The sequence below is a fragment of the Rhodococcus sp. MSC1_016 genome (assembly GCF_023667485.2).
Taxonomy (GTDB): domain Bacteria; phylum Actinomycetota; class Actinomycetes; order Mycobacteriales; family Mycobacteriaceae; genus Rhodococcus_F; species Rhodococcus_F oxybenzonivorans.
The window spans coordinates 115,344-230,686 of record NZ_JAMOZI020000002.1; the positions used below are offsets into that span (position 1 = coordinate 115,344).

General features: G+C 61.4%; 95 protein-coding genes and 6 pseudogenes (2 of these 101 cut by a window edge). 39 read left to right on the forward strand and 62 right to left on the reverse strand.

What is annotated here, in order from left to right:
- From L1080_RS32890 to L1080_RS32905, 4 genes are all read left to right on the forward strand, one after another.
- Window positions 1–490 carry the final stretch of an MFS transporter gene (locus L1080_RS32890; protein ID WP_250776514.1) on the forward strand. 854 nt of this gene lie to the left of the window's left edge, so 490 of the gene's 1,344 nt are visible here — the last part of the coding sequence; its start codon lies beyond the left edge, outside the window; the stop codon is at window positions 488–490.
- A 143-nt stretch (window positions 491–633) separates the two neighbouring features.
- Window positions 634–1,206 carry a TetR/AcrR family transcriptional regulator gene (locus tag L1080_RS32895; RefSeq protein WP_250776515.1) on the forward strand — a complete coding sequence of 191 codons (573 nt, stop codon included), beginning with the start codon at window positions 634–636 and terminating at the stop codon, window positions 1,204–1,206.
- 195 nt (window positions 1,207–1,401) lie between these two features.
- Window positions 1,402–2,028, forward strand: a complete 627-nt coding sequence (locus L1080_RS32900) for a malonic semialdehyde reductase (protein ID WP_250776516.1) — start codon at window positions 1,402–1,404, stop codon at window positions 2,026–2,028.
- Window positions 2,029–2,046: 18 nt separating this feature from the next.
- Complete coding sequence (locus L1080_RS32905; RefSeq protein ID WP_250776517.1) at window positions 2,047–2,994, forward strand: alpha/beta fold hydrolase; 948 nt, start codon at window positions 2,047–2,049, stop codon at window positions 2,992–2,994.
- 306 nt (window positions 2,995–3,300) lie between these two features.
- On the opposite strand, the gene L1080_RS32910 is transcribed toward L1080_RS32905, so the two are convergent.
- Window positions 3,301–4,578, reverse strand: a complete 1,278-nt coding sequence (locus L1080_RS32910; protein ID WP_250776518.1) for an MFS transporter — start codon at window positions 4,576–4,578, stop codon at window positions 3,301–3,303.
- 610 nt (window positions 4,579–5,188) lie between these two features.
- Here L1080_RS32910 and L1080_RS32915 point away from each other — a divergent pair.
- From L1080_RS32915 to L1080_RS32935, 5 genes are all read left to right on the forward strand, one after another.
- Window positions 5,189–5,806 carry a hypothetical protein gene (locus L1080_RS32915; protein ID WP_250776519.1) on the forward strand — a complete coding sequence of 206 codons (618 nt, stop codon included), beginning with the start codon at window positions 5,189–5,191 and terminating at the stop codon, window positions 5,804–5,806.
- Between the two features lie 190 nt (window positions 5,807–5,996).
- Window positions 5,997–6,593 carry a hypothetical protein gene (locus L1080_RS32920; protein WP_250776520.1) on the forward strand — a complete coding sequence of 199 codons (597 nt, stop codon included), beginning with the start codon at window positions 5,997–5,999 and terminating at the stop codon, window positions 6,591–6,593.
- 104 nt (window positions 6,594–6,697) lie between these two features.
- A complete protein-coding gene (locus L1080_RS32925) occupies window positions 6,698–7,531 on the forward strand; it encodes a mycofactocin-coupled SDR family oxidoreductase (RefSeq protein WP_250776521.1) in 834 nt (277 codons plus the stop codon).
- Window positions 7,532–9,323: 1,792 nt separating this feature from the next.
- The gene (locus L1080_RS32930; RefSeq protein WP_250776522.1) at window positions 9,324–9,818 is read left to right on the forward strand and encodes a RidA family protein; all 495 of its coding nucleotides are present in this window, start codon (window positions 9,324–9,326) and stop codon (window positions 9,816–9,818) included.
- A gap of 333 nt (window positions 9,819–10,151) precedes the next feature.
- Window positions 10,152–11,588, forward strand: coding sequence for an amino acid permease (locus tag L1080_RS32935; RefSeq protein ID WP_250776534.1), 1,437 nt, complete (start codon window positions 10,152–10,154; stop codon window positions 11,586–11,588).
- Window positions 11,589–11,684: 96 nt separating this feature from the next.
- Here L1080_RS32935 and L1080_RS32940 read toward each other — a convergent pair whose 3' ends face one another.
- Window positions 11,685–12,455, reverse strand: coding sequence for a helix-turn-helix transcriptional regulator (locus L1080_RS32940; protein WP_250776523.1), 771 nt, complete (start codon window positions 12,453–12,455; stop codon window positions 11,685–11,687).
- Window positions 12,456–12,906: 451 nt separating this feature from the next.
- Here L1080_RS32940 and L1080_RS32945 point away from each other — a divergent pair, with 451 nt between their 5' ends.
- Window positions 12,907–14,049 carry an aminotransferase class V-fold PLP-dependent enzyme gene (locus L1080_RS32945; protein WP_250776524.1) on the forward strand — a complete coding sequence of 381 codons (1,143 nt, stop codon included), beginning with the start codon at window positions 12,907–12,909 and terminating at the stop codon, window positions 14,047–14,049.
- A 556-nt stretch (window positions 14,050–14,605) separates the two neighbouring features.
- On the opposite strand, the gene L1080_RS32950 is transcribed toward L1080_RS32945, so the two are convergent.
- The 4 genes from L1080_RS32950 to L1080_RS32965 all read right to left on the reverse strand — a co-directional run bounded on the left by L1080_RS32950 (window position 14,606) and on the right by L1080_RS32965 (window position 18,772).
- Window positions 14,606–15,781, reverse strand: coding sequence for an MBL fold metallo-hydrolase (locus L1080_RS32950; RefSeq protein ID WP_250776525.1), 1,176 nt, complete (start codon window positions 15,779–15,781; stop codon window positions 14,606–14,608).
- Between the two features lie 460 nt (window positions 15,782–16,241).
- Complete coding sequence (locus L1080_RS32955; protein ID WP_250776526.1) at window positions 16,242–17,210, reverse strand: DMT family transporter; 969 nt, start codon at window positions 17,208–17,210, stop codon at window positions 16,242–16,244.
- A gap of 410 nt (window positions 17,211–17,620) precedes the next feature.
- The gene (locus tag L1080_RS32960; RefSeq protein ID WP_250776527.1) at window positions 17,621–18,073 is read right to left on the reverse strand and encodes a PaaI family thioesterase; all 453 of its coding nucleotides are present in this window, start codon (window positions 18,071–18,073) and stop codon (window positions 17,621–17,623) included.
- 480 nt (window positions 18,074–18,553) lie between these two features.
- Window positions 18,554–18,772: a hypothetical protein gene (locus L1080_RS32965; RefSeq protein WP_250776528.1), complete on the reverse strand. Its 219-nt coding sequence runs from the start codon at window positions 18,770–18,772 to the stop codon at window positions 18,554–18,556.
- Window positions 18,773–18,902: 130 nt separating this feature from the next.
- Here L1080_RS32965 and L1080_RS32970 point away from each other — a divergent pair, with 130 nt between their 5' ends.
- The 5 genes and pseudogenes from L1080_RS32970 to L1080_RS32990 all read left to right on the forward strand — a co-directional run bounded on the left by L1080_RS32970 (window position 18,903) and on the right by L1080_RS32990 (window position 23,916).
- The gene (locus tag L1080_RS32970; RefSeq protein WP_250776529.1) at window positions 18,903–19,352 is read left to right on the forward strand and encodes a helix-turn-helix domain-containing protein; all 450 of its coding nucleotides are present in this window, start codon (window positions 18,903–18,905) and stop codon (window positions 19,350–19,352) included.
- Window positions 19,353–19,630: 278 nt separating this feature from the next.
- Window positions 19,631–20,713 carry an IS110 family RNA-guided transposase gene (locus tag L1080_RS32975; protein ID WP_250776530.1) on the forward strand — a complete coding sequence of 361 codons (1,083 nt, stop codon included), beginning with the start codon at window positions 19,631–19,633 and terminating at the stop codon, window positions 20,711–20,713.
- Window positions 20,714–21,283: 570 nt separating this feature from the next.
- A pseudogene (locus L1080_RS32980) lies at window positions 21,284–22,698 on the forward strand (IS1380 family transposase).
- A gap of 436 nt (window positions 22,699–23,134) precedes the next feature.
- A complete protein-coding gene (locus L1080_RS32985; protein WP_250775726.1) occupies window positions 23,135–23,299 on the forward strand; it encodes a hypothetical protein in 165 nt (54 codons plus the stop codon).
- A gap of 59 nt (window positions 23,300–23,358) precedes the next feature.
- Entirely contained in the window at window positions 23,359–23,916 is a 558-nt protein-coding gene (locus L1080_RS32990) for a pentapeptide repeat-containing protein (protein WP_250775753.1), read from the forward strand.
- A gap of 648 nt (window positions 23,917–24,564) precedes the next feature.
- On the opposite strand, the gene L1080_RS32995 is transcribed toward L1080_RS32990, so the two are convergent.
- Together L1080_RS32995 and L1080_RS33000 are read right to left on the reverse strand one after the other, a co-directional pair.
- A complete protein-coding gene (locus L1080_RS32995) occupies window positions 24,565–25,902 on the reverse strand; it encodes an MFS transporter (protein WP_250775724.1) in 1,338 nt (445 codons plus the stop codon).
- 356 nt (window positions 25,903–26,258) lie between these two features.
- Entirely contained in the window at window positions 26,259–27,233 is a 975-nt protein-coding gene (locus tag L1080_RS33000) for an NAD(P)H-quinone oxidoreductase (RefSeq protein ID WP_250775722.1), read from the reverse strand.
- 149 nt (window positions 27,234–27,382) lie between these two features.
- Here L1080_RS33000 and L1080_RS33005 point away from each other — a divergent pair, with 149 nt between their 5' ends.
- The 3 genes from L1080_RS33005 to L1080_RS33015 all read left to right on the forward strand — a co-directional run bounded on the left by L1080_RS33005 (window position 27,383) and on the right by L1080_RS33015 (window position 31,383).
- Window positions 27,383–27,991 carry a TetR/AcrR family transcriptional regulator gene (locus L1080_RS33005; RefSeq protein WP_250775720.1) on the forward strand — a complete coding sequence of 203 codons (609 nt, stop codon included), beginning with the start codon at window positions 27,383–27,385 and terminating at the stop codon, window positions 27,989–27,991.
- A 157-nt stretch (window positions 27,992–28,148) separates the two neighbouring features.
- Window positions 28,149–29,795: an FAD-dependent monooxygenase gene (locus L1080_RS33010; RefSeq protein ID WP_250775717.1), complete on the forward strand. Its 1,647-nt coding sequence runs from the start codon at window positions 28,149–28,151 to the stop codon at window positions 29,793–29,795.
- Window positions 29,796–30,603: 808 nt separating this feature from the next.
- A complete protein-coding gene (locus L1080_RS33015) occupies window positions 30,604–31,383 on the forward strand; it encodes an aminoglycoside adenylyltransferase family protein (RefSeq protein WP_250775709.1) in 780 nt (259 codons plus the stop codon).
- A gap of 588 nt (window positions 31,384–31,971) precedes the next feature.
- Here L1080_RS33015 and L1080_RS33020 read toward each other — a convergent pair.
- Window positions 31,972–32,583, reverse strand: a complete 612-nt coding sequence (locus tag L1080_RS33020; protein ID WP_250775700.1) for a TetR/AcrR family transcriptional regulator — start codon at window positions 32,581–32,583, stop codon at window positions 31,972–31,974.
- Between the two features lie 354 nt (window positions 32,584–32,937).
- On the opposite strand from L1080_RS33020, the gene L1080_RS33025 reads away from it, so the two are divergent.
- Together L1080_RS33025 and L1080_RS33030 are read left to right on the forward strand one after the other, a co-directional pair.
- Window positions 32,938–33,807: a fumarylacetoacetate hydrolase family protein gene (locus L1080_RS33025; protein WP_250775696.1), complete on the forward strand. Its 870-nt coding sequence runs from the start codon at window positions 32,938–32,940 to the stop codon at window positions 33,805–33,807.
- 866 nt (window positions 33,808–34,673) lie between these two features.
- Window positions 34,674–35,477 (forward strand): APH(3') family aminoglycoside O-phosphotransferase, encoded by an 804-nt coding sequence (locus L1080_RS33030; RefSeq protein WP_374435216.1) that lies wholly within the window; start codon window positions 34,674–34,676, stop codon window positions 35,475–35,477.
- 33 nt (window positions 35,478–35,510) lie between these two features.
- On the opposite strand, the gene L1080_RS33035 is transcribed toward L1080_RS33030, so the two are convergent.
- The 4 genes from L1080_RS33035 to L1080_RS33050 all read right to left on the reverse strand — a co-directional run bounded on the left by L1080_RS33035 (window position 35,511) and on the right by L1080_RS33050 (window position 39,907).
- Window positions 35,511–36,371, reverse strand: coding sequence for an aminoglycoside 6-adenylyltransferase (locus L1080_RS33035; protein WP_250775692.1), 861 nt, complete (start codon window positions 36,369–36,371; stop codon window positions 35,511–35,513).
- Window positions 36,372–36,812: 441 nt separating this feature from the next.
- Entirely contained in the window at window positions 36,813–38,471 is a 1,659-nt protein-coding gene (locus L1080_RS33040) for an FAD-dependent monooxygenase (RefSeq protein WP_250775690.1), read from the reverse strand.
- A complete protein-coding gene (locus L1080_RS33045) occupies window positions 38,468–38,983 on the reverse strand; it encodes a VOC family protein (RefSeq protein WP_250775681.1) in 516 nt (171 codons plus the stop codon). Before L1080_RS33045 ends, L1080_RS33040 begins: the two co-directional genes overlap by 4 nt.
- 411 nt (window positions 38,984–39,394) lie before the next feature.
- Window positions 39,395–39,907: a TetR/AcrR family transcriptional regulator gene (locus L1080_RS33050; RefSeq protein WP_308202193.1), complete on the reverse strand. Its 513-nt coding sequence runs from the start codon at window positions 39,905–39,907 to the stop codon at window positions 39,395–39,397.
- Between the two features lie 170 nt (window positions 39,908–40,077).
- Here L1080_RS33050 and L1080_RS33055 point away from each other — a divergent pair, with 170 nt between their 5' ends.
- The gene (locus L1080_RS33055; protein WP_250775677.1) at window positions 40,078–40,944 is read left to right on the forward strand and encodes a fumarylacetoacetate hydrolase family protein; all 867 of its coding nucleotides are present in this window, start codon (window positions 40,078–40,080) and stop codon (window positions 40,942–40,944) included.
- Window positions 40,941–42,824, forward strand: coding sequence for an acyl-CoA synthetase (locus L1080_RS33060; RefSeq protein WP_250775675.1), 1,884 nt, complete (start codon window positions 40,941–40,943; stop codon window positions 42,822–42,824). Before L1080_RS33055 ends, L1080_RS33060 begins: the two co-directional genes overlap by 4 nt.
- A 121-nt stretch (window positions 42,825–42,945) precedes the next feature.
- Here the strand turns inward: L1080_RS33060 and L1080_RS33065 are convergent, their stop codons facing one another.
- Window positions 42,946–43,902 (reverse strand): proline dehydrogenase family protein, encoded by a 957-nt coding sequence (locus tag L1080_RS33065; protein ID WP_250775673.1) that lies wholly within the window; start codon window positions 43,900–43,902, stop codon window positions 42,946–42,948.
- A gap of 252 nt (window positions 43,903–44,154) precedes the next feature.
- Entirely contained in the window at window positions 44,155–44,739 is a 585-nt protein-coding gene (locus L1080_RS33070; protein ID WP_250775743.1) for an XRE family transcriptional regulator, read from the reverse strand.
- 153 nt (window positions 44,740–44,892) lie between these two features.
- Between L1080_RS33070 and L1080_RS33075 the strand changes: the two genes are divergently transcribed.
- Complete coding sequence (locus L1080_RS33075; RefSeq protein WP_250775670.1) at window positions 44,893–45,708, forward strand: IclR family transcriptional regulator; 816 nt, start codon at window positions 44,893–44,895, stop codon at window positions 45,706–45,708.
- A 13-nt stretch (window positions 45,709–45,721) separates the two neighbouring features.
- Here L1080_RS33075 and L1080_RS33080 read toward each other — a convergent pair whose 3' ends face one another.
- The 7 genes from L1080_RS33080 to L1080_RS33110 all read right to left on the reverse strand — a co-directional run bounded on the left by L1080_RS33080 (window position 45,722) and on the right by L1080_RS33110 (window position 51,582).
- The gene (locus L1080_RS33080; protein WP_250775668.1) at window positions 45,722–46,090 is read right to left on the reverse strand and encodes a hypothetical protein; all 369 of its coding nucleotides are present in this window, start codon (window positions 46,088–46,090) and stop codon (window positions 45,722–45,724) included.
- A gap of 401 nt (window positions 46,091–46,491) precedes the next feature.
- Entirely contained in the window at window positions 46,492–47,325 is an 834-nt protein-coding gene (locus L1080_RS33085) for an SDR family NAD(P)-dependent oxidoreductase (RefSeq protein ID WP_250775666.1), read from the reverse strand.
- Window positions 47,322–48,209, reverse strand: a complete 888-nt coding sequence (locus L1080_RS33090; RefSeq protein ID WP_250775663.1) for an alpha/beta fold hydrolase — start codon at window positions 48,207–48,209, stop codon at window positions 47,322–47,324. The genes L1080_RS33085 and L1080_RS33090 overlap by 4 nt, the downstream gene beginning before the upstream one ends.
- Before the next feature lie 13 nt (window positions 48,210–48,222).
- Window positions 48,223–48,804, reverse strand: a complete 582-nt coding sequence (locus tag L1080_RS33095; protein WP_250775661.1) for an aromatic-ring-hydroxylating dioxygenase subunit beta — start codon at window positions 48,802–48,804, stop codon at window positions 48,223–48,225.
- A 44-nt stretch (window positions 48,805–48,848) separates the two neighbouring features.
- Window positions 48,849–50,072 carry an NAD(P)/FAD-dependent oxidoreductase gene (locus L1080_RS33100; RefSeq protein WP_250775659.1) on the reverse strand — a complete coding sequence of 408 codons (1,224 nt, stop codon included), beginning with the start codon at window positions 50,070–50,072 and terminating at the stop codon, window positions 48,849–48,851.
- On the reverse strand, window positions 50,069–50,413 hold the full coding sequence (locus L1080_RS33105; RefSeq protein WP_250775657.1) for a non-heme iron oxygenase ferredoxin subunit: 345 nt from the start codon (window positions 50,411–50,413) through the stop codon (window positions 50,069–50,071). Before L1080_RS33105 ends, L1080_RS33100 begins: the two co-directional genes overlap by 4 nt.
- Window positions 50,410–51,582 carry an aromatic ring-hydroxylating dioxygenase subunit alpha gene (locus tag L1080_RS33110; RefSeq protein ID WP_308202192.1) on the reverse strand — a complete coding sequence of 391 codons (1,173 nt, stop codon included), beginning with the start codon at window positions 51,580–51,582 and terminating at the stop codon, window positions 50,410–50,412. The genes L1080_RS33105 and L1080_RS33110 overlap by 4 nt, the downstream gene beginning before the upstream one ends.
- Window positions 51,583–51,902: 320 nt before the next feature.
- Here L1080_RS33110 and L1080_RS33115 point away from each other — a divergent pair, with 320 nt between their 5' ends.
- Entirely contained in the window at window positions 51,903–52,886 is a 984-nt protein-coding gene (locus L1080_RS33115; RefSeq protein WP_250775655.1) for a zinc-binding dehydrogenase, read from the forward strand.
- 11 nt (window positions 52,887–52,897) lie between these two features.
- A complete protein-coding gene (locus L1080_RS33120; RefSeq protein ID WP_250775653.1) occupies window positions 52,898–53,845 on the forward strand; it encodes a 3-carboxyethylcatechol 2,3-dioxygenase in 948 nt (315 codons plus the stop codon).
- Between the two features lie 328 nt (window positions 53,846–54,173).
- Here the strand turns inward: L1080_RS33120 and L1080_RS33125 are convergent, their stop codons facing one another.
- Together L1080_RS33125 and L1080_RS33130 are read right to left on the reverse strand one after the other, a co-directional pair.
- A complete protein-coding gene (locus L1080_RS33125) occupies window positions 54,174–54,647 on the reverse strand; it encodes a nucleotide triphosphate diphosphatase NUDT15 (RefSeq protein ID WP_250775651.1) in 474 nt (157 codons plus the stop codon).
- 151 nt (window positions 54,648–54,798) lie between these two features.
- Window positions 54,799–56,013 (reverse strand): acetyl-CoA C-acetyltransferase, encoded by a 1,215-nt coding sequence (locus L1080_RS33130; RefSeq protein ID WP_250775649.1) that lies wholly within the window; start codon window positions 56,011–56,013, stop codon window positions 54,799–54,801.
- Window positions 56,014–56,287: 274 nt separating this feature from the next.
- Between L1080_RS33130 and L1080_RS33135 the strand changes: the two genes are divergently transcribed.
- Window positions 56,288–56,605: a hypothetical protein gene (locus tag L1080_RS33135; protein WP_250775648.1), complete on the forward strand. Its 318-nt coding sequence runs from the start codon at window positions 56,288–56,290 to the stop codon at window positions 56,603–56,605.
- A 2,150-nt stretch (window positions 56,606–58,755) separates the two neighbouring features.
- Here the strand turns inward: L1080_RS33135 and L1080_RS33140 are convergent.
- Window positions 58,756–59,250: a MarR family winged helix-turn-helix transcriptional regulator gene (locus tag L1080_RS33140; RefSeq protein WP_250775647.1), complete on the reverse strand. Its 495-nt coding sequence runs from the start codon at window positions 59,248–59,250 to the stop codon at window positions 58,756–58,758.
- Here L1080_RS33140 and L1080_RS33145 point away from each other — a divergent pair.
- A complete protein-coding gene (locus L1080_RS33145) occupies window positions 59,217–60,239 on the forward strand; it encodes an NAD(P)/FAD-dependent oxidoreductase (protein WP_284708669.1) in 1,023 nt (340 codons plus the stop codon). The two genes, L1080_RS33140 and L1080_RS33145, sit on opposite strands and share 34 nt — an antisense overlap.
- A 10-nt stretch (window positions 60,240–60,249) precedes the next feature.
- Here the strand turns inward: L1080_RS33145 and L1080_RS33150 are convergent.
- From L1080_RS33150 to L1080_RS33175, 6 genes and pseudogenes are all read right to left on the reverse strand, one after another.
- Window positions 60,250–60,446, reverse strand: a pseudogene (locus L1080_RS33150) (IS110 family transposase); the annotation flags it as partial.
- A gap of 39 nt (window positions 60,447–60,485) precedes the next feature.
- Window positions 60,486–60,617: pseudogene (locus L1080_RS33155) on the reverse strand (transposase); the annotation flags it as partial.
- Window positions 60,618–61,122: 505 nt separating this feature from the next.
- The gene (locus tag L1080_RS33160; protein WP_250775633.1) at window positions 61,123–62,637 is read right to left on the reverse strand and encodes an AMP-binding protein; all 1,515 of its coding nucleotides are present in this window, start codon (window positions 62,635–62,637) and stop codon (window positions 61,123–61,125) included.
- On the reverse strand, window positions 62,634–63,875 hold the full coding sequence (locus L1080_RS33165; protein WP_250775631.1) for a thiolase family protein: 1,242 nt from the start codon (window positions 63,873–63,875) through the stop codon (window positions 62,634–62,636). Before L1080_RS33165 ends, L1080_RS33160 begins: the two co-directional genes overlap by 4 nt.
- The gene (locus L1080_RS33170; protein ID WP_250775629.1) at window positions 63,872–64,804 is read right to left on the reverse strand and encodes a fumarylacetoacetate hydrolase family protein; all 933 of its coding nucleotides are present in this window, start codon (window positions 64,802–64,804) and stop codon (window positions 63,872–63,874) included. Before L1080_RS33170 ends, L1080_RS33165 begins: the two co-directional genes overlap by 4 nt.
- A 46-nt stretch (window positions 64,805–64,850) precedes the next feature.
- Entirely contained in the window at window positions 64,851–65,642 is a 792-nt protein-coding gene (locus L1080_RS33175; protein WP_250775627.1) for a cyclase family protein, read from the reverse strand.
- Between the two features lie 230 nt (window positions 65,643–65,872).
- Here L1080_RS33175 and L1080_RS33180 point away from each other — a divergent pair, with 230 nt between their 5' ends.
- Entirely contained in the window at window positions 65,873–66,475 is a 603-nt protein-coding gene (locus L1080_RS33180; protein WP_250775625.1) for a TetR/AcrR family transcriptional regulator, read from the forward strand.
- A gap of 570 nt (window positions 66,476–67,045) precedes the next feature.
- Here the strand turns inward: L1080_RS33180 and L1080_RS33185 are convergent.
- From L1080_RS33185 to L1080_RS33195, 3 genes are all read right to left on the reverse strand, one after another.
- Window positions 67,046–70,327 (reverse strand): NAD-glutamate dehydrogenase domain-containing protein, encoded by a 3,282-nt coding sequence (locus tag L1080_RS33185; protein ID WP_250775617.1) that lies wholly within the window; start codon window positions 70,325–70,327, stop codon window positions 67,046–67,048.
- 129 nt (window positions 70,328–70,456) lie between these two features.
- Window positions 70,457–71,848: an aspartate aminotransferase family protein gene (locus L1080_RS33190; RefSeq protein ID WP_250775615.1), complete on the reverse strand. Its 1,392-nt coding sequence runs from the start codon at window positions 71,846–71,848 to the stop codon at window positions 70,457–70,459.
- Between the two features lie 20 nt (window positions 71,849–71,868).
- Window positions 71,869–73,377: a CoA-acylating methylmalonate-semialdehyde dehydrogenase gene (locus L1080_RS33195; protein WP_250775613.1), complete on the reverse strand. Its 1,509-nt coding sequence runs from the start codon at window positions 73,375–73,377 to the stop codon at window positions 71,869–71,871.
- 137 nt (window positions 73,378–73,514) lie between these two features.
- On the opposite strand from L1080_RS33195, the gene L1080_RS33200 reads away from it, so the two are divergent.
- Window positions 73,515–75,155 (forward strand): PucR family transcriptional regulator, encoded by a 1,641-nt coding sequence (locus L1080_RS33200; RefSeq protein ID WP_250775611.1) that lies wholly within the window; start codon window positions 73,515–73,517, stop codon window positions 75,153–75,155.
- A 112-nt stretch (window positions 75,156–75,267) separates the two neighbouring features.
- Here L1080_RS33200 and L1080_RS33205 read toward each other — a convergent pair whose 3' ends face one another.
- Window positions 75,268–76,521 (reverse strand): CaiB/BaiF CoA transferase family protein, encoded by a 1,254-nt coding sequence (locus tag L1080_RS33205; protein WP_250775609.1) that lies wholly within the window; start codon window positions 76,519–76,521, stop codon window positions 75,268–75,270.
- 30 nt (window positions 76,522–76,551) lie between these two features.
- Here L1080_RS33205 and L1080_RS33210 point away from each other — a divergent pair, with 30 nt between their 5' ends.
- Window positions 76,552–77,520, forward strand: a complete 969-nt coding sequence (locus tag L1080_RS33210; RefSeq protein WP_250775606.1) for a LysR family transcriptional regulator — start codon at window positions 76,552–76,554, stop codon at window positions 77,518–77,520.
- Here the strand turns inward: L1080_RS33210 and L1080_RS33215 are convergent.
- Window positions 77,425–78,498, reverse strand: coding sequence for an alcohol dehydrogenase (locus L1080_RS33215; RefSeq protein WP_250775604.1), 1,074 nt, complete (start codon window positions 78,496–78,498; stop codon window positions 77,425–77,427). The genes L1080_RS33210 and L1080_RS33215 overlap by 96 nt on opposite strands.
- A 396-nt stretch (window positions 78,499–78,894) precedes the next feature.
- Between L1080_RS33215 and L1080_RS33220 the strand changes: the two are divergent.
- From L1080_RS33220 to L1080_RS33235, 4 genes and pseudogenes are all read left to right on the forward strand, one after another.
- Window positions 78,895–79,137, forward strand: a pseudogene (locus tag L1080_RS33220) (aldehyde dehydrogenase family protein); the annotation flags it as partial.
- Between the two features lie 88 nt (window positions 79,138–79,225).
- A complete protein-coding gene (locus L1080_RS33225) occupies window positions 79,226–79,345 on the forward strand; it encodes a helix-turn-helix domain-containing protein (protein ID WP_374435192.1) in 120 nt (39 codons plus the stop codon).
- A gap of 496 nt (window positions 79,346–79,841) precedes the next feature.
- Entirely contained in the window at window positions 79,842–80,243 is a 402-nt protein-coding gene (locus L1080_RS33230; protein ID WP_374435189.1) for a TetR family transcriptional regulator C-terminal domain-containing protein, read from the forward strand.
- 390 nt (window positions 80,244–80,633) lie between these two features.
- Window positions 80,634–81,212 carry a TetR/AcrR family transcriptional regulator gene (locus L1080_RS33235; protein ID WP_250775591.1) on the forward strand — a complete coding sequence of 193 codons (579 nt, stop codon included), beginning with the start codon at window positions 80,634–80,636 and terminating at the stop codon, window positions 81,210–81,212.
- A 66-nt stretch (window positions 81,213–81,278) separates the two neighbouring features.
- Here the strand turns inward: L1080_RS33235 and L1080_RS33240 are convergent, their stop codons facing one another.
- The 10 genes from L1080_RS33240 to L1080_RS33285 all read right to left on the reverse strand — a co-directional run bounded on the left by L1080_RS33240 (window position 81,279) and on the right by L1080_RS33285 (window position 94,137).
- On the reverse strand, window positions 81,279–82,937 hold the full coding sequence (locus L1080_RS33240; RefSeq protein WP_250775589.1) for a sigma-54-dependent Fis family transcriptional regulator: 1,659 nt from the start codon (window positions 82,935–82,937) through the stop codon (window positions 81,279–81,281).
- Between the two features lie 658 nt (window positions 82,938–83,595).
- Window positions 83,596–85,290, reverse strand: coding sequence for a class I adenylate-forming enzyme family protein (locus L1080_RS33245; RefSeq protein ID WP_250775588.1), 1,695 nt, complete (start codon window positions 85,288–85,290; stop codon window positions 83,596–83,598).
- Between the two features lie 138 nt (window positions 85,291–85,428).
- Window positions 85,429–85,857, reverse strand: coding sequence for a Zn-ribbon domain-containing OB-fold protein (locus tag L1080_RS33250; protein WP_250775586.1), 429 nt, complete (start codon window positions 85,855–85,857; stop codon window positions 85,429–85,431).
- A gap of 32 nt (window positions 85,858–85,889) precedes the next feature.
- Window positions 85,890–87,029 carry a thiolase C-terminal domain-containing protein gene (locus L1080_RS33255; protein ID WP_250775584.1) on the reverse strand — a complete coding sequence of 380 codons (1,140 nt, stop codon included), beginning with the start codon at window positions 87,027–87,029 and terminating at the stop codon, window positions 85,890–85,892.
- A gap of 171 nt (window positions 87,030–87,200) precedes the next feature.
- Window positions 87,201–87,698 (reverse strand): MaoC/PaaZ C-terminal domain-containing protein, encoded by a 498-nt coding sequence (locus tag L1080_RS33260; protein ID WP_250775582.1) that lies wholly within the window; start codon window positions 87,696–87,698, stop codon window positions 87,201–87,203.
- Between the two features lie 133 nt (window positions 87,699–87,831).
- Window positions 87,832–88,992: an acyl-CoA dehydrogenase family protein gene (locus L1080_RS33265; protein ID WP_250775580.1), complete on the reverse strand. Its 1,161-nt coding sequence runs from the start codon at window positions 88,990–88,992 to the stop codon at window positions 87,832–87,834.
- A 108-nt stretch (window positions 88,993–89,100) separates the two neighbouring features.
- Window positions 89,101–90,687: a solute symporter family protein gene (locus L1080_RS33270; RefSeq protein WP_250775578.1), complete on the reverse strand. Its 1,587-nt coding sequence runs from the start codon at window positions 90,685–90,687 to the stop codon at window positions 89,101–89,103.
- Window positions 90,680–91,027 carry a DUF485 domain-containing protein gene (locus tag L1080_RS33275; protein ID WP_250775576.1) on the reverse strand — a complete coding sequence of 116 codons (348 nt, stop codon included), beginning with the start codon at window positions 91,025–91,027 and terminating at the stop codon, window positions 90,680–90,682. The genes L1080_RS33270 and L1080_RS33275 overlap by 8 nt, the downstream gene beginning before the upstream one ends.
- A gap of 506 nt (window positions 91,028–91,533) precedes the next feature.
- Window positions 91,534–93,162 carry a flavin-containing monooxygenase gene (locus L1080_RS33280; RefSeq protein ID WP_250775575.1) on the reverse strand — a complete coding sequence of 543 codons (1,629 nt, stop codon included), beginning with the start codon at window positions 93,160–93,162 and terminating at the stop codon, window positions 91,534–91,536.
- 48 nt (window positions 93,163–93,210) lie between these two features.
- Window positions 93,211–94,137 carry an alpha/beta hydrolase gene (locus L1080_RS33285; protein ID WP_250775573.1) on the reverse strand — a complete coding sequence of 309 codons (927 nt, stop codon included), beginning with the start codon at window positions 94,135–94,137 and terminating at the stop codon, window positions 93,211–93,213.
- A gap of 587 nt (window positions 94,138–94,724) precedes the next feature.
- On the opposite strand from L1080_RS33285, the pseudogene L1080_RS33290 reads away from it, so the two are divergent.
- Window positions 94,725–95,230 (forward strand): annotated as a pseudogene (locus tag L1080_RS33290) (IS110 family transposase); the annotation flags it as partial.
- Between the two features lie 374 nt (window positions 95,231–95,604).
- On the opposite strand, the gene L1080_RS33295 reads toward L1080_RS33290, so the two are convergent.
- The 4 genes from L1080_RS33295 to L1080_RS33310 form a co-directional block, all read right to left on the reverse strand.
- Window positions 95,605–96,486, reverse strand: coding sequence for an SDR family oxidoreductase (locus tag L1080_RS33295; RefSeq protein ID WP_250775571.1), 882 nt, complete (start codon window positions 96,484–96,486; stop codon window positions 95,605–95,607).
- Window positions 96,487–96,513: 27 nt separating this feature from the next.
- Entirely contained in the window at window positions 96,514–97,317 is an 804-nt protein-coding gene (locus L1080_RS33300) for an enoyl-CoA hydratase/isomerase family protein (RefSeq protein ID WP_250775569.1), read from the reverse strand.
- A 218-nt stretch (window positions 97,318–97,535) separates the two neighbouring features.
- A complete protein-coding gene (locus tag L1080_RS33305) occupies window positions 97,536–97,829 on the reverse strand; it encodes a hypothetical protein (RefSeq protein WP_250775567.1) in 294 nt (97 codons plus the stop codon).
- Window positions 97,830–98,337: 508 nt separating this feature from the next.
- Window positions 98,338–99,708, reverse strand: a complete 1,371-nt coding sequence (locus L1080_RS33310) for an NAD-dependent succinate-semialdehyde dehydrogenase (protein WP_250775565.1) — start codon at window positions 99,706–99,708, stop codon at window positions 98,338–98,340.
- 232 nt (window positions 99,709–99,940) lie between these two features.
- On the opposite strand from L1080_RS33310, the gene L1080_RS33315 reads away from it, so the two are divergent.
- Entirely contained in the window at window positions 99,941–101,023 is a 1,083-nt protein-coding gene (locus L1080_RS33315) for an alcohol dehydrogenase (protein WP_250775563.1), read from the forward strand.
- Window positions 101,024–101,048: 25 nt separating this feature from the next.
- Here L1080_RS33315 and L1080_RS33320 read toward each other — a convergent pair.
- The 6 genes and pseudogenes from L1080_RS33320 to L1080_RS33345 all read right to left on the reverse strand — a co-directional run.
- Window positions 101,049–101,354: pseudogene (locus tag L1080_RS33320) on the reverse strand (IS256 family transposase); the annotation flags it as partial.
- Window positions 101,355–101,498: 144 nt separating this feature from the next.
- Window positions 101,499–102,170: a trimeric intracellular cation channel family protein gene (locus L1080_RS33325; RefSeq protein ID WP_459032627.1), complete on the reverse strand. Its 672-nt coding sequence runs from the start codon at window positions 102,168–102,170 to the stop codon at window positions 101,499–101,501.
- A complete protein-coding gene (locus L1080_RS33330) occupies window positions 102,152–102,682 on the reverse strand; it encodes a hypothetical protein (protein ID WP_250775551.1) in 531 nt (176 codons plus the stop codon). Before L1080_RS33330 ends, L1080_RS33325 begins: the two co-directional genes overlap by 19 nt.
- 1,327 nt (window positions 102,683–104,009) lie before the next feature.
- A complete protein-coding gene (locus tag L1080_RS33335; protein ID WP_250775549.1) occupies window positions 104,010–105,050 on the reverse strand; it encodes a hypothetical protein in 1,041 nt (346 codons plus the stop codon).
- A gap of 96 nt (window positions 105,051–105,146) precedes the next feature.
- The gene (locus L1080_RS33340) at window positions 105,147–105,437 is read right to left on the reverse strand and encodes a hypothetical protein (protein WP_250775547.1); all 291 of its coding nucleotides are present in this window, start codon (window positions 105,435–105,437) and stop codon (window positions 105,147–105,149) included.
- Between the two features lie 134 nt (window positions 105,438–105,571).
- Entirely contained in the window at window positions 105,572–106,114 is a 543-nt protein-coding gene (locus L1080_RS33345; RefSeq protein WP_250775545.1) for a hypothetical protein, read from the reverse strand.
- Window positions 106,115–106,255: 141 nt separating this feature from the next.
- Here L1080_RS33345 and L1080_RS33350 point away from each other — a divergent pair, with 141 nt between their 5' ends.
- Window positions 106,256–106,597, forward strand: a complete 342-nt coding sequence (locus tag L1080_RS33350; RefSeq protein WP_250775543.1) for a hypothetical protein — start codon at window positions 106,256–106,258, stop codon at window positions 106,595–106,597.
- Between the two features lie 693 nt (window positions 106,598–107,290).
- On the opposite strand, the gene L1080_RS33355 is transcribed toward L1080_RS33350, so the two are convergent.
- The 4 genes from L1080_RS33355 to L1080_RS33370 form a co-directional block, all read right to left on the reverse strand.
- Window positions 107,291–108,181: a TolB family protein gene (locus tag L1080_RS33355; RefSeq protein ID WP_250775533.1), complete on the reverse strand. Its 891-nt coding sequence runs from the start codon at window positions 108,179–108,181 to the stop codon at window positions 107,291–107,293.
- A gap of 578 nt (window positions 108,182–108,759) precedes the next feature.
- On the reverse strand, window positions 108,760–109,824 hold the full coding sequence (locus L1080_RS33360; RefSeq protein WP_250775531.1) for an ABC transporter permease: 1,065 nt from the start codon (window positions 109,822–109,824) through the stop codon (window positions 108,760–108,762).
- Entirely contained in the window at window positions 109,821–110,702 is an 882-nt protein-coding gene (locus L1080_RS33365; protein ID WP_250775529.1) for an ABC transporter ATP-binding protein, read from the reverse strand. Before L1080_RS33365 ends, L1080_RS33360 begins: the two co-directional genes overlap by 4 nt.
- Window positions 110,699–111,115, reverse strand: coding sequence for a GntR family transcriptional regulator (locus tag L1080_RS33370; protein WP_250775527.1), 417 nt, complete (start codon window positions 111,113–111,115; stop codon window positions 110,699–110,701). The genes L1080_RS33365 and L1080_RS33370 overlap by 4 nt, the downstream gene beginning before the upstream one ends.
- 288 nt (window positions 111,116–111,403) lie before the next feature.
- Here L1080_RS33370 and L1080_RS33375 point away from each other — a divergent pair, with 288 nt between their 5' ends.
- Both L1080_RS33375 and L1080_RS33380 read left to right on the forward strand, forming a co-directional pair.
- On the forward strand, window positions 111,404–112,516 hold the full coding sequence (locus tag L1080_RS33375; protein WP_250775518.1) for a hypothetical protein: 1,113 nt from the start codon (window positions 111,404–111,406) through the stop codon (window positions 112,514–112,516).
- Window positions 112,517–112,595: 79 nt separating this feature from the next.
- On the forward strand, window positions 112,596–113,357 hold the full coding sequence (locus L1080_RS33380) for a hypothetical protein (RefSeq protein WP_250775516.1): 762 nt from the start codon (window positions 112,596–112,598) through the stop codon (window positions 113,355–113,357).
- Window positions 113,358–113,398: 41 nt separating this feature from the next.
- Here L1080_RS33380 and L1080_RS33385 read toward each other — a convergent pair whose 3' ends face one another.
- A complete protein-coding gene (locus L1080_RS33385; protein WP_250775514.1) occupies window positions 113,399–114,574 on the reverse strand; it encodes an SMI1/KNR4 family protein in 1,176 nt (391 codons plus the stop codon).
- A gap of 415 nt (window positions 114,575–114,989) precedes the next feature.
- Window positions 114,990–115,343, reverse strand: the 3' portion of a protein-coding gene (locus L1080_RS33390; protein ID WP_250775505.1) for a hypothetical protein. It continues 93 nt past the right edge of the window; 354 of the gene's 447 nt are visible here — the last part of the coding sequence; its start codon lies beyond the right edge, outside the window — the gene reads right to left on this strand; its stop codon occupies window positions 114,990–114,992.

Genomic DNA, 115,343 nt, shown 5'->3' on the forward strand with positions numbered 1-115,343 from the left:
CGCTTTGTGCGCCGCATGGGCGTTGTCGATCGTCTCAATGCCCTGCTATGGGCGCCTATCGGATCGGGTGGGCCGCCGCCCCGTGTACATCACCGCTGCGCTCGCTTTTGCCGCTCTGTCGTACCCGTTCTTCTGGCTAATCGATACAGGTTCCGTACCCCTGCTCTTCGCTGCATTTCTCGTGATGTTCTCGCTGGTCACGGTCGCGATGACCGCAGTCGTCGGATCCCTGCTGGTTGAATTGTTCCCTACCGAGGCGCGATTCACGGCGGTCTCTGTTGCCTACCAGGGTGGGGCAATCGTTGGTGGCCTAGCGCCGATCGCAGCAACTGGGCTACTTGCATTACCAGTGGGAGCAGGTGGCGTGTCGGCCCTTCTTGCCGGCGTCGCCTTGATCGCTATTATCGCTGCCTGGACTGCACCGGAGTCTCGCGGGTCCACGCTCCGCGGAGAGGTGGGTCGCACGGCGACGGAAGATAAGCGCTCGTAGCTTGCAGACGCGTTCCGGACCGGCGTTCGCGCTGGGATGCCGCTAAGCGGCAGACAAGTCGAGCATCGACGCGGAGCGTGTAATGTTGCGAGCCAGCCCGGGCCCAACTTAAGGGTCGACGACACTTTCTTGAGGATGGCGAGTTGCCCCGGAATCGGCGGGATATTCCGCGCGAGGAGCGGCTGTCAGCACTGCTCGACGTAGCGCAACGACTCTTCGTCGATCGTACATTTGACGCCGTCACCATGGCTGAGATCGCGAGGCAATCCGGCGTCAAGAGCGGCGCGGTGTATTGGTATTTTCCGACCAAAGATCACGTGTTGGCCGCTGTTATGGAGCGAGCGAGCGCTGCCTTGTGGCGAGGGCTCGACGAACTTCCCGCCGATGTCGCCCCCGCGGATCGACTCGTCTATTTCCTCACCAGCCTTCGCCCCTTGCGGAGCATCCATGTCGCGATGCACTCGCGCATGGCGAGATCGGATGTAGTTGCCGATGCCCACCTCGTTCTGATGAGCCGATTTCGGGAGCTTGCAATGTCGGCCTTAGACATGAGCGATGGCGAGTTTGACCGTTCGCTAGCTGTAGAAGCTCTGTGTGCCGCCTTCGAGGGGGCCAACATGGATCCCGATCTTGAACGTTCGGGGACGGAAATCGTGCAATTCCTTCTGACCCGAGTGCTGCTTCGTCAGGGCCGGGAGGCTCCGCGACATATGTGACTGTGCCCCGGGGTGGTACGGATCGTTGGCGGGAATCTATCCCTCGACTGACGAGGGTGGAGTCAGCGTTAGCCCGTGATCCAGGGCTGCAGTGGGCGGCAGCTCCTTGGCCTCTTGACTCTCAGTCATGACATGTTCTTAACTATTACCCGAGATGGCCGAGCTCGGCTGTCTTCAGTGAGATGAAGGAAGACCATGACTGAACTCTCGGACGGCGTATCCACCCGTCCCCTGCCCAGCCTTGACTCGACTGGCCGCTCTGCTCTTTTCACCGACGCGCGGACTGCGAACACCTTCGCCGATATCCCGGTGACCGATGCCGAACTGACTGAGATCTGGGAACTCGCCCGCTGGGCGCCAACCGCAGCCAACACGCAGCCCCTACGAATCACATTCGTAGGCAGAGGCGAAGGACGCGATCGACTCGTACCTCACATGGATGAGGGAAACCGGGCGAAAACAGCGTCCGCGCCAGCGGTGGCAGTCCTCGCTGTCGATACCCGCTTCCACGAACACGTACCTACGCTACTGCCCTTCCGCCCTGAGTTGCGTGACGCATTCGAAGCAAACGAGGAACTTCGAACAAACACGGGGCGGTTCAACTCCGCACTTCAGGCCGGATATTTCATCCTCGCGGTGCGTTCGGTAGGACTTGCCGCCGGCCCGATGGGTGGATTCGACGCGAAGGGGATCGATGCCGAGTTCTTCCCCGATGGCCAGTGGCAGTCGATTCTCGTTGTGAACATCGGGCACCCCGGCGAGACGCCCTGGCTCGACCGGCTACCCCGACTCGAGCAGTCCGATGTCGTCCGGTGGGCTTGACAGAACGGGAGCACGTCGATGCCTGAACCACAGCACAATTTTTTCGAAGCGAACCGCATCCGGCTGCACTACGCCGAAGCAGGCGATGGTCCTGCAGTCATCCTCTGCCACGGATTCCCCGAACTTTGGTACAGCTGGCGACACCAGATTCCCGCGCTTGCAGAGGCCGGATACCGTGTAATTGCGCTCGACCTGCGTGGGCACGGAGAATCTGACGCGCCCCCCGCGATCGATGACTACAACGTGTGCCACACGGTGGGTGACGTCATCGCACTGATGGATCACCTCAAGATAGAGACGGCCGCCTTCGTCGGCCACGATGCGGGCACCACCACGGCCTACCACGCCGCCTTGATGCGCCCCGACCGCGTTCGCGGAGTCATGGGACTGTCGGTCCCATACATTCCGCGAGGCCCACAGAGTGTTCTCGAAACATTCGACGGCGCCGTACCTCCTGGCTTCTACATGCAATATTTCCAGAAGCCAGGTGTGGCCGAGGAGGACCTCGGTGGGGACGTTCCTGAAACCCTCCGGCGCATCTTCTACGCCAACTCCGGACTGAACCCAGAGACACCATTCTTGATGACGGTTCCGGACGGCGGTACTCTCGTCAACGAACTTCCCTCGCCGGAAGGCCCGATCGCATTTCTAACCGACGAAGATCTCAAGATCTATTCTGATGCCTACTCACGCAGCGGATTTCGCGGCGGACTCAATGGGTATCGGGTATTGCATCGCAACTGGGAGCTGACCGCGGCATGGCACGGCGCCTCGCTACCGGTACCCGCTGCCTATGTCGGGGGAACCGCGGACACCGTTCTCCATTTCCCCGGATTCCGCGAAGCGGCAGAGGCCATGGGCGACGCCACCTTCCTCGATGGGGCTGGCCACTGGATTCAGGCCGAGCGCCCCGACGAAGTCAATGCAACCCTACTTGCCTTCCTGAACTCGTTGCCACACAAGTAGGTGCCGATCCTGCCCCAGCCGTCTTGACTCCGGGGCAGGATCGGCCTTGTTGGGATTCATCGATCCCCGCTACACCGCCCACCCCCGAATGTTGAAGATTGATCGCTGTCGCGCACCCTCCTGACGGCCGCGACAGCGATCACTGCTACGGGGAATACGTGCGACAAGCCCCGACGCCGATACTCGGATCATCAGAGCACGGCGGATGCGGTAGCCAACATCATCTTGCACAGACGAACGACATTCACAGGCTCTAACACGTCACCACACCTTCGAACCTCTTTCATTTCAGTCAAGCCTAGCCACTTACTTGATACCGCGAATCGGAACGACCGCGATGCCGGCTACGATCGCTACGACTGAGCCGAAGGCAAATAGGGTTACGTATCCTCCTGCATAGGTGATCAACGCACCGGCGATCGCTGAAGAGAAAAGGGTAGGAGCAGCGGTAGCGACTGCCAGAATCCCCATGTCGCGACCCTCAGACTCCCCGTCTGGTAATACAAGTGACATTAAGGCAAGGTCTACCGACATGTATGTCCCGAAGAACGCGCCAGATAAGACGGCGTAGACGAGCATTCCTGACCATGTGGGAACCAGGATCGGTACGAGCATTGCCAAGCCCATCCCAACCGAGCACACAGCCACGAAGAGCTTCCGTCGATCAAGTTTGTCAGCAAGAAATCCAGCAATACCGGCCACGAGAATCCAAGCAAACGTCTGAATAGTGCTCACCGTTGCGACTGCGATCGCCGGACTGTGGCCAGGGAGATTCTCGACCCCGATATGATCCTGAAGCGTGTAGAAAAGATATCCACTGATCACGAAGTACGATAGGAACAGCAGGAATCGGCTCGCAAAGGCAAGCGTGAAGTTACGTGATGTAAACGCGCCGAAAAACTCTGAGGCAACGGAGAGACGTGCCCCTTTGCCACCCTCACGCATCGTTCTCGGTCGCCGCTCATAAGGTCCTTCGGGGGAGACCACAAGCAGCACCATGGTCGCGGCCACCAAGAACACTCCGATACCGATGTAGGCAAGTTCAGGCTGCACTCGTGCAGCAAAGTTGACCCCAACCAAAATGCCTAGAGGTGTCCCTAGTCCCAGCACCGATGATGCGATTCCACGCCGGCTCTCGGGGACCCGGTCGGGAAGAATCGCGGTCAGGGCGGCCTGGTAGAAGTTGCTGGCAAAGAACACCAGTGCGTAGACGAAACCCAGCAGAAGAACAGTGTCGAGAGAACCCATCAAGGCAGTCAAGAGTGCGGATAGAACTGCAGTCACCGCCAACCAGGGGGACCGGCGACCGAACCGACCGCTGGTCCGATCCGAGATCGCGCCGCCAAGCGGTAGCGCTAACAACGTTGCAACCGCAGTCATAGTAGTCAGCAGCGCGAGATTGCCTACCTTGTTCGCAGGATCGATCGCCTCTACTTGGGCTGGGATTAGCACGGTCTGAATTGCTTGGTAGAGGCAATACATCGCAGTTGTGGCGGGAAGCAACGAAGCCAACAACGGCCACAACGGGCCACGGGATGTAGCTACACCACCAACGGACTTGGAGGGTACCAACTGATCGGCCACAACTAGCTCCTTCAAGGCAAGAGGCCTGATCTCCCAGCTATCGGTCGACAAGGCAAGAGATGTACTGCGGGTCCGCGCATCCAGCACATGACCACAGACAAGGAAAGTGTGACGAAGATAGCCAGGTAGTCGCGAAAGCACAAGCTTTCCAGTGAAATTCACTCGCTATGAGCGAAAATACCAGTATCGACGGCCTCAGACACCGCTCGCAACGTCGCAACACACTCTTGAGGCGGAGTCGAGAATGCTCTATCGCACGCACCCTCGCAGCTGCCACTCGCGCCTCGCCGTGTCCTACCGCGCAAACGAAATCCCAGACAGGGGATATACCTGTCGATTCGCTGGAACCAACGAGGTTGACCAGATCGGGTCTTGACGCCGCATCAAGACATGCGATTAACTGTAGGCACTGTGACGGGCAGCACTAGCGCGAACAGGGCGTCGGATCGTCTTCCCGATTGGGAGACTGATTTTCGTCGTATAAATGGGAGCAACCCGTCTGCTCTCGTCGCGAGCCTCTTTCTCAAGTGGCACAGCCCATCTGACGAACAGCATCGAAACTAGACATGCGCCACGGCCGGTGAGGCATGGTGCGACGAGGGAGTTTGTGTTGAAGATCTTCGACGTCCGAGACGTTCCGGCCGCAGTTGACGCCAGACTTGCTGTAACCGAGAACCCGCGACACCGCCACATCCTTGAGAATTTTCGTCGGCACGGACTTTTGGAAGTATCCGGACTGTGGCAGGACATTCTGGTTCCGTCGATGACCGTTGAACATCCTGTGTATCGCTTGATGATCGGTGGGAAGACTTTGATTCTCGATGGAATGGAGGCTGTTCAAGACTTCTACCGAGGCACCGCAGAGGGCGTGGAGAACGTGTTTGGGCCGCTAGAGGAAGAGATCGCGGTCTCGGACCACGGCATTTTCTCGGAAGCACTCTTCGGACACGTCGTCCGTGGAACATCTCCGATGCTCGCCGGCGAAGATGTGGAGCCTGACAAGGTCTATCAGATCACTCACTACATCTCGTCATGCTGGCCGTACGTCGATGGACGGCTTCAGGGTGAACACGTTTACGACGACCTGGATTCATGGGTAGTGACCGAAGTAGATGAGTCAGCGATCACGACTCCCGACGAGGCGCGGCGGATCCTCGCGCCATATCTGATGGACAGTCCTCTCTCCAAGATCGAGCAGGGTCTTACGCAATTCGGGGTTCGGCTCTGAATCCAGGGTCCTCCTTCCTTAGAGTTGCACTCTATCGTCGCGGCAGATGCCGATCTGGCGGTCGGAGTACCGAGGTACCGCGACGTGCTGATGGGTAGGCCGACGACTGATTTCTGACCTGCATCAGCTCTGACACAGCGCGATCGAAACTTGGTGCGCGCTGCCGGTTCACTCAAGCACTGGAGATGAAGTGAAAATTCTCAATCCACTTGATATTTGTACCTCGCCGGATGCGCTGTTGAAAGCAACCGAGAATCCGAGGCACCGAGCCATGATCAAGAACTACAGGCGGCACGCGATGCTGGAAGTCTCTGGCCGATTCGAGGAGGTTCTGGGTCCAGGCATGCTCGTGGACGACCCGGTCTACCGGATCTTTGAGAGCGGCAAGCAACTCGTTCTTCACGGTCGCGCCGAAGTCGCAGCGTACTATCGAGAATTTCTCGCCTCGGGGGCGACTGTTTTCGGCCCTTTGGAGGAACGCATGGCTGTCGCCGATTGGGGACTGGCGTTGGAGTCCTACTTTGGTTGTCATCTTCGCGGACATGAGCTCGTCGCGTTGGGTGTCGAGGTCGGCAATCCCGATGCCTTCTATCAACTGAACCGGTGGGTCTGTTCGTTTTGGCCATACGACGAGAACTGCCTGCTGATCGGCGAGCATATTTACGAAAACTTCGCCAGCCGTGAAGTTCACGAGATCAACGAGGACGACTTCGTTACACAGGAGTTGGCATCAGCGCTACTGAATCCTCTACTCGATGGTCCAGATCCAGACTGGATGACCGGCTAGCCATAGTGGCGCGGGTGTGAAACCACCTCGAGTTATCCAACTTCCCGCCACGCCTACCCCTGCCATTGCCACCATCTATTCGTATCGATCATCCACGGAGAGCCATGACGCGAAGATTCGAGGGAAAAGTCGCACTCGTTACGGGTGCAGCACGTGGGCAGGGACGCAATCACGCGATCCGCCTGGCGCAAGAAGGCGCCGACATCGTCGCGTTCGACCTCTGCCGCGACATCGATTCAGTCCCCTACCAACTAGCCCGTCCAGACGACATGGCAAAGACTGTGGGCGCCGTCGAGGAAACGGGTCGCCGGATTGTCTCTGCGGTAGTCGACGTGCGTGACGGAAGTGCCGTCTCAGCTGCAGTCGATCAAGCGGTCCAGGAAGTTGGCCGTCTCGACTTGGTGATCGCGAACGCTGGAGTTGCAAGCTTCAGTCCAGTTGAGGATATGTCCGACAGTATGTGGTCCGATATGATCGGGACGAACCTTACGGGTGTGTTTAATACAGCGCGGGCCTCAATTCCTCACCTGAAAGAAGGCGGGCCTGGTGGCGTCATCATCGCCACAGGATCGGTCGCCAGTTTCAAATCCAGCGGTAACCTCGCGCATTACAGCGCCGCCAAGCATGGACTGATGGGGCTAGTCAAGTCCTTAGCGATTGAACTAGGCCCTGATCAGATCCGAGTCAACGCAGTCCTTCCCACCACCGTCGATACGAACATGGCGCAGAGCCAGGCGCTCTACGATCTGTTCTTCCCCGACCGGAAGAACCCTGGGCGACAGGATCTCGCCGAGTTCATGCCGGGACTGCATGTACTTCCGATTCCATGGGTCACGGTGGACGATATTAGTAACGCCGTCCTTTTTCTGTGCTCGGACGAAGCCAGGTTCGTGACCGGGACTGACCTGCCAGTGGATGCAGGTTGGCTCATTCGATAGTCCAGTAGAACACTACGTTCGCTGAAGCCTTCGTTCCACTCATGTGGCTCGCCGTAGCGATGGATCGACCATCGTGGACCCGGACGCTCCAACAGCGTATGCCCACATACAAGAGTCCACCGATGGGGTGCACAAGGCAGGAAGTGACCGTGTCGTCACATCTGCTCTGGGCCGGACACCCCGCAGGGCGATGATGCGTCCCAGTCGCAGTCGCCCAGATCCCGCCCTCGTCACTAGTCTCCTGAGTGCAGCCACGGTTGGCCCTTATCGGCACTGCCCTCTAATCCATCGATGCTGTCGCCGGGTGCAGTGAATCGGCGAGATACCGTGGCGAGATAGACGCCATCGGACTTCCCGTAGAGCCAGTTCGATCGATCCGAAGGCCATCTCTTGGGAGCTCCATACCCACTCGGATGAGCGGCACGACGTTCGACGACTGCAGTTTCGCTGCCCCGGACTGACTGGTTTCGGGACTCCGGTTGGTACACCGGCGTGGCTTGGGAGGCCCTAGCGAATTGGCCCATGTCGGCGTCAATCAGCACCGAGCGTGTGTGCCACGAAATGCTCCTCCCGGCGGCTTTCGGGTGACGGGCAGGTAACGGCGTCGACAGCATCGCGAGCCGGCACTGGCGTGGGACGGCGCCGTGCCTTCAGTGCTCGATAGTCTGTATCCCCAACGGCGTTCAGCTCTTTCCGGCGTTCCTAGGTTCAGAATCGTCCGGACATTCGGTGCCGTCGCCAGTCAGTTCGTGATGCACTGGCCGAGCAGTAACGCTGGTCATACGCCCGAAGCTGATGTGGGTACCGCACGCCCCTCGATCTCGTCCGAGCAGGTCGTAGAGTGCCATATCTCCACCATCGTGCCTGTGCACGGGTCGGCAATGAAGTGACTCGGGCTATGAGTATCACCCGTCCAGAATCGAACATCCTGTTCACCACGACCAATACCGACGAAGGGGCTTCGGCGAGCGTAGGGAAGCGGCTGCGATCCGAGCAGAGCAGCATGGGTGATCACTGATGCCGTCAACCGCCTGCAGCCCACGGACGAGCATGTCTGGTGTTGTGCGGGCCGGCTCCGCCTGCGAGGGGAGCGGAGTGGTCTCCGCGGCGAATCGGGCGGCTTTGACGGTTCGGCTGAGGACTGAGGCGAGCGGCGAATCGCCGCTGTCGACGAGCAGTCCTGGACACCAGATTGAACACATCGATGCCGTTCTCCGTCGATCCGATAGGCCGGTGCTTCCCTGAACTGAGGTCGCCGCCATCACCTCCAAACGGTCTCCCCCGAACGGATGCGGCGCCACCACCAGCAGGCCCGGTCCCCGGACTGCACGCGCACGCTGATGAGCTGGGTCGATGCATTCGACACCTAACGGCTCCACGCCTTCTTCACCAGAGCCCACCCGCATGCGCGGCAAGGTGACCGCGCACAGGAAGATTGCGTACCGCCATCTACCACCTCGGATGCCAGCGACGGCCCCGGCAGTCCGACCACATTTTCGTCGGTGGATCCGAAGGGGCCAAGATGCGAGTCTCACCTGCTCCGAATCCTGCTAAGCCAGTTCGCCGAAGTCGGCACCGCGTCGGTTCACAGTGGCGGTACCGACGTATGCCTTCAGTCCGCCAAGAACTTAGGCTCCTTTCCAAAATCGAAGGCAGTACGGCGGCGCATTGACAGCACACCGATGCAGTCCTCTCGGCGTTGCCAAGAGGAGGGTTGACAATCCACGCGCGATTCAACAAACTATTGAATCTCAACGCACGGTTGAGAATCAATAGTTGAAGGGCATCACGGATGACGCTTGTCGGAACTGAACCACAAACTGCCGGTCGGGTAGCGCAGAGACTCATCGACCTGGGGTGCCGCTTGCCCGCTCCCCCTGCCTCGGCGGGACTCTACGTCCCCGCAGTGCGCAGCGGGACTCTCGTCTATACGTCCGGGCAGCTGCCGCTCGCGGCGCACGGGCTGTTGGCGATTGGAAGGGTTGGCGCAGAGGTCTCGGCGGAGCAGGCGGCGCAGCTCGCTAAGGCCTGCGCAGTGAATGCGCTTTCCGCAATCGGCACGGTAGCTGACCTCGATGCAATCACAAGGATTTTGAAGATGACCGTCTTCGTTGCATCAGCGCCTGGATTCAACGCACAGGCGCAGGTTGCGAATGGCGCGAGCGAGCTCCTCCTCGAACTGTTCGGGCAGATGGGCAAGCACACACGCAGCGCCGTCGGTGTTGCCGAACTGCCCCTAGGCGCACCCGTTGAAGTAGAACTCACGGTGGAGCTTGCGACCAGCTAGTCCGTCCCGCTTCTGACGCAGTGCTGCATCCGCTTCTAACATGCTCTCACCAGCGGTCATTCGTTGACTACCTCGCCAAGTTGCCCGCGGATTCACCAACACTCATGGCATATCAATGAACCGTTGACTTCTACGATTAGTTGAAGTTTACTGTTCAGGTCCGATGGTGTCGCATCCCTCACACCACAAAAATCAGATCGATTCCCACCAGGACAACCTCGAATGGGTCGCCGCGCCTACCGCATCACCTCCCGACCAGGAAGAACCATGCCGCACAAATCAGAGAACTCACGAGACGACACAGCACGTCTGGCTGCGCCGGACCCCAGAAGTATGCCGGGTGCGATCGAATCAACTGATGCACTTGGGAAGCATTTGAAGCCTCGCCACCTGGTAATGATGAGTCTGGGCTGTGCGATTGGCACCGGACTCTTCGTCGGCATGGGCAAGGGCATCGCAACCGCCGGGCCTGCAGTCCTCCTCGCCTTTGCCCTCGCGAGCTTCCTCATCATCCTTATTATTCGGATGCTCGGGGAGATGGCGGCGGCCAATCCAAACAGCGGCGCCCTGTCGGTGTACGTTGGCCGCGCGATGGGACCGACTGCCGGCGTCACCTTGGGGTGGTTGTGGTGGGCAGCAATGGTCGTCTCAATCGCCGCAGAAGCGACGGCCGCAGCAACGATCCTGCACTCACTGTGGCCGTCTTTACCCCAATGGGGCCTCGCGTTGACCTTCATGGGGATCTTCACCGCGATGAACCTCGCGGGAGTCTCGAAGTTCGGCGAAATGGAGTTCTGGTTTGCCGCCTTGAAGATCGGGGCAATCATCATCTTCCTCGGTGTAGGCGTAGCGATCCTGCTTGGAGCAATGCCAAATGCCGAATCCCCCGGCCTAAGTAACCTTTTCGATCACGGCGGCTTCATGCCAAATGGCATCTCCGGCATTGGCGCCGCTCTGTTGATTGTCATATTTACCTTCGGCGGCACTGAGATCGTGGCCATCGCAGCCGCCGAGACTGAAGACCCCAAGAAGAACATCGCTCGTGCAACCCGTTCGGTGATTTACCGCATCTTGATCTTCTTTGTCGGATCGGTGGTGATCATGGTGACGGTGTTGCCCTGGCACTCGAAGGAATTGCAATCAGGACCATTCGTCGCGGTTTTGAAGTTCGCAGGTATCCCTGGCATCGACCTGATCATGGCCCTGGTAATCGCCACCGCTCTTCTTTCCTCGCTGAACGCCAACCTTTATGCGGCATCCCGCATGATCTTTTCACTGTCGAAACGGGGCTCTGCGCCCCAGCGATTCTCCACTGTTTCGAAAAATAAGGTGCCGCGCGCCGCCGTCGTCGCTTCGGTCGCATTCGGTTTCGTCGCTGTTCTGCTGAACTATCTCTGGCCAGAGACGATTCTCTTTGTCCTCCTCAACACGGTTGGATCTGTGAATCTGCTTCTTTGGGTGGCTGCGGTTCTCGCGCACATCGTGTTGCGTCGCCGTGCCGACCGGGATCCGACCATTCAGCTGCCACTGAAGATGTGGGCGTTCCCGTACCTTTCTTATCTTGCTGCGGCCCTCCTCGCCGGGATCTTTGCACTTGCGCTTCTCGACGCGGCCTCCAGGACTCAGATCCTTGCGACTTCCGCTCTTGCATCTGTGATCGCTCTGATCTACTGGGTTCGGCATAAGCGCCTGGGATCGGCGCAGGTAGATTCCTCGCAACCGGTGCCCACTCAAGTCAACGCCGCTTCGACGGAGGCGACCTCCATTTGACCAGAAATTGTTCGGTAGTTCTAATCTGGTCCTTGCCTGTGTGTTCGGCAGGGCGGTGAACAGCTGGACCCCGGCGCAGGTGCTCGCCGCCGAGGCTCATGGCTTTCCCGGCGCCATCTCCGCTTCTTCCAATTCGTTCAGGTAGTTATAAATCGTGAAGCGAGTGATCTCGAGCTCGGATGCGATCATTTCGATCGCATCTTTCAAGAGGAAGAACCCCTTGCTCTTCAAGTATCCAACCACTTGAACCTTATCCTTCTTCTTCATTTCAGAAACACTGACCCCCGAGCAGTCGATCGCCCGACGAATCAAATATTCAGCGAGCTCATCGACATTCTTAGGAAACCATTCACGAGAAAGGCCCGATTGGTGAGAAGGAAGCGTCCTGGCGACTCGAGCGTCAGGGGATATCACCGGCGGCACGGATTCACTTCCCCGGATCATCGCCGAAGCTATACTCTGAAGTTCAGCCCACACGGAAACATCACTATTGATACATAGTGCGGCAACCGGCGAATTCGAAATATCCCGAATTATCATCGTCGACGATTTCAATCGCCGACCATCGGGCAACGATGTCTCATAGCCGATGTCGTTCTCAAACCGGCCCTCCGAGACCCGCTCCAAAAGGTAGTTCGTTGCCGGGTCACCAACCTTGCGCCCTGTCACATTACCGTGAATTGCAACGATCGAGTTCGGCATCTTACTGAAGTCGTGCAAGATTATTTCACTGGAAATCGGCAAGGTTCTTCCCAGAGGCTCAATTAGTTGGCTGAAGACAGCAATCAACCGTTCGCCATCCATCGTCGCCGGTGGAGGGTTATACCTTTCGAGGTCCGCTCCTCGATCATTCGATTTGCTGTTCACTTCCCCACTCCTGGTTTCGGCCTGGCATTGAGGTTGCTGAAGCGCGTGCCTCGGTTCGCCTACCCCATGCCCATTCTACACACTTTGTTGAAATTGTCCGTGAGGGCGGCGGCTCCCAGCGTCGATGGGACTCGGGTGCGCCGCGATACAAAGCGGTCCTTCCCAGCGAGAGTTTGCTCGGGACCGACGATCCGACCGCGGCCGCGAATCGCCCCACTTGCGCGCTCGTTATGGGAACGAGTGCAACATGTGGTTGATTATTTCGGTCCACACGGGTACCTTGAGCGACATCTGTCCTGTCACAGGCCAGCGTCATGGATACCGAACCGGGTCGCGCGAGAATCGATGGGTGAATTGTCTCCGAGCGCAGCTATTCAGGAAAATCGAAATTCTTCGATTTCATTTGCGCGAAGATCATTGTCGAAATCTGAATTCAGTTAGGATTAAGAAGTTGGTATATGAAGACCGCGCGTTCCGCGAAGCGGAGATTCGACGATTCTATCCTGGCACGCGAACATACACCTACCTGGATAATGCCGCGGTTGGGCTTGTCTCGACTAACGTTTGCAACGCGATGGCAGCGATCACTGAGGCGCATCGCGATTTCGGAGTCGCAGCCGCCAATTCTTGGGGACCACTATTTGCCGATGTAAGAACGAGGGCGGCTCGTTTAGTTTCCGGCTCTTCGTCCCGAATCGCATTGACGCAGAACACGTCGATGGGAATTGCGCTTGTCGCGAATGGGCTCAATTGGAACGAGGGCGACAATATCGTCCTCCCAGCCGGGGAGTTTCCGTCGAACTCATACCCCTGGCAGATGTTACGCAATCGCGGGGTGCAGATTCGTCCGGTTCCAATGGCGAATGGCCACGTCGACCTACCTTCCCTGTACGAGGCGGTGGACTCCCGGACGCGCGTAGTGACGATGAGTGCAGTTCAATACTCTTCGGGATATCGGTATCCGTTGGAAGAGATCGGCGACGCTTTGCGATCGCATTCGGCTTTGTTCGTCGTCGACGGTACGCAGGCTGTCGGTGCGATGCGGGTTGATGTCAACGCCGCCTACATCGACGTATTGGCAGTTAGCGCGCACAAATGGATGCTGGGGCCATTTGGCATAGGCTTTGTTCACCTTTCCGACAAGGCTTTCGATGCGCTGAGGCCATCAACTACTGGGTGGATGTCAGTAAGGGATCCATTTGCCTTTACCGCTGAGCCCGAACTTGCAGAGGATGGGCGGCGATTCGAGTCAGGTACCGAAATCGCGGCTGGCGCGGCGGGGCTAGGCGCGACGCTCGAGTTAGTGGAGACGATCGGTGCAGAGCGGGTCGAAAGCATCGTTCTTGATCGCGTCGCGCTCCTGCGCGATATGCTGAAAACCCGTGGTTTCAGGCTTCTTTACGACTATCCGCCGGCCAACAGATCAGGAATCGTTCTAGCTGTCAGCGATCGTGAAGAATCCGCCGCCGTCCACCAGCGACTACTGCGCGAGCAGGTTCTATGCTCACTCCGTGGGGGCGGAATTCGGTTCTCACCGCACTACTTCACCTCTGACAGCGACCTAGAGCATGCCTCGAAAGTCGCGTCGGGCTAAGCACCTCGTCGGGCCGCCGGACAGGGAATGTCATCACCAAGCAGCTCTGGCACTGGGAGTGCCATCCAGTGTGATCGATCTCGGTGCAGATGGTGCGGAGTGCGCGATCTGAGCCTGAGTCCAGCCAGAACTACTTGGGCCCAGTGCTCGCGGAAGGGTTGACACCCGGCCGAGGATTGAACGTCCGACGAGACACTTTGGCAGGAGCTGTTCACCGGATGGTTCACGGAGGTCCGCGCCCTGGTGGTGACTTGACGGGGCGGCTGATCGTGTCTGCCCCACCTGCGAGCCGAAAGACAACCCAGTGGATCGAAGGCCCGATGCCCATACTCAGACTCCACCCCAGAGCGAAGGGTTCACCTCGCTAGCAAAGATGCGCGGTTCGCAACTGGAATTCGCCCATGGAACCGTGATTGACACGTACATCTACCGATCCCGAAATTTACAGGCACCGCGCCGTCGGCGCACGCTGATCCGTGCCGGGTTCGCGGACTGACCAGGAGATGCATGAATTCGCTTGCCAGCCGACATGCGCCAATGTTAATTTTGACGACCGTTATGCGGTACCGACGCCGATATGATCCAAATCCGATCCGACCACCAATCGTCCGGAGAACCCTTCTTTGGCCGCCTCCCACTTCTCCACTGGCCACGTACTCGGTGCAAAGTGGTTGAGGACCAGCGTCCCGACACCGGCCCGCTCAGCGACACTCCCAACTTCCTCGATTAGTGTGTGCGACCGAACCATGTGTTGGTATACAGCTTCATCTTGTGTGCTGCGCGGGTGCGGAAAGCCCGCCGCTACCCACTCTCCTGCCATAACCTCATGCACGAGAATATCGGCACCCGTCGCCAGTTCGATCAGGTTTTCACTCGGACCAGTGTCTCCTGAAAAGACTATTGAGCCATCGTCGGTGTCGAATCGGTATGCGAGGGCTGGAAATACCGGTGCGTGCTGAACGAGCGTTGCCGAGACCGATACGCGATCATCCTCATAGAACTTGATGGGGCTCATCCGTGGGTGAGGATCCAGGTTGGGATCTGCTAGATACTGCGCAGGAATAGGAACGTCGAAACCTTCGAAGAGCTCGTTGACGTGTGGCGTATGGTTGTCAAACATTCGATCGTTGAAGTCCGTTGCATAGGTTCTCTTCATCAGCTCTACGGTCTCTCGCGTACCGGGCGTCGGATTCTCGGGAGCGACCGGCGGTGGGACGGGCCCTCCGCCGCTCACCGGGGGCAATTGTCCTCGATTGCCCGGCCCCCATACTTGGACCTTTTCACCGCCGCGCCCCAACCCATTGGCCAGCCCGTTGTTGAGCACATTGTTGAGGTCGCAGATGTGATCCGAATGCAGATGGGTCAAGAAGATCGCTTGCAGAGCATCTAGTGGACCTTTAAGTTCGACGTCCCATGTCCCCAGCCGAGCACGCTTGATCTGTTGCCCTACCCCGTGGCCTGCGTCGATCAGGTAATACTTCTCGCCGACCGCGACAGCGGATGCTACGCCGGCCCGCTCTCCGCCGTTCCACCAGTTGGGTCCACCTGCGGTGCCGAGCAGGACAAGCCTCGTGTTTGCTTCTGAATACAGCGGGTCCCGAGTGTGTTTCGCGGGTGCAGGATCAGACTCCTCGCTGCTATCTGCCGAACATCCTGAGACAACCAGCGAAGCAGTACCTACTGCGGCCATTGCTGTCAGTAGTGATCGCCTGGGGAAGGCGTGCTGTGACATCGTGCGTGCTCCTCGGGTCATCGGTCAGTCGAACGTGGGAAAACGCCTATGAGGCGTCCGTCCGAGGTCGAGCCGACTGGTCATGCCGTGGTGCCTTCGTCTTTGGGTCGCGGCAGACCAGCATCTCTTAACCGCAGATAAAGATGGCACGAGTCTCATGCAGAGTCAAATGTGTCGTCCATCATGATGACGTCGCTCGTCCCGTACTGCAGTTGGATGCGTTTGAAGAGTGCGCAATAGGTACCGGGAACCAGAGGTTGTAGCTACTCGAACCGCCGAGAGGGCGGAGAACCGGCGCTCGCTGCCGTCATTCGGCTTCGGCCGGCACTGCTAGGCAACACGTAGTGAATCGGACTGTCGTCGCAGTCGCTCGACCGACCAGATGCTGCGCTACAACGTTCTTCGTTCGGGTTTCATGTCCTGCGTTAGGGTCCCGAGGATCCTGGTTCTCCGAATTGTCCTATACAGGGGCGTCGGATATACCGGGGCGCCTTCGCCTCGCCGGCCCTTTGGGCATCAGTATCACCGCAGCTAAGATCAGAAGAGCGCCCAGCAATTGCAGTGGAGACAAGAGTTCGCCGAAGACGGCGGCACCAACGCCGATCGAGAATACTGGTTGTAGGGCAAGAACGTTATTTGCTGTCGCTCCATTCACACGCGGCATACCGTAGTTTGTGGCCAGGAGGTTCGTTGTGCTCAACGCCGCCGCACCCATGCTCAGGCCGAGGACCGTCGGCAGATCATCGAGTCTGAGGGTAGCTTCGCCACTGACGATTTGGAACGCGCCCACGATTCCCGTCACTATCGCGGCGGTGACGAGCATGACAACTGCGGTCGCTATGGGCGTGAGCGTATCACTCTGGGCACGTTGCCCCACGAATCCGATGCCCATGAAGATTGCCGCGGCCAGTGCGCAAGCAAGTGGAATGATACTTCCAGTGTCCAGTGCGGCCCCATACAGGGAAATGAAGACTGCGCCGGTAAAGGCGCACAGGACCAATGCCCATTTTTTGGGCCCTAGACGGTCTCCGAACAGAGCCGAGCCGAGAACGGCGACAACGGGCAGTGCCAACACTATTGAGACAACTGAGTAGTTTCCGTGGATGAATGCATACGCGCTCAGCGTCACTCCCGCCCCGTAGAGTACGACTCCACGTGCCGCCGAAACAGCAAGATCGCGTTGAGAGGCTTTGGAAATTGCCAACACGAGCGTGCGCGGACCCGCAAGCGCGCTCAGGACAAGCGCACCAAGGCCGCATCGCAGTGTTATTTGCTGGACCGGCGTGAGGTAGATGTCCAACGATCGAGCAAAAACTCCGAGGAAAGACCCGCAACCAGCTGCGGCTACTAAGCTGGCGATAGCAAGTTGGTCGCCTCCGAGGCGAGTTCTGCGCTCCTTCAGCGGCTCTTCGGGTTTGAGATTCTTCACGGGTACATGACAGCGAGATCGACGAGCGATGAAGGCTCGGTGGCGCTCGTGCACAGCAAGGGACGAATCACGACCACTCTCGATAGGCTCGGTCAACACGAATTTGCATTTCTGGGTTAGTCCACGCACAGACTACTCGATTGGGGTGGTCGGCCGCGTGTCACATTGGGCTGGCTCGGATGGGCGCGTCACGCAGATCGCCCTTTGCTTCGCCGGCCCGAGCTGTCATCGCTCCCCGACGAGGTTCTGCGTGCACAATACCCGCGGGATCGGTTTTCAGCCTTCAGGGCAGTTGCCCTAATGCTCGTCGTGGTCGGGTATTTCACTCGCGCCGCCGTCTCTCGAACACAGCTGCAGGCCATCCCGTATCCCTCCGAAGACCCGCATTGGGAGCACGACGAGTCGACTTGTCAACCAACCTGGTAAGTGCCCATTCCTCGCGCTACCAGGCGTTTTCCCACGGTGGTGACAAGATCGACGGAACACGAACTTAGTCGCTTGCCTCGGCGAAGACGTGTGCCCACGATGTCGAGATCTTCCTCGAACGCCGCGTCGATGAACTCAATCGACATCGATACCGTGACGCCACGGAGCTTCTCGGGAACGCGGTCTCCCGCCCATGCTGCGGCCATAATCCCGACATCAACACACCCCGCGAGAGCACCTCCGTGAACCATCGTTCCGATGGTGACGAGCTCCTCTCTATATGGCATCCGAAGTCTAGCGTGGGAGTCTCCAATCTCAATCAACTCAATACCGAGGTGTCTTACAAAGGGCGAGTTGGGAAGGAACAGCTGCATCGCCTCGGTGCCGGAGGTAGGCACCATCGGATCGGGAGTTGCCGCAATGGGTTCGGATGACATATGTCTCCAATCAGAGTGTTACTACGCTTTCGGAATGCTACTACAGTTTCGTGCATGGCCGGGAAACGGCTGACCACTGGCCTAAAATGCCGGGCGTTTGCGCTTGACTTTCTAGACGATGTCGACGCCACTCCTTGAATAGTTGCGCGAGAGGCAAGCATGGAAGTACAAGACCATCTGCGAGGGTAAGCTTTCCGTAGTTGCACCTTCGACTGTGAGATCCGTCGTGAGTAGCTTCCCCACGCGCCTTGTGGGTGTTAACAATGATCACGTTTGGACTGAACCATTCGACCAGACTTCCCGAGACGCGCAGTCTGCAGAAGAGCGACGATCAGCTCGCGCACACCATTCGCCCAGGATTGACGGCGGCGGTTCGCCGAACGGGTGCGAGAAGACTGCATCGAAACGCCTGCGGTTGTTTCCTCCCCACCTGCAACCACTGATCGCGAACCTCGTGCGCTTTGCGATCTCGCCCGCCTGTCAGTAGAGCGTCGCCGCAGCCGCTGCCCTTGGCGTGACCTCTCGCTCCGCACGCTCGACGAGCTTCGCGCGATCGAGGTTCCAGCGCTCACCGTTCCCGGTTCCGACGATCGCCATCCGGTCGAGGTCGCCGAACGCATGAGCGCGACAATCCCGGACGCGAGACGTGCGAAGATCGTGCCGTTCGGCGCGTTGCGGACAGCTGATAATCTCGCTCACGCCGTCGTCCCGGAAATCCGCCGGGCAAGTAGCCCAGACAGGCGCGCTCTGGGCAATGCGGCTCGGAACTGGCACCTTTGAAACCCGAGATACCGGCGGTGTACACATCCTCAATCAACACGATCCAGCGATGAACGGACCTTCCCCGGTGAGACCGCCCCTGAACGGCTTCCAACCTCAAGCCCTCGAGATCGCGCGCACCGTTGCCGGCCTGTCGCGCGGCGCACTCTCTCGCGCAATCGGTGTCGATCCGTCCACTATCCACAACTGGGAAACCTCGCGATCACACCCCCAACCCGAGCATCTCGCCCGGATCGCCGAGAAGCTGGGAATCGCCCTCGACTGCCTCATCGTCGTTCCGGAGAATAAACGAACGGTGGCCGACCTGCGAATACTTGCGGGATTGACGCAATCACAAGTCGCACACCGATCCGGGCTCAACACCACCACACTCGGCCGGATCGAGCGCGGCGAGAGCTCGCTGTCCGATCGCCATGCCGCTGCACTCGCAGACGCCCTGCACCTGGAAGAAGAAATGGTCCGTTCCGCGTATACCCGCACCCGGCCGCCGACCAAATGATGTGGCTTCGGCCCTCGCCCACTGCGGCGAGGATGGGATGACGACGATTCCGCTGCGTATGAGGGGTTCGCGGTGACCGGGCTGGAGGAGCCGAAGGGCGCACGCGGCACCGCGAACACAGTGAGCCGTCCCCCCGTTTGATCTGCACCTTAGACCGTATGTAGTGACTACTCGCGGAGCGGAGTAGTTGCTGGCAGGGACCTCGCTCACGCAACCTCATGGGTTACCGAGCGATGTTTTCCGTGCTCGGCCTTTCCAACAGGTGTGAGGAGGCCCCGGTGTTTTGTGAACGTACGAGTGTTGGGTTGGATGTGCATGCCCGTTCGGTCGTCGCGGCGGCGATCGACGGACAGACGGGCGAGGTGTTCAGGGCGCGGTTGACGCCCTCGCACACCGACGTGCTCGAGTGGGTCGGCAAACTTCCGGGCCCGTGCGCGGTGGTGTACGAGTCCGGACCGACCGGTTTCGGCTTGGCCCGCGCCCTGAGGTCGACGGGGTGGCGCTGCGAGGTGGCGGCTTCGTCGAAGCTGCACCGCCCGGCCGGCGATCGAATCAAGACCGACGCGCGAGATGCTCTGCACCTGGCTCGGTTGCTGCGGTTGGACGAGGTGGTGTCGGTCCGGGTCCCCAGCCAGGCCGAGGAATCCGCCCGCGATCTCGTCCGCGCCCGTGAGGCCGCGCGGCAGGATCTGATGCGGTCACGGCATCGCGTGTCGAAGTTGCTGCTGCGGAACGGGATCGTCTATTCCGGCGGCAAGGCGTGGACCGAGCTGCACGATCGATGGCTGCGGCAACAGAGGTTCGACCAGGCGTCGACACAGGCGGCCTTCGACGACGCCTACGAGACGGTGGTGTTGGCCACCGCCCGCCGCGCCCGGTTGGACGAGAAGATCATCGCGCTGGCCGGGGACAGCGAATTCACCGCCATGACGCGGCGGCTGGGGTGTCTGCGAGGCATCGCGACGTTGACCGGCTTCGCGCTCGCGGTCGAGATCGGTGACTGGCAGCGGTTCACCGGTGCCGGCATCGGCGCCTACCTCGGGTTGGTACCCAGCGAACACTCCTCCGGGCAGAGCCGCTCGCAAGGCGCGATCACCAAGACCGGCAACACCCACGTGCGGCGGCTGCTGGTCGAGGCGGCCTGGCACCATCGGACCACCTACCACCCGGGTGTGGTGTTGCGGCGCCGCTGGGACCAGGCCCCGGCCGCGGCACGAGCTCGCGGGCACGCCGGAAATCAGCGCCTGCACACCCGCTGGGTCAACCTGAACCTCCGCAGGAAACGGCCGGTGATCGCCAACGTCGCCGTTGCGCGGGAGCTCGCCGGCTGGTGCTGGTCGCTGGCGGTGATGCCCGACTGAACCGGCCACCCCGAACTGACCGTTGGTGGTCACGAGGCGAGGAACCGCAGCGCGAGGAGCAACACGCCCTCAGGCTATTGAGCAACCGAAGCGCGCGAAGCGATTTCGGCCACGCTCGTCCTTAGATCAGCGCACTGCTCCAGCCGAACACATGGTCCTGCGGTAACCAACCCGCGCATATCAGCTTTGACCACGCGTCGTGCAACGACACGCTGACCTCGGACTCGCCCCACCAACGGTCTCCCCCTTCCCCCGACGCCGCCCAAGCGTGACGCCGCTCCTCGCCGGGGGTCAAGGCCGAGCGCTCCGCGTGGGCCTCCGGCCCAGCCATGACCCCGACTGCGGGCGCCATCCCATCGGCAACTACCGGGGGACGGAATTCCCCTGTCCTGATGGATGTTTCAGGACCAGTTCGGCGTGCCCTACTTGACAAATCGCCCAACATATCAGCCTGAATCCACCGATGGATTGAGGTGGTGGGTGGGTCGTAACGGCGAGATGCCCTTACGTTTTGGAAAGATTGGGCTTGTCTAAGGTCCGATCCTCCCCATAACGAAGGGCATCTCTAGGGTGCAACTATCTCATACCCGCCCGGTACGGGCAGCGGTGTTCGATGACCGCAACCTCCTCGCCTCGGCCGGCCTGATCCCGGTGCTGGAGTTGGCCCAGGAAAACGGGCTCGCTGACCTGGCGGACGAGCACGTGTCGGTGCCGACCGACAAGGGCGCCAATGCGGGGCGGAAGGTGACCGCACTGGTCGCGGGCATGGTCGCCGGCGCCGACAGCATCGACGACATGGCACTGTTGCGGCACGGCGCCATGGCCACCGTGTTCGACCGCCCGTACGCGCCGTCGACGCTGGGCTCGTTCCTGCGGTCGTTCACCTTCGGGCACGTCCGCCAACTCGACGCGGTCGCCACCCGCTTCCTGCGTGGCCTGGCCGAACGGACACCGCTGACCGGCGCTCCCGACGCCGGTGGGCGGGTGGTCGTCGACCTCGACGATACGATCGTGCCGGTGCACGGGCCCGGTAAGCAGGGCTCCGGGTACGGATATACCGGGGTCCGTGGGTTGAACGCCCTGATCGCCACCGCCACCTACGAGGGGCAGGCTCCGGTGATCGTCGGCCAACGCCTGCGCCGCGGGGCCTGCGGATCGCCCCGCGGGGCGGCGCGGATGGTCACCGACGCCCTCGCCGCCGTCCGCGGCCTGCACCCACCGACACCCGGTGGGGCGAAGGAACGGGTGTTGGTGCGGGCCGATTCGGCGTTCTACGGTTATCCGACCGTGTCCGCGGTAATCGGGGCCGGCGCGGACGTGTCGGTGACCGTGCGGATGACCGCGAAGGTGAAGAAAGCGATCGCCGCGATCGAGGAGTCGGCGTGGACACCGATCGAGTACACCGACGCCGTCTACGACGAACCGAGCCGGGCGGTGGATCTCGCGGGCCGAGGTCGCCGAGATCGAGTTCACCGCGTTCGGCTCACGACTCGCACCCGAGCGGACACCCGGCCGGCTGGTGGTGCGTCGCATTCCCGACCTGCGTGAGCACACCGACGGTCAGGGCACCTTGTTCGATACCTGGCGGTTCCACGCGTTCAGCCGCCACCACGGACCCGGCGGTGCTCGATACGGTGACCGCGGACAAACTTCACCGCGGGCACGCGATCATCGAACAGGTCCACGCCGACTTGAAGAATTCCGCGCTCGCGCATCTGCCGTCGGGGCGGTTCGCCGCGAACAGTGCCTGGCTGGTGCTGGCGGTGATGGCGTTCAATCTCACCCGCGCCGCTGCCAGCCTTACCGGGAAGTCGCTGGCCAAGGCGACGACCGCCACCATCCGCAGGACCCTGATATCTGTCCCGGCCCGGATCGCGTCCTCGGCCCGTTGCCTTACCCTGCATCTGCCCCGGTGCTGGCCCTGGGAAACCGAGTGGAACCGGCTCTTCACTCACACAGGGAGACGAAAACCGCAGGCCACCTAATCCGCCCCGCCATCTCCGGCCCGACGTGAAAGACCCAGTGGAACAATCCGACACCGAGGTCGGACGATCACCCACACCCACAGAGCCCCTCAACGCCCACAACCAGATCCGCTACCCGACCCACACCCGTTCGGTGGATCGAGGCTTAGCCGAACTCAGGTGCGCGGATGATGGAGTAGGCGGCGAGCGCGAGGCCAGCGGTGACGGTCCGCGCGCCCGAGGATGTCGATCGAGCCGAATCGGGCGGGGCGTTAGGCATCAGCAGCGGCGTCGCGGCGAGTGCGATGGGAATGTTGAGGATACCCTGGCCAGCGGTGTTCGTCGGTGATCATTCCGACGAGGACTTTGACCGCTGACTGACTCGAACTTCTGGTTTCGTCAAGGACGCAGGCGTGCACTTCGACATGTGCCCGGCGCTCAACGCGCGCACCGACTTGTGACCTCCACGGACAAGGGCTACGGCGGACACACCCGGGAGGTGCTGGGCCTTCGCGAGGCGGGACACTGCCGCACCGGTGAAGTCTTGTTGTGGCAGATTTGGATCGCCGCGGCCGACCGATCGCTCACCTCTCTACGGGGTGAGGCAGACTGGTTGACGTGACCGTTTTCGAAGGTAGGGCTGAACCTGATTTCGTTGGTGAGGATTTCACCGACGGGCGAATGGCGAACCAGTTATGGAGCGCTCGGAGGTACACGAGTTGCAGCTTTCGCGACGCTGATCTATCAGGATTGCAGACCGAGATAGTCACCTTCACCGACTGCGACTTCACCGGTGCGAACCTGACGAAATCGAAACACAGTGGAACCGCCTTTCGGAACTGCCATTTCGAATACACACAGCTTACGAATAGTGAGTTCCGGCACTCGACCTTCGTCGGATCATCTTTCGTCGAAACGCGCGTTAGGCAGGTCATCCTCGAAGAGGTCGACTTCACGCTCGCCTCACTCGGCGGTGTCGACATGCGCGGCGTCGATCTGTCAAGTTGCCGCCTTCGTGAGGCTAACCTCACCAAGGCCGACCTCCGGAAAGCGGTTCTAGCTGGTGCGGATCTATCGGGGGCGCGTACTGGTGACATGAGACTAGACGAAGCAGACCTGCGGGGAGCTCAAGTAGATGCGGCATTGTGGACCTCTGCGAAACTGGACCGAGCGCAGATCGAGCTGGGGCAGGCAGTCAGCTACGCGGCGGCACAAGGTCTCATCGTCTCTGCTGGGTGACTAACAGTGAGCCTGCAAACGCGCACTGATGACACTGAGGCAGTGTTCCGAAGTGGTGCGGCTGAATTTTTTCGATGAAGTGGAGTGTGCCGCTGCCGTTCAATGAACGAGGGCTCCGGTATCTGGGTTCAGCGACCACGCTGGAACCTTAATATCGGAGACCTCGTGCACAGCGTAGTGGCGTAGGGGCGGGCGGACCTGACCGAGCAAAATGGGCGATGTTGGTTCCGCCTCTGCATCGGGCAGAGAGGCAGATCGCCCGCCGAAAAAGGTGAAACAGCAACTATCGACGGGATAAAGTGGCGGATTCGGTCGGGTAGCCGTGACGCCACGCGCCGTCCCGGCACATGTCGTGCCAGACGTCTACGGGTTGTTCCGATGCGGTCAACGGCGGGTGTGGGCGCGGATCCGGACGGCGTTGCAGACACTCGCCGATGCCGCGAGTGCGATCGTGTGGGACGTCAGTGTGGACTCGACCATCGCGCGGTCCCCACCAGCATGCAGCAGGCAGGAAGATCATCGAAATACGAATGGGTGGCGATTGTGCGTGGTCGACGCTGTTGCGGTTGGGATGAAGGAACGCACGACAGCCGCTGTGCCGACCAATAATTCGGCGAGGTACGCAAACGTGATGTGAACCCTGTTCCTCTACCGGAGTTGACCAATTTGCGAGAGGTCGTTATCTTTGCTCTCCTGTGTGCGCAGGATCGCAAGTGCACTGACTAGGCAGATCCCTACGATGAAGATGACAATGAGCGGGAGAGCCGTCTCTGTCGCTGCATAGATCGCGGTGACGGCGAGTGGAGCCAGTCCTCCCCCAAGCAATGTGGCGATCTGGTAGCCGAGGGACGATCCGGTGTATCTGCTCATGGTTCCGAACTGCTCCGTAATGAATGCCGGCAGGGGGCCATGGATTGCTGTCAGGCACAGGGTCAGCGAGACGAACCCAAGCAGAGTCGGAATGAACATGCCGCTCTGAAGCAATAGGAAGAACGGATAGAGTAGGACAGCGGCCCCGGCGACTCCACCGACCATCACCGGGCGTCTGCCAACTAGGTCCGAGAGTTTAGCGAAAGCCAGACCACTGAATATCCCGACTGCTTGGCTAAGCGCACTTGCCAAGAGGACTGCCGGGCGTTGCCCCCCACTGCTCACAGCGAATGTGATCGCGAAGGTGACCATGGTCGATTGAAGCGCAAAGCCCGCGATGCCGGACATCGACACAGAGAGGAGTACCCGCCACTGCCCGAGGGCTTCGGAAAGCGGCGTTCGCGTGCGCTCCCTCGGACCGGGCGTATTCCGCTTCCTCGCATCTATGAAGACAGGGCTCTCTTCTACGGAAGTGCGCAAGTAGAGTCCAACGACGAGAAGTACTCCTGACAACAGGAAGGGGATACGCCAACCCCATTCGAGAAACTGTTGCTCCGGAAGCATAGAAGCGCAGGCCATTGCGGCCATCCCAAGTAGTGCTCCCGAGGGGGCACCCGCATAAGCAAAGGACGCGACGAAGCCGCGTGACCGCGGATGGGCATGCTCCATTGCCATCAGCACGGCTCCGCCCCACTCGCCACCCAGCGCGATACCTTGGATGATCCGTAGCGTGAGCAGCGCAGCAGGGGCCCATGGTCCGATGGATTCCGAAGGTGGTACCAGACCGATCAGAAGCGATGTCACGCCCATCACCGAGAGAGAAATTATCAGCACGGACTTGCGTCCGACTCGGTCTCCCATATGCCCGAATATAATTCCGCCGAGTGGCCTGGCGATGTATCCCGCTGCGAACGTTGCAAGTGCTGCGGCTGCACCGGCGGCGCTTGATAGTTCATCGAAGAACACTGGGCCGAAGACTATCGCCGCGGCCGTTCCGTAGAGAAGGAAGTCATAGTACTCGAGCATGCTGCCTATGTAACTGGAGAGCGCGACTCTCCTGATTTCGCTTCGAGGGTGTGGCCTCGTTTGGAGGTCAGCTCTTTGTTCGGTCGGCATCCGTACCCCTTAGGTTCATGGTGGCCTGAGATGAAGCTCAAGTAAGCGGAAGCGAGGTTCTGCGGTGACGGGGACTCCTCACTCCGATGTACAGAGGGTGAGGACACGCGGGTCCGCAGAATAGTGGTCCCCCGGAGTGATGGGATCTACGCGTCGGTCGAGGACGACCGGCTGGCTGGCTGGCTGGGCCATGACCGCGTGAGAAGCTGAATCAGGTCGCCATCGAGAGTGACCTGCCGTGCTGCCAGGAGCGGCCGCCGTTCGGCCTGCACACGGCGAGCGCTAGCGCGAACGCGACCGCGCGGCAGTTGAGGTTTCTAGTGCGGGAGCACTGTCGATGCGTCAGGAAGCCGCGTTCAAGCTCGGCAATCGAGCAGGATTTTGCCGATATGGTTTCCGCTGTCGAAGTATCGGTGCGCCTCGGAGACATCCCCAAGCGCGAACACTCTGTCGACCGTGGCTGAGATGGATCCGTTCTCGATGAGCGGAATCACTATCTCCTGCGTCTTGTGCATGATCGTCGTCTTCTGTTCGATTGATCGATCTCGAAGGAGGGTTCCGATCACCGAGGCTTTGCGACGCATTAGTTGAGCGAAGTTTAGTATGCCCTCTGCGCCTCCCTGCAGTCCGATGGTGACGATGCGCCCGTAGGGTTTGAGTGCGTCCAGGTTCCTATCCAGGTATGCACCTCCGACTGTATCCAAGATGATGTCAGCGCCACCTTCGTCAGCGAGCCGCTCAGCGAAGTTCTCGTCGGTGTAGTTGATCAAGATATCCGCGCCAAGTTCCTTCGCGGCGGCCAGCTTTTCCGCGGTTGAGGCGGTGACGGCAACACGGCCGCCAAGTGCCTTGACCAGCTGGATTCCGAACGTACCGATCCCTCCGGTCGCTCCGTGGATTAGCACGGTTTCCCCTTTGGCGAACTGGCCCGCTAGGCAGATATTCGCTACCAGAGTAGCTGCAACTTCGGGGATCGCTGCTGCGTCACGCAATCTGACCCCACGTGGTGCGGGGAGAACTTGTCCCGCGTCAACGGCGACCTTCGTTGCGTAGCCGCCTGATGTCAGCAGTGCGATGACGGGATCTCCAACTTCAAGGCCCGTGACCCCGGTGCCGATCATGCTGACTTCTCCCGACACCTCAAGTCCGAGGATATCCGTGGCGTCGGGCGGGAGTGGGTAGCGGCCCTGCCTTTGAACGGAGTCGGCGCGGTTCAGTCCTGCCGCGATGATATCGATGACTACCTGTCCGGCTCCTGCTATGGGGTCTGGAAGCTCCTCTACCGTCAGCGTTTCCGGGCCACCTACTAGTCGTGAACGAACGGCTTTCATCGGGACTCCTCTTTCTAGGTCAGTAATGATCAAGGCACCGATCCGTGCCTTCGCGGAGCCGCGTCTAGATCGGATTCGACTCTTGGATGGCAGTAAAGACCATGACCCGGATCACAGTCAAGAGCCGCGAGACCGCCTATCGTTAGTTCATGCCACGCAACAACCAGACGGTGCCCAGGCACGAACGCGAATCTGCGATCGTTGCCCATGCCAGCCATCTTTTCCTTTCTGCTGGATATCGCAATACGAGCATTGCGGCGGTAGCACGCGCCGCAGGAATGGCAACAGGGGCGGTGAATTGGTATTTCCCAACTAAAGATGATCTCTTCGCCGCTGTTATTCGGGCCTACTTCTCCGACGAGTTACGCCGCATCCAAGCCGATCCTGAAAGTTGCGGCGATGCCGGCAAGCAACTTGCTGGTGCACTCGCCGCGCTGGTTCCGTATCGGTTGCTGCACAGGGAGGCCTATGAACGCATGGAGGTGTCACCCGCCGTACGTGAGGCTTACAGCGAGGTTCAAGATTGGGTCGATGAACGCTTGCTCGCAGCGATTCGCGATCGTGTTCCCACGGGCACGGACATCGAATCGGTCACCGACGTCGCCCACATCCTTGCCGAAGGTGTGCTAATCGGCGGTAGGCGTCGCGATCGCCCGACTGAGGAACTCCTCCAGCTGATTATCGATCTCCTAGCCACCGCAGCGGTGGGAAGCCCCTTCACCCTCAGGCGCCGGAGATCTCTTGACTGCACGTCATGAATGTGGAATGGTCGCTCTTGGATGTCGACCAAGAGCGAATTCTCAGCGATTCATAGGAGATTCAGGTGAGAGGGCCCTGTGCCACGATCGTCACTCAGCGCGCAGGCCTCTTCCGCCTGTACGGTTCGCAACCCACCCTTTCGTCTCGGGTGCGCCGATGAACGACTTCCGGGGGACTCCTGTACTAATTGTCGGTGGCGGTCCTGTTGGTCTTGCAACCGCGTATGTCCTTGGTATGCATGGAGTGCGGAGCATTCTGTGCGACCAACATGAGGCGATTAATCCACATCCGAGGGCGCATGTGGTCAACACGCGCTCGATGGAGCTTATGCGTGCATGGGGCATCGCTGACGCGATCAGGAAAGACGCGATTCATCTTCCTTCCGGTCTTCGATATGTTTGGAAGCAAACAATTTCAGGAGAAGAGTTCGGGTCAATTAGCCTTGAGGACGCTCCCGAGGAGCACAAATCGCGACGGCAGCATGCTTCTCCTGAAGCTAAGACGTCTTGTGCGCAGGACCGGGTCCAGCAACACCTACTGGATGCTGTTCATGCACAGGGCATGGCTACCGTCCGGTACTCATCGCGCGTCAGTGGACTTGACGACACTGGCTACGGAGTGACGGCCACCATCGATTCGGACACGGGCAGCGAACAGCTTGACGTCCGGTACGTCGTGGCCGCGGATGGCGCCTCGGGATGCACCCGGGAGCGACTCGGAATCGGTCAGTCAACCCGGCAACCTTTTGGTCATCAGATAAACGTGTACTTCCACGCAGACCTTTCACGCTGGACCAAGCCGGATCATTCAGTGTTGTTCTGGGTCATCAACACAAGATGTCCAGGCGTTTTCATCGGGATGGATGGCAAGCGGCGCTGGACATTCAACTTCGGATACGACCCTTCGGTAGAAGACGTTAGTGACTACACAGCCGAACGTTGCGCGGGCTTAATTCGAAGCGCGGTGGGCGTCGCCGATCTCGACATCGACGTCCAATCGATCGGCTCGTGGTCACTGGCAGCTCGGACTGCAGAGAAATACCGACTGGGACGAGTATTCCTCGTCGGAGACGCAGCACACCAATTCCCCCCCACGGGAGGCCTTGGTATGAACACAGGCATCGCTGATGCCGATAATCTCGCCTGGAAGTTGGCTGGTGTCATCAGGGGCTGGGCGTTGGAGTCTCTTTTGGACACCTATGAGACAGAGCGCCGACCGGTCGCTGTCCAAAACGCCGACGGTAGCGTACTTAACGCGATCAAGATGGCCGACGCAGGACTGGGGCCTAATACGCATGGCGTCGCGCGTCGCTTGGAAAGTTCGGACGCGGCAGTCGCCGCGGCTGAACGCAAACGCTTGGCATCGGTTATCCCTCTGCAAAACCTGCACTTTGATGATCTGGACAGGGAGATTGGATACGTATACGGCTACTCCAAACCATCGATGCCACGCGTCGATCCGCTCTCCGTCGCGGTAGTAGGTGGCCGCTTGCCTCATGTGTGGGTGACTCGAGCTGGCAACCAGCTCTCGACCTTGGACCTTCTAATACCGGGGTTTACTCTTATCGCAGGGGTCGACGGTCCGCCGTGGGCTAAAGCCGTCAGGGGGTTATCGGCCGAAGTTCCCGTCCAAGCGCTCGTTGCTGGGGTGGATTTCGAGTTTGGATCGTCGAATGCGCTCGGACTTGCAGACTCAGGCGCGGTTTTGGTGCGGCCAGATGGTCATATCGCCTGGCGCGCTGAGTCGCTTCCGCCTGACCCCACCGCGGATGTCCTCCGAGCCATCAATTCTGCCCGCCGCTAGTCTAGGACTCGGTGTAACTTCCACGGCGCGTCTTCCCAAGAGTCGTCCGAACGAACGAATAGTGACACGGGTACACCACGCGTTGGACGCCTCAGAATAGCCGTACGAGTCGTTTCAGCGCGACACTGTCACGCACGGTCGAAGATGATCACAACTTCCAGTACAGAGCTCCGTCCCGTGTGCCGACACATGACGGTGGGCACCCTTCACTCACTATCACCTGAGCGATTCGTTTTGCCTTACGCCATGGTTGGCATCTGGCACGATCGGTTATAGTGACCGGCGGGCCAGGTCCTTCACTGGCAAGAAAATCTCATCTTCGATGCCCCTTCAGAGGTACGCGCCCTGTCCTACCACTTCTTGCTCTCCAGTGAGCGGATGGGCCCAACTGACTGCCCTCGACCTAGCCTTCCGCACAGGTAAACCCGTGATCCGTTCTCCGTCGCCATGTCCTGAATCGACTGCCGTGTCTCGTCTCACGACAAGGCTGTCGTGTCTGTGCGGCCACGCATGGCACTAACAGCACGCATGGCGATCTCGTTGGCGAAGTTCCGGCTTTCTGCTGCTAGCTATAGCAACCGCTTGTGTCGCATAATCCCAGCCACGGACGTGACCGGAGCCGTGCGCCGGGACTCCACGTCATGACCGAAGTGGTCCGACTCCAAAGCCAACACTGGATCCTCGCCCACGAGCTTCAAAACGACAGTGATAAGTCGAAGACGGCGCGACCTCATTCGACTACTAGCAAATGTGATCGCGGATGCGCTCACCTCGTTACGCGGCGTTGCGGGCGTGCAGGTGAGCATCCGTGTCCGACACTGATGTGGTGAATCAGCTTGAGAAGATTGTCTCGCTCGTCCGCGACGTCGTGGGGCCTGACCTCCTTGGGACGTATCTCCACGGATCCGCCGTGCTGGGGGGGCTTGCCCCGGCGAGCGACCTGGACGTTCTTGCCGTCACCCGGCGGAGTCTTGACGAGCGGAGGCGGCGAGCGCTTGTCGCGGGCTTACTACAAATCTCCGGTCTCACGCCAACCGTTCGGCCCGTTGAACTCACTGTCGTGGTCCAGTCCCAGGTGCGCCCCTGGCGGTTCTCACCGATCGGGGACTTCCTCTACGGCGAGTGGCTGCGCGACGACCTGCAGAGAAGCGGGCCTCCCCTGCCTCATCCGATGCCGGATCTGGCCCTGATACTTACCATGGTCCTGGCCGGCAACCATCCCCTGAGCGGGCCGGCTCCTGCGGAGCTGTTGGACACAGTTCCGCACGCCGACCTCGTTCGAGCGAGCGTTGAGGGAATTCCCGAACTTCTAGCTGGACTGGACGACGACATCCGCAACGTCCTGCTGACTCTTGCCCGCATCTGGACTACCACGGCCACGGGTAGGATCAAAACCAAGGACGCCGCCGCCGACTGGGCAGTGGCCCATCTCTCCCCGGAACACCGCCCCGTCCTGGAACATGCGAAGAGCTTGTACCTCACGTGCCGCTATCAGGACGAGGTCTGGAGCGAGAGACTCAAAACCCAGGTCCGCCCGCATGTGAATGCCGTGCTCACCCAAATCGATCGCCTGCGCCAACAGACATGACGTTCCATCATCCACTGTTGCTGAGTGGCGCTGGGCCGTGACGGCAGATACCACAGCCTCCGGCCGCATAGCCACGCATCGGGCGGGCTACCCTTACCCGCCCCGGTACGCATGTCCATGTCCTCGACCGTCTCCGCGCTCAAACACTAATTAAAAGATAGAAATTCGGCATCCACCGGTGCGCCGACATTCGGAGTTCGGGATATTCAAAGTCGCCCGCACACAAGAATGCCCTTCCAAGCGAAACCACAGCATCGAGCGCACCACGAGCCCGAATGGACACAGGTCCGGGGTGCGGCCGAGTTCGTACGCCGGCTTCGGTTTGCACGTTCGGTGGGACCCAGCAGTAGCGAGATCTCGTGATCCGTACCTTGGTCGATGGCGGGAATGGGTCGAGAAGCCGGAACGTACTCGCTGATCTGGTCGTTTCCCTACCTGCTCAGTTTCTCGCACCTTAGTCGACGCCACTTGCCGGTGATGTCGTCAGCGGTACACCCGGGAAGCGTTACCGAACAAGACCGGTATCTCTCAGGATCGTGGTTAGGGATATGGTCGAAAGTATCGGTGCAACAGCGAGAACAGGATCGATTACGGACCCGCCGCACCGTCGAAACCATCAACACCTCCCCTCTCGGGGGTCTGCCCGATCGTTGCGACCAGCGTCTCCACTAGGAGCTCGACAACCGCGGCTGGAGGACGGTCAAAGGTTCGCGATCGTATCAACAGGCCCTCGAAGATCACGTGCGCAGTGTCAGCGATGAGCTCACCATCGAAACCCATGGGAGCGTGTTGCGAGACGATCTCCAGCACACGGTAGTCCAGCCAGTTGTGAATGCGCATGTATGCGGCACGAACGGATTCCGAGGTATCGACTCGCTCGTACGCATCTCGGTGCAGCGCTCGGTAGGGCTCAAGTGCGAGAAGCGCCTGTACCAGTTCTATACGCGGGTCCCCGCCTATATCGGGGTCCGACTCGATCTGGGATGTTGCTTCTCTGAATTCAGCGGAAACCACTGCCGCGAACAGTTCGTCTTTGGTGGGAAAGTACCAACGGACGGTTGCGGGCGCGATACCGACGGCATGTGCAACGGCAGGCACGCTGGTCCCACGATAGCCGTGCCTGACAAACAGTTCGCGGGCGTGTTCGAGGATGGCACGCTCGCGCTCCACCCTCGGGACTTCCTGGTGGTTCCTAGGCATGATCTACCACCATCTCTCTTGACTTTGAGTCATGAGATGAACTTTACTGACCGTGGATGTAATTGCTGAGCTGCAACGAGGAGACCAGGCGGGAATCGATGACTTAGGCCTGCCAGACGGCACATTCGCCGGTCGGCACCTCGGGGACACGCATAGTCTCGACATCGAGACATCCCCACCTGGTCGACGAGGTACTCCGTGAGTATCCCCCACAGGGCAGAATTTCAAAAATAGTGGCTGCGTGCAGATTCGATGCAGGCTTGCACACTTTGCGTCATTGATGCCTGATGCACCAACCCGAGCAAGTTCGAGCTGCCAACCCGGGCAGTCGAAGTACGTTGAGGAGGTCTCTTCATGCGCCTGTACGCCACGGACCAGGGAGTAGCGCGCGAGCATCAAGAAGGGGTTCTGCAAGTGCTCGACCTTCCATATACCGATATAGGCGACCTTCTACGCGGACCCGGCCTTGATGCGGCCAGGAAGGCGAGGGTGATCTCCGAAGTGAAGATGGAAGAAGCCCACCTCCGTCCGGTACTTCGCCGGCCAGGAAAGATCCTGGCTGTAGGACTCAACTACCCGAGTCATGCGGACGAAGCCCTTGAGAAGTTCGCAGCGGTTGGTCGAACCGATGTGGAGCTCCCGAGCGAACCGAATGTCCAGGTGGTCGCTGGCTCGGCGGCGACCTCCCATGGGCAACCCATTCTCCTTCCTCCTGTCGCCAGTACACACGTCGACTACGAAGGCGAACTGGGATTGATCATCGGATGCGCCGCTTCCAAGGTCAGCGAAAATGACGCGTGGCGTTATGTATCCGGCCTGACGATTATCAACGATGTCTCAGCGAGAGATATCCAACGCCGGGCATACGCGGGAGACCCGAATGCATCAATCAGTGTCGCGAAGAGCTTTGACACATTCAAACCAATTGGACCATGCTTGGTAACGGCTGACGAGTTCTCCGAGAACGTCAATCTGCGTCTACAGACTCGAGTTAACGGCGAGCTACGCCAGGACGACCACACAGGCAACTTCCTCTACCCAATTTCAGCCCTGATCGCCTATCTGTCACAGTTCCAAACGCTTGAGGCAGGCGACGTCATCGCCACTGGAAGTCCACGTGGAGCGGGACAGTTCGCCGAGACCTTCCTCCGCGATGGAGATCTCGTGGAAGTCGAGATTGAAAAGATCGGTGTTCTGCGCAATCGGGTCGCGGCCGCGCCCTAGGCGATTCGCGACTCCCTAGATCGCGGTTTGAGCCGAGGCGCCCTCGACGCCATTCACAATGCGACTGCAGATTCGGCTCCAGCCAGGCGCGGGCCGCCTTCCTTCTGGTGACAGACGACTCTACGCTGTCTGAACTACAACACTATTCGCGTCGATCCCAGTTCTCTGCTTACTTGCCACTAGCCATGCTATCCATGCTATCCATGCTATCCATGCTAACCGCTGGAGGGGCGCTGCCTAGGCGAGCAAACCGAATCAATACCGCAGGTTACGCACACTGACGATGATGAAAGCGCGCGTCTCATTGGGGACAAAACACGTGGCGCCCGGTTCGTGCTGAATTTCGGCGCCACCCGGCGCGAGGGAGAGGTGCCGTCGATGGCGGCGATTTCTGGCGCCACTACGGTCGTGTGCAGCAGGATCTCGCTGGGCGGGAGGCGCTGTGGCCGCGGTGATCGGCAGCGCCACCACCTTTAGCGCCGACTGTCCGCACCCCACGATGATCGCGACAAAGACCACATAGCACGCGACAGTGAATGTGTGCTGTGTGGGAGCAACCACGGTATATCCAGAGTGACGCCTCACCGCGAGGTTGGCAGAGATGTAGTGGTAAGGCTCCGTGGCGCGCCATGATGCAGCGGAGCTGGTGATGTGGGCATCCGCTCACCCGTCGAGGCCGATCTCTGCTCGTGACCGTCTATTTGCATGCATGCACTCATTGAAAAAGTGCTACGCATCCGGGAGGGAGACGAGCGGAGCTGCGGTCTCCTGCGCAGACTTCCTTGAGTTCCCAGCCCCTAGAATGAGTGGGCCACGAAAGTCGAGGACGGCGTGTCCGAAGAACCAAGGTGGGTATGAAGTTGGATATGCATGACAAGCTTCGGGCGCTGTACCCACGTCACTTCTGGACACCTATTACTGAGGGCGAATCCGGGGCCGGAATATACCGGCTCATGCCAAGAGGTGGCGACCGACACGTGCTCTACATGAAGACGGCGCCCAGCAAAGCTGTTAATCCGGCGCTCAATCTTGACGCCGAGGCGGACCGACTCGAATGGCTGGGCGCGAAAGGAATCCCGGTCGCTCGGTTGGTCGATCGTGGATACAACGACACAACCACCTGGATGGTGACAGAGGCCGTAGCGGGGATCCCTGCCGCCGCGAATTGGCCAGATCACCGACGCGAAGCTGTAGTCGACGCACTCGCCGACCTAGCGCGCACACTGCATGCGCAGCCCGCAGACGACTGTCCCTTCGACCGGCGTTTGGCAGTATCCATCGCCGAGGCGGAGGAGGCGGTGAGCAACGCTCTCGTCAACTTGGACAACCTTGAGGACGAATACGCCGGCTGGTCAGCCGAGCAGCTGCTGTGTGAGTTGCACCGTACTCGACCAGCTGTGGAGGAAGCTGTCCTATGTCACGGCGACTTCTGCCCAGATAACGTGCTACTTGACCCTGAGACCTGCCAAGTCACCGGACTGATCGATGTGGGGCGACTAGGGCTCGCCGACCGGCATGTGGACCTAGCCATAGCCCTTCGTGAACTGAGCACTGATGACGCCCCCTGGTTCCAAGCACACTTCGCACGGAGGTTCGTTCACCGATATGGGCAAGGCGATATCGACCAGGAGCGCGTAGCCTTCTACACCCTGCTCGACGAGTTCTTCTAGGATTTCGGGCAAAGGCCCATACGAGATGCTCAGCTATTGCACCGCAGTCTCCGGTAATAGAACCCGGTTGATGTGCTCGGATACCGCAGGAAGAAGTTCAAGATCTGGAAGTGAACATGAGGCGGTGATTTCGGCGACTGCGCGCGCATACAGCTCGCAGGTGGCACACAGTGCGCGCGTCAGGTCTTCTCGGGTGTAGGGAGCGAACAGCTCGGGAAGCCGTCCTTGATAAGCGGTGTCCAGCCATTCATCGATGTGATGGCCGTTGTGCAAGGTGTCCACTGGGTCGACCCTCAACAACCGGGTATGCCACTCCAGTACGGTCAGTAGCAGTGCCCGAAGTTCTTCCAGACGCAATTGCGCCGGCCACAGGTCGCCGCGTGCGATGTAAATGGGAATCTGGCTGGCCTCGAACCAGAACTCTCGCTGGTTCGAGACGAATTCGGACTCGGTGGGCCGTGCTCTTTCCGGTCGGCCGGTCGGGGCGGGCAGATTGGCGGTGATCCCGGTTTTGTCCAGCAGTACTAGGTAACCGCGCTGATAGAGCGCGTCCAGGCCACCGTCGATCATCAGGGTGACCCGCTCAGGACCTGCAAGTGTCAGATCAATCTTCCGGCCTCCAGCCAGAACTATGAGGTAAGTCGGCCAGTCCGGGGCACCGTCCTCTTCGTTGGCGAGATGAATGCTCATCAGCTGTTCTCCAAGTGGTGCAGCCCAACCGTCATCACCGGCCAATGCGGGCACAGACGTGCCGACGAGTTCAATATCGAGATCGGAGAAACGATCAACACGCTCGTTACGCGCGCGGGAACCGGTCTGGATCGCAGCCTCGATGCCGTCGTGAGCCGTCGCGAGCGCGACAATGCGGTCAAGGACTTCAGCGGCGGACTCCATACCCAACAACTACCACGGAACACGTCGGTGGTCGGTCTCCCACCCTGCCTTCCCTCTCACCAGGATGTGCCGTCATAGACGACGATCCCTGCCGCTGGAACGGTGCACGACGACCCATCCCTCCTCGACCGCACCGAGACCTTCCGGACGGCAGGCGAACGTCGGGGCACCGGACAGCACACACATGAACGTCCTCCGCGCGCTTCCCTGAGCAATTTATATTCAACTTCTCTGATGGGCGCTCGTTGGCTCCCTTAACGAAGGCCCCACATGCATTCCTGGGAAGGTGTCCCACGCCACGCCGTGGGAACCTTCGTTAGCCGATGGTTGTCAGAGCGCCTCTCAAAGCGTTCTCCATTCCTTGCAACATCAAATTCTCCATTGCGGAGGCGCGATGCTTGGGCGATGGCAAGGAAAACTCTGATGAGCGGTGTCGGAGTCTCAGGAAGCGAGGTCTTGTGCAGTACGCAGCAATTCCATCGTGGTACGTAGTTGGAGCACTGCACTTTCGGATAGTTCGTCGGCCTGCCACGCGATATGGCCATCGGGTCGTACAAGAATCGCGCCTCGATCGGTCATACCGAGCAGCCTGTCACCTTCACAGGCTATATCGCGTCCGAGTATGAACGACTGACATGGTACTCCAGCACAGGCCTCTTCCAATGTGTCGACCCAGTTCCCCCCGTCACGACCCGCGAGGAGGATGAATCCTGGCATGACGAGGTCCAAGGTAGAGATCGCGACACCGTTGCGGGCAATCCACGCGTGAGGTAGACGAGCACCCAGCACGGGCCGAGTGATTACGTCGACGGAGTCACTATCTGTTGCGTCGCCGTAGATGTACCCAATCTCGAGCTCAAGATAGTCGAAATGAGGTCGCTGCAGCGGGATTGACGCGCTCAGGCGTTCTCGTTCTGCTCTGGCGACCTCGGGATCTGTACTCTCAAGCTTCGAGGCGATGTCAATGGTGTTGGGTCCGATGCCAGCGTCGGCCATTTTCAATGCGTTTGCGATACTGCTCTCTGCATTTGCAAGCGCGACAGGGCGCCGTTCAGATTCGTACGTGTCGAGGAGCGTCTCAGAACTCCAACCATTAATAACGGCCGCCAACTTCCATGCGAGATTGTCGGCATCGACGAGTCCGGTATTCATACCTAGACCCCCGGTGGGTGGGAACTGATGTGCTGCGTCGCCTGCGAGGAAGACGCGGCCCTTTCGGTATTGCTTGGCGGTGCTTGCACCTAAAATCCATGTTCCGACCGACCGGACTTCAACGTCGAGATCCGGGTCCCCTACACCTCCACGAATGAGGTCAACGCACCGCTCTATTGTGTAGTCGGCGACGGATTCGGTCGATGGGTCGAAACCGACGTTGAATGTCCAGCGATTGCCGCCCATTCGAATAATCACGCCTGGGCACGCAGTGTTGAGAACCCAGAAGAGCAGCGCGGAATCGTTGTCTGTCCAGCGCGTCAGGTCGGCGTGGAAGTAGATGTTGATCTGCCTTCCGAACTCGGGGATGCCCTCGATATCGATCCCGAGATTCTTCCGGATGGTACCTGAAGCGCCTTCGGCAGCAACAACGTACCGTGCAGTCAGTCGCTCAGGTTCGCCATCCGCTTCGACAACAACGTGGACTGCGTCACCGAGGTCCTCGACCTCTACTACTTTGGTGCCGTAACGGACGGTTGTCATCCCCTGCGCTCGAACTGCATCAAGCAAACGCTGTTGGACGCGGTCCTGTGCACATGACGCGATTGTCACGGGTGACGCTCCGAGGCGCCTGGACAAGTGCTCCGGCAGTGCATCGCTTAAATCGATCCGGCCGAACTCTTCGCCGGCGACCGTGTGCTTCCAGACGAAGCTTAAGCCACAGTTTAAGTCGACTGAGTCTTCAATGACAGCATCGTAGATTCCCCAGCTACGAAGCAATTCCATGGACCGTGTGTTCACGACGTGAGCACGTGGATGCGGGTTGATTCCGCCGAATTGATCACAGATAGTGCTGCGAACACCATGCTTACCCAGTACGTAAGCAGTCGCTAGTCCGACCGGCCCAGCTCCAACGATCAGGACTGGAATTTGCTCGTTGTCAGTCACGGCCGCCTCACGAGCTCAGCGAACGGTTCGCCGGTTTCGAATCTTGCGATCAACTCTTCCGGATCAAAGTCGACGCCGATCGGGTTGGCAACGAAGGCACTTGAGTTGAAGAACGCTTGCGTCTCCTCGTCGGTGGCAAAACTGTCTATCTGAAGCTCGATCTGATTGCCGTCGGGATCTTTGAAGTACATCGACATCGTCGGGCCATGGTTAACGCACCAGAACGGTTCCAGTCCGTCCGCCTTCAACCGCTGATACGTCCCAAGCAGGTCGCCGAGGCTCTCATAGGTGAAGGCGACGTGGTGCAGTCCAGTGTGCTTGTCCTCGGGTTGCTCGGACGCGCCGGTACCGATGAACGCCACGCGGTGGTGTTCATCGTCGTAAGTCATGAACGCCAGCATGTCGTTGGCGAACGCTACACGTCCGTCGAGGACGCGAACGTACCAATCGGTCATCTCTTGCACACGATTCGTCCGCAGGACGACGTGCGCAAGCTTGGTCGGTGATGCCATTGAGAACCTCCAGTGAGTGTCAGACACCTCTTGACTGTGATACAAGACACGTTAAACCGACTCATGACTGTAAGTCAAGAGATTCTCCGGATTGATGCCTTGAACAGGTAAAATACTGTGCTCATATCAGTGGACTGAAGACGTTCAGACGGCAGCGCCCTAGCCGGAGCAGGTTGTTGCGCGCGATTCGCCAAGTCACGTTCATGGGGCAGACCGGCGCGTAGACGCCGACCCTGGAGCCCTTACGTCGCGGCGACCTAGCCGTAGCGCCGGCGTCAACCCGGCCCCTAACGCACAAGCATTGTATTAAGCGGCACAGAGCGATCCGGGCGTTTGCACGTCAGCACAGAGAATGTTCGGTGATCACGGCCACGCCTTTGGGCCGCGAGCCTTCCCGAACCTCACCCTCACTCAGCGGGACGACTTGGCGATCGCCGCCGCCACGAGTGAATCTGTGAGCAGATCAATCAGGTCGCCGGTCGGCCGATCGACACGGCGCATGCTGATCAGGATGCCTTCAAACAGTACGTGCGCCGCCTCCGCGATCAGTTCGACGTCCGCACCTGGTGGCAGTCTATTCGAGATTGCAGCGAAGAGCCGCTCCTCCAGCCAGTCCTGCACCTGCTCGTAAGCGACGCGGATGGACTCCGACTCCTCCATTCGCTCATAGGCCTCTCGGTGGAGGGCTCGATAAGGTTGAAGTTCCGTCAAGAGCGCCACGAGCTCATCTCTGGGGTCGCCTGCGACCGCGGGGTCTTCCTCGATTCGCTCGCGTGCCGTGGAAAAAATCGAGGTAAGTGCCGCTGCGAAAAGGTCATCCTTGGTGGGAAAGTACCAGTGCACCGCGGCGGAAGCCATACCCGCCGCGCGACCAACAGCGGCCACGCTCGTTCCACGGTAACCACACTCGGCGAACAAGGTCACGGCCTCATCAAGAACAGCGGCCTCGCGCTCTTCTTTCGGGATCTGCTGTCGGTTCCTGGGCATGCGACCAGCTTACTGCTCCCCCTCTGCTCTTGACTGGCGGTCGAAACATACTCTTAACTAGAAGACAAGAGCGGTGTAAGGCCGCTGGCGACAGTGAGGTAGGACCCATGCGTCTTTATGTGACCGATCAAGGAATTGCTCGAGAAGACCGGACTGGAGTGCTATCCCTCCTGGATCTTCCATATCGCGATCTGGGGGAGCTACTCGAAGGTCCCGGACTCGAAGCCACCCGCGATGCACAGGTACTTCGTGAACTACAACTCGACGAGGTCGCTCTGCGGGCGCCCGTACACCGACCGGGGAAGGTTGTAATTGTCGGCCTTAACTATCCCAGCCATGCCGAGGAAGCACTCGAGGCGTTCGCTGCCATTGGTCGTGCGGATATCGAGACGCCCACCGAGCCGAACCTACAGTTAACTGCAGGATCGGCGGTGGCCGACCCTGATAGCACGATCCTGCTTCCCTCCGTCGCCGCCACAGAAGTCGACTACGAGGGTGAGCTTGCGGTCGTGATCGGGCAGAGAGCGACTCATGTCAGTAGTGATGACGCATGGAAGTACGTTGCTGGTCTCACGGTCGCCAATGATGTGTCCGCTCGGGACATCCAGCGCCGCGCAATGACTGGTGACACCGCCGCATCGATCGGCGTATCAAAAAGTTTCGACACGTTCAAGCCTCTCGGTCCCTGCCTAGTCACCGCTGACGAATTCCCCGATGACGTCGACCTTGCTATCCAAACCAGAGTCAATGGCGAAATCCGGCAGGACGACCGAACGAGCAGCTTCATCCACTCCATTCCAACGCTAGTTGCGCACCTGTCGAAGTACCAGACCCTCGAACCTGGTGATGTGATTTGCACGGGCACTCCACGCGGAGCGGGAGTCTTTTCCGGAACGTTCCTACAAGAGGGCGACGTAGTCGAGGTCGAGATCGAGCGGATCGGGGTATTGCGTAGCCATGTGGGGGTCGCATGAGCCTCACAACGAACGGCAGCAGATCGAAAACCGCAATCCTCAGGAACGCTCAGCTCGAGTCGATCCCCCTCGCCGACCGGGACCTTCCGGCCACCACATACGACCTCCTGACTCGCGCAGCTGAGCACGATCATGACGCCACCGCGCTCCAGCTGCTTCCAGGGGGAAGTCGGTGGGACGAACCGCAAACCTGGAGTTACGGTGAATTACTGCGCCGCGTCAACCAATCGGCGAACCTGTACGCGACACTGGGACTTAACCCGGGCGGCACTGTTGGATTGATGCTGCCCAATACCGGTTCTACGTACGCTGCGTTGCTCGGGGCACAGGCGCTCGGTATCGCGAACCCGGTCAACCCGATGTTGGCCATCGATCACATCGTCGATATCTTCCGGCTCACCAACGCCAAGATACTAGTCGCGCCCGGGCCCAACCTCGACGCCTCAATCTGGCGGAAAGCCTGCGAAGTAGCAGCCCGTCTACCGTCACTCCAAGCAATGGTAACTGTAGATGGAGGATTAGGTACTCCGACCGCGGGAGGGAACGATTTCGACAGGCTTGCGGCCACTCAAAGAAGCGATCGTCTGGACTTCGACTACCGCCCGAAGGCGTCCGATATCGCCGCGTACTTTCACACCGGCGGTACCACGGGAACACCAAAGGTTGCTCCACATACCCATGCCTCTGAAGTATATGTCGCGTGGGCCCTCAATCAGCACCCAGTCTTCGAGGGGGAGACTGTGGTGCTCTCGGGCCTACCCCTCTTCCACGTAAACGCGATCCTTATCACCACTTTGGCTCCGCTTTTTGCCGGTCGGACCGCAGTTTCACTCGGCACTCTCGGTTACCGGGATCGAGAGGCAATGGCAGACTTCTGGAAGATCGTAGAGCGCTACCGGGTCACAACATTTTCCGCAGTTCCGACCGTCTACGCGTCCTTGCCGCAGGTACCGGAAGGCGTTGACATTTCGAGTCTCCGCGCAGGCATTGTCGGAGCTGCTCCACTGCCGACAACGGTACGCAGTCACTTCGAGACCACCACTGGGGTGCCGATGGTCGAGGGCTATGGGCTGACCGAGGCCACCTGCGCAAACACTATCTCCCCTATGGTCGACCCCCGTGAAGGATCTGTTGGGCTTCCGCTTCCATACCAGCGGATCAAAGCCGTTCGAACCGATTCCGCGGGGTTGCCGATTGCTGATTGCGACCCCGGCGAAGCCGGCATACTCGCCATCGAGGGACCCTGCGTCTTTCCTGGGTACCTTCGTGCGGGGCCGAATGGAGCAACACCGGACCCTACCGGAACAATTGCTGACGGGTGGCTGCTCACCGGTGATCTCGGCAGAGTCGACTCTGACGGGTTCGTCTACCTCACAGGGCGAGCCAAAGACGTAATCATCAGGGGTGGGCACAATATCGACCCTCGCCTGATCGAGGATGCCTTGCTGGCCCATCCGGACGTGAAGGAGGCCGCAGTTGTCGCACGACCTGATGCGCACTCCGGAGAAGTCCCCGCCGCCTATGTCGTACTCCGCAAAGGAGCAGAACCAAATCTGGAAGCGCTGCGGGCCTGGGCTGCGGAGCATGCATCGGAACCGGCTGCTGTTCCCCGGTTCATACACAGTGTCGACAAGATCCCGATTACGGCGGTTGGCAAGGTGCATAAACTCACCCTGGTACATGACTCGATCCGAAGGTTGGTCGAGCATGAGCTGCAGGTGAGTGGTCTTGTCGGGGATGTCTCAGTGACCGATGAAGGCGGACGTCCACAGGTAACTATCCGGTTCGCGACCGACGTCGCCACCGACAGGCACAAAGATGAACTCGCTGACCACCTCGGTAAGTACGCTTTCTCCTACCGCTTCGACGAATTGCCCTGATCGACTGGCTGTTGCACCCGTGTTCTCAGCGCAACGAAATTTTGCTCGCGCAGACCGTCGACTTCGAGGATCGACGGCGCTGCGCTGAGAACAGCGTGTGCAAATTCATCTCACAACACCCTCAACGCATTGCGTCGATGACTGCTGTATAGATCCGTTCGGGTTCTTCGGCAATGCGATTGAGCACGTACAGCCACCATTGTGAACCGAACACGACGTACTCTCTGGTGTGTAGTCCGGAGGACTTAAGGTCATCGAGAGTTTGGCCACCGAGTCCGCGAAGCATCTCGAACTCGACGTGGCCGGCATCGAGCTCAACTTTGCGCGACGCTCGCAGATCCTGCAGAATCTGCTGATCGTGTGTCGCTATGGAGGTTAGGTGTCCTGCATCGATAAGTGTGTGCGCGTACCGGAGATACGCTTGTCGGAGTTCGATATCCTCGCGTCGGTATGCAGTTGACTCCGGCTCAAAGAACGCTCCCTTGACGAGACGGATCCGACCAGGCCGCTGGATAAGCTCGATCAGATCGTCTGAAGTGCGATGCAGTCGAGCCTGTACGGTAATGCCGATGTGGGAGTACATCTCGCACAGCCTTCGATGTGTATCGAGGATCAGGTCTGCGCGGTCGGAACCCTCCGCCGAGATCATAAGTTCCACGCCGGCCACTTCGCTGGCTTCGGCCAGCCGGACGGCATTTTGAAGTCCCAGCTCTGGGTCTACGACAAGCCCAATGTGGGACAGATCAAGTGACACAGAGCAATTCGCTGACGATTGCCGGATACGGGCAATCAAGTCTGCAAAGACGTCACATTCCGAGTTGGCGAGTTTCTCATCGCGGGCGCTCTCGCCCATGTAGTCAATGCTGGCGGCATGTCCCCTTGCCCAAATTGCGGGCAAGACGGCGAGTGCGTCGTCCAACGACTCGCCGCCGATGTATCTCGACGCTATCTTCTTGCTGATCGCGCGAAGGTTAGGGTCTGTCATGAAGGCATGTTTCGCCTTTTCATCAAGCGCAAGCCTGCGCATTGATTCGGCCGCTTCGTGCCTCAGGTCGGGATCTATGGGATCTTCAATCACGCAGCTAAGGATACGCGCCTGCATGCAACACATTTGGCGCCGCATCTGGATACAGCCGTCAGCCGAGCCGCTAGGGGCACGCCGCACGCACGGCCCGGAACGTAAAGACTTGACTCGCCGCAGATGCGGCAATACAAGGAATGGTTCTGCACTCCACTGACCAGTCGAATGCAGAAGCCAGCCTCGCCGCATATCACGATGACTATCATTATGGAAGCCAATTCCTTCGCGGTGGCATCGTAGCCCAAGGCGTCAGTGCGCGGTGACGCGTGGCCCGAACTGGCGAAGTTGGGGCAGCGTAGTGACCACGTGACAGATTACGTGGTCATCCAGGCACACGTGGCGATAGGGAACATCACCAGGAAACCGCACAAAGTCACCCGCCTCCACGTTGACCGGATCTGCCAATGGCCCTGTCCGAAGTCTTCCCTTTATGACATATACGTGATGGAGCGTTCCGGGAGGATGCGCTTCGACGGGATCTGAAATCTCAACCCCCCGATGGAGTTCCAGAATGTGGTTACGCACATATCCGGATCCATACACCTCGTCCAGTACACGTTCAGACCACCCTTCATCTTCCGTCCATTCCGCTTCACCGTTGCGTTGCACAAAGACAGGAGTTCCCCACTCGGTAAGCAGGCGGCGTGCAGGGATATCGAGCGCCGCCCCGACGAGAGTCAAGGTTTCCACGGTCGGGTTTCCCAGTCCGTGTTCAACTTTGGACAGAGTCTGCTTCGACAAACCAGAGCGTCGGGCAAGCTCACCCAGCGACATTCCTCGCTCTTGGCGGTAGCGCCTTACATTCCGCGCAACTAATTGGTTCACTTCGGACACACCGATCACCGTCACTTATAATCTACTATCCGTCATTCTTGACGAACGACATGCACAGTCGGCATGATGTCACTTATAGCATTCGTTCCGTCCACCGGAGTTGACACTACTACCAAGCAGTGCCCGTGGGCCGCCATCCATCGAGGTGACCAGATGACAACGATCGCCGACGGATCACGCGATAGCAGAGCAGCCGTAGAAAAGGCCGTTAGTTTACTGGCGTGCTTCGAAGAAGGCGCTGCAACTGCGCTGGGGGTAAGTGAACTGGCTCGCCGTGCAGAGCTGAGTAAGTCCACCACTCACCGCGTACTGGCGATGCTGGAGCGCAATGGAGTGATCGAACGTATCGGAACTGGCTACCGACTCGGCACCAAGCTATACAGTCCCGGACGTTCGGCATACGCCCCTGGCCAAGAGGATGTCCGCGATGCGTTAATTCCGTTCGTGACAGATTTATACACAGCCACACGTGAAACAGTGCATCTGGCGGCGCTTCACGGAACAGATGTCGTGTACCTAGCGAAGCTGTACGGCCACCGGCACCTCCCGTCGCCATCACGCATCGGCGGAACGATGCCCGCGCACTGCACAGCAGTCGGGAAAGTTCTGCTCGCCTATCATCCGGAGAGCGCACAAGAGGTGCTTGCCGGACCGCTGCGGCGGTACACCGATCACACGATCGCCGATGCGTCGGTGCTCGAAGCCGAGTTGCGTCGAATACGCCACGCGGGCCTGGCCGCCGAACACGGCGAGGTTCAGTGTGGTTTGAGCTGTTTCGCGGTACCAGTTATGGGCCAGAACGGCAGGCCGGTTGCAGCGCTTTCGGTTTCCGGACCTACGGGGCGGCTCGATTCCCGACATCACTCTCATACGCTGCGCATGGTCGCCAGTGCAGCCTCGAAGGCGCTGCAAAGCCGACGTCGAAGTCTGCCAGGGGTACCGCACCCTAAGCATGCGATTGCTAGCTGAGTACTGTCCGGCGCTAAGAACCGAGGACGTCGCCAAGGTCGATGTCGACGGCTGTGACCCACGCTGGTTCGGCCACCAGTAGGCCCAGCTCGGCGTCAGCGATGTCGACGTCGACGACGTACCGGAAGTTTGCCGCTTCGGCGGCCGCAACTGTCGCGAGAGCGCTGATCGTTCCATGTTGCGCCTCGTTCCACCCGACGGCGTATACAATCTTCCTACAGCTCGGTTCCGCCTCGCGGATCCCCACGACCACCGCCCGGAGAATGGCTGTAAGCTCCTCCGCGCTGTTCACCGCCAGCACGCGCACCTCGATGTCGTGGGCGGCGACTGGGTAGCTGTGTCGTAGTCTTCCCCGTGCGCACCGTTGCAGTTCGATGGACACCGTCCGTCCGGTGTTGTGGCGCAGACGGAGCCTTCCTTTCGAATCCGACCAGGAGAGAATCTCGGCGGACCATGGCTCATCGAATCGCGGTAGCACCAGCGGGTCAACCATGGGTTCCGTCGCTCTCAGCCATTCTCCGCATCATCGGTTTCTCGATTTCGCCGGATGTGCTGGGGACAGGGCGTGAATGGTTCTCTGCGGCAGTGTGCATGAGGCGAGTTCGGTGACATCCGCGACGCCGATCATGTTGACAGGGCCGGTGCAGCGGTGGTGGAGTCCGGGTAGCGGATACTGAGTGCTTCGTTGTCTTGATGGGCAATGCAGTGCAGGGATCGCCGGGTTGACCTGGTCGGCCAGGACCGGACATCGTGGGGTATCCGAGAGTCATGACGCCTTCTTCCTCAGAGACGGTCGCCGCCAGCGTCGGAGCTGAAACCGCGCACGCCCATGCCGCCGTCAATGGAGATCGTTTCACCGGTGATCGGTCCGCTCTGCTCGCGCGAGGCGAGGAGCACGTAAGGGCCGGTGAAGTCCTTGGGGTCGGTGCTCGAGTCGTGCAACGGGATCGGGGGTGCCGGTGTGTCGGGGCCGCGCTTGGCGAATGATGCTGAGATCGAGCGTTCCTTCATCGACAGTGATTCCGGGCCGCGCAGGTCGGTGTTCATGCCTCCGCAGGCGACGCCGTTGACCCGGACTTTCGGGGCGAGCTCGTACGCGAGTTCCCGCATCAGGCCGAGGCAGGCGTGCTTGCTGGCGGTGTAGACCGGGCCGCCGCCGTTGACGTAGAAGGAGGCGTTGGACAGGGTCATTACAATGCTGCCTCGAGTCTTGACGAGCTCGCGCCATGCCGCTTCCGCGGCCAGAAAGTAGCCTTTGACGTTGATCGAGAACACCTCGTCGAAGGTGTCGCCGAGTTCTTGCGCACTCAGCCTGGTGAGCTGGCGTTGGTAGTCCCACAGGCCGGCGTTCGCGACGAGGGTGTCGAGTTTACCGAAGCGCGTGATGGTTTCGGCGACCGCTGTATGCAGTTGCTCGGAGTTTCGGACGTCGGCGGCAACCGCGTGCATACGGGAGGGGTCGGCGGAGTTGGCGACGACTTTCTCGAGCAAGTCGAGGTTGCGTCCGACGATGGTGACCGATGCTCCCTCGGCAAGATAGCGTTCGGCGACCGCACGGCCGATGCCGGTGCCGCCGCCGGTGATCAGCGCGGTGTAGCCGTTCAGCCAGCCGCTCATGCGATGTTCCCCAGGAAGTCGGTGACCAGGCGTTCGAACTCCGTCTGCCGCTCGAGCTGGACCCAGTGCCCGCAGCGCCCGAAGACATGCATCTGGACGTTCGGGATTTGTTTGAGCAAGATCTGGGAGCCCTCAAGGGTGATGGTGCGGTCGTCGCGTCCCCACAGAAGCAGTGTTGGAGCTTTGATCTTGTGCAGGTTCTTCCACAGTGGATCCATGCCACCGCGCTTGGCGAAGGCGGCGTTGTAGAGGTGGTAGAACGCGACGTGGCTCTCGTCGAGAGACGATTCGTAGCGGGCGCGGACGACGTCTTCCCCGAACTGCTTGTGGTCGAAGACCATGGTTCGGATGAACGCGGCCATCTTCTTCTCACTGGGACCCGAACCGTTGAAGTATTTGAACATTTCCTTCTGTCCCTCGGTCGGGGTCGGCCCGAAGGGCAACCACCCGCCTCCCGGTGCCATCAGCACCAGCCCGCTGATCCGCTCCGGGTGGGTCTGTGCCATCGCAATCGCGGCGGCGCCGCCAAGGCTGTTGCCCAGCAGGTGGAACGCGTCGATGCCGAGGGCGTCGAAGGCCTGGATGAGGGCGTCGACAGTGATCGCGGTGATGGACCGCTCATCAAGGTCGGTGGCGGTGGGCCGGTAGCTGCCGCCGAAACCGGGCTGGTCAGGTAGCAGGATCCGGAAGTGCGGTGACAAGGCCGCCAGGTTCTGGTGGTAGTTGCTCTCGCCGGAGGCGCCGGGCCCGCCGCCGTGCAGCATGACGAGTACTGGACCGTCTCCGGCGACCTCCGCCACGGCGATCTCGCCGAGGGACGTCTGAACGCGGTGATGCTGGATTTGGATGTCGGGGGTGGTCGTGATCGTCACGGGAAGTCCCATCGTTGTCGAGTGGTCAGAAGAATGTGGAGATGTTCTTCGACTGCAGGATGTTCTGGTCGAGCAGGATCGTGCGGCGGGCCACCAGCAGGCCTACGTCGGTGCGGCGCAGGATGTCGGTACGACCGCCGGCGAAGATGTTCGTCTCGCGTTCGAGGCGGTTGCGGTACACCATGAACGCCGAACGCACCACCAGATCGGTGCCGGTGAAGCCGGGGTGCTCGTCGGGGTCGAGATGACGGGCGGTGATGTTGGTGACCAGATGCCGGGTGCGCGAGGGCGGGTCCTCGGCCCAGGCCATGCCGGAGTCGAACCGACGGATCCGCCATGCCAGCGATTCCTTGGTTTCGTCGTAGAAGGCGGCCTCACCGCGGGCAGCGATCGACAGGGCCTGCTGCCGGCGCAGCCGGTTGGTGCGGGTCGGCATCCAGTAGTCGAGGTCGTCGGCGAGTAGGTCCAGCCAGTCGGTGAAGCGGCCGTCGTCGAGTAAGTCAGCTTCCTCGTAGTAGAACTGTTCGACCTCGAAGTGGGTGTCTCGATCCGCGCGTTGTCCGGCCCGCGGTTCGGTACGCGATGCTGGTTTTGTAGTGGTACTCACGTATTCGATCCCTTCTATGGGCGTAGCTGCCGGTGACGGTCAGCTCACCCGCGCAGTAACTTTCGGAGGTCGGTAGCGGTGTCGGCCAGTCGCTGTGGGTCAACAGCCAGCGCGCGGTCGATCATGCGTCGGGCCGCGCGGACAGCGTTCGAGTCGTCGACGGCGACGGCGCCGACGACCACTCCGTCGCGAAAACCGAACGTAGAAAACGCGGTCGCGCCCAGTTCGCCCCGCAGGACGGTCATCTGGGCATCGGCCATGCAGCCCACGGCTTCGATATGGCGGTGGTGGCGGTCGGTCCAGAACCACGGTGCGGTCCCCGCCGGTGCGGGTACGCCGAGAAGGGTGGCGGCGGCACGCTGTCCGTCGTGTTGGGCAGCTTCCCAGTGTTCGGCTCGCGGTGCCAGGACGCCGGCATACCGGACGCGCGTGGGGTCACCCACTGCGAGTATCGCCGGGTTCGAGGTCACTTGTCCGGGGTCGACGACGATGCCACGGTCGACCTCGAGGCCGGCGGTCTTGGCGAGCGTTGTCTCGGGCACCATGCCCACACCGAGGACTACCACGTCGAACGTTCGAGGCTCGGCCTCCCCGGTGATGGTGGCGTCGATACCCGTCCCGGTGTCGGTGAAGGACTCGACGGCGCCCAGGATGGTCTCGATTCCTCTGCTGGTGTGCTGACCGTGTAGCCATGCCGCGACTTCCTGGCCGACTCCGGCAGCAATGGGCAGCCGCTCCGGATCGACCAGAACGACGTCACAGCTGAGATCGACAGCGGTGGAAGCGACTTCGGCGCCGATCAGCCCGCCGCCGACGACGAGCACCCTCGCCCCGCGGTTTAATGCGTCGCGAAGGCGGTCGGCGTCGTCACTGGTGCGCAGTACGTGCACGCGGTCGCTGTCGACGCCGGGAAGGCGCGGTCGGGCGGCCTGCCCACCGGTGGCGAGCACCACCCGGTCCGCCGGGAGCATCTTGCCGTCTCTTAGTTCGATTCCCCCCTCGGCGGTGCGGAGCGCGGCGACGGTGGTGAGGGTGCGCAGCTGGACTCGGTTGTTGTCGTACCACTCTGCGGGCTGAAGGGCGATCTGCTTGAGGTCTGTGGCTCCGGCGAGGTAGCTCTTCGACAGCGGCGGCCGGTCGTAGGGGAATTCGCCGGCATCGATAATTGTCACGTCCCCCTCGTAGCCGCCCGCCCGCAGCGCCGAGGCGGTGCTCACACCGGCGATACCGCCGCCGACGATGAGGATTCGGTCGCTACCGGTCGTCACGCCGGGACCTCGTTCGGGAACAGAAAGACCTCGCCGTCGCGTACCTCGACCCGGTGCGGGCATGCGTCCTTGGTCGCTGGAAGGCCGTCGACCGCGCCCGTTTTCAGGCAGAACTTGCTCGCATGCAGGGGGCATTCGACGTGCCCGTTCTCCACCCAGCCCTCGGCGAGCGAGGCGTCGGCGTGGGTGCAGGTGTCATCGAGTGCCCACACGCTGCCGTCGTCGTCGCGGAGCAGCGCGATGTTGTCGGCGGTGCCGGTGACCGTCTTGTCGATGGCGATCCCTTCCCCTTCGGGGATGTCGTCGAGCGCGGCGACGCGGATTCCAGTACTTGTGGTCATGACTGCTCCTCGTGCCAGGCGGGGGTGTTCATCAATTCGCGCCAGCGGGCGTAAAACGCACGCCCGGCGGCGTCGCTGTAGAGTTCGCTGGTTTTGCCCGGATGGCGGCCGTCTTCGCGTTCGGAGTCGATGCCCATCTGGTAGTTCAGTGCGACGCTGTTGGTGATGAAGCCGCGGGAGATGGCCTGGACTTCGCTCCAGTTCTCGCCGTCGTCCTGTTCGAAGATGCCGCTGGGACCGAAGGTGCGTAGGTTGTACAAGCGTTGAGCCTCACGCACGTCTTCGGGCATCGACTTGTCGACGATGGTCCACGCCCACACCTCCATCTTGTCCGGACCTTTTGGGTGCCAGATGCGGATGGAGCCGTTGACCGGCAGGTAGGAGAAGTTCGGGAATACTGTGGCGTGGCCGTTGGTCAGTGGTCCTTCTACCCGCGCATCACCGAGGCGCTCGCGCAGGGCGGCGTAGTCGGTCCAGTTGTGGACTGTGCGGGCGTCGAAACGGTTCTTCGGGTGCACGGGGAATCCGGCGCCGTGACCGTTCGGGTCGACGTACTGGCGGCCGGTGCGATGAACGATCTCGTCCTTGGGTGCCTTGCCGGTGGGCGAGAGCGCCATCAGCGCCGAGGCGTGGCTCATGTTCACGTGGTACCAGTCGGTGGCGAACTGTTCGGCCGAGAGCTTCCAGTTCCCGTCGAGCACCCATTTGTGCACCCCACCTACGACGACGGTGCCCTCGTCGTCGTGGTCGAGCATGGCGTCCATGTACCAGGCCATGCCGCCCAGCGATTCCCGCAACGAGATCGGCTGTGGGTTCCAGGTTCCGAAGATCAGCCCGTGGTAGGTCTCGATGTGCGGAACCTCCACGAGGCCCCAGTTCTCGGCGTCGAAGGTTTCCGGGTAGCCCTCCTTGTTGGGGACACTGATCAGCTTCCCCTCGAGGTCGTATGCCCACCCGTGGTAGGTGCAGGTGAAGTTGCGGGTGGCCCCGAAGTCGGCTCGGCATACCCTGGCGCCACGGTGCCGGCAGGAGTTGAGAAAGGCGCGGATTGTGCGGTTCTTGTCGAGGGTGACGATGACCGGGTCTTCGCCCATGTACGTGGTGAAGAAGTCTCCGGGCTTGTGGAACTGGTCGGTGTGCGCGAGGAACAGCCAGCTCGGCGCGAAGATGCGGCGCATTTCCTGCTGGTAGAGCTGCTCATTGGTGAAGATGGCGCGGTCGAGCAAACCACCGTCGGAGTCGACGAGCCCGGAGACGTCGAGGTTGTGGGTCATCGCGGCCGGCCGCTGCAGGGCACCGCGAGGTGCCGTCGTCGCTGCGCCTCGCGGTGGTTCGCAGGCTCCGCCGCAGGCCCCGGACTCGGCGGCGGGTCGGATGGTGGAGGTCATGGGATTTAGACAACCGGGCCGAATGAGGTTGTTCCAGGGCGCGTTCCGTAGCACGGAACGCGCCCTGGGATCGATGTCGATCGCGCGGCAGGGTGGCAGTCATGCTCGCCGCAACTGCCGTCTCCCAGAGCGCCACAGATCCCCTGTCCGGTCTCGTTCTCGCAGACGTCCCCCAACCTGAACCGAAACCCGGCTGGTCCGTCGTCCGGGTCGCCGCCTCCTCACTGAACATGCACGACTTGTGGACTCTGCGCGGTGTCGGTCACCCACCCGAGCGCTTGCCGATCATCCTTGGTTGCGACGCCGCCGGCTACGACGAGGACGGCAACGAGGTCATCGTCTATCCGGTGATCGCTGATGCGGACGCTGGCATGGGCGATGAAACGCTCGATCCGAACCGGGCTCTGCTCTCCGAGCAGCACGACGGCGCCTTCGCCGAATACATCACCGTCCCCACCCGAAACCTGATACCGAAACCCGACTGGTTGTCCTTCGACGAAGCCGCGTGCCTGCCGGTGGCGTGGACCACCGCGTACCGGATGTTGTTCACTCAGGCGAAAATCACCGCCGGTGACCGGGTCCTCGTCCAGGGCGCAGGCGGTGGTGTCGCCTCTGCTGCGATCAAGCTCGCCGCGGCCGCCGGTGCCGTCGTATACGCCACCAGCCGCAGCGAGAGCAAACGCGCAGAGGCCCTCTCTTGGGGCGCGCGCGTTGCCGTCGGTACCGGTGAGCGGCTGCCGGAGCGAGTGGACGTGGTCATCGAAACCGTCGGTGAAGCCACCTGGGCGCACTCGATGAAGGCCCTGCGCCCCGGTGGAACGATCGTGATCGCCGGCGCCACGTCCGGCGCGAACCCGCCCGCGGACCTGAACCGGATCTTCTACCTCCAGCAGCGCATCCTCGGCTCCACCGGCTGCACCCGCAGCGAACTGGTCGCCATGCTGAAAATGATGGACGCCACCGGTCTGCGCCCAGTCATCGACCACACGCTGCCGCTGACCGAAATCCACAAGGGCTTCCAGCTCATGATCGACGGCACACTAACCGGCAAACTTGTCATCAACCCGATCAGCCAGCAGCAGTGAGGAGCTCGCACATGTCCACCGCGGTCGTCGGCCTCTCGCACTCCCCCCTCATCGGTAAGAACGACCCGGCGCCGGAGGTTCTGGCCCGCATCGACGCCGCCGTCGAGAATGCTCGCGTGTTCGTGCGGGACTTCGACCCTGAACTCGTCGTGCTCTACGCCCCCGACCACTACAACGGCTTCTTCTACAAGGAAATGCCCCCGTTCTGCCTGGCCACCGAAGCCCACTCGGTCGGCGACTTCGGCTCCCAGTCGGGTCCGCTGTCCGTCGACACCGACGCCGCGAAGGCACTCGCCCAGGGTGTGCTTTCCCGGGGAATCGACCTGACGGTGTCCTCTCGGATGATCGTCGATCACGGCTTCGTCCAGCCGCTCGAGGTACTCTTCGGCGGCATCGATTCGGTGCCGGTAGTGCCGATCTTCGTCAACGGCGTCGCCACTCCGCTAGGCCCGCCCAGCAGGATCCGTGCTCTCGGCACCGCGGTGGGTGAAGCCGCCGCGCTGCTCCACAAGCGGGTGCTGTTCCTGGGATCCGGTGGTCTTTCGCACGATCCGCCGGTCCCGGTACTCGACGGTGCCCCGCCGCGGGTGGCCGACGCACTCATTGAAGGTCATCCGCCGACTCCCGAGCAGCGGGCCAAGGGTGAGGAACGGGTGCTGCAGGCTGGTCGGGACTACGCCGCCGGTGTGGCCACGACGATGATTCCGATCAACCCCGGTTGGGACAACCTGGTGCTCGACACGTTCGAGAACGGCGCTCTTGCCAGAATCGACGACTGGACCGTCGAATGGATGGGTGCCGAGGGCGGTGGATCCTCACACGAGGTGCGTACCTGGATCGCAGCCTATGCCTCCCTCGCCGCTGCCGGCCCCTACGAGATGACCTCGCGCTTCTACGAACCCGTTCCGGAATGGATCGCTGGATTCTCCGTCACCATCGCCACTCCCAAGGGAAAGTGATGAGCAGCGACAAGTCCACTACCCGTGCGCACTCTTCGATCATCACCGCCGCGAGCGTCTCACGACGCTGCTTCCCGGTGGGAGTTGCGCGGCCCCGGCCGTGACATGCTCGGCGATATCGACGTCGAGAGTGTCTGGGCGGTCCCGCAGCGGATGACCGACAACCGTGTCGCTACCGGCGGCGCCATCACCGCCGTAAGATTGGCCTGACTTCCGACCTTCGTGCAGCAATCTCTTCATCACCGTTAGTCACGGCCCCGCGAACTCGGCACGGCGGCACAGGTCCAAGCTCGAGCAACCCCAGCACACTTCGAATGGGACGATCGGACTACGCAGAGCTCGCCGATGGTCGAAGTGATGCCTTCACCGCGTATGAATTCCAGGGTGACTCAACACTTTCGCCCATCCATACACCGAGGATGACTTTACTGGCCTCGAACAATGGCGCAGGTAGCTTCCCGGGTTCTACCCACACCCACTCGGGAAAAATGTGCTTCTCTCCAGAGTGGGTCTGAATACCCTCACTCAGGGCATGCACTCCAAGCACGACAATCCCGCCGCTGTCCCGGGGATCAACGCCGAGCGCGAAGGTCGCTACCTCCCGCAGGTCGGTGATCCCAGCTTCTTCCGCAGTTTCTCTTCGGGCAGCGTCCTCGACACTCTCGCCGATCTCGAGATGCCCTCCGGGGAGGCACCACGTTGATCTTTCGCCCTCCTTTACGCGGTGGCCGAGCAGAATTCGCCCATCATTACGTTCGACGATCACACCTACGCCGACTACCGGGCGCCCATACGCTGACATTCATTTCCTCCGGGTTTTCATTCAGGGGGCCGGACACTAATCAGTCCCGCGTTGCGGCAGGGCTAACCGAGCAGAAGATCCGTTCCATCCTCATTGCCAATACTCTATGCAGGTACGGCTCTCGCGGACTGCGCACGGGTGGCGCAGCCGACTACAGCCGTTCGAGGACCATGGCCATGCCCTGGCCACCGCCGACGCACATGGTTTCGACACCGAACTGCTTGTCGCTGGACTGCAGGTTGTTCAGCAGGGTCGCGGTGATCCGGGCACCGGTCATGCCGAACGGGTGACCGAGAGCGATCGCACCGCCGGAGACGTTCAGCTTGTCCTCGTCGATGCCGAGTTCCCGCGCCGACCCGAGGACCTGCACCGCGAACGCCTCGTTGATCTCGAACAGGTCGATGTCGGAGATACCCATCCCGGCGATGGCCAGGGCCCGCTTGGTGGCCTCGATCGGACCCAACCCCATGATCTCCGGCGACAAACCGGACACCCCGGTCGACACGATCCGGGCCAGCGGGGTCAACCCCAGTTCCTTGGCCTTGGTGTCGGACATGATCACCAGGGCGGCGGCGCCGTCGTTGAGCGGGCACGCGTTACCGGCGGTCACGGTGCCGTCCGGCCGGAACACCGGCCTGAGCTGGCTGACCGCCTCGTAGGTGGTGCCGGCGCGGGGGCCGTCGTCCTTCGACACCACGGTGCCATCGGGCAGCGTCACCGGGGTGATCTCCCGCTCGAAGAAACCACTGCCTATGGCCGCCTCGGCCCGGTTCTGCGAGCGCACCGCCCACCGGTCCTGCTCCTCGCGGGTGATGCCGGTGATCTGCGCGACGTTCTCGGCGGTCTGGCCCATCGCGATGTAGGTGTCCGGGACCAGGCCCTCCTCACGGGGATCGACCCAGGTCTGCCCGCCCTGGGCCAGCTTCTCGGTGCGGGCCTGCGCGTCGGCGTAGAGCGGGTTCTGGGTGTCGGGCAGCGAGTCGGAGCTGCCCGCGGTGAACCGGGACACGGTCTCGACGCCGGCGGAAATGAACACCTCACCCTCGCCGGCCTTGATCGCGTGCAGCGCCATGCGGGTGGTCTGCAAAGACGAGGAACAGTAGCGGGTGATGGTGGTGCCGGGAATGAAGTCGTAGCCGAGCTGGGCGGCAACGTTGCGGCCCATGTTGAAGCCCTGCTCACCGCCGGGCAGCCCGCAACCCAGGATCAGGTCGTTGATGTCGGTGGGATCGAGGGCGGGCACCTTGTCCAGTGCCGCCTGCACCATCTGCGCGGCCAGGTCGTCCGGGCGCATGCCCTTGAGCGATCCCTTCATGGCGCGACCGATCGGGGAACGGGCGATGGAAACGATGACAGCCTCGGGCATGAATGCTCCCAAACTCAGTTTATGAACGGACAAAGATAAGGCACTGCCCCGTGCGGTCACTCAGAAAATGACGTCGAGCAGCGCAGTCCTGCTTTGACTGCCTTCCGGAATGAGCTTGGCGGTGATGCTAGACGGCTTGGGCATTAGCCCTGTGAGTACGCGTATTTCGACCGACACGACTGCTATTACGGCTGTCTAGAGCGCTCGGCAGAGACTCGACACTGTCCGTTGCTATCGCCTGAGGCGATTCCTGAATTGTGTCCGGATCGGAAAGATGGTAGACGTCTATCAGGTAGTCCGCGGTTCGCGGATCACAAAAGCCTGCCACGACAGCCTCGCGAAGCTTCTCCCGGAAGCGGTGCATCGCCATTCCAAAGTTGATGAAGACTTCCTCGTCAGGCGCTCCACCATATGGCGCCCATCGACCGGCGAACGTGACAAGCATGTCTTCATCCTGCGGCGCGACGTCCCTGTTCGCGGATCGCAGCTTCGACTCGACACGACGGCGTCGTTCGATACGGTACGCCTTCAGCTGCGCCACGAGCGTCTCGCCACCATCGCTGTCACTCGAATCACCCGCAGCGACATATGAACTGATGGACATATGAGTTGCTTTCTGGTCAAAATCAACTGGCAATCCAATTCCGAAACGGCCGGTCGATCTACAATCGTCAGTGCCAACATGTACGGGAGGTTCTGGATAGCCGCACCAAACCTCTGACCGCGACCATTGCGAAGGATGTTGTTGCAAAGGTCGAACTTCCTTGATCCGATCCTGCGCAGAACGTCAACTAGTTGATGGTCGCAGTGTCCCAATGCATCTATAGCAATACGAACTTGCGGTGGATCAACACGCTTTTGAACGGGATTCGTCAGATTCCAGAGCGGTTCCGCCCGCAGGATCGTCCCCTTGCCGCCATCCGGGTTTCCATCGCCAAGGTCCAGCACACAGATACGGCATTGCCGGGCCACGTTGGGCAATCACGTCGAAAACAGGTCGCACCAGTCGCTTCGCCCGGTTCCGTCGCAGGAGCTGGACCTCCAGGGCCCACTTTCCGCATTCGGTGGGTACCGAATTCGTTCCATACGTTCCTTCCCCAGCATGTGCGCCCCCAACGTCGTGGCCACCACGACTCGACCACACTCTTGCCTGCAAGTTAAGACCATCGATTGGGTCACAGTCAAGTAGTCGCCCACATCGTCCGCGAGGGCGCGGCACCCAACCGCCCAACGACGCAAGGAGGGACTCGACCGATTCGCAGCCCAGGCAAGAGCCAGCCATGCGAACCCCGCCAGCGTTCGACATATCAGACGACCCAACACCACACAAGAGGATGGATCAACGAGTTCAATGTGAGATTTTCAGCGCATCAAAGATCGGAGATGCCTTGCAGAAGAGAACTATTCATGATGGACTGCTGATCAAGGCTGTTTTGATTTGGAACGCGCCTGTTGACGAGCCAATGGTCATTGTCTCGTCGGCCTTTACGTCCCGCGCGGGACGTCTCGCTAAGGGGCGACATCATCGAGGTCATGGTGCCCCACTTACTCCCCCGCCCGCCCACTCACGGCTTGGGCGGGGCATAGAACCGCCGGCCGGTGGGCATTATGGCGGCCCGGCCGGCGGCCTGCGCGCAGTAGAACTCCGAGCCACCCTCTGGGATCTTGGCGCGACACGCCCTGGCCTCGCAAATCCCCACCACTATGCCGACCGACGATGCAGAGACTCAAGAACAAGGAAACTCATTGCCCACACTGTTCATCCATGCCGTCATCGCGCTATTCTCGTTGCTCCTCCGCGGTCGCGCACCATATCCCATGAGAGTGATAACCGAGATGGCGCGTTCCGCCTCCCTTGCCAACTCGATTGCAATGAGAGCGTGTATCGCTAATCCGGGATGCACGGCAGACGAGAACCTGTCGGCAGAGCAGTACATCCGTGCGCCGTCCTCGTCGGCCTCCGACCGCAGCACTGTGTCACCGACAGCTACACGCACGCAGGAGAAGAACCCGATGCCATCTAGCTGTGGAGAACCGGATTCGAATCGCTTGTCCCGTTAATCTCCTCCCCAAGAGAGCGACTTGCACAACTGCAGAGCCATGCCAGAGCCGCCTGTCCCTTCATCACGAAGTCCTGAGCTCGCGGCTGAAGTAGCGCGGTAACTGCGCACGGGACAGGCCCTACGGCATTCTCCGCGCGGGCTGTTCGGGTTTGTCGCTTTCACCTTGACCGGTGACAGGACCAGCGCAAATCGCGTGCTTGCAGTTCTGCCGGTATCCAGGTACGAATCTCGGTAGTGCGTGCTTGATTCAGAACCGCGACACAGTACGCAGTTACCCCAAATCGACCGGCAATCTGTGATCTAGGTGTCCGTTGTCTATCGGCGGACTGAAAGTGCGGTGCCCGACTCCAAAGTCGTTGATACCAAGTTATGGTCGCGATGATGCGGTTCAGCGCGCCGGAGTGATGCAGAACTCGGTCTGACGACTCGATTGCGTCGCGGTCATCCAGCAGATACAGAGGCACGGCCGAGAGTCCCCTCCCTCTACGTCGCCGGAAGACGCGCGTACTTTAGCTTCGGCCCGATTCGCTGTGTGCACAAGCGAAGGATCCTCGCCAAATCCACCCAGCATTAGCCCTTCACGTTCTGTGTCAGGGTGAATGACGCGGCCGTCGCTGCGCCGTTCATGCCTGCACGGCGCGCGTCACTGCGCGACAACACGCGCCAGTGCTTCTATCTCCTAGTCAAACGTGCGTTCGTTGAGGGTCACGGCGTCAGCGAGGGTGCAAAGTGTCGCGATTGCTTGGTCGTAGCTTTCGCCGAGATTGGCCAGCAGTTCCTTATGGACGCGCAGTTCTTCGGCGAATACATCGTCGATGAGGCGCCGGCCGCAGTCGGTCAGTTCGATGAGCGCACTGCGGTGGTCGTGGGGGTTAACGGTGCGTGTCAACATTTTGCGCGACTCCAGAGCTTTGAGCGCTTTGGATACTCCCGCCCTGGTCATGCTGAGCGACTCCGCCAACCGGATCGCAGTGATGCCGTCCGAGTGCCGAAGAGCCACGAGCAGTGCAACCTCGGTGGTGGTCACACCAGCATCGGCATACACCTGCTCGACGGACAGCTCCAGTGATGCGGCGATTTCCTTGACCAGTCCGACGACAACCATCGGTGTCGTGTCGAGGTCCGGTCGCGCCTTGCTCCATGCTTGCGTGGTCCGCTGTCGAAGCGTGCTCATACACTCTCCAGATTGTTAACTCGTTGACAGTGACTTGGTGTGCCAGACATGAATCAATCGAAAGCCGGTGGCGTCACGATGCTAGATGCGGTGATCGTCGGAGGGGGGCCGCCGGAGCCAGTGCGGCAACGCTCCTGGCGCGATCGATGCGCAAGGTCCGTGTCGTCGACTCCGGACGACCAAGGAATTCACCAGCCGGCAGCGTCCACGGCTACCTCGGCCTCGATGGTGTGCCACCAGCGCATCTGTCGCAGGCGGGGCGCGCCGAGGCACAGCTCTACGGTGCCGGGTGGTCGACGGGTGTCGCCGTGTCCGCACACAAGATGGCCGACGGGACTTTCGCGATCCGGGATGACACGGGAGAAGTTCATCGAGCCCGCGCGGTGGTGGCGACCGGCCTGCGCGATGACCTCCCCGACATCGACGGGGTCAGGGAGATGTGGGGTCAGGGTGTGGCGCACTGCCCGTACTGCCACGGGTACGAGGTTCGAGGTGGCCGCATCGGCGTGATCGGTGGCGGAAACCGCGGCTTCACGTTGCACCAGGCTGAGCTGCTTCGCCTGTGGTCCTCTGACGTCGAGTTCTTCCCGCATACGGTTGAGCTCACCCACGCCGAGCGCGAACGACTGACCCGCTGGGGAGTGACGGTGACCGACGGCCGGGTGAAGAAGCTAGAACACGTCGGCCACGACATCGCCGTCCAGATCGAGGACGACAGGGTTGCGGCCAGATCCGCAGTGTTCGTCGGTCCGCAGTTCGTGCCTAACGACGCCCTGTTAAGGGAACTGGGGTGCCGACCGACCTCCGAGGGATGGATCGACGTCGACGGCGCTGGCGCAACCTCGGTCGGCGGTGTGTGGTCTGCGGGGAACGTCACGGATTCGCCGGCGCAGCTCATCCATGCTGCGGCGCAGGGGACCAGGACCGGGATAGCGGTCAACCGAGCCCTGCTCGAGCACGATGTTTTGGAGCGCTCGACGCGCCGCTGAGTCGCAAGCCTCAAGCAGCCGACGTGAGTGATGTCCGGTACTGCACACCTCGTTTGAGTATCGCGTGGAGAACATTGCATCGTCGTCGGGCGAGGCAGATGAGCGCGGCGCGGTGGTTCTTGCCTTCGCTGCGTTTACGGTCGTAGTAGGCGCGGGATGCAGGTTCGCGGAGTGAGGCGAACGCGAAAGGTACATGGCGCGTTTGAGTCTGGCGTTTCCGCTGTGTTGGCGGTGCTCCCCGCGGATGGACGTTCCGGACCTGTGGGTGTGGGGTGCGACACCGGCGTAGATGGCGAGGTGGCCGGCGTCGTGGAAGCGGTCGATGTCGGCGATCTCCACCAGCATGGTGACGGCGGTGCGGGCTGCGACGCCTGGCATGGAGGTGAGGATGGGACTGGCGGGGTATCGGCCCAGTTCGCCCGTGAACTGGGCCTCGAGGCCGCGCGGGCTTCGGGACCTGGTGAAGCTGCCGCGCCAGCGTCCGCAGCACGAAGTCTGCCTTCTCGGCACCCGGCACGGTGACCGTCTGCTCCTCTAACGCTGCCTCGATGGAGGCGGCGACCGTGTCGCCGATACGCGGCGCGACCGCCCTGGTGACCTCACGAAGCTGGGCACTGGTTGTCGCGGCAAGTCCCACCGGGCCACCGAACTCGGCGAGCACCGCAACGCCAACGGGCAGGTACAAGTGCTCGCCGATTGCGCGCTCGAGTGCGGGGTGCACGGCGAGCAGCACCGACCAGATGCGGCCGCTGATGCGGTTCTCCTCGGCGGCGAGGTCGGCGTCGAACCCGGCGAGCATCCGCAGCCCTTCGACGATGTCGTCATGTCGGGCGATCAGCAGCAGTGTGTCGGGCAAGGTGCGGGCGGCGCTCGAGAGTGCCGTCTACGCCTGTTCACGAAGCTTCTTTTTGTCGACCTTGTCGAGAGCGGTCAGGGGAAGCTCCTGTCGGAATTCGATCCTCTTTGGCACCCATAGTGCTCCCTTCACGGTTCGTACGTGGGCGGACAGTTCTGCTTTGCTTACAGCGTGCCCTGGGCGCAGGATTACTGCGGCGGTCACGGCTTCACCCCACTGATGATCTGGAAGTCCGTATACCGCAGATGCGGCAACGGCAGGATGGCTACCGAGTGCGTCCTCGACTTCACGGGGGTACACGTTGAATCCCCCGCTGATTATTGTGTCTTTGATTCGGTCGACGATCGTAATGAGGCCCGATTCGTCAACGCGGGCGACATCGCCGGTGTGCAGCCATCCATCCCGGAGCGCGGTGGCAGTTTGTTCTGGTTTGTTCCAGTACCCGTCCATTACCAATGGTCCTCGGGCACAGAGCTCGCCGGGATCACCCGGAGCAACTTCCTTCCCTTCGGGATTACGCACGGAGATCTCGATTCCGGGCATAGGGCGTCCGCAGCTAGCGAGCGCGGCGGGATCGTCGCTGTGTTCTGTGGGGTCGAGGACGGTCAGCGCGTTCGGCGCCTCAGCTTGGCCGTAGTGCTGGCTCAAGATCGGTCCTAGAACTTTGCGTGCTTGGAGGAGTCGTGTGGGGTCAATCGGCGCGGCACCGTACAGGATCCAGCGCAGGCTGGACAAGTCGGTCTCGGCTGTCCGCGGGTGGTCGAGTAGGGCGTACAGCATAGTGGGAACGAAGAATGACGCGGTGACCTTGTCGTTCTCGATGGCCCTGAAGACCCTTTCTAGGTCGAACGTGGCGTGTATTTCGAAGCTGGCACCATGTAGCAATCCGGGTGCGATAAGGAGGCCGGCGGCGTGGGACATCGGCGTGGTGATTAGGAAGTTGGTCTGGGGTGGCCACGTCCAGCTGCAGCTCGCCCAGGCGTTGGCGACCAGTGATCGGTCTCGTAGCATGACTCCCTTGGGTTCGCCGGTCGTCCCGCCCGTGTAGAACAGGTACAGTGCTGGGCCGCGTGGATCGTCGGCGGCTGGGTGGGCTTCGGCGACGAGGTTGTCGAGTTCGGTAAGCGTGACTACGCGAGTGCCGGCTGGGTTTGCTCGGTCCGGGAACCGTGTGGAATCGACTAGAACGAGGTCTGCGGAGCTGTCCTGGAGGATGATTCGGTCTGAGTCAGCCGTGCTGAGGGGATGCAGGGCGACGTAGCGCAGGCCGGCCAGGCACGCGGCGGCCATGACGATGAAGGCCTCGGGGCGGGGCCCCGACAGGAGAGCGATTCCGTTGCCCGGCGTGAGGCCCAGCCGACCGAATGCTGCTGCGGTGCGGATGATCTGCTCGGCTGTCTTTCGATAAGTCAGGTCGCGGCGGGTCCCGCCTTCGTCGGTGAAGCGAAATGCGATGTGGTCAGGTCGGCGGCGAAGCGCTGACAGGATCAAGTCTGCATAGTTGACGGACTTATGAAGATTGGATTCGGTGGTGTGGATCATTTAGTTCTCCCGAAGAGGGTGACTGCCGCGATGGCCTCCTCGTATCTGTATAGACCGCCCCCGTTCTCGGCGATCGCGATTTGCGCGTCGGGGACCTGTCGGTCGCCCGCTTGCCCTCGTAGTTGTGTGACGAGCTCGAATACTTGCGCTAGCCCAGTTGCCGACACTGGGTGGCCGCGGGATTCGAGGCCGCCTGACGGATTCACTGGGAGGATTCCCCCCAATGAGGAGGCCCCGGATGCGGACCAGGGTCCGCCGTGCCCGATTGGACAGAAGCCGAGGTTTTCAACTTGCTGTATCTCGCCGAAGGCGGTGGCATCGTGCACCTCTGCGACATCGACATCGCCGGGATCGATTCCGGCTTGCTCGTATGCGGTGAGCGCGGCGCGGCGGCCGATGTGGTTAGTGGCGTCGTCTGGGTCGCGGTCGGTGCCCGAAACAAGGACGCTGCCCAGTACCTTGGCAGCGTGTCGGTAGGACGCGCGGGTTCTGGCGAATTCGGCGCTGGTTACTACAACCGTGGCCGCGCCGTCGCTGACTGGTGAGCACATGGGGACGGTTAGAGGCCACGCCACCCGTCGTGCCGCCAGCACCTCGTCGACGGTGAACGGACGGCGGAACTGCGCTCTAGGGTTGTGGACGGAATGAGCGTGATTTTTTGCGGACACCGCCGCGAGTTGAGCCTCGGTTGTGCCGAATCGCTCCATGTGAGTCCGTGCCAATGCCGCGTATACCTCCATGAAGACCGATCGCTCGCCAGCCGCAACCTCCAAGTCAGGACTCAGCGGAGCTGCAAGCTCTGTCAGTGCAGTCAGTGCCTCGTCACGACGCGCCACATCCAACGCGCCGTCGAAGACCTCGAGGCTTTTGTGTGGGTCTGCACTGACGAGCTTGTCGACCCCGACAGCCAGCGCTACATCTGAGAGACCGGCACGGATGTGGGCGATGGCCAGCCAGAGCGCGGTCGCCCCTCCAGCGCAGGCGTTCTCCACATTCACCACGGGTACACCGGCAAATCCGTGCGGACGAAGCGCGACCTGGCCGGGAATCATATGTTGCCGATCGAGGGCCTTTTGGCTGACGTTCGCGTAGAAGATTGCCCCGATAGTGTCGCGGGATATCCCTGCGTCGCCCATTGCTTCACGCGTCGCTTGGCCGACGAGGTCCGATACAGTCGAGCCGAGGTGGCGGCCGAATGGGGTAGCCCCGACTCCGAGGACGATCACGTCGCTGGTCACGCGACCACCTGGTTTCTCAGGATACCGAGGCCGGTAACTTCCAGCTCGACAATGTCTCCGGGCTCTAGGAACCGACCGTGCTCCATCCCGCATCCGGTGGGGACAGTCCCAGAGCACAGGACCTCCCCCGCCTCCAAGGGAGTCGATGTCGACGCGAAGGCGATCACATCGGCGAACGTGTGGTCCATATCAGCGGTCGTCCCTCGACTGACCTCTTCACCGTTGATACGCGCGACCATCTGCAGCTTGTAGGGGTCGCCAATTTCATCGGATGTGACGATCCAGGGTCCGAGCACGTTCGAGTTGTCGAAGTCTTTGCTTTTGCTCAGGCCCAAACCTGTCGAGATCTCTTCCAGTTGGGTGTCCCGCGCACTGAAGTCATTGAAGATGGTGTATCCGAAGACGTGTGTTTCGGCGTCCTCCCGAGCGATGTCCATCCCTCCGCGCCCTAGGACGCACGCGAACTCGAGTTCATAGTCTCTCAGCGTCGAGTATCGCGGCCACCGGACTACCGCGCCGTGTCCGGCGACGGTCAACCTGTTTGCCACGTAGTACAGAGGGCGCTCCAGCTGGATGGCCGGTAGTTCGACTTCTTCGACCGCAATCTCTTGGATCCGGGCACGCGCATTGCGGAAGTGATCCATGAAGCACCCAAAGTCTCGGATCTGCACGGGCCGAGGTAATGGAGCCTGCCATTGCACCTCGCTTGCGTCGACGATGGCTTCCTCCGGACGTGCCTCCGCGATGCGGTCGAGCTCTTGACGTGCAGACCCCTGTCCGTCGATGATGCCCTGCATTGTCGCCAGGGTTGCGGATTTCTGCCCGGTCAGCGCCTGGTACGCGCGGGACAGCATCACGAGCCGTTTCCCGTCATCTATCACGAGCGCGGTTTGTTCGGACGAGTCATGCGTTACGGTAGCCAATTTCATTGTTGGTCATCTCCTTCGTGGAACAAGAGTGTGGTCCGCGGCTTCGCTAGACGAATGCAACAACACGCGCGGGAGCCGCACTCGCGCCGGCGATCTTGATCGGGAAGAAGGCCACGCGAAAGCCGGAGGCTGGCAAGGCGGCGAGATTGGTCATCTGCTGCACGATGAACACTTCACGTTCTCGCCCAGCACGATGCCCATCCCACAAGACCGAATTGTCGCCCGAGTCACGGAATTTCTGAGCCATAACTGCGAAGCTCAGGTCCCATCCAGCAGCATCGGTGCCCAGCACCTTGGCGCCGCGCTCGGCCAGAAATAGGGTCCCTTCCCTACTCATCCCTGGATACTGGAAAAATTCAGGGTCAGCGAGGGTGAACCGTTCTTGTCCCGTCCTCAAGAGGACGGCTCCTCCGGCGGGTACAGGGGCCCCATTCTCACTCAGCGCCGAGTCGAGAGCATCCACAGAGATGGCCGTATTCGCAGCACATCGGCCGCGGAGATCGAGGACCAATGCTTCACACCAGAGCTCATCCAGAGCAATGTCGGTGATAGTGCGGGACGGCATTCCTTCGCACGTCGAGCCGTAGTGCAGCGGAGCATCGATATGGGTACCGAGATGGGTGCTGAAATCAGACAACCGCTCGGACCCCCATCCCTCGCCGTCGGGAAGATCGTCGACACTGCATTGCAGTGCCGATGCGAACTCCTCCCTCCCACTTCCTGTGGGGTGCGCATAGTCGACCTGGGGAGACACCACGATCGCGAGTTCGCGCAACGTGTCAGGTAACAGATCACGATCGGCAGGGTCCAGGGTGCGTGTCAGATCGATCAACGGCACGGTAACAACCTCCACATGTTATTGGACGGCCAGCATAGAACTGGACGTGCGACATAGGCAAGGGTTTTCTATCTGACCTAATACACGTGGTGTTTGCGGCAGCACTGCCATTCGCCATCCTGGGCCCACCCCAACTGGGGTCCAATGATTGGACGAGTAACCTAGTACGAGATCGGCAGGAACCCCGGTCACGCCGCTAAGCGGGTGAAGTTGCTGAAAGGAGAACGTTCATGGCGTCAAGACGAAAGCAGGAGATTTCTGAGGAGACTCAACGGCGACTGATCGTTGCAGCAACCGATTTAGCAGCCGAGGGCGGCTCAGCCGCCATGTCAATACAGGCCGTGGCGACACGATCGGGCATCAGCCGAGGATCTGTGTCGTGGCACTTCGGGTCAAAGGACGGCCTCCTTCAGGCTGTCGTGAAGGAATCGTTCCGGTGGGGCATGGACTTTCTGCGCGCACGTCTCGAAGCCGCGCCTGAACCGGGGGTTCAGGCACTTATCGAGGCTAACTTTGTAATGATGTCACAACCGGAAGCACGGATTTTCTCGACGATTCTGCTCGAGGCGATGCACCCGGATTCCACCATCCGCGCGGCCTATGCCGAAAGCTACGCGACACTCCGCCGCTTCTACGCCACGTATCTGCAATCTGTCACTGCAATTGCTGACTACGAGGCCGCAGCTGTTGCCTTGCTAGCAGGAACTCTCGGCATCAACATCCAACATCGGCTCGATCCAGAGCGTGTCGACCGACGCGCTGCAGTCACGACCTTAGAGTCTATTTATGGACGCGGACTTGAGGATTCGAAGCAGTCCTACAACAGGGAGTGACATTGTCGCCACTAGGGCAGTCGATCATCCCGGAGGAGTCGGCCGCGGCCAGAAGCCGTTCGAGCACCTGATCCAGACTCCGTCAGCCGCCGGCCGCCGATGCCGAGTCCAGATCGTATGCCAGGGGACGAACGCTGCGGAACGTCGCGCCAGGCGATCCCACGCCAATACCGGTACATGATGCCCTCGACGATCGACCGGACAGCGGCGAACGGGCGACCACGCCGTCCCGCACGGCCGGGAACCACTCCGCGATCGCATCCCATTGCGCATCCACCAGCACCTGCTCGGCTACATACTTCATCCAGTTTGCGACGCGGAGCGCCTCAAAGTCGAGGTGCGTATCGATGCCTTTGTATTACTTCGCTCAATCATTCTGTCCGCGTAGGGTTTCAGCATGTGAGGACGTCGACCTCCGCGGCGCGATCAACGACAGGCTGTGGGAGTCAGCGCCCGACTTAGACATCAGGTGTGTAGTCGGGGAGCACATGCACATCCTTAGCCTCGATCCCGCCTCGATCCCGCCTCGCAACGCGCCCGATAGTCGAACCGTAACCGGTCATTGTTGCTTCAGTGCAGTTCCGCCATCGATCGCACGTGGCGCGCCGCGACCGACAGCGACGCGAGATCGTGAGTGGATGCGGCGTCGATCTCCGCCAACGTGCGGCGTGCGCGTTCGATTCTGGCCCGATTCGTACTCTCCCACAGCATAATTTGGGAAGTCGGTGCATCACCGGGCTTCCCCGCGGACAACACGTCCCGGGTCAGGAGCCGGACGGAGCGGTACAGGTCGTCCCGCAGCGCAACCCGGGCGAGGGTGTGCCACCGCTCGCCCCGCGGAAGCGCCGACACCTTGATGAGCCACCGATCCACACCGAGGTGATCGGAGAGCGCGAAGTAGAGTTTCGCCACCTCTGCGACGTCGTGGCCGAGCTCGCGGGCGACGTCGACGATGTCGAGCAGGCTGAAGCGGTAGAGGCCGTCCGCGATACGCCGGGCGATCGACGTTTCGACACCCGCCTCGTCGTAGGAGCGACGCGTGGCCTCCATCGCCAGCGCCTCCGCGCCGCGGAGCCATCCGCCGACGTCGCCGGAATGAATGCGGACGTGGCGTCGGAAACTCTCGATCTCGGCGTCCACCGACAGCGGCTGACGACGGTTGGCGAGGAACCACCGCGACGCGCGGTCGAGCAGCCTTCGGGCCTCGATCACCAGTTCGTACTCGGTCGCCGGCGGCAGCTTCGCGGCGGCGATGTCGGACCAGAGTTCCGCGAGCCCGAACACTTCCGACGTGATGACGAACGCGCGCACCACATCCGCCGGTCCGGCCCCCGTCTCCTCGCGTAGCCGGTACGCGTACGTGAGCCCGCCGCGAGCGAAGATGTCGTTCACAACCTCGGTGGCGAGGATCTCCTGGCGCAGGGGATGCGCGTCGACGGGGAGGAAGGAGCGCAGTGCGGCCGGGAAGTACGCGCCGAGCCGTTCGGAGAAGTACCCGTCGGAGAAGACGGCCGTATGCTCGAGTTCCGCCTTCAGATCCAGCTTGGCGTGGGCGAGGAGCGTCGCCAGTTCGGGCGAGGTCAGTCCGAGCCCTGCCTCCGACAATTCGGCGAAACCCTCGGCGTTCGGAAGCGCCTCCAGCTCGCAGTCCAGACCGCGCCTATCAACCAGGTCATTCACCATCCGCGAGTGCACATCCACTATCCGATGGGCGTTCGACCGGGCGTCACCAAGGACGCGGTTCTGCGCACGGTTGTTCGCGAGCACGAGTTCGGCCACGTCATCGGTAAGCGCCGCGAGCAGGTCCGAGCGCCGGGCCGGGTCCAGCCGCCGGTCGGGGGGTAATGAATCGAGCAGGATCTTGATGTTGACCTCGTGGTCCGAGCAGTCCACTCCAGCCGAGTTGTCCAGTGCATCGGTGTTGACAAGGCCACCCGCGCGGGCGAATTCGATCCGGGCGAGCGGAGTCATACCCAGGTTGCCGCCCTCGGCAATGGCGAGTGCACGCAGCCAGCCCGCATCAATCCGGAGGGTGTCGTTCGCTTTGTCACCCGCGTCCGCGTGCGACTCCGACGAAGCCTTGACGTACGTTCCGACTCCGCCGTTGAACAGCAGATCGACCGGGGCGGCGAGGATGGCGCGGATCATCTCCGGTGGCGTCAACGTGGTCACCATCGGAGCGAGTCCGAGCGCCGTCCGCATCTGGCTGCTCACCGGTATCGATTTGCTCTCGCGCGACCAGACGCCGCCACCTTCACTGATGAGGGTTCGGTCGTAGTCGGCCCATGACGATCGCGGCAGCTCGAACAACCGGCGGCGCTCCCGCAGAGCCGGTTCACGGACGGGCGTGGGGTCGATGAAAATGTGGCGATGGTCGAACGCGGCGATCAAACCGATGCCGGTACTCGCGAGCATGGCGTTGCCGAAGACGTCGCCGCTCATGTCGCCGATCCCTGTGACCGTGAAACTGTCACGGTCGACGTCAATTCCGAGTTCGTCTAGGTGCCGGGTGACGCTCACCCATGCACCCTTCGCGGTGATGCCCATTTTCTTGTGGTCGTAGCCGACCGAGCCGCCGGACGCGAACGCGTCACCGAGCCAGAAGTCGTAGGTCCGGGCCACCTCGTTGGCGGCGTCGGAGAACGTGTTAGTGCCCTTGTCCGCCGCCACCACGAGGTATGGGTCGTCGCCGTCCCGGCAGACGACGCGGTTCGGATGAACCGATTCGGCTGTGTCCGAACGATTGTCGGTGACGTCGAGCAGCCCGGATATGAACTGCCGGTAGCACTCGAGACCGGTCGACGAGGGCGTGCGCACGACGAAACCGCCCTTCGCGCCTGCAGGCACGATGACGGCGTTCTTCACTGCCTGCGCCTTGACGAGTCCGAGGATCTCGGTGCGGTAGTCGTCGAGGCGGTCGGACCAGCGGAGCCCACCGCGCGCGACGGGTCCGTATCGCAGGTGCACGCCCTCCATGTCCGGTGAATAGACGAAGACCTCGTAGAACGGTCGCGGCCGCGGAAGCTCGTCGATCTCGGCGGAGCGGAGCTTCAGCGACAACTGGGGACGAGCCGGACCGAGCGCACCCTCCCGATAGAAGTTGGTTCGGGTCGTCGCTGCGACGAGACCCGAGTAGGCGCGCAGGATGCGGTCAGCGGCGAGGCCCTCCACGTTTGCGAGCAGCGATTCGACTCGGCGCGCGCGTTGTTCGACCTCGTCGTCGCGGGAGGTGCCACCACCGGGACGGGATGGATCGAAATGCGCGTGGAACAGATCCACGAGCGCCGACGCGAACTCGGGACGCGCCAGTAGGACCGCTTCGATCCGGCCCTGATCATAAGGCAGAGCACTCTGCCGCAGGAAGCGGGCGTACGCGCGCAGGAGCACGACCTCCCGCCAGTTCAGGCCGGCGGCGAGCACAAGCACGTTGAACCGATCCGCCTCCGCGCGGCCCGACCACATCGCCCGAAACGTCTCCATGACAGCCTCGGGTCTAACTGATCCCGACGCCGCTGCGGACGCGACGAGCGGTCCCGGGGACACCCGGAAGTCGTAGAGCCGGCACACCAGTCCGTCGGCGCGGCGGAACACCGACGTCCGCTGACCCTCGACCTCGAGGTCGAGGCTCCCGAGAAGTCTGAGCACCCGCTCGAGCGACACGGTCGAGCCTCCGCTGTAGAGCGTGACCCGAAATTGCCGGTTCTCGTTCGGTCCGACGGTGTCGACGCGCAGGTCGAATGCGTCGGCGGTCAATCCGTCGAGCATGGCGACGTCAGGCACCGGCGGCTCCTCCTGCTCTTCGACATAGCCTTTCGGCAGGGACAGTGCGAGCGTGGACGTAGTCGAGCTCATGGGTTCTCTCCGTTGAGATCCGGGCGCCGGGTGTTGTGATGGGAAACGAGAAGGATCCGTCCCGCGGGCGCCATTGACCGCAGGGCGGATCGAGTGTCGGGACACGGTTGTGTCGGTGGATGGGATGTGTCAGGAGTTGCGGTGTTCGTCCGCGGTGTCGAGAACCGAGTTAAGGATCGCGAGCCCCTCGCGGGCCTCGGCCTCGGTGACGGTGCACGGCGGCACAGCGTGAATACGATTGAAGTTGGCGAACGGCAACAATCCTCCTGCCTTGCATGCCGCGATCACCTCGTTCATCGCCGCACTGGAGGTGCCGTACGGAGCGAGGGGTTCCTTGGTGGCACGGTCGGTGACGAGTTCGATCGCCCAGAACACGCCGAGTCCGCGGACTTCACCGATCGACGGGTGCCGGTCGGCGAGGCCCCGCAGCCCGGGACCGAGGATTTCGGCACCGATTCGGGCCGCGTTTTCGACGATCCGCTCGTCCTCCATCGCGGTGATCGTCGCGACGGCGGCGGCGGTGGCGAGCGGATGTCCCGAGTAGGTGAGTCCGCCGGGGTACGGCCGATCGGCGAACGTCGCCGCTATCCTTTCGCTGATCGCGACACCACCGAGCGGGACGTAGCCGGAGTTGACCCCCTTCGCGAAGGTGATCAGGTCGGGAACGACCCCGAAATGGTCGATCGCGAACCACTGTCCGGTCCGGCCGAAACCGGACATCACCTCGTCGGCGATGAACATGATGCCGTAGCGGTCGCAGATCTCGCGGACACCGGCCATGTAGCCGGGTGGGGGCACCATGATCCCCGCGGTCCCGGGCACCGATTCGAGCACGATCGCCGCAATCGAACTCGGCCCCTCGAGGCGGATCAGCTGGTCGAGGTGCTCGAGCGCGCGCTCGGTTTCCTGCTGCTCGTTCTCCGAGTGGAACTGTGACCTGTACAGGAACGGTCCGTGGAAGTGGACGACTCCGCTGTTGCCGTAGTCGTTGGGCCACCGGCGCGGATCGCCGGTGAGGTTGATCGCGGTATCCGTGCCGCCGTGGTACGAGCGGTACCGCGACAGCACCTTGTAGCGGCCGGTGTGCAGCCGGGCCATGCGTACCGCGTGCTCGTTGGCGTCGGCGCCGCCGTTGGTGAAGAACACCTTGTTCAGGTCGCCCGGGGTCCGCTCGGCGATCAGCCGTGCGGCTTCGGAGCGGGCGTCGTTCGCGTACTGCGGTGCGATGGTGCACAGCTTCGCGGCCTGCTCCTGGATGGCGGCAATGACTTTGGGGTGTTGGTGCCCGATGTTGGTGTTCACGAGCTGGGAGGAGAAGTCGAGCAACCGGTTTCCGGCGCCGTCCCACACGTACGAACCCTCCGACGCGAGGATCGTCATCGGGGTGATCTGCTCCTGCGCGGACCATGAGTGGAACACGTGTGCGCGGTCGAGGGCATACGCGCGCTCCCCTTCGGCACGGGCCGCGTCGAGGGACTGACCGGTGGGCAGGAGTTGCTGGGAGACTGCCGTCGTCGTCATGACCGTAGGTCCTTTCCGGCTCAGTTGTTCTGGGGGAAGCCGAGGTTGATGCCGCCGTGGCTCGGGTCGAGCCAGCGGCTGGTGACGACCTTGCCGCGGGTGAAGAACTGAACACCTTCGGTGCCGTGCGCGTGGGTGTCACCGAACAGCGAGTTCTTCCAGCCACCGAAGCTGTAGTACGCGGTGGGGACCGGGATGGGGACGTTGATGCCGACCATGCCGACCTCGACCTCGTTCTGGAACCGCCGGGCCGCGCCGCCGTCGTTGGTGAAGATGGCGGTTCCGTTTCCGAACTGGCTCGAGTTCACCAGTTCTAGGGCCTCGCCGTAGGACTCGACGCGGATCACCGAGAGGACGGGTCCGAAGATTTCGTCGGTGTACACACTCATGTCGGTGGTGACGTGGTCGATCAAGGTCGGTCCGAGCCAGAACCCGTCCGCACCGCCATTTGCCTGCACGGTGCGGCCGTCCACCACGATCGTGGCACCGTCCTGTTCGCCGGCGTCGATGTAGGAGGCGACCTTGTCGCGGTGCACCTTCGTCACCAGCGGTCCCATGTCGGAATCCTGGGTGCCGTCGCCGATCTTCAACGTGTCGGTGCGCTCCTTGATCTTCGCGACCAGTTCGTCGGCGATATCCCCGACCGCGACCAGGGCGGAAATCGCCATGCAGCGCTCCCCGGCGGACCCGAAGCCGGCGTTGACCATGGCATCGGCGGCGAGATCCAGGTCGGCATCCGGAAGGACGATGGCGTGGTTCTTCGCCCCACCCAGCGCCTGAACGCGCTTGCCGTGGGCGGTACCGGTGGCGTACACGTACTGGGCGATGGGGGTGGATCCGACGAACGAGATGGCCTTGATCGCGGGATTCGTCAGCAGTTCGTCGACGGCGGTCTTGTCGCCCTGCAAAACGTTGAATACCCCGGCCGGCAGGCCGGCCTCAGCCCAGAGTTCGGCCATCCAGATCGCGGCGGTCGGGTCCTTCTCGGACGGCTTCAGCACCACGGTGTTGCCGGCGGCAATCGCGATGGGGAAGAACCACATCGGGACCATGGCGGGGAAGTTGAACGGAGAGATGATGCCGACCGGGCCGACGGGCTGCCTGATCGAATGTACGTCCACATTCGTGGACGCGTTTTCAGTCATGCCACCCTTGAGCACGTGCGCTATGCCGCAGGCGAATTCGACGACTTCCTGGCCGCGGCTCACCTCACCCAGCGCGTCGGGGACGACCTTGCCGTGCTCGGAGGTAATGATCTCCGCCAACTCGCCCTTGCGGGCGTTGAGCAATTCCCGGAACTTGAAGATCACCTGGACGCGCTTGGCGAGGGAGGTGTCGCGCCAGCCGGGGAACGCCGCGGCGGCGGCGTCGATCACGGCGCGGGCGTCCTCGACGCTGGCCAGAGCGACCTGACCGGTGACAGCACCGGTCGCCGGGTTGGTCACGGGCGCGGTGTCGCCGCTGGTACCGGCAAAACTCTTGTTGTCGAACCAGTGCGAGATCGTCCGGGCGACGTCACTGTGTGTCATGAAATGGGTGTCCTTACGGAGAGAGCCGAGACGCGGAAACTCCGCGCGAAGTGCGATGTCTTCACTCTGGCCCGTAAACCATCCCCCGGACGCCGACGGTCTGCATAGAAAAACGCCTTCTGGTTTACACTGCGTAAATGCAGCCCACCGTCGCCGAGATTCTCGCACTTCCTGTCGTTCAGGCCGGAACGCCCGAGGTGATCGGCGGCAAACCGCTCGATAGACCGGTGCGATGGGTGCATGTCAGCGATCTACCCGACATGTCGAACCTTCTCCAGGGCGGCGAACTTGTCCTCACCACCGGCCAGGCCCTCGCGGACGACTCGTTGAGCGTGGCGTACCTGGAGGGACTGGCCGCGGCGGGCGCAGCCGGACTCGTCGTCGAACTCGGCGTCCACGTCGACACCGTGCCGGAAGGGGTGGCACGCACCGCCGACAGGCTGTCGTTACCCGTGATCGCACTGCACCGTCAGATCCGGTTCGTCGATGTCACCGAGGAAGTGCACCGATCGATCGTCGCGGAGCAGTACGACGAGGTCGCCTTCGCCCGGCACGCGCACGAAATCTTCACAGACCTGAGCATGAAGCGGGCCTCGCTGGGAGAGATTGTCGACGCCGCAGCCGGCATGATCGACGGCCCGATCGTGCTCGAAGACCTCAACCGGCAGGTACTGGCCTTCGCGGCGCAGGGAACCTCGGCTGCGGCTACCCTCGCCGACTGGGAACGACGGTCGCGGCTGACTCCCGTATCGCATCAGACCGCGGTCGACGGGCCGGAGTCGTGGATGACGACACCCGTCGGCGCACATCGACAGAAATGGGGACGACTCGTCCTCCCTCGACCCGTCTCCGCCGATGGTCGAGCGCGGATGACCCTTGAGCGAGCCGCGCAGGCGCTCGCCCTGAACCGCATGGTCGAACAGGACCGGACGGCGCTCGAGCAACAGGCCCAGAGCGGACTCGTCGACGAACTCCGCCGCGGACACATCCACGACGAAGCCGAAGCGACCGCGCGCGCCCATGCGCTTGGTCTCCGGCCGGCACTGAGCTACTTTCCGATGACGGTGCGAGTCAGCCAAACCGCCAGCGCTGACCAGGTTCTCGCGCAACGGCGCCGAGTGAACACGCTAGACGCCGTCCGCCACGCAATCCGAACGTCGCGGCAAACCGCAATCACCGCGAACACCCGCGCGGGACAGATCGACCTACTACTGTCCCAACCGCCGACGTCTTCACCCGACGCACTGACCGAACTCTGCACGGCGATCCGCGCCGCACTCGCCCGACTCGACGGCGTCCAGCACTGCACGATTGGCGTCGGACCCGAGTCGACTCGACTCCTCGACGCTGCGGGCGGACTGGTGGAATCCGCTCACATCGCCGAAGTCGCGCTGGCATTGCCACCCGGTGACAAAGTCTTCCACCGGGCATCCGACATCCGTTTGCGCGGTCTACTCGCACTCATCCGGACCGACCCGAGGGTGCAGGCCTTCGCGGAGACCGAGCTCCGCGGCTTGCTGGAGCATCAGGCGCGCCATGGCGGAGACAGCGTCAGCGTCCTGCGCAGTTTCCTCGAACTCGGAGGCAACAAAACGGAACTCGCGAAGAAGCTCCACCTCTCTCGCCCCACGCTATACGCGAAACTAGCCACGATCCAGCGCCTGCTCGGTGTCGACCTCGACGATGCCGAGTCCCGAACATCTCTTCACACGGCGGTTCTTATCACCGACAGCGTCGCGAACACACAACTACCAAGACGAATTGACGATTTTCGTTGAAGCGCAGACTTGCTAGCCGTAACCACAGTGATCTGACTACAGATTCGTGGCGAGGTTTTGAGGAAGCTGCTCGCCCCGCCGATGTGTTCACCCAAAGCTACCGACTGTCCGGTCAGTCGTATTCCTTGGTCGTCCGTGTTTGCTCTCTGCGGGGCCGACTCACCGTCGCGGGGACGGACAGCCACTCGCGGATCGCTTCGGATCCGCTGTCGAGGGCGGGCGGGGGCACGTCGTGGCTCGCGGGCGTGTGGGAGAACTCGAGGGGGTGCCGCACTGTCGGCATTGCATCCGGCCCACTCCCGATGGTCACGACCGGATCCAGGCCCAACTCGCGGGCAGATCGGACTCCCCCGGCGACATCCTGGATCGGGGCGACCGGCACCCGACAGCCCCGCAATCGTGCGAACCAGTCCGTGGACGTACTCATGCGCATCGCCTTCCGCAGAATCGGACGCAACTCCACCCGGTTGACGCTGCGCGCGGACGCCTCCGCGAACCGTGGGTCTTCCGCCAGTTCGGGCACGCCGATCTCGTTACACAAGCGGCGGAATTGACTGTCGTTCCCGACCGCGACGATCAGTTCGCCGTCGGCGGTGGGGAACGGTTCGTAGGGGTAGATGCTCGGATGCTCGTTGCCGATGCGGGTGGGCACCACCCCGGCCAACGCGTAGGCACCGGTCTGGTTCACCATGGCCGACAGTGCCGACGACATCAGGTTGGCCTCGACTCGCTGTCCCTGACCGGTTCGTTCACGGTCTTGCAGAGCCGCGAGGATTCCGACGCAAAGATGCAGTCCGGTCATCACGTCGAAGACGGCGATCCCGCTTCGGTAGCCCTCGGTATCAGGGCTGCCCGTGATGCTCATCAGCCCCGACATTCCCTGCACCAAAAGGTCGTAGCCCGGCAGGTCGTCTCCACCGTGGCGGCCGAACCCGGTGACGGACGCGTACACCAGTCCCGGGTTGTCCGCGGCAACGGACTCGTAGTCGAGGCCGAACCGGTCGAGGTCGCCGGGCTTGAAGTTCTCGACCAGCACGTCGGCGCGGTGGATCAACTCCTGTACCACCGCCCTATCGTCGGCGTTCCGAAAGTCGAGCCTGATGGAGTGTTTGTTTCGGTTCAGGGAAAGGTAGTAGGTACCGTCATCGCCGCGAACCGGGGGCTTCCAGTTCCGGGTCTCGTCGCCCTCGGGGCCTTCCACCTTCACAACGGTCGCCCCCATGTCTGCCAGTAACATTGTGCAGTAGGGTCCGGCGAGCACGCGGCCAAGATCGGCGACGACGAGTCCGGCGAGTGGTCCTGTCGGGCGGCGGCCGAAGATGTCGCGCCACTGCGAGACCCCCGCGCTCTGCGTTTCGGAGTTCATATTCTTTCCTGTCTCGGCAATAATCCGGGTATGGAGTTGCATCACATTCGGGCGTTTCTGGCGGTGGCCGAGGAGCTGCACTTCGGCCGAGCGGCCGAGCGGCTGAATATCTCTCAGCCACCGCTGACACGGGCGATACAGCTGTTCGAGCATGAGCTGGGCGCTATGCTGTTCGACCGCTCTACGCGGCGGGTCGCACTCACACCGACGGGGCAGGCGCTGCTGGAGCCGGCCGGCGACGTGGTGGCCGCGTGCCGCCGGGTCGAGTGGGTGGCCCAGGCGGCGGGGAAGGGCACAATCGGACGTGTGCGGGTGGCATATGCGGGCGCTTCGACGCACGTGCTTGTCGGCAAGCTAGCCAAGCAGCTGCGGGCGGAGTTTCCCGGGATTCAGCTCGAGCTCCACAGCTCTAACTTCGCTCTTCCTGCGCTGGACAAGGTGATCGACGGTTCCATGGAAATCGGTTTGGGACGGTGGGATTTCGTTCCTGCCGGCATCGCCTCGACAACGGTGGCGGCCGAAGAGCTGGTCATCGCGGTGCCGGAGGAGCACCCCCTGGCCCACCATGGCACGATCGCGATGGCGCAGCTGGCTGGTGAGCCGTTCGTGTGCCTGCCGCCCTACGCAGGGTCGGTGCTCACCGACCGACTGCACCGCCTGTCGCATCGCGCCGGGTTCGTAGTCGAGCCTACTCAGATCGCACCGGAGTCATGGACGCTACTGTCCCTGGTTGCCGCCGGAATCGGTGTTGCGCTCACGCTGTCGACGATCGCGGAGAACGTCGTGCAACCGGGGGTGGTTTTTGTGCCGCTGTCGGACGACGTCGAACCGGTGACGCTGAAGATGGCCTGGCGCGAGAACACTGCCAGCCCAGGCACCGCGAGTGTGCTGGCGGCGGCACGGTTACTGGTTTCCGGGCGGCGACGACAGCACGATTCGTCCGGGCACGCCGCCCGCCGCGAGGCTGGCGAGCGCACCGCTGACGCCTTCCAGGGTTAGATTGCCAGGCAGGATCGGCGGCCGCGGCAGAGTGTTTTCTTTGGCGATCTGCACCAGTTTCTTCAGTTCGTCGAGTGTGCCCACGTAGCTGCCCTGCACGGTCAGGAGCTTGAGCGGCATCAGCACCGTCGGCACCACCATCTCGCCGCCGAACAGCCCGATCTGCACGAGCCTTCCGCCCTTGGCCAGTACGTCGAACGCGATCTCCGCTGTTTGCGTGTTGTTCACGACGTCGATCACGGCGTCGACCGGCCCGCCACACATCGACATCAGGTCGGCCGCGGAATTCTCTCCGTCCGAGCAAAGTGTTGTCCGTGCCCCGGTTTCTGTCGCGATCGCGAGGTTGGCCGGATTTGTGTCAACCGCGCAGATGTTGCGGTGTCCCAGCGCCGCGAGAATGCCGACGACCGTCAGTCCCACTCCTCCGGCACCGATCACCGCGACGGGTGCGTCCGGCGGCAGTGGCAGCACCTTGTTCGCGGCGCTGAACGCGGTGAGCCCGGAACAGGCCAGTGTCGCAGCCCAACTCGGGTCGAGTCCGCCGATGTCTATCAAGTACTTCTCATCCGGAACGGACACGAATTCGGCATACCCGCCGTGCCGGTTCACGCCGAGCGACCGCCCGGAGGTGCAGTAGTTCTCCTGTCCTGCCGCACACCGATGACATTGTCCACAACCGATCCACGGGTAGACCAGGCGCACGTCGCCGACCTCGAGATCACGCACCTCGTGGCCAACCGATTCAACGCAGGCGACGATCTCGTGCCCGAGCACGAGCGGATAGGGAATTCCGCGGTCGGCGAGTCGGAGCTGGCCGCGCCGCCCGAGGTCGTAGTGCCCTTGCTGCAGATGCGTGTCGGTGTGACAGACCCCGGAATGCAGAACACGCAGCCGAACCCCTCGTCCCTCAGGTTCCTGCACCGGAACGTCGATCTGCCGCAGCACGGTGTCGTCTTCCATGACCGCGAAAGCATGCATGACGCGCTCCTCTCGAATCTTGGGTTAAATGCGTCTGGAGTCACATCGTGCCGATAACTCCCAGTGAAGGGAAATACCCGATTCGTAGCGAATTGTTCCTGTTTCAGAAATAGTTCACCGTTCCGCAGGTGGGGGCCAAATTTGCATCAATAGACCGATTCCGTGTTGCGAAACGGGACAGCTTCGTGCCGAACCGAGGGTGTAAACCGACAGATCAGGCCCTTTGATCCTGATTGTTCCGAATATCGGTACGGCGTCGTCCTGCCGATATCCGGCTCGTTCGTCGACACCAGCGCAAGGAGTTTTCGTGTGACCATCGTCAGCCCCGACATCCAGACGACCGCCGAGCTTCGCAGTCATCTCGTCCCCCGAACCCTGTTCATCGACGGCCGCTGGGTGGACACGGATTCCGCGTTCGACGTCGTCGACCACGGCACGGGCGAGATCATCGGGTCCGTCGCTGACTGTACGCCCGCGCATGCCGTGGCCGCACTCGACGCCGCCTCCGCAGCTCAGGCCGGTTGGGCCGCAGTGTCACCGCGTGCCCGTGCCGATCTCCTGCACTCCGCCCACGACGTCATGAGGCCGCACGCGGACGCCTTCACGACGTCCTTACCCTCGAAAGCCGGTAAGCCCCGAGCCGACCCCGCAGCGAGTTTCGCCTCTCCACACAGTTCCTGCGCTGGTTCGCCGAGCAAGCGGCACACGTGCACGGAATCTACTCTCCGTGAGCGCGGGGAACCAGAAACATGCAGCCGATCGGCTAGGTATCGCGCGCTCGACGCTCTACTGGAAGATGCGGGTGCTCGGGATTGACGATTGCCGGTGGGCCACACGTGACACGTGAGCTCTGCAGGTGCCCAGAGCGGCCGTCGTTGGCAAATTCGCGTCCCGCCGACCTCGTGGTTCCGCCTGCGTGAGGACGCTGGGTCGTGAAGGTCAGAGTAAACGATGTCACTGATGGCTATGCAGGCGTACTTGCAGAGTTCAACACCCATGCCGTCGCACTGCAGGCGCGGATCTGAGTGGGAATGCCATCGAGGGTCGGGGCGGGGGCGTTCCCGTGAAAACGGGGTCGGTGGCGGGCAGGATGACTCTCGCCGCGCCCTTGCGGCTGGGCAGCTTCCTCGGCAAGGAACAAAGCCGCACTCTGACCTAGCGATCTGCCGCCTTCTCGGTGCATGGCTTGCTGGTAATCGTTCTACCAGTGGTGCTCTGCAAAGCTGATGGCCTACCCGCCGTCGGTGGCGGGACGAACCTAAAGAGATCGCCGTCGCGAGGATGACCGTCTACAAGCACTTCCGCACCAAAGACGAACTTAATCGCCGCGTGTTTGCCCTACGTTGACGGCCGTAGCCGGACACGGCTGCAAAACGCAGTCCTCGAAGACGCGGCCCCCGTGGAGAAAGTTCTTAATCTTCGACTCGCTCGGCGACTGGTTCGCAACCCCCAATGCCAGAGGATGCGCGTTCGTGAATGCGACAGTCGAACTCGCCGATCCGGAACCTCCTGCAGGAAAGGCCGTGCTGGATCATAGGCACCGCACTCGCGAGTGGATTGCGGAGCTCGTGGCCGCCCGCGGTGTGTCCGACCCCAAATTTGTCGCACGGCAGATCGTCCAGCTCATGGAAGGTGCCGTGGTCCGAATACGATCTGAGCATCTGGACGCCTTGCCCATATGGTCGGACCACATGTGGCGATCGTTCGGATTCGAATACGACGGGCGGTACCTCGTCTTTCAGTAGATGTAGCCAAGGTTGAGCGGACTGGCGGTTCGGCTCGACGAGATCGTCAAGGAGAACCCCGGCGGCGCTGGCTGGTTTCACTGTTTCGACGCGATAACATCCACGTTCCGACGCTATGCGATCCAGAGGCCACACACGTTGAAGATCGACGTCGACGCGCCTAGGCCGGTTGCACACCGACACCGAGCGAGAATGCCCAGTCGGCACGAAAGCACTGTGTCACCGGACGCCGGAGTGAATCACTGAAGCAGATCTTCAGCCGACGCCGTGGTAGAAACTAACGTACGATCGTTCCAGGCGCCGCCGTCGGCCGAACTTGCTTCCATGCCGTCCAGGCAATGCCGTCCAGTACACCGGAAGGACACAGTGGCTCGGGTAACAACGGGGGGAATGCGCACCAATGCCGCCATCCGAGAGGCTGCGGTCCGCCTGTTCTACGCTCACGGATACGAAGCCACGTCGCTACGCACCATTGCCAGCGACGTCGGCATCCAGGTCGGCAGCCTCTACAACCACATCAGAAGCAAAGAAGAACTGCTCGCCGAGATCATGTTGTCGGTTATGGAGGAGCTCCTCGACTCGGCGAACGCGGTACTCGACGGCGCCGAGGGCGGAGCGATAGACCGGTTCAAAGCGGTTGTCGACTTCCACATCCGGTACCACGCCGAGCACGCCCGCGAAGTTTTCATCGGCAATTCCGAACTGCGTTCACTCGGCGGTGACGATTTGAAGAAGGTCCTCGCCAAGCGCGTCGAGTACGAGCAATTGCTACGAAAGCTCGTAAAAGACCTGGAAAGGGAGACCGGCGCCGATGTCCTGGACGTCAAACTGCAAGTCTATTCGATCCTGGCCCAGGGCGCACACGTCTCATCGTGGTATAAGCCGCGAGGACCCAAGACGCTCGACGATACTGTCAGCACCTATATCGCCATGGCACTGAGGCAACTCGGCGTCGATCCCAATTCCTGACCCAGCCCTGCTATCTGGAGCTAACAGACCGCCGAAAATAGGCACAAGCCGCAACTCTGCGCGCACTCACGCATCTATGCGCAGGGCGCGTATCTTTCGATACAACGTCGTTCGGCCGATACCCAGGGCTTCGGCGGCCTTACTCCGATTGCCGGCGTACTGTTCGAGGGCCCGGAGTATGGCTTCGCGCTCGACACTTTCGATCATGGTCCATCGTTGTCTAGACCCAGACTGACGAATATTGGCCGGAAGGTCAGCAGGTTGCACAATTCGGCCGGGTATACGCCGCGCAAGGAGTTCGACAGTGCGGCGCAACTCCGCGAGGTTGCCTGGCCAAGGCGCCCTGATCAGCAACTGCTGCGCTTCCGACGAAAACCGCGTAGTGCGCTCGGGGCCTGACATTCCCGCCAAAATGATTCCGGTGAAAGCCGGGATGTGCTCCGCAATCTCTCGGAGTGCGGGCAGTCGAACGGCCGTACCCAGTTGACTCACCAGTGCGCTCACATGCTCGGGCGCATCCTCGATGTCGACAGTTGCGACGATCGGCACGCTAGTGCACGATCGGCGGGCGAGCGCTTTGATCCGGTTGACGTGGGCAGGCTCGAGATCCTGTAAGTGTTGCAGGACAACAGCACGGCCAGTGTTGAGAGCATCCATCGCAGTAGCCAAACGGGCCTGGGCATCGCCAGGCATCCACATCGCGACGTCGAGCAGGAGCGGGTCGCACTGACCGAAGTTGGTGCGCAGAAAGGCCAAGGCGGTGTGTAGCTTTCCTGTGCACGTTCCGCCAACGACGACCAGACGTTCCCGATGGCGAGCGACTTGCGACAACTGCTCCTCGATTTCAGGCACCGGATGGACAGGACGCGACGAATGGGGGTTAGTCGGCGACACTCTGAAGCTTGGAGCCTTCGACCGTTGCCGGACTGGCCTTGTGCTGCTGTTCTTTTCGGGCAAGATGCGGATCGTGTACGCAGAACCAGTTTCAGGGGCGCCCTTGACTGCCTCAATCTCTGCGTCTCGCCATCCCGATGATAGCGGCACTCGAGTCCGGTGCACTCCGCTGGTCGGAAAAAGCTCATTGAGGTAGATCCAGAGCAACGCGTGGGATTCGGGGTTCAGATACGACAGCCCTGCGGTGTTGGCGAATACGGTTCGCTGGTTTACTACGATCACCGGATCTCGCTTGGTCCGGTCCGCATGCACATACGATTGTATGAGGGCTCGTTCGTGGCCGTCGAGCATCGCGTTGAGATTGCTCTCGATCTGCCGTCCGACATCAACGGTGATCGCGTGCATCAGTGGGTTGGCGTCCTCGGTCTTGGAAGCGAGCGAGAAGACCCCGAGCAAGCGACCCGTAAACGGTTCGAAAACCGGTGTTCCCGAGCAGGTGAGCGGTGCTAGCATCTCGTTGAAGTGCTCATTGCCCTGGACCAGGAGGGGGCGACGTTCGACTAGAACTGTTCCAAGGCCGTTCGTCCCGATTGCTCTCTCGGAGAAGTCGAATCCCTCGGCTGCGGAAACCTTATCGAGTTGGGTACGCTGTCGCGGCTCGTTGACCTTGCGGATCAGAATGTTCCCAGTGACATCGCAGAGGAACATAGCCACCGGAACGTCGGACATGTGCTCTGCCAGCCGCGAGAGCACAGGTATTGCCGCGTCCTGGAGAGCAGAGTTCGTGACGATCCCGCCCAGGTACGGCATCGGCGTCAGTCGTGCGGGCACTGACTCCCCCACGCACCGCCGCCAGCTCCTGTCTATGACCTCCCGGACGCCCAACGTCCGCACTGGCTCGTGGAGCAGCCCCTTGGCGAGCATTTCTCCTTTCGCGCGAAGAATCCGATCCTGATCAATCTGACCGTGCCTGGAGCGAGCATCTCCGGGTGGATTCCCATCACTGCAGCTGTTCATCGATCGCCCTTCGACTACGAACAATCCTCCGCCGTAACGATTAGTCACGTTCGACCATTGCTTCCGTGTACAGACAAGCAGAGCAAGCTTTCTCGAAGCGCATCCTTCTGCGCCTCAAGTTGCACGGCTGCCTGAACAGTTCAGCATGCTTCATCAACGCTACAAACGAACGCTTGCTCGCATAAAAGTACCCTTGCTAGTTCTTCTACGCAAGGACTATGGGCACACGAGGATGCGCTGTCCCCCGGCGCCCCATCGATGCGGTCGAACCAAAGATGTCAGGAGCTTCCCGTCGGCGATCCCCCCATGGCGGCTGTGCTGAGTCGGCTGAGCCCGCATGTTCCCCCCTGCCCTGCACGTGCTTCACGTTTCGCCATGGCGGGCGTTCTCCCCACGATGAAATGAATGCCCGCCTTGAAATCGGAGCGCACTTCAATTTCCATGCAGCCCAGTCGGCAATCGCCTGCCTTTCTCAACCGATCCCGGTACCATCCTTGATCAGATCGACAAGACGGTACTTCTGAACCTTTCCTGTCGGCGTCGTAGGCAACTCCTCGGCATCCATGAATACAACCTTCTTGGGCACTTTGAACTTGGCGAGACCAAAGCGACAGGGTTCCAGAATCTGTTCTTCGGATAGCTCGATACCGGGCTCAGTTACCACCACCGCACAGCCGGCTTCGCCCCAGAACTCATCAGGGATGCCGATAGCGAAGGCCTGGCTCACCCCCGGAATCTTGGTGATAAGATCTTCAACCTCCTTCGGCATGATCAATTCGCCGCCACTCTTGTACAGCTCCTTTGCGCGACCGGTGAGGACAACTCGACCACTGGCATCGACGCGAGCGATATCACCGGTATGCAACCAGCCGTCTCGCAGAACTTCCGCGGTCTCTTCCGGCTTCTCCCAGTACCCCATCATCACAGCGGATGATGAAACGATCAGTTCACCTGTTGTCCCAGCAGGGAGCCGTTCACCAGTGGCTGGATCAGCGGTGGCAACGTGGAAGAGCTGTCCGGAGACGCCCGCAGCCGGTCCAGCGAGCTTGGGGGCACCCACTGTCGTTGAATGGACATCGATGGAATCGTCTGGGTGGGTCATGGTGCAACTCGCGCTCGTCTCCGTCATTCCCCAGGCGGTAACGATGTCGGGGTTTCCTAGAAGCTCCTTCGTTCTCTCCCACACCCAGGCCGGCGCTGCCGCCGACGCCGACATCACTGAAGTGAGCGTGGACAGATCATAGGAAGTCCGCCGCGCGGTTTCCAGAATCGCCACCATCATCGTGGGCACTGCAAGGAACTCAGTCGCCTTGAACCGTTCGACGCTGGCAAGGTAGTCCTCCGCGTCGAACTTCACCCGTGGAACGACCGAACCGCCGACCCACATGGGCGCAAGTACGCCCTCGGTATAGCCGAACGTGTGGTACAGAGGGAGGGACAACAACGTCCTCCACCCGTCTCCCATGCCGCGGGTCAGCGCCGATGCGAACGAACTACGTAACATCCCGTCGTGGGTGTTGAGAACGCCTTTCGGGTGGCCGGTTGTACCCGAGGTATAGAACATATCGCTGGGGTCCTGCGGGACCACCTCTGGAAGCGAAACACGCGGCCATGCGATACTGCCGCTGACAGCAAGGTGCTCAAGCGTCGTCGCCCCAGGACGAACCGGTGCGCCAGTCTGAAAGACCACCACCTCACGCAAGTCTGGGAGCGCCGTCTGGCCACCGTCGGACCATCCAGGCGCAATAGCATCAAGCATCGACAGGTAGTCGATTCCCGAGAACTCGGCCATCGTAACCAGAATGTTGGTGCGAGATTGCCTCAGAACATACTCCAGCTCGGTCTCGCGGTAGAGAAAGTTGAGAGGAACGGCGATCGCGCCCACACGTGAAACCGCGATCCGCAGCGGGAGGTACTCAGGGTAATTTGCCAACAGGAACGATATCCGGTCGCCTCTCGACACGCCTAGTTCGACTAATCCTCGCGCCAGATCAAGCGATTCGTTTCTGACGTGATCGTAGGACAGTTCTACGCCGTCAGACATCACAACGGGACGATCGCTGAACTGCTCGCACATCTTGTCAAACCACTGATGCAGCGTCATCGGCTCCCAAAATGGAACCCTATCCAATAACTCTGAGCGTCTATCGTGCAGCGACTTGGACACAACAATTCTCCTTATACGGGTAGCATGGAGCCGTCAAAACTTCGCGCGCATAGGGATTTTCCGAATTTGAGCAAAGACGACGGCACTCTATTTCGGGGCGTGCGGACGAGACAATCCAACCCACGCGGATACGACCACTCAGTGAATACGTCGCCAGGCAATTGAACCACTGCCGTTGCCTAGGTCGTCGAATACGGCTTCCATCCCCTGGCCGCATTCAAGGCTATCCGCATCCGAGTCCACGAACCGTCCGATAATCCTGACGCCCTCGGTCAGTTCGACCACGGCGACGCCATACGGAACAGAGTTGCTGAACGCAGGATGGAATGCTCTATACATGACCGAATAGGTGTATACCACACCTTCATGAGGCATTTCGGCTGGAATGAACGAAGAACCTTGACACGTGCCACAGATTTCACGCGGCGGCCACTGCACTACTTCACAATCATCGCACCGAGGAACAATTATCCGCCGAACGCTCAAACCTTGGAAGTACTGTTCATACAGAGGACTTCCTGACATCAGGGGAGCCGCCCTGCTGACGTCAACCATGGAATCAACCACTTCTCGCACCTTCTTTGAAATCTAGTTCCAACCTAGTTGTGGAGAATCACTACTGACCCGTCGCTGAAATCACCGAATCCGGTAACTAGGCCGATATGGGCGCCGTCGACCTGGGCTTCACCTGATTCGCCGCGCAACTGTGATACCGCCTCGATGACATGGTTCATTCCGAGAACATGCGCTTGGGAATGAAGCCCGCCATGCGTATTTATCGGCAGGTCACCACCCAGCCCGATTCGCCCATTTTCCACAAATGCCGGAGATTCCCCGCGCCCACAGAATCCCATCTCTTCGAGCTGCCTGAGGACTATGAAGGTGAAACAATCGTAAATTTCGGCGAAGTCGATTTCGTGGCGACCGACGCCGGCCATCTCGAACGCTCGTCCGGATGCTTTAGTGATCCCCATATTCAGGATGTCGGGCCGGCTGGACAGATCATCGGGCGAGTCTGCGTGCCCTTCTGCTCCGCCGGCGATAGCGATTGCCCTGGCCCCAATCGCTCTAGCCTCCTCCACCGACACAACCAGAACGGCCGCGGCACCATCGGTCTCCAGGCAGATGTCGAAGAGATGAAAGGGCTTGACAGGCATTGGGGATGCCCAGTACTGCTCGCTGGTAAGTTCACGACCTTGCATATACGCCTTGGCGTTGAGGTGAGCATGCTTTCGGGTCGTGAGCGCTACTGTCTCCAGTGCGCGAGGATCCGCCTTGGTCTCAAAGAACCAGCGATTGGCGTGGAGGCTGTACCACTGCATAGGCGCAAGTAGGCCAACTGGATTCTCCAAGTTGTTTCGGATCTCAGGTCCTGGGACGTTGCCGACTCCTCCGGGTGACTGGTCCGTGGAGCTGAGCCGATTGGAACTCGAGTAGAAGTTATGACCGGTTGCCACGATCACACGGCGAGCGAGTCCTGCCGCTATTGCGCCCGCTGCCTGAACGATGGCTGCGGCGGGCGATGCGCCACCCATGTGAACGTGTGAGTGAAAACGCAGATCCTTGATTCCAAGTGCGGCAATGAAGTCCTCATTGGTGGGAGTGTCCTTCCACGCCAGAACCACGCCATCGACAGCCGACGTATCGATGCCTGCGTCTCGACAGGCTGCGATCGATGCCTCAAGAATTAGCTGCCGTTCAGTCTTTATCGTTCCCCGGACATACTCCGTCTCGCCCACCCCAGCAATATATGCCCGATCCGTTATTGTGCCAGCCATTTCCTAGGTTCCTCTCATTTACAGCACAAGATCAAAAAGATCGACGACTCTCCAGCATTTCGATACTCACACCGTATCCGAAAATTCGACCCCCAAAAAAGTCAACAATTCTGTTCGTCAACCAAAAGAAGCTCAGCCAATGCCCCCTGGTCGGCGGCGAATCATCAGGCTGCTCTTGAAAGCCATCACCGGCTCGCCTCTCTGGTTGAACATGGTATAAGCGAAGGTCCATATTCCCTGATCTGCCTTTTTCGACGATCGAGAATCGATCAATTCGGCTTCGGGATGCACCGTGTCGCCAATCAGGACGGGGCGCAATGCGCGCACCTCGTCCAATCCGAGCAACGCCACAACGTTGTTGAAATACCGGGTTTGAGTGGTCAATCCGAGGGCAAGTGCGAGAGTCAGTGGTCCGTGCGCGATTCGCTCTCCGAACTGGGTTCCCGATGCGTATTCGTGGTCCAGATGCAGCGAGACGATGTCGCCGGTAAGCCCCGCCCACTGGATCAAATGGGCGTCGGTGATGGTCATTCCGGAGCCACAGAGTACGTCTCCGGGCTGAAGATCCTCCCACCAGAAGTCTGCACGCTTGACTTGGCGGACTGATGATTCGACATGGTTGATTGCCACAGGAGTTCTCCCTTGAGGGTTTGCCGACTTGGCTAGATCAATGCGAGATACTGCGTAATTGACTTGCAGGAGCACGTCGTAGATGGCTGTCGTGCCTTCGATCTATACGTTCCACGACGCGCGCTTGTCGGCACTAGTAGGACCTGGGCAGGCCCAAGCTCGTCTGTGCCACGAAGTTGAGCACCATTTCACGACTGACAGGCGCAGTGCGCATGAGCCGGGCGGTGAACCAAAGCTCCGCAAGACCATATTCCTTGGAGAACCCGTTCCCGCCATGGACCTGGATCGATTGGTCGAGCGCCTTCAATGACGCCTCCGCCGCAGCGAATTTCGCAATATTCGCAGACTCGCCAGCTTCCTGGTCGGAATCGATAAGGGCAGCGCTGCGGTAAGTCGCAAGTCGGGCAAGCTCCACAGCGATATGCGCTTCCGCTAGCGGGTGCGAGACGCCTTGGTGCGCTCCGATCGGCCGCGTCCAGACCTGTCGCTCCTGGGCGTACCGCTGAGCCTTGGAAATTGCATATCGCCCAATTCCTGAGCTCAGCGCGGCAGCCGTGATACGTTCCGGATTGAGGCCGGAAAAGACCTGCCGAAGGCCATCGCCCGGGGTTCCAATGATTGCATTGTCGGCGACCTGGACATTATCCATAAAAACGGTGAATTGCTTGTCCGTTGATGTGAGCACGGTATCCAGTGGCTGTAGGACCAAACCTGGGGCATCGGTTGGCACAATGAACAGCGACAATCGCGGTCGAATATCTGCGGCTATCTCAGCATCTCGTGCTACGACAAGGATCGCCTCAGCCTCGTCAGCCGCCGAGATGTAGTACTTGCTTCCGGTGATGGTCCACCCGCCTTCGTTGCGGCGCGCAGTCGTGGAGACGTTATGACTGTTGGAGCCAGAATTCGGCTCAGTTAGGCCGAAAGCCATGCGTCGCTGGCCAGATGCCAACCCTGGCAGCCATTCTTCCTTCTGGTCCTGCGCGCTGTGCGTCTTGATGATGCATGCACAGATGGCAGACGAGATGATAGGCAGAAGCATCGGAATCCCGTTAGCTGCAAGCTCCTCGATCACCACGACCAACTCGGTGAGGCCCGCACCGCCGCCTCCGAACTCTTCCGGGATGTGCGCCCCCAGGAGACCGGTCCCACCTAGTTCGTGCCACAGCTCCTCAGGTTTCCCACCCGAGCGAGCAAGGTCGAGATAATAGTCAGGCCCATACTTCGCGGCAATCTTCGTTACGGATTCTCGAATGAGCTGATGCTCTGCCGAGTCAGATACTAGACCGGTCACTCTACGCGTCCTCCTTGACCGTTGATTGTTTCAAAATGTTGGACACCCAATCCGGAATTCTTCATCGGCGAATCGGACCGGAATCCGATCTCCCGATCGCGCAACGGCTCAATGAACGAGTGTTTCAGTGGTATCCAAGCCGGCTCCTGTGATCGCTCGTACCTGGAGCTCGTCGAACTTCTCGTCGTCTGCTCTTTCACCGCTGATCAGGCTTCCAACGACGCACCCGATAAATCCGGCAGGCACCGAGAACAGAATTGGGAACGCCAGCGGGAACGGGGCAGTGGTTGACAGAGAATCAGACAGCAGCGGAGCGAGACTCGGCCATACGAGAGGTCCGGTGAAAATCAGAGCGAGGGACGTGATCAGGCCAGACAATGCGCCTACAACTGCTCCGAGAGTACGCATCCGCCGCCACAGCAGAGTCATCATGAGCACCGGGAAATTTGCGCTGGCCGCCGTAGTGGTGGCGAGCGTGGCCAGGAATGTAACGTTCTGGGCGCCGCCGATGACAAGCGTGATTCCCACCGTGACAATGACCAATGCCACCGCCGCGATGCGTCCGACCGTCATCTCTTCTTGTTCGGGTCGGTGGAACGTCTTCGCCCAGAGATCATGTGCGATCGCGCTCGACCCGCTCAGCACCAGTCCGGCGGACACCGCGAGCAGCGTCGCGATGGAGACCGCCACAACGAGTGCAAGCAGCAGGTCCGCCATGAAGCCATCGCCGCCGCCGAGCCACACTGTGAGCGACGGCAAAGCCAAGTTGCCACCCTTTCCGGCCGCCGCTTCGCCCTCTTCACCGAGAGCCGCACGAGCGGCAAGACCGAGGAAGGCTATGAGTACGTTGAATCCGCCGATCAGACTGATGGCCCAGATCGCCGACTTTCGCGCCTGCAGAGCGTCGGGAACCGTGAAGAACCGCATCAGAACGTGCGGCAAACCAACGGCAGACAGGGTCACTGCCACCGCCATCGAGACGATATTCCAAGCACCGCCGAAGGAGTTCCCGCTAGATAGGTAGCGGTCACCGTATCCGCTCTGCTGGACCGCCTGCTCGACAACTGCGAGAGGGTTGGGGTCGATGCGGATAAGCACGAGGACTACTAGTAGGGCTACAACGGCCATGAGGGAAAGGGCTTTGATGATCTGCAACCAAGTGGTGGCAAGCATGCCGCCGAACAGGACGTAGGTGAGCATCAGCACTGCCGCGACCACCACGCCCCACGAGAAGTCGATACCGGCCAATGCCTCCATGAGGACCCCACCGGCCACCATCTGGGCCAGCAGGTAGAAGACGCAGATGAACAGCGTGGAGATCGCGGACACCACCCGGACAGGGCCGGACTTCAATCGGGTGGCCAAAACGTCCGCGAACGTGAACCGTCCTAGGTTGCGCAACTTCTCAGCGATGACGAAGAGCACCATCAGGAAAATGCCGCAAGCGAAGACAGCGTAGATGATCCCATCCATCCCGTACATGTAGGCCAGGCCGGCGTAGCCGAGCAGGGATGCCGACGAAAGGAAGTCACCGGCGATCGCGATTCCGTTCTTCCGGCCGGAGATTCCACCACCGGCAGTCCAGAATTCGGCCGAGGTGCGGGTATGACGCGAGGCGAAGTACGTGGCCACGAAAGTCGTGCCCAATAACAGCACGCTGACCACGACGGCCGTGGTGTTGAAACCGTCAGACATGTTCGATCTCTTCCTCGGAAGGGGCTCCGACAGTGGATGTAAGCGCCTCCGCTGCAAGAACGTCCCAATGACGGGCACGACGCACGTACCAGGTGGTATGTGCCATGATTGCGACGACGTAGCACAGCGCGAGGATCAGTCCGACGCTAAGGCCTGGGAGCGGTCGCTGCGCGGTCAGGCCGGGCGCGAAAGCGGTCACTCCTAGGAGGGAACAGAAGAAGACCGCGAAGATCGGCCAGGCACTGAGGAAGAAGTTGCGGCGGTCTCGGCGTAGTCGGAGCATTGATGGACTGCTCCAGAGTCGACTCCAGTCGACGGTGGGCTTGTTAGGAAGCAGCATTTTTGACCTCTTGTGTCACGTTGGGGAAGGCTCTGAGATGACCGAGAACCGTTTCGTCGTGTGCACTGGCGTTACTCGGCGGGACCCTCTGTGGGAAACGCTGGCAGTTCGAGCGATCGCTTCGCCGGGTATAACCGACGTCACAAACGTTAGACGAACGCTCGTCCGTTTGTCCATCTGGTTGAGCCAATTCTCTTCAGGTGAATCGTGTTTGTAGTAGGGGTTTTTCACCAAAGAAATGTCTGGTCAGCGAGACCTGTAGCTCGATGAATGCATCCGCTGATTGCGAACTGCGCAAGCACGACGAGTAGCCCGAGAAGTCGTGACCGGTTCGGATATCGACTGCCGACGCCATCTATCATCGCGATACTTCAGTTCTTGCGAAAACACCTTATCCGCCCGGCATTTAACTATCTAGAATTCGGTTGTCGACTCGTGGCACATTCGCCTCGACCGGCCACCGGAATAACCCGATGGCCGGTCCAGCCTCGCCGGCGGCGAGTGAATCAGCCCTGGTGTGCGAGCGCCTCGGTCCTCATATCGAAGCCCTCGTAGCCGTTCGAGGCAACCTCTGCGAGTTTGGCGCGATAGTTGCCCAACCCCGCGAGGTAGAACATCACCGTGTTCGTCTTGCCGGGAATATTCGCCCCGAAGATCCACGATTGGGCCTTGGGGAACAGGGTTAGGTCGGCGATTTCTCGACACGTCTGCGTCCAGGAATCTTCTGCTTCCCGGGTGGGCTCGACCGTGAGTACCGTCCCGCTCTCCGCGTTGCCGATCAGATTGGTGATCCACTCAACCTGAGCCTCGATGCTCGGTGGCAGGTTGGTGAAAGGACCATTGGGTCCGAGAATCATGAACATGTTGGGGAAGCCGGTAGTCGAGACCCCAAGGTAGCTGGCAGGCCCGGCCTGCCAGTGCGAGTTGATCGACTCCCCCTCCCGACCACGGATGTCCATGCGAGTGTAATTGCCATCGACGGCATCGAATCCGGTCGCAAAAACCAGCACGTCGAGCTCGTGTTCGATCCCATCCTCGGTCCGGATGCCCTTGGGGATCATTTCCACGATCGGCGTTTCCTTGACAGAAACGAGCGATACGTTGTCGCGATTGAACGTCGCATAGTAGCCAGAGTCGCAGATGGGACGCTTCGCGTACAGATCAGTCGGGGTCAGCTTCCGGGCAGTCTCGGGATCCTCGACGATCTCGGCGATCTTGCTGCGGATGAACGAAGCGGCAGCCTCATTCGCGGCCGGATCGGTCGCGACATCACAGAAGGTGCCGAACATGAATCGGAAGCCGCCGCCGATGTCCCAAGATTCCTGGAATACCTTCCTGCATTCCTCCTCGGACACGCTCATCGCGGGGACGCTGCTCTCTTGGAATCCGAACGCCACCGACGAAGAACGGACATCGTCCCAAATTTTGTCGTAGTTGGCCTTGAGGGCCTCTAGGACCTCGCCGGCGAGCGGCCCATTGCCTGCCGGAACACTGTACTGCGGCGACCGCTGGAAGACCGTCAGGTGTTCGACCTGCGGGGCGAGCGCGGTAATGAGTTGGATTCCGGTGGAACCGGTTCCGATCACGCCGACCCGCTTGCCGGTGAAGTCATGGGTCTCGGGCCAGGCTCCGGAGTGGTACAGCTCTCCTTCGAACAAGTCCCTGCCCTTGAGGTTCGGCAGATTAATCGCCGACAGCAGCCCCAGCGCTGTGACTAGGTATTTCGCCGTGAACGTCTCACCGGTGTCCGTACGGACGCCCCATACGCCGCGCGACTCGTCGAAGTGCGCGGATTCGACGCCGGTGTTCAGTTGGATGTCCTGGGCCAGGTCGTAACGGTCGACAACGCCTTCCAGGTAGGCCAGGATCTCCGGCTGCGTCAGATACCGGGTCTTCCACTCCGATTCCTGCAACAGTTCCCTGTCGAAGGAATAGCGGTACACGAATCCTTCGGTATCGGACAGCGCACCGGGGTACCGATTCCAATACCAAGTCCCGCCGACACCTCCCGCCCTGTCGAAGGCACGGGCCGAGAGCCCAAGTTCGTTGCGGAGCTTGTGCAGCATGTAGATGCCGCCGAATCCGGCGCCGATGACGATGGCGTCATAGTCGCTTCGGACATTTGGGTCAGTCATGGGTGAACTCCTTGCAGTGCGGGGAGCGGGAAGGGAACAGGAAGGGGGTCACTTGCAGTACCACTCGGCGATGCGATTGATCTCGTCGTCGGCCTCGAGCGCGCGACCGGCCAAGAAGGGAAAGACGTGCTGCATCCCCTCAACGACCGACAGCGTGACGTCGACTCCTGCTGCACTCGCCCTGTCGGCGAGCCGAGTGGCGTTGTCGAGCAGCGCTTCGACGGAACCGGCGTTGATGTACAGACGGGGAAATTCTGTGAAGTCTGCGTAGAGGGGGTTTGCCAACGGCTCGTCGGGACGCACGGAATCGCCGAGAACGCCGGCGATCATTCCTTCGAGCAGCGGTACGGTGATCAGGGCATCGGTATCGTTATTCGACGTAAGGGTTTCGCCTTTGTTCTCCATGTCGAGCCACGGCGAGAAGGCGATGACCTGTCCAGGCAGAGGACGGCCCAGTTTCCGCAGTGCAAGCGGAATACCCACGGCGAGATTTCCGCCGGCCGAGTCACCGATCGTCGTGATGTCGCCAGGATCGATCCCCGCATCGACGAGTGCTTCGAATACGGCCACGCCGTCCTCGAGCTGAGCCGGGTGGGGATGCTCCGGGGCGCGTCGATACTCAAGAACGAATACAGTTGCACCAAGGGCTTTGGCGACGTGCCCAGCGAGCTTGCGATGGCTTGAGGCAGACCCCACAGAGAATCCGCCGCCGTGGGTGTACATCAGGACTTTTGATCGATCCGCACCGACCGGCAACGCCCAGATCCCGGGGATGCCACCGAGGGTGTCATCCTTATAGGTGACCCCCTCAGGCTCTCGCGTCGGCTGATGCCACTCGTCGAAAATGCTACGGAAGAGCCGAGTCGTCAGACCTTTTGTGTTGTTAAGGATCTGATCCCAGTCGGCGTAGAGGTTCCGCAGCAAGTCCGACTCCGGAGAGTTCACCTTCGGCGGATTCTCGGAACTGATCGACATCTCGATTCTCCTATTCGCTTTCTTCGGGGCTTCTCGCAACCGGATTGGTGAGAAGCGCGTGGACTGCACTCACCGTGCGCCCGGATTGGTTCACGTAGTTGTTCCGATATGAAACGCAGATCGGCGCATTACGCTGCGGGACTGCCTTGGTCGCGCGAAGGCTACGAATTGCCCTTCCGCGCACAGTCCTGATCGGATTCATATTGGGATCTCGTCGAGCCCGTACCGGCCGAGCTCGCGTCCGACGCCGGAGCATTTGCCCCGTTACCGTCTTCGCCGGTCGGCGGTCGCCATGTTCGGTAAGACTTCTTACCCCTGCTTCTCGAATGATCCGGGGGGTCGCCGAGCCTGGTGGCGTCTATGGACGGCTGACAGGGACAGGGCAACCGGAAACTGCAGTAGGTCTCCTCGGTGTCGGATAACGATGGAAGGATCGGGCGACCGGATGGGTTGGGCGTGAACTGCTGAATGGACACGGTGACGGCGTGTTTTGCGGCATCGATGTGGGAGGATGCGGCCTTCGACGGCTTGGCCGCCCACGGACCGGACTCGGGATCGCCCCACGGACCGGTCCTCGGGATCATCCCCACGGACCGGTCCTCGTGATCGTGGATGAACCCAACACGATCGGCGCCCTGCCGGTCGCTCGCCCGCGCCTGCGGACATGAAGTTGCCTACCTGCCGGGGCTGTCAATGCGCCGCATCGCCGACCTGCACCCCAGGCAGGCGTAAACCGATGCCCGCAAATGCCCGCGACGCATTCATCATCGCCTTTCGCCGCACGGCCCTGCCCCACACCCTGCGCCGCGTCGACACCCGAGACGCGGCCCCGATCGAACTCGAGGTCCTCGTCGGCTTCGACGACGACCTCGCCGGCGAAGCACCTGCATCATTTGCCGGATCCGCGGACTGCTCACTTCCGTCCACCCAAACCTCGAACGGGTCCTCGGTCCCCGCTTTACCCACCCCGCCGTCCTCGAGGTCCTCCCGCCCTGCGGCGGACCCGCCGGGATCCGACAGCCGGTAAACGCAAACTCGCCACGATCGCGGTCAAGCACGCCCCCGGATGGGCGCCCGCCTCGCCACCGAGATCGAACCGCGAACGTCCTATGCAGGTGCCGTTGCAGTGCATACCTGTCCCTCGCCTGCCCGCCGCGCCGCGAAGAACCAGGGGAACAACCCGACCCGAGAGGTTGGGCGATGTCCAATGCCTCGCTTCCATGCACCGCCACTCGAACCACACTCAACGCGCCACAAACAGTCGATCGGTGCATTCAAGCTTCAAACCACGTGAGAGGGCTACCGGCGAGGACACCACGATCCTCGCTGATACGTACGTGCAGCTGAACCTCGGTCCTGCGGCGGAGTTCAAGCGCTGACCGCCGATCTGTTGACGCGACTGACCAGCAAGACAGGGCCGACGCGAGAACGACCCCGAGCGCGGGCGTCCGCAGATGGGTTGACGAATCAAACTTGCCGGGATATTGACATGGAAACAGGTCGCCCAGCCTTCTCCTTCTGGTCCGGATAGCCGTCGATCAGGATATCCGGGCTCAGTTCGGCCGCTGGGTCGATGGCGTAGCCGGACAAATCCTCTATTCCTTCGGCGTGTAACACCTCGTCGTCAATCAGCGTTCGCGCCGTGAAGTTCCGGCCGTCTTTCGTCACGACGGCATAGGCGGCATCGGCCATGATCTCGGGCCTGCGGCTACGTAGATAGTCCTCGTGGTAGTGCACGCGCACCGCGTCGGTAGCGATCATCGTGCGGGGCCACAGCGTATTCGATCCGACGCCATCGGCACGGAACTCCTCGGCGAAACCGAGCGCGCACATCGTCATCCCGTACTTCGAGATCGCATAGGCGAGATAGCGCCCGTACCAGTGTGGCGTAGTTGCGATCGGAGGCGACAAGGTCAAAATGTGGGGATTTTGCGCCCTCAACAGATGCGGGATCGCATGCTGTCCGCATAGATAGGTGCCGCGCGTGTTGATCGTTTGCAACAGGTCATAGCGGTGCGCCGGGGTGTCGAACAGCCTGGTAGGACTAATCGCGCTAGCGTTGTTTACCAGAATGTCGATTCCACCATAGACGGTGGCAGTATGTTCGATGGCGCCACGGATTGCCTCCTCCTCGCGCACATCAACTTGCAACGGTAGTGCCTGACCGCCCGCCTCTTCGATTTCACGCGCGACGGTATGGATTGTGCCCGGAAGCGTCGGGTGCGGGTCCGAAGTCTTGGCCGCGAGGGCGATGCGAGCCCCCTCGCGCGCGAACCGTAGCGCGATCGCGCGGCCGATACCGCGGCTGCCCCCAGTCATGAAGACTACTTTGTCCTGGAGCTTGCTCATCTCGTTGTCCTTACTCATGTGGGTGTCCTACTCGAAGTTCGGAGTTCGCCGCGCGACGAACGCCGTCACGCCTTCGCTGAAGTCCGCGCCGGCCGCCAGCGCACAGAACCCCTCCATCTCGCGCGAGAGCTGCTCTTCGAAGGAGGCGGTAGGAGCGGCATTGACCAGCCGCTTGACGCATGCGTTCGAGGCGCGGGAGTTACGGGCGAGAACGCCACAGAACGACGTAGCTTCGGCGTCCAGCGCGGCGTCGGCAACAACCCGATTGACCAGGCCGAGCGAACGTGCCTCTGACGCCATGAAGGTCTCGCCTACCAGCATCAGCTCCAGCGCCTTGCGCGGGCCGAGGATGCGAGACAGCAGAAGCGACATGCCCCCGTCCGGCGAGGCTCCGATTTTGCGGTAAGCCGTGGCGAACTTGGCCCCCTCCCCCGCGATTACGAAGTCGCAAGCGAGGGCCAGTGACAGCCCACCGCCCGCGACGGCGCCGTGAACCACGGCCACCACAGGCTGGGGCAGATCTCGAAAGGCCAGAATCGTCGCATGGAAATCGGCAATCACGTCACGGATGTAGCGCCCTACGGTCTCGAGCTGGCTGAGGAACATTGACATGTCCCCTCCTGCGCAAAACTGCCGCCCGCGCCCGCGCAGAACGACGACGCGGATATCCGCGCGTGCCCCGATGTCATAGACGATGCGCCGCAACTCGCGGACCATTTCGAGGTCGATCGAATTGGCCGCGTGTGGTCGGTTCAACCAGATCGTTGCGACGCTCGCCTCGACCTCAAGTTGGACCACCTCTCTGGCGACAGATGTAGCTGCTCCCTGCATCTAATATTCCTTTCCCTCTACGGCCCATGGGACGTCTTGAACCGGCGGCGTCGACTACGGATTAAGGCATGCAATAGGACGCGGGCGCCCCCGAATTACCGCGCAGTCGCCTCTAAATTCATTCGATAAACGGTCGCGTGATGCGGCCCCCTAGTGCGCCGTGGTGCAAGTAGTTGGACGGTCAAGTTGTCGCGAGAGACTAGAACATTCGGTCACACCTAATGCCTGGCCGAATCGGTGGGGTGCGGATATACGCTCTCGAGAATGCGTATCTCGTCTTGGACACAGTTCGATTCAGAAATGACCTGCCACAATCGCTCGATGAATCGGCGCATTTTCATTCCGAAGTGGACAAGGATCTCCTCCTCGGTGACGCCCCCGAAAGGTGCCCACATGCTGGCAAACTCAATGAGACGCTCCGCCTCGGGGTCAGGATGTTTGCGTTTGCGGTTGACTCCGAGCGACGCGGCTCGACGCCTTTGGCGCAACTGGCGATACTCACGAGAGTTCATGGGAATTCACACCTCCAATGTCCGGACAGCCGAATCCTGAAAGTTTGGAACCGTTGCTGCATGCGATGGAAATACGCAGAGTACCAGTCGCTCTCGACTGTCAAACTACTTATGCCACGCCGCACTAGATGGCACCTGTGGGGTATTTGAAATCAATCGTCGAGGACGTCTCCGCGTGTGCGCGGCTCACTCGAATTCCTCACCCTACCTGGGTAATTGATGAGACGGCGGGTTCGCGCCATTCCAGTCGGTATCGTGGGCGACTTCGTGCATCCAGTAGATGCAATCTACTTAGGTGCGTTGAACTTTACGAAACCAAGGCGACAGGGTTTCAGATCTTCTTCCCCGGATAGCTAGACATTAGGTTGGGTTTCACCATTGCTAGCCCGGCCTGGCACCACAACTCGTCGGGCGGAGGCATTGACTCACCCTGGAGTGTTAGTGATGAGGCCTTCAATCTCCTTGGGCTTCTGCGCAAGGTCACGCAGAGGGGTTTCAAGTCTGTGTTTCAGCGCAGAGTCCTGATCAGCTTCTTGTTGGAGAACTCGTCGAACCCGTACCGGCCGAGCTCGCGTCCGACGCCGGAGCGTTTGACCCCGCCGAACGGTAGATCCGGGGCGCTCTTGCTGGTGCCGTTGATCCAAGCCATACCCACTTCGAGTCGTTCGGCGACACGACGGCCCTGCTCAGGGTCGGAGGTGAAGATCGCGGCGCCGAGACCAAATGGAGATTCGTTGGCCAGAGTGATTGCCTCCTCCTCCGACGCGACACGGTAGACCACCGCGACGGGCCCGAATAATTCTTCGCTGTGGGCGCGCATCTCCGAGGTCACATCAATAAGTACCGTCGCCTCATAAAATGCATCGGACTTGCCGCGACGCCCACCCGTCAGCACTCGCGCGCCCTTGGCAACCGCATCCTCCACCTGCTCGGCGAGCTCATTGACCGCTCCGGAGGAGGACAACGGTCCGAACGCCGTCGCGGGGTCGGACGGATCTCCAGGCACTATGCGGCGCATCGCCTCCGTGAACGCATCGAGGAACCTCTCATAGACGCCATCGACCACGATGAATCGCTTCGACGCCGTGCAAGCCTGCCCCCCGTTGGTCATCCGGTTGTTCACAGCGGCGGCCACGGTGGCATCCAGGTCGGAGTCGTCTAGTACCAGGAACGGGTCGGATCCGCCGAGCTCAAGGACAACCTTCTTCATGTGCCGTCCAGCAATCTCGCCGACTGCCGCCCCGGCTCGTTCGGACCCCGTCAGCGATACTCCCTGGACCCGCGGATCCGAGATCATCTTTGCCACCTGTGCATTGTCAGCAAAGACGTTGACGTACACCCCTTGGGGCAGTCCGGCCTCTACAAACAGCGCTTCGATTGCCAGGGCCGCCTGTGGGCAGTTGGAGGCATGTTTGACCAACACCGTGTTGCCCAGCATCAGGTTCGGCGCGGCGAACCGCACTACCTGATAGTAAGGGTAGTTCCACGGCATGATCCCGACCAGTGGACCTATCGGTTCCGTCCGCACCACCGCCGTACCACCACCGGCAATGCGCAGCACCTCTTCGTCCAGGAACGCCGATCCGTTCTCGGCATAGTATTCAATAATGTTGGCACACAGACCAACCTCACCGCGCGCCTGAGTGATAGGTTTTCCCATCTCCATGGTCAGGATCGAGGCGAGCTCGTCGGCACGCTCACGCCACACCTTCACCACAGTCCGGAGCATGTCGGACCGCTCCTGCGGCGAGCTCGTACGCCACTGCCGGTACGCGACATCGGAACGGGCAACCGCAGAGTCGATCTCGCAGTCGGTAGCTCGGGCGAACTCATGCAGGCACTCACCGGTCACAGGATTCGTGGTGACGTAGTTACTCATCAGTTCCTCGATTCACTCATACGCTTGGCCACCGCCAGCAGCACCTCGGCGTGCTGGCCGCTCCTACATTCGGTCACCGGTGAACGCGTTGGTTGTACCGAAGTGGAACAACCGACAGCGCGAGCCGTCGACCACTATGGGGTGACATTCGGACCGTCCGATGTCCCAGCCAGCGGATTCCGCTGCGGTTCCGTGCCGGTTGCATACCGCGCGGAACGTCCGGGTTACACACTTGAAGGAGCGAGGGGTGCGTGCATTCGCTATTGCCGAAGAGGGCTCCGGTGTCACGGAGATCGACCTGCCGACGTCCCGGCCGCTCGGCAACGAAGTGCTGTTGAGGGTGATCCGTTCCGGGGTATGCCATACCGACACCCATCTGCGAGAAGGCGGATACGACCTGGGGAGCAGAGGCACGATGCGTTTGATCGACCGCGGGATCAGATACCCACTCGTCATGGGACATGAAGTGGTCGGCGTGGTCGAGCAGGTTGGAGAGAACGTTCACGGGCTCATGGTTGGTGACGTGCGACTTGTATACCCATGGATCGGGTGCGGGAAGTGCCACCACTGCCAGGCCGACCGGGACAACTATTGCCCGAACGGGCAGAATCTCGGGGTGGCACGGCCTGGTGGATACGCCGACCACATCGTCGTTCCCGATGCGAAGTACCTGATCGACGTCACCGGGCTCGACCTGTCGTGGGCAGCGACCCTTTCATGCTCGGGCTTAACAGCCTATAGCGCAGTTAACAGAGTCCTCCCTCTACCAGCCGCGGAACCGATTGTCGTGATCGGCGCCGGAGGGGTCGGCCTCACCGCCATCGCCACGTTGAAGGCACTTGGCCACGAGGAAATCTGTGCTGTCGACGTATCCGAGCGAAATCTCCAGGTCGCGGTCAAGCTTGGCGCCACCAAGACCATCCAGTCAAGTAAGTCTGCGGCCATGCAGATCGTGAAAGCATGTGGTAGTCCTGTCACGGCTGTCATCGATTTCGTCAACAATGGCGACACCGGAACGGCGGCCTTCAACGCGCTACGCAAGGGCGGAAAGCTGGTGCAGGTAGGCCTGTTCGGTGGCGAACTCGTTGTACCCACCGCTCTGATGGCGCTGAAGATGCTGGAGCTGAGCGGAAGCTTCGTCGGAACTCTGGGGGAGCTTCGCGCCCTCATAGATCTAGCGAAAGCCGATGCACTGCCGAAAATTCCAATCTTCGAGCACAACCTGGACGCACTTTCGGTTAACGCGGCGCTGGACAGGCTTGTGCAGGGGGGCGTGCCCGGGAGGATCGTCCTCCGGGATCGGGAGTCTGCATAGAAGCGCCTCACTCCGGGAGGATGACGGCGAAGTGCACCCCTAGATCATAATCGCCGCCAGATCCAGCCCAGACAGATTCGCGCAGAGCAACTCGGACAGCGCTCTCGATCATCGAAACGTACTTGCGTGATGCGGCGAACTTGCTTGCTGCCGAGCAGATTTAGCTTATCTTGTGAACTATCGATTCGAGGCCGACCGGATATCGGCGGGTGGACAGGCCCTGGCGAGCATCTTCTCCATCGTCATCTTGCCCAAGGATCTCCGACGAGGTGAACAGCTCGTGGAATCTCAGGGCTGCGTCCACCGCAGAAGGTCGGTGACCGGTCACGGGATAGATCGGAAGTCGCAAAAGCTTCACCAATTGGGCGGCCGAACGCGAGTAGTCCTCCTCAGTACTTCCAAAAGGGGCCGAACACTCGGGGCAATGGATACGGACCCGCGGCGGCCGCTGCCGTAAAGTTATGTCGCTGTGCGGTTACATTCGTTTCGTCCGTTTGATTTCGAGCGAGCGCTGTTCCGGGAGTGTCCATCCGAACTTGACCGCGCAGAGCCGGAGCAAGGTAGTGACCACCGTGCAGAGGACTGCGGCGAGTACCGAAGTCCCGCCGCTGCAGACCGCGATGAGGAGAGCGATGGCGCCGGCGAAGGCGGCGGCCGCATACAGAGAGCCGACCTGCATCAACGCGATAGGGAGGCCTAGGAAGATGTCCCTCAGTGCTGAGCCGCCAACGGCTGCAGCGACACCGACGAACATCGATGGAATCGCGGGCATCCCACTTCCGAGGGCCTTTGTCATCCCTATTGCTGCGTAGAGTCCGACGGTGAGCGCATCGAGGGCGATCACCAGAGGGTCGAGGCGGGTGAAGAGGCGTTCGAGGAGCATTCCCGCCAGTGCAGCCACGACCGCCGTAGGCAGGTACCAGTTGTTGCTCAGGGCTGCGGGGACAACATTCAAGAAACCGTCCCGTAGCAGGCTTCCCCCGAGTCCGGTGAATGTCCCGACCAGGACTACTCCGAGGAGATCGATACGGCGATCGTGAAACTTCGCCGCGAACATCGCCCCTTGCATGGCCCCGACTGCGACTGCCGAAAGGTCCGCCCAGAGTGGAATGGTGAACAGGGTGACGCTCAGCGCTCGTCCTCCAATTCCGTCGCGGTTGAGGCGCGGGCCAACAGGGTGGACCGGCGCCGGCCGAAGCCGATCAGCAGTGCAGGCGGGGGAATTCGCGTCGAATCGGTGCTGATGACAACGGGCTGGCCGGTCTGGAGCGTGAGATTTACCAGAATGGCGACCAGGCTACCGGACAGCCCGACAACAGCGAGGACGGGCAGCGGATCGCTGGCGACGATGACCACTTCGAACAGCCTCCCTGCCTCCACCATGGCCCAATAGGAGATCGCGTGGACCACGCCGGCAATCAGCACTGCCAGGAAGGCGGCGCGGGCAATTGTGCGCTCAGGCTTCCGCGACCCATCCAGAAACACCGCCGCGACTTCAAACCTGATGAAGCCGATCAGGGCGAACCGAATGGCGATGCCGGGCGGACCGGAGGAGAAACGGCGCTGGTGGTGAACGCTGTGCCACTGATGCCGTCGGGGCGGCCTCAAGTGAGGATTGTGAGGTCCAGCAGTTCGTAGACCTGCGAGTTTCAGTTCCATGGCAGCCACCTTTCAAGTCGTGAGGGATTACCGTCGGTCGTGCCCTACAGCTTGGATGCGGGTGTACCTAACGCCACACGAACACTGCGGTGACCAGCCGTACTCTTCTATATATTGACCCACCACAATGCCTCCACCCCGTCACCTTCTCTACGAGTTTCTTTACAAGTTGCAAAGACACGACGAGCGACCCCGCTTGCCAGTTTTACTCGGGTTGCTGCCGGAGACGATTTTCTTCCTCATCTTCGCCCGAAAGACACCAACCGGGAATCGAATCGCGCGGTATGCGAGGCTAACGGCCCGGACCTCGCCGTCGACCGGCGCCACCAAGATCCGGATAGACCCCGAGGCGTTGATCGGTCCAAATCACTGGTTCGATATCACATGCCCCATCTGCGGAGACGGGCCCCTTCTCACTGGCGCGCTCGCTTAGAGCCCAGATCGGCGACCTCACCGAGGCGGTTCGGCGACGGCTCTTCACAGCCGGATGAATCCTGACGCCCCACCTCTATGCCTACGTGAGAGCAATGGTGCTTCCACCTCGCATCGACGTAGCTCCGGACCGTCGGAACGAATACTGCACGTTGCGAAACGACACCTCTACCAGTTGTTCAGGTGCCCGTAACACCGTGCTGCGCGGCGCTTCGAGGATGAAGGGATCTGGACGACAGTGTTCTGCGGCGTCGTACAGAGCAAGGACGACTGATCCTGGATGGGCTTGGGGGTCGACCGCCCTTGCGTCCCCGCGCGGTGGCGGCGAAACCGCCGCGAGTGTTAGCCACGATCAGCTCGCTGGATTCGGTGCGACCTTCGGCGGTTCACCGATCCCCTGCTCTCGACACCGAGGATGATCCGTACAGCACCGAGCGTCCGAGTCGTCGGACCCAGGATGTCGCCCTCAAGCAGCCGCTGAATAATCCGATCCAGGTGGGGTCGCAATGCTTCCGCACCGCCGGCGTGTGCGATGTGAAAGTTCTTGGCGTCGACCTCGCCCTGCGCAGGGCGTCGACCTGGTGGTCTGTGTCCTTGTCTGCGCTGGGGACGCGCGAGCCGATCAGCATGTGTTGAAAAATTCAACGGTTTTCGACGCAGGTTACCGACGCTTTTTCGGCGACCTTCCGCAGTTCGTAGCAGTTGTCACATAACCTTCGATTCTCGACAAAGTTGTGGGTGGATCGGAGTGGGACCGCGTCGCACCCGATCCGTTTGGCGCCCCGGCAATGGGAATATCACCGGACGGGGCTATCGGGTTCGTGCTGGTCAGCGAGTTTCGATCAGGGTTCCGCTTTCGGGACGAGCCGGTGAGGGTTCCGCTTGCGGTCTCGCCTCAGGGGCCGTCCGAGCCGCCGAAGACGAGTTCCGGTGTGCCGACGACAGGATCGCCTGGGTGTAGTTGCTGTTGCAGAATCGCGAATGCGGTCGCGTCGAGGGTGCCCGCGGAGATGTGGCATGCCCAGTCGAAGTCCTCGGTAGACCAGGCGACCTGGTGTCCATTCGCCTTCACTTTCACCTTCCACGGTTCCTTTGAACGGGGTCGCCTGATAAGCCAGCCCGCATGTTGGCCGAACCCGTTGTTCGGTCCAAGCGAAGCAGAGAAGGCTCCGGATTCTCGATCTGTCAGGTCGACCAGGGGCGGGGTGAAGTCCATCAGTACCGGCACGTATATCGGTTCGGCGGTGACGTTCTCGTGGAACCACTGCATCGACTCGTCCCACTGAGGGTCACCCCGGCCGGCGAGGGCGCGTGATTCGAGGTCGGTGACCACCGGGCCGTTCCAGGTGAACAGTGCCGGATCGATCGGTGAGCCGACGGTGACGTCCGTGTACGTAGCGCCGGTGACCCCGTCACCGGAATGCTGTTCCAGGACGGCACCGCTTTCGGCGTCGACGACCAGACGCAGCGACGGACGGGGCATCGCCCTGCTTTCGCGCGGCGCCAGATCCACCGACCAGCTGCGGCGGCCGAGGCAGTCCAGATCAGTCACCGGACCGGTCGGGCGGGCGTGGTGGTCCCCGACCCAGTGACTGACGGGCCGGGTGATGACCAGTTCGCGGCCGGGGCCATAGAACTGCACGTTGCGGAGTGCGGTGCAGCGCGGCCGTTGCGGATCGGAGGTGAAGTACCAAGCGGCGTCGCCGTCGGTCATAAAGAGCAGCTCCCCCTCCATCGACTCGATCCGGGACCGGCGTCCCCAGCGATACAGGCGGACGCCGCCTGGTCGAAGACGCGGAAGGACGGGTGTTTCACCATAGGAGCCGCTAGAGAAGCGCCACGGTTCGTCGGAGCGGCGGTACGGGACGACCACGCCCTGCACCGGCTGCTTCGGCCCGTCGGCCATGGTCACCAGCATTTCGACCCATTCGGTCATAGGAACTCCTCCTCGTTGCACAGCTGGGCGTCGAAAAGGCGATCGCTGACCAGGTGACGAGCGACCGGACCCGACGTCGGCATGGAGTTTTCGGTTCTATCTGACCAAGAAGGCGGAGTCACCGGTGACGTCCGAGTCGCCATCCGATCCGAACGCGGCACCGGCGGCGCCCACGAGTCCGCCGAGCACGGCGCCACCGACCACCATGCCGATGAGGAACGGGGTTGTTCCAGAGGTCTCCATGGTTCCGACGGTTCCCTCGCCTAGAGGGGTATAGCCAGCGGTGTACAACGTCACGGGAAGCGACAGCCACCACAGAAACAATCCAGCGGCCAGGAGCCCGCAAAGAAGGCCGATACCCGCACTGACCGTGATTATTCGGCGCATGCCTGGATTCTCTCACTGGGAGTGCCCAATTCCTCGGTTGTCGGCGATCGATGACCGCCAAGGAGCGGATGCCCGGTCACCGATCGGCAACCGGTAACGGATAGGGCTTCGGGACGACATCGAGGAACACCGAGTCAGTGCGGAGGCTCGAGCTCGCGATAGCGCTCAGGTGGTGGGCCGTCACCGGCCCAGTACTCGGTCCCGTTGTCCCACCACGGGCGCACAATCACCGAGGGCGCTCGAACGCGTGCCCACATGAGCGCTTCGTCGACCGAGGTGAACTCCGGAGACATCTCGTACGATTCCTCGCCGCCCCAGGAGCCTTGGTAGATGCCCTCGTCCTCGGCCAGAACAGGTCGAGCCCACTGCACCGGCCCGGGCTCACCGGCCGGAATCCGCCGCCAGGTCATGTGCACCACTCCACACCGCCCGATCGCACCGAGTAGATCGTCACCCACGGCGATGAGTCGGCTCGCCTCGTTCTTGTCACGTTCGGCGACTCGTGGATCATTCAGAACCTCGACCAGTCGCTCCTGGACCTCGCCGACTTGATCATCGGTAAGTGGATCATCCCGAAGGGCCTCGACGATGCGGTGATGCAGGTCTGGACGCCCGACGCTCTGAAGGTCGTTCGCGAGCGTGAGCGCGGGTTTGTCGAACACCGAGCGGCGGCCCATCTACCGATGGTATGTCGGAATCCGGATAACCATCCACGATCGGTGACCGTCTATCGCTCCAGACCGGGCGGTCGGCCACCCCCGTCCATTCCGTGGGCGATTCCTTCGCCCGGTCCCTCGAGTGGCACGGATACTGACTGAGTGGAGCGGGACGAGGCGATCGCGACGAATCGGATACAGCGCGGTACTCCGGTGGCCTATAGGTGGCAGGACACCGACCGCGACATTCTCAATCCGGCGTCGCAACCTGCCCTGCTATTTCATGGACATCCAGGACGAATCACCGACCCGACGCTGCAACACGTCCAGGTGGATTGGGTGGGTCTTGAGGATGAGCCAGCGAGCTTCGCCGTCGGATTCTGCCCGACCACCGTCGACGGTGGATGGGCCGGCCCTACGGTGCCGGGGTTGGCAGAGATTTCGGAGGACGAGTTCAGGGTGCGGAAGCAACGAATTGAGAGCGGCCAGCGCCCTCTGCCGTGACCCGCTCCAGCGGTGTCCGGTCATGGATCCGCTTTCGGGACGAGCGCAGAGATCTCGAGGGTGCGCGCTGGCGCGCCGATCTCGTCCCGGTGCAGGTTCCCCAACCGGAAGTCCCGAGGCGTGCGACGATCGCAGTGCTCGATCGAAACCGCCTGAGGACTTGGTGACACGAAGGAGTTAACGGGCAAAACCCAGAGGTCACGAGCCGGCTCGCCGCATTGGACGCAGTTCTGTGGGCGATAGACAACCGTCACGAGCTTGATGACCTTGCTCTTGCATCAGCGAACGAGGCGGAGCTAGTCGCTGAACTACAGCGCCTCCATGGTTTCACTGACGAACAGTGTGGCTTCGTCTTACCTCCTCTGCCAGAGTTCTGACTCAGCAGTATCGGAACAAGATCGCGGCGGAGCGCGAAGTAGTGCTGAAAGACCTGCGCGACTAGGGAGACTCCATCTTGCTGTGACAGTTCCATTACGTCACCAGTTGTCGGTCCGTGGGTTGAGAATTTACTGAGTCACCGCAACCGTATCGCTGACCGGCCCTCGATGTGGTCCGCTGGGCCGGTTTCGCGGTCATCGGTTGACCGCGTCATCACCTTCGGAGTAGCTAGGGCGCGGGCGGGCTACCGGCAGCCGCTCGTGGTCGGCGGTCCGCACTTCCTCGCCCCGGGGCGGTGCGGCCTGATCAGCGATATCACTGTCCCCCGCCGATACTCGGATACTGGGCAGTGATCGACCGAGGCGTCAACCGTTTCTGGTCGGAGCCGTCGGGATTCATCGAGGCGAGCTCTGCACGGTTTGAGGTGGATATATCGACGACCAGCTCCCCTGATTGCGTGGTTGCTCTGGTGTAGAGGATGCGCGAGCCGTCGGGGGTGAACTGCGGATGCACCGCGTACGTGTCGGTCAGTGGCATGATCTCTCCACCACCGGCCGGCATCGAGTAGATCTCGGAGCCGTTGTTGCCGCCGCGGTTACTCGAGAAGACCAGCGTGGAACCGTCGGGTGAGTACGCGGGGTCCGCGTTCCAGAACTGGTCCCGCAAAAGCACCTTCGATTCCCCACCCGTCGTTGGCACCTCGACAATGTATCCGTCGGCGGTGAAGACCACCCGCGAACCGTCCGGGGAGAACGTCGCCACGGATCCGGACTCAGCCGGAGCGATGACGCGCAAGTCGGAACCGTCAGTACTCATGATGCTGATACTGCCGTCGCTCTTGGAGAATGCGATCGAGGACCCGTCCGGCGAGAAGACAGGCTGATAGCCGTCTTCTTGAACAGTCCTCACTTCATCCGATTCGAGCTCCACGACGTCGATGAATCTGCCTCCGTGGGTGTAGGCCAACTGCGCACCGTCTGGTGACAGCGCGGCGTAATTTCCCCACCGGCCGTCGGACATGTCGTCAGCCACGGTCGGGGTGACCTGCCGTAGGCCGCTGCCATCGACGTTCGCCACGAAGACCTGACCCCACCCGTCGTCGAAGGACACGATCACCGGGGTCGTCGCGGGTGGCGAGTCATCCGCGCATGCCGTGACGACGACGGATGCGGCGACGAGAACGGGCAACAACCGCGAGGACCGCATCAGATGATCATTGCACGCTACAAACCCCCTGAGGGCACGTGCGCGACACAGAGCAGGGCGGCGGGCCAGATGTCGTTGGATCAGATGCACTCGGCGCGGTTCGCCACCTGAACGAAACTGCGACAAGTACGGCACCCGCTGCCCGAATGTCCACTCCTAGCGGCGGTCACTACTGGGCTCGTAGTTCGCCCAGTCGCCGTAGTGTGTGAAGACAATCCAGGACTCCCCATGCCATTCGACGGCTCGTTCAGTCCGCATGTACACGCAGCGCCCATGGCTACGGATCTGGGCGACGGGCTGGTCAGGGGAGCACATCTGACGGCCTCTGTACGGACCTATCTCTCGTTCGTCGACGTCGAGATACTGCCCATCGAGGTTTCCTCCTTCGAACGCACATCTCATACCCGGACTCTATGGACGGGCCAGGCAGGAAGGCCACACCGCGTGCCGCTGTTACCGGAGCGGCGGCGCTCAGGACATGACGGGCAGTCCCTCGGCAACCGTTCCGAGTCTGATCCACGAAGTTCCGAGTCTGATCCACGCAATCAACCGGCGTGGCGATCGACGGTTGTTCCAGATCACGGGCGGAGGCGACGCAACCCCCACCGCGCGGGCACGAGGAACGCCGCCGCGATCAGGAGGACGAGCGCGGTTTCGGTGAGTTGGAACTGCCGGAACCTGTTGTCGGCGTGATAGCGCACCTCGAAGTGGTCGGCGCCCTGCGTTCGCAGGCAGGTCTCGTAGTCCCGCTGCTGCTCTTGGTAGAGGATTTCGGTGCGGGCGTTGTAGTCGGCGTACGTCTCGTCCGGGCGTTGACCGAAGTCGTCGTCACTGTAGATCGCCCGAGCACAGTGCTGCTGGTCGATGTCGACGGCGTTCCCGCCGGCGTCGACGTAGTCCGATCCGATCGTCCAGGAATCGAACCAGAAGCCGGTGTTTCCGGAGGAGGCGTATGCCGCAGCGCCGCTGAGCGGCCGGGCATCGATACTTGGCGGCGCGTAGTGCGGACGGGCCCCGAGTTGCAGTCCGACCATGATCGCCACCGTCGCGATGAGGGTGATCACCATCGCGCCAAGGGTGTTTCGCACGATGAGCGCCGCAGCGCTGCCGATGATCGGGGCAAGGAGCGTGTTCGTGCCGAGGACCAATCCGGAGGATTGAAACAGCGGGAAGGTCAGCCGGGAGAGGCCGATTCCGGATCCGGAGATGAAGGCGCCGCTCTTCGCGCCCCCGTAGGAGCGGGTCCATTCGAGGATGAACCCGAGCACCGTCATCAGGGCACTGATCGGTAGGAACACCACCAGGATCCGCATCCAGAACCACCGGGCGCGGCTGACGGACTGGGACAGGCCCAGCACGTGAGTGCCCTGCTCGATATCACGGGAGAACACGGTCACTCCGACCAGCAGGCCGAACAGGACCGGCAATGCCGCCGCGATCACCGTGGTGGCGGTGAGGACCGATTCGGCCCTACAGACGCCGGGGGTGGAGCCGAAGCAGTAGAAGAAGGTGCCGAACCCTCGGGCACTGGGATCGGCCGTGACGATCCGGCCGGCGACCACGGCGGCCAGCGCCAGCACCACGATCGTGCCGAGCGCGGCTACGATGCTGCTTCGGTGGTGTCGCCACGTCACCCAGATCATGCGCGTTCCTCTTTCTGTTCGGCCAGGTGCGCGAGCACGATCTCGTCGATGGCGGGTTGCTCGAGCAGCCACTCGCCGAGGTGCGGTGGGCGCGGCCCGTGGACCAGATAGATGGTCGTTCGGGTGCCGTCACGGGATTCGATGATCGCTCCCTGCCCGATAACCTGCTGCGGGTCACCGGGGCCGGTGAGCAGGTAGTGCTCCTCGAGGAGTTCGTCGAGGCCGCCGGTCAGGCGGATACGCCCGCGATCGAGGAGGAGGAGTTGATCGGCGACATCGGTCAACTCGACGAGGATGTGCGAGGACAACACGACGGTGGTGCCGTACTCGGCGGCGTCCCGCATCAGGGTCTGTGCCACCGATCGCCGTGCCACCGGATCGAGATCCGCCAACGGCTCGTCCAGCAGAACGACGTCGGGTCGGCGGCCGAGGGCCAGTGCCACTGCTATCCGCGCTCGCTGCCCCGGTGAGAGCGATCGGATCTTCACCGCCAGGGGCACGTCCGCTTCCGTGACCAGACGGTTCGCGTAGGCGTTGTCCCACTGCGTATTCGTCCGCTGCCCGAAGCGCAGCATCTCGGCGACGGTGAACTTGCCGTAGAGCGGCTTGTGCTGAGCGAGGTACGACAATCCCGGGCTGATCCCCGATTGACTGGGCGAGCGGCCGAGTACCGACACGGACCCGCTCTGCGGTGTCAGCAAGCCCACCGCGACCGACATCAACGTCGATTTTCCTGCCCCGTTTCGACCGACTAACGCGGTGACGCTGCCGGGCACCACATCGAACGAGCAGCCGTCCAAGGCGTACGTCTTACCGAAACGCATGCACACCTCTCGCATCGACAGGGCACTGCGGGACGCGTCGGGTGTGTCCCTCATGTGGATCCTTTCGTGTCGGTGTCGTACTGCACGTTCAGCTCCGCCGCGACGAGGGCTTCGAGGTCGGCCCGGTCCAACCCGGCATCCCGGCCGTGCCGAACCCATCGCGCGAGCTCCGCCCGCAAAGCCGACTGCTCGGCCATGCCAGGCTTCGCCAACGTGCCGATCACGAAAGTCCCCGCACCCGGCCGGGCCTCGACCAACCCGTCCCGTTCGAGTTCCCGGTACGCCTTGAGCACGGTGTTCGGGTTGATGGCCAGCGCCGAGACGACGTCCTTCGCTGTGGGGAGCCGATCCCCTTGGCGCAATTCCCCCAGCCGCAGTGCCTGTTTCGTCTGCAGCACCAACTGCACGTACGTGGGGATGCCCGATCTGCGATCGATGCGGAAGGAGACCATCAAACCCACTTCCACTACAACATTAGTGAAATAGATATTAGCTCTGCGCCGACCCCGAATACCGCGTTCTTCTGCAGTTGGCAGCCGCCAGGCATTCAGTACCGGCCGGTGCGGCGACGCACCGCAGGACGAACGTTGGTTGGGGCATGTACGTCGAACCCGTGCCGCTCAGCTTGATCCCGTAAGCGGATCGTTGATCGGTTCTCCTGGTTCCCCGAGTGCATATGGCACTGTGAGCGGATGGTTGAGGCCGATTGCAGGAGTGATCCGTACGGGTTGCAGGCATCGTCGAGAGGTGGTGGTGTGGCCCGCATTATGGCGTTGGCCGCGGTAATTATGGCTGCTGCCTCTTGCAGCACAGCACCGCAGTATCCGGGTGCGAACATCGAAACGCTGCCCGCGAATGCCGTAGGAGCCGTGTCCCTCGGCGGCCTCACCGTCGAATCATCAGGTGGTCGGACCCTGGTGTTCGTCTTCGACGAAAGTGGAAACGTCGTCGGCCGTATGGAAAACGGACGCGTCGACGGCAACCAGGTCGTGGCCTCACACCACAACGTGGTCACCGCCTCCTCCCGGGCAGTGACCACATTGACCGACACCGCCCGCATCGATACCCCGATCACCGAGCACACCGTTGCGTCGATCTCGAATAACCCGGACAGCGGCGCCACCACGATCTGGTTCAACAGCGGCCGCTCGAACAACTACGTGTCCGTCAGTGCCGAACACTGGATTCTGCAGGGTTCCGTTCCCGGCATGGTCCGCACGACGGCCTACTGTGGTGACCGTCACTTCGCGGTCGTCGACAACTGGCAGGCTGTTGATGCTCCCATCCCGAATCGGCTGTACGAACTGCCGCCCGGAGGAGAGCTGGTGGTGCGAGGCGAATGGGACAGCCCGAGCGATTACGGCCCCGCCTCACGCACATCGGTCTGCTCGCCAGACGGACAATCGATCCTCGCCCTCTACGGCACCTACCGTTACGGAATGGATGAGACCGTCGGTCCTGCTATGACCCTGGTGACGATCGATGTCGTGGATGGATCGCGAATCGAAACGCCACTGGTGATGCCCGAGGCTCGCGGTGGTGTCATTCGCGGAACCATGGCGGTGATGGGCGACCGGTTGTTCTGGCTCAACGAGGACGCAGACGTGCTGTCGGTTCCCGTTGCGGGATCGCCGACGGTAACCCATGAATGGACAATTCCCGAGGGTGCCGACGCCACCGTAAGCTCGGTGAGCGGCTCCGTTGTCACCGCCGTCAACTACAAGGGCCGCCCTGTGTTCTCCCAGTACGACCTGCTCACCGGAAACGCTCTCCGGGACCCCATCGAGTTGCCGTGGCTGGAATCGATCGTCGGATCCCCAGCGGGTGACACCACCTATGCGATCTCGAGTGTCACCGCCACCCCATGACCTGAGAGCGATCGGTTATCGCTCAGTCTCGTACGTGGCTGTCAGTACCCGGATCTTCGCGATGTGGTGCAGTAGGACCATGGCCTGGGATCCCGAAACGACTGATAGCCAGGACTGGGCCGAGCGCGGCCTCCGATTGGCAGCCGATACCACCGCCGGCACCTGGATCGTCGAACACGTGCACAACTTCGACCACACTGTCGCCGCCCTAGTGCCACCAGTGTTTCCCGCGTACGCCCGGATCTTCCACCCCGCGACCACCCTTGACGACGAGCCCGTGCGTTGGGCAGCTGTCGCCGCGGCCAACGGCACCATCGCGCACCCCGTCATGGAATGGGGATCCATCGTGGGTAGCTGGCACACCAGCGAACAGGAGGGTCTGTGGCACGACGCCCCGGTCACCGGCTCGTTACCCGCGCGAACAACACGCGCGCTGGCCGACATCCTTCGACGGTTCACGTCCACACCGGAGCTGTGCTGGTTCGCCCACTGGGAAGGATCCGGCTACATCACGCCGTCGTCGAACTACCCTCGGCTGCCCATGCCTAGTCGAGACATGATCCTCTTCTCGGGAAGTATCGACCTGGCAGATATCCAGTTTGGGGCCGACAAGCAGTTTCCGGGAGGGATGAGCGCGCACCTGTGGTGGCCCGACGACCACGCCTGGTGTGTAGCGACGGACATCGATCTGATGACGACATACCTGGGAGCGTCAGCGGAATGCGTCGACACCGTTCTCGCCGACGCCGCACTCGAAGCGCTTTCCGCGACACCTGATCAAAGGGTCACCTGGGATAGCGACACCATCAACCCTCTACCCGCGAGCCCATCGGGACTATGACCAGTGACGTAAGCCCATCCCTGAACGGTGGGGCCCGGCGGTCAGGGCACGTACTGCCAGCTCAGTTTTCCTTCGGTCACTGTGGCTTTCCATCTGCCGTCGAAGGCCACGCCGACCTCGAGGCTGTTGGCGAGATCGGTGAGCATTGCACCCAGTGACACCCATCGGGGTCCGGCCACATCGGTGTCGACTTTGTCGAACTCGGTTATGCACCCGTGCAGGTCACCGGGGCGGGCATCGACGAACAGGAGGTTGCCGTCGAGCCCGGCGAAAGGAATGAACTCCGGTAGATAGGTCCACGCGATCTCGCCAGCGACACTGTCGCCTCCTCCGTTCGCGGATGCACGGCCCATCTCCTCGTCGAGTTCACCCCAGATATCGAGTTCCATCTGCCGCTCCTGCACGAGGCGCTCGAGATCGAACAGCTCGTGGGCCGGCAGCAGGGAGACCCAGTCCTCGTGGGGGAATCCATTGATCTGCTCGAAGAACACGACCAGCTCGGCGGGCCACGCGATGCCGGTGGCATCGACGGCCTGGGCGACTTCTGCGCGGCCGGCGCCGATGATCGGGGCGGAGGTGAGGTTGGTGCGCAACCATTGTGCGATCCGCGTCCACTGCTCGGTCACCGACCCGGCCGAGGTCGGGGACTGGGTCGATGAACCATGCGCTGCGTCCTCAGTAGTGTCCTCGGCCGGGAGCGGTGCGGGCTGAGTCGGGTCCGTGGTGAGCATCCGAGGCACGTAGCTGTCCCCGATCTTCACCGTCGTCAACGGCAGCGGACGCTCGGCCGGCCAGAGCTGCAACAGAACGGCCACATCACCGCGATCGGCGTCGCGACCTCGCGCATGGACCCGCACCTGCCACAACCCGGGATCGACGGCATCGACCGCGGTCAACCCGGCGATGTCCTCGATCGAGGTCTCGGTCCCCGACGGATGCGGGATCAGAGAGAGCTGGTCGGTGACGACGACCGTGCCTTCCTCGATCGTCTCCCACCCGGCAGCCGTGTCCGCCGGGGGTGCGGTCAGCACACCGATCGTGACCTCTACTGGACCGTAGGTTGCACCCGTGTAGATCACAAGGAAATCGTTGCCCAAGAAGATGAGTCGGCCACACGAATCGGAACTGAAATCCCCGTTCTGAAGGCCGGCCTCACCTGCCATGGTCTGCAGAAAGAGCACAGGAACTCTCAGATCGATCGTTCGGCGCGATTCCATCCCTGGATGGTCTCATCCGCTGGCCTCGCACTCTCGCATCGGACTGGGAGATTGGACATCTCATCTCGCCGCATGAGGTAGCCGGTAGCCGATCGACCAGCGGGGCGACCGCGGACGTTCGGCTGCGTTAGTACTCGTCCTTGAATGCGGCGTGCAGTCGATCGACGTCAGCACCGTAAGTGTGCGATGCGTGTGAGAGTGTGCGTAACACGGCAGCGAGCGGGTTTGGGTTAAGTGCGCTGAAGTATGGCGTGATAGGGGAGGTTTGCTCCGCCGTGGTCGAACGGTCCGTGCAGCTCATGAAGCGGTCGGACCGGTTCGTCCTTGTCGTTCGCATGGTCGATCTGCCACCTGCTGAAGACGTGCTGGATGTTGTCGAATGGAGCAGGTGGTGGCTGATCGCTACTGAGTGCGGTTAGTCCGGAGCGACCCATTCGCGGTGAGCGAGGCCTGCGTAGTCGTACGCACGAATTGCACACCAGCGAGCGGCCTTCCGTTGCGTGGGCTCATCCATCCCGATGATTCTTCGCAACAAATCGGCGTCGTAGGCGAGGAGCTGGTCGGCCCCTGGGATATGTGTGACCGGGGTAAACCCCTGGGTGACCCATTCAGCCTCGGCAAGCTCTTCGGCCTGAGCAGATGTTCGTATCTGCGCGTCCAGGTTGTTGTCGTCGCCAGCGCGGTCATCTTTGAACTTGACTGCGTGGCCGCCTACTGGCTGAAGCGTGGCCGCAGGATCCTGGCCTTCCAGTGAGTCGCGGACCATGTC

Excerpts from the sequence above, each read along its gene's own strand:
- L1080_RS32900 (WP_250776516.1), top strand. The coding sequence starts at position 1,402 with ATGACTGAACTCTCGGACGGCGTATCCACCCGTCCCCTGCCCAGCCTT.
- L1080_RS32905 (WP_250776517.1), top strand. The coding sequence starts at position 2,047 with ATGCCTGAACCACAGCACAATTTTTTCGAAGCGAACCGCATCCGGCTG.
- L1080_RS32925 (WP_250776521.1), top strand. The coding sequence starts at position 6,698 with ATGACGCGAAGATTCGAGGGAAAAGTCGCACTCGTTACGGGTGCAGCA.
- L1080_RS32930 (WP_250776522.1), top strand. The coding sequence starts at position 9,324 with ATGACGCTTGTCGGAACTGAACCACAAACTGCCGGTCGGGTAGCGCAG.
- L1080_RS32935 (WP_250776534.1), top strand. The coding sequence starts at position 10,152 with ATGCCGGGTGCGATCGAATCAACTGATGCACTTGGGAAGCATTTGAAG.
- L1080_RS32950 (WP_250776525.1), bottom strand. The coding sequence starts at position 15,781 with ATGTCACAGCACGCCTTCCCCAGGCGATCACTACTGACAGCAATGGCC.
- L1080_RS32960 (WP_250776527.1), bottom strand. The coding sequence starts at position 18,073 with ATGTCATCCGAACCCATTGCGGCAACTCCCGATCCGATGGTGCCTACC.
- L1080_RS32970 (WP_250776529.1), top strand. The coding sequence starts at position 18,903 with ATGAACGGACCTTCCCCGGTGAGACCGCCCCTGAACGGCTTCCAACCT.
- L1080_RS32990 (WP_250775753.1), top strand. The coding sequence starts at position 23,359 with ATGGCGAACCAGTTATGGAGCGCTCGGAGGTACACGAGTTGCAGCTTT.
- L1080_RS32995 (WP_250775724.1), bottom strand. The coding sequence starts at position 25,902 with ATGCCGACCGAACAAAGAGCTGACCTCCAAACGAGGCCACACCCTCGA.
- L1080_RS33000 (WP_250775722.1), bottom strand. The coding sequence starts at position 27,233 with ATGAAAGCCGTTCGTTCACGACTAGTAGGTGGCCCGGAAACGCTGACG.
- L1080_RS33005 (WP_250775720.1), top strand. The coding sequence starts at position 27,383 with ATGCCACGCAACAACCAGACGGTGCCCAGGCACGAACGCGAATCTGCG.
- L1080_RS33010 (WP_250775717.1), top strand. The coding sequence starts at position 28,149 with ATGAACGACTTCCGGGGGACTCCTGTACTAATTGTCGGTGGCGGTCCT.
- L1080_RS33020 (WP_250775700.1), bottom strand. The coding sequence starts at position 32,583 with ATGCCTAGGAACCACCAGGAAGTCCCGAGGGTGGAGCGCGAGCGTGCC.
- L1080_RS33025 (WP_250775696.1), top strand. The coding sequence starts at position 32,938 with ATGCGCCTGTACGCCACGGACCAGGGAGTAGCGCGCGAGCATCAAGAA.
- L1080_RS33030 (WP_374435216.1), top strand. The coding sequence starts at position 34,674 with ATGCATGACAAGCTTCGGGCGCTGTACCCACGTCACTTCTGGACACCT.
- L1080_RS33035 (WP_250775692.1), bottom strand. The coding sequence starts at position 36,371 with ATGGAGTCCGCCGCTGAAGTCCTTGACCGCATTGTCGCGCTCGCGACG.
- L1080_RS33045 (WP_250775681.1), bottom strand. The coding sequence starts at position 38,983 with ATGGCATCACCGACCAAGCTTGCGCACGTCGTCCTGCGGACGAATCGT.
- L1080_RS33055 (WP_250775677.1), top strand. The coding sequence starts at position 40,078 with ATGCGTCTTTATGTGACCGATCAAGGAATTGCTCGAGAAGACCGGACT.
- L1080_RS33060 (WP_250775675.1), top strand. The coding sequence starts at position 40,941 with ATGAGCCTCACAACGAACGGCAGCAGATCGAAAACCGCAATCCTCAGG.
- L1080_RS33075 (WP_250775670.1), top strand. The coding sequence starts at position 44,893 with ATGACAACGATCGCCGACGGATCACGCGATAGCAGAGCAGCCGTAGAA.
- L1080_RS33085 (WP_250775666.1), bottom strand. The coding sequence starts at position 47,325 with ATGAGCGGCTGGCTGAACGGCTACACCGCGCTGATCACCGGCGGCGGC.
- L1080_RS33090 (WP_250775663.1), bottom strand. The coding sequence starts at position 48,209 with ATGGGACTTCCCGTGACGATCACGACCACCCCCGACATCCAAATCCAG.
- L1080_RS33105 (WP_250775657.1), bottom strand. The coding sequence starts at position 50,413 with ATGACCACAAGTACTGGAATCCGCGTCGCCGCGCTCGACGACATCCCC.
- L1080_RS33115 (WP_250775655.1), top strand. The coding sequence starts at position 51,903 with ATGCTCGCCGCAACTGCCGTCTCCCAGAGCGCCACAGATCCCCTGTCC.
- L1080_RS33120 (WP_250775653.1), top strand. The coding sequence starts at position 52,898 with ATGTCCACCGCGGTCGTCGGCCTCTCGCACTCCCCCCTCATCGGTAAG.
- L1080_RS33125 (WP_250775651.1), bottom strand. The coding sequence starts at position 54,647 with ATGTCAGCGTATGGGCGCCCGGTAGTCGGCGTAGGTGTGATCGTCGAA.
- L1080_RS33130 (WP_250775649.1), bottom strand. The coding sequence starts at position 56,013 with ATGCCCGAGGCTGTCATCGTTTCCATCGCCCGTTCCCCGATCGGTCGC.
- L1080_RS33135 (WP_250775648.1), top strand. The coding sequence starts at position 56,288 with ATGGTAGACGTCTATCAGGTAGTCCGCGGTTCGCGGATCACAAAAGCC.
- L1080_RS33145 (WP_284708669.1), top strand. The coding sequence starts at position 59,217 with ATGCTTGCGTGGTCCGCTGTCGAAGCGTGCTCATACACTCTCCAGATT.
- L1080_RS33140 (WP_250775647.1), bottom strand. The coding sequence starts at position 59,250 with ATGAGCACGCTTCGACAGCGGACCACGCAAGCATGGAGCAAGGCGCGA.
- L1080_RS33160 (WP_250775633.1), bottom strand. The coding sequence starts at position 62,637 with ATGATCCACACCACCGAATCCAATCTTCATAAGTCCGTCAACTATGCA.
- L1080_RS33170 (WP_250775629.1), bottom strand. The coding sequence starts at position 64,804 with ATGAAATTGGCTACCGTAACGCATGACTCGTCCGAACAAACCGCGCTC.
- L1080_RS33180 (WP_250775625.1), top strand. The coding sequence starts at position 65,873 with ATGGCGTCAAGACGAAAGCAGGAGATTTCTGAGGAGACTCAACGGCGA.
- L1080_RS33185 (WP_250775617.1), bottom strand. The coding sequence starts at position 70,327 with ATGAGCTCGACTACGTCCACGCTCGCACTGTCCCTGCCGAAAGGCTAT.
- L1080_RS33190 (WP_250775615.1), bottom strand. The coding sequence starts at position 71,848 with ATGACGACGACGGCAGTCTCCCAGCAACTCCTGCCCACCGGTCAGTCC.
- L1080_RS33195 (WP_250775613.1), bottom strand. The coding sequence starts at position 73,377 with ATGACACACAGTGACGTCGCCCGGACGATCTCGCACTGGTTCGACAAC.
- L1080_RS33200 (WP_250775611.1), top strand. The coding sequence starts at position 73,515 with ATGCAGCCCACCGTCGCCGAGATTCTCGCACTTCCTGTCGTTCAGGCC.
- L1080_RS33205 (WP_250775609.1), bottom strand. The coding sequence starts at position 76,521 with ATGAACTCCGAAACGCAGAGCGCGGGGGTCTCGCAGTGGCGCGACATC.
- L1080_RS33210 (WP_250775606.1), top strand. The coding sequence starts at position 76,552 with ATGGAGTTGCATCACATTCGGGCGTTTCTGGCGGTGGCCGAGGAGCTG.
- L1080_RS33215 (WP_250775604.1), bottom strand. The coding sequence starts at position 78,498 with ATGCATGCTTTCGCGGTCATGGAAGACGACACCGTGCTGCGGCAGATC.
- L1080_RS33235 (WP_250775591.1), top strand. The coding sequence starts at position 80,634 with ATGCGCACCAATGCCGCCATCCGAGAGGCTGCGGTCCGCCTGTTCTAC.
- L1080_RS33270 (WP_250775578.1), bottom strand. The coding sequence starts at position 90,687 with ATGTCTGACGGTTTCAACACCACGGCCGTCGTGGTCAGCGTGCTGTTA.
- L1080_RS33275 (WP_250775576.1), bottom strand. The coding sequence starts at position 91,027 with ATGCTGCTTCCTAACAAGCCCACCGTCGACTGGAGTCGACTCTGGAGC.
- L1080_RS33280 (WP_250775575.1), bottom strand. The coding sequence starts at position 93,162 with ATGACTGACCCAAATGTCCGAAGCGACTATGACGCCATCGTCATCGGC.
- L1080_RS33285 (WP_250775573.1), bottom strand. The coding sequence starts at position 94,137 with ATGTCGATCAGTTCCGAGAATCCGCCGAAGGTGAACTCTCCGGAGTCG.
- L1080_RS33295 (WP_250775571.1), bottom strand. The coding sequence starts at position 96,486 with ATGAGCAAGCTCCAGGACAAAGTAGTCTTCATGACTGGGGGCAGCCGC.
- L1080_RS33300 (WP_250775569.1), bottom strand. The coding sequence starts at position 97,317 with ATGCAGGGAGCAGCTACATCTGTCGCCAGAGAGGTGGTCCAACTTGAG.
- L1080_RS33305 (WP_250775567.1), bottom strand. The coding sequence starts at position 97,829 with ATGAACTCTCGTGAGTATCGCCAGTTGCGCCAAAGGCGTCGAGCCGCG.
- L1080_RS33310 (WP_250775565.1), bottom strand. The coding sequence starts at position 99,708 with ATGAGTAACTACGTCACCACGAATCCTGTGACCGGTGAGTGCCTGCAT.
- L1080_RS33330 (WP_250775551.1), bottom strand. The coding sequence starts at position 102,682 with ATGGAACTGAAACTCGCAGGTCTACGAACTGCTGGACCTCACAATCCT.
- L1080_RS33335 (WP_250775549.1), bottom strand. The coding sequence starts at position 105,050 with ATGACCGAATGGGTCGAAATGCTGGTGACCATGGCCGACGGGCCGAAG.
- L1080_RS33340 (WP_250775547.1), bottom strand. The coding sequence starts at position 105,437 with ATGCGCCGAATAATCACGGTCAGTGCGGGTATCGGCCTTCTTTGCGGG.
- L1080_RS33345 (WP_250775545.1), bottom strand. The coding sequence starts at position 106,114 with ATGGGCCGCCGCTCGGTGTTCGACAAACCCGCGCTCACGCTCGCGAAC.
- L1080_RS33355 (WP_250775533.1), bottom strand. The coding sequence starts at position 108,181 with ATGCGGTCCTCGCGGTTGTTGCCCGTTCTCGTCGCCGCATCCGTCGTC.
- L1080_RS33360 (WP_250775531.1), bottom strand. The coding sequence starts at position 109,824 with ATGATCTGGGTGACGTGGCGACACCACCGAAGCAGCATCGTAGCCGCG.
- L1080_RS33365 (WP_250775529.1), bottom strand. The coding sequence starts at position 110,702 with ATGAGGGACACACCCGACGCGTCCCGCAGTGCCCTGTCGATGCGAGAG.
- L1080_RS33380 (WP_250775516.1), top strand. The coding sequence starts at position 112,596 with ATGGCCTGGGATCCCGAAACGACTGATAGCCAGGACTGGGCCGAGCGC.
- L1080_RS33385 (WP_250775514.1), bottom strand. The coding sequence starts at position 114,574 with ATGGAATCGCGCCGAACGATCGATCTGAGAGTTCCTGTGCTCTTTCTG.